General features: G+C 58.7%; 106 protein-coding genes, 1 other RNA gene and 2 pseudogenes (1 of these 109 only partly in view). 61 read left to right on the top strand and 48 right to left on the bottom strand.

Translation table 11 applies throughout. The features are described 5' to 3' along the window. Both ASF13_RS16775 and purL read right to left on the bottom strand, forming a co-directional pair. On the bottom strand, positions 1-1,015 hold the 5' portion of the coding sequence (locus tag ASF13_RS16775; protein WP_082502372.1) for a HAMP domain-containing sensor histidine kinase. The gene continues 416 nt to the left of window position 1, outside the view; the window shows 1,015 of its 1,431 coding nt (coding positions 1-1,015); its start codon is at positions 1,013-1,015; its stop codon lies beyond the left edge, outside the window. 1,614 nt (positions 1,016-2,629) lie between these two features. After that, positions 2,630-6,511 (bottom strand): phosphoribosylformylglycinamidine synthase, encoded by a 3,882-nt coding sequence (purL, locus tag ASF13_RS16765; protein ID WP_056238859.1) that lies wholly within the window; start codon positions 6,509-6,511, stop codon positions 2,630-2,632. A gap of 268 nt (positions 6,512-6,779) precedes the next feature. On the opposite strand from purL, the gene mltF reads away from it, so the two are divergent. Further along, positions 6,780-8,237 carry a membrane-bound lytic murein transglycosylase MltF gene (gene mltF / locus ASF13_RS16760; protein WP_056238856.1) on the top strand — a complete coding sequence of 486 codons (1,458 nt, stop codon included), beginning with the start codon at positions 6,780-6,782 and terminating at the stop codon, positions 8,235-8,237. On the opposite strand, the gene tadA is transcribed toward mltF, so the two are convergent. The 3 genes from tadA to murQ form a co-directional block, all read right to left on the bottom strand. Beyond that, positions 8,238-8,747, bottom strand: a complete 510-nt coding sequence (gene tadA / locus ASF13_RS16755) for a tRNA adenosine(34) deaminase TadA (RefSeq protein WP_056238852.1) — start codon at positions 8,745-8,747, stop codon at positions 8,238-8,240. A 40-nt stretch (positions 8,748-8,787) separates the two neighbouring features. Continuing rightward, on the bottom strand, positions 8,788-9,426 hold the full coding sequence (gene yfhb / locus ASF13_RS16750) for a phosphatidylglycerophosphatase C (RefSeq protein ID WP_056238848.1): 639 nt from the start codon (positions 9,424-9,426) through the stop codon (positions 8,788-8,790). A 132-nt stretch (positions 9,427-9,558) separates the two neighbouring features. After that, positions 9,559-10,452 (bottom strand): N-acetylmuramic acid 6-phosphate etherase, encoded by an 894-nt coding sequence (gene murQ, locus ASF13_RS16745; RefSeq protein WP_056238846.1) that lies wholly within the window; start codon positions 10,450-10,452, stop codon positions 9,559-9,561. A 291-nt stretch (positions 10,453-10,743) separates the two neighbouring features. Here murQ and ASF13_RS16740 point away from each other — a divergent pair, with 291 nt between their 5' ends. The 3 genes from ASF13_RS16740 (at position 10,744) to ASF13_RS16730 (ending at position 13,440) form a co-directional block, all read left to right on the top strand. Continuing rightward, positions 10,744-11,484 carry a hypothetical protein gene (locus ASF13_RS16740; protein ID WP_056238843.1) on the top strand — a complete coding sequence of 247 codons (741 nt, stop codon included), beginning with the start codon at positions 10,744-10,746 and terminating at the stop codon, positions 11,482-11,484. A gap of 151 nt (positions 11,485-11,635) precedes the next feature. Further along, complete coding sequence (locus ASF13_RS16735; RefSeq protein WP_056238839.1) at positions 11,636-12,475, top strand: MurR/RpiR family transcriptional regulator; 840 nt, start codon at positions 11,636-11,638, stop codon at positions 12,473-12,475. A gap of 392 nt (positions 12,476-12,867) precedes the next feature. Then, positions 12,868-13,440 carry a colicin-like pore-forming protein gene (locus ASF13_RS16730; RefSeq protein ID WP_056238834.1) on the top strand — a complete coding sequence of 191 codons (573 nt, stop codon included), beginning with the start codon at positions 12,868-12,870 and terminating at the stop codon, positions 13,438-13,440. 12 nt (positions 13,441-13,452) lie between these two features. Here ASF13_RS16730 and cui read toward each other — a convergent pair whose 3' ends face one another. Beyond that, the gene (gene cui, locus ASF13_RS23705) at positions 13,453-13,989 is read right to left on the bottom strand and encodes a colicin immunity protein Cui (RefSeq protein ID WP_072166414.1); all 537 of its coding nucleotides are present in this window, start codon (positions 13,987-13,989) and stop codon (positions 13,453-13,455) included. A 488-nt stretch (positions 13,990-14,477) separates the two neighbouring features. Between cui and ASF13_RS16725 the strand changes: the two genes are divergently transcribed. Continuing rightward, on the top strand, positions 14,478-14,744 hold the full coding sequence (locus ASF13_RS16725; RefSeq protein ID WP_056238831.1) for a YfhL family 4Fe-4S dicluster ferredoxin: 267 nt from the start codon (positions 14,478-14,480) through the stop codon (positions 14,742-14,744). A 134-nt stretch (positions 14,745-14,878) separates the two neighbouring features. On the opposite strand, the gene acpS is transcribed toward ASF13_RS16725, so the two are convergent. From acpS to rpoE, 11 genes are all read right to left on the bottom strand, one after another. After that, positions 14,879-15,259, bottom strand: a complete 381-nt coding sequence (gene acpS / locus ASF13_RS16720) for a holo-ACP synthase (protein WP_056238828.1) — start codon at positions 15,257-15,259, stop codon at positions 14,879-14,881. Continuing rightward, entirely contained in the window at positions 15,259-15,990 is a 732-nt protein-coding gene (gene pdxJ / locus ASF13_RS16715; protein ID WP_056238827.1) for a pyridoxine 5'-phosphate synthase, read from the bottom strand. The genes acpS and pdxJ overlap by 1 nt, the downstream gene beginning before the upstream one ends. 82 nt (positions 15,991-16,072) lie before the next feature. Further along, entirely contained in the window at positions 16,073-16,810 is a 738-nt protein-coding gene (gene recO / locus ASF13_RS16710) for a DNA repair protein RecO (RefSeq protein WP_056238824.1), read from the bottom strand. Between the two features lie 5 nt (positions 16,811-16,815). Further along, positions 16,816-17,721, bottom strand: coding sequence for a GTPase Era (era, locus tag ASF13_RS16705; RefSeq protein WP_056238822.1), 906 nt, complete (start codon positions 17,719-17,721; stop codon positions 16,816-16,818). Next, positions 17,718-18,398, bottom strand: a complete 681-nt coding sequence (rnc, locus tag ASF13_RS16700; protein ID WP_056238818.1) for a ribonuclease III — start codon at positions 18,396-18,398, stop codon at positions 17,718-17,720. Before rnc ends, era begins: the two co-directional genes overlap by 4 nt. A gap of 147 nt (positions 18,399-18,545) precedes the next feature. Further along, positions 18,546-19,502: a signal peptidase I gene (gene lepB, locus ASF13_RS16695; RefSeq protein ID WP_056238814.1), complete on the bottom strand. Its 957-nt coding sequence runs from the start codon at positions 19,500-19,502 to the stop codon at positions 18,546-18,548. Between the two features lie 29 nt (positions 19,503-19,531). Next, on the bottom strand, positions 19,532-21,331 hold the full coding sequence (gene lepA / locus ASF13_RS16690) for a translation elongation factor 4 (protein WP_056238811.1): 1,800 nt from the start codon (positions 21,329-21,331) through the stop codon (positions 19,532-19,534). A 326-nt stretch (positions 21,332-21,657) separates the two neighbouring features. After that, positions 21,658-22,122 (bottom strand): SoxR-reducing system protein RseC, encoded by a 465-nt coding sequence (gene rseC / locus ASF13_RS16685; RefSeq protein WP_056238808.1) that lies wholly within the window; start codon positions 22,120-22,122, stop codon positions 21,658-21,660. Then, positions 22,119-23,072 (bottom strand): sigma-E factor regulatory protein RseB, encoded by a 954-nt coding sequence (gene rseB / locus ASF13_RS16680; RefSeq protein ID WP_056238805.1) that lies wholly within the window; start codon positions 23,070-23,072, stop codon positions 22,119-22,121. Before rseB ends, rseC begins: the two co-directional genes overlap by 4 nt. After that, positions 23,072-23,716: an anti-sigma-E factor RseA gene (gene rseA / locus ASF13_RS16675; protein WP_056238798.1), complete on the bottom strand. Its 645-nt coding sequence runs from the start codon at positions 23,714-23,716 to the stop codon at positions 23,072-23,074. Before rseA ends, rseB begins: the two co-directional genes overlap by 1 nt. A gap of 30 nt (positions 23,717-23,746) precedes the next feature. Continuing rightward, positions 23,747-24,322, bottom strand: a complete 576-nt coding sequence (rpoE, locus tag ASF13_RS16670) for an RNA polymerase sigma factor RpoE (RefSeq protein ID WP_056238795.1) — start codon at positions 24,320-24,322, stop codon at positions 23,747-23,749. Positions 24,323-24,802: 480 nt separating this feature from the next. Between rpoE and nadB the strand changes: the two genes are divergently transcribed. Beyond that, positions 24,803-26,419, top strand: coding sequence for an L-aspartate oxidase (nadB, locus tag ASF13_RS16665; RefSeq protein ID WP_056238793.1), 1,617 nt, complete (start codon positions 24,803-24,805; stop codon positions 26,417-26,419). Here the strand turns inward: nadB and ASF13_RS16660 are convergent. Then, complete coding sequence (locus ASF13_RS16660; protein ID WP_056238792.1) at positions 26,404-27,141, bottom strand: tRNA1(Val) (adenine(37)-N6)-methyltransferase; 738 nt, start codon at positions 27,139-27,141, stop codon at positions 26,404-26,406. The two genes, nadB and ASF13_RS16660, sit on opposite strands and share 16 nt — an antisense overlap. 132 nt (positions 27,142-27,273) lie before the next feature. Between ASF13_RS16660 and srmB the strand changes: the two genes are divergently transcribed. After that, a complete protein-coding gene (srmB, locus tag ASF13_RS16655; RefSeq protein ID WP_056238790.1) occupies positions 27,274-28,602 on the top strand; it encodes an ATP-dependent RNA helicase SrmB in 1,329 nt (442 codons plus the stop codon). A gap of 258 nt (positions 28,603-28,860) precedes the next feature. Here the strand turns inward: srmB and ASF13_RS16650 are convergent, their stop codons facing one another. After that, positions 28,861-30,387, bottom strand: a complete 1,527-nt coding sequence (locus tag ASF13_RS16650; RefSeq protein WP_056238785.1) for an MFS transporter — start codon at positions 30,385-30,387, stop codon at positions 28,861-28,863. 116 nt (positions 30,388-30,503) lie between these two features. Between ASF13_RS16650 and ASF13_RS16645 the strand changes: the two genes are divergently transcribed. Further along, entirely contained in the window at positions 30,504-31,514 is a 1,011-nt protein-coding gene (locus ASF13_RS16645; RefSeq protein ID WP_056239690.1) for a helix-turn-helix domain-containing protein, read from the top strand. Between the two features lie 230 nt (positions 31,515-31,744). Here the strand turns inward: ASF13_RS16645 and grcA are convergent, their stop codons facing one another. Further along, complete coding sequence (gene grcA, locus ASF13_RS16640) at positions 31,745-32,128, bottom strand: autonomous glycyl radical cofactor GrcA (RefSeq protein WP_056238782.1); 384 nt, start codon at positions 32,126-32,128, stop codon at positions 31,745-31,747. A gap of 177 nt (positions 32,129-32,305) precedes the next feature. Here grcA and ung point away from each other — a divergent pair, with 177 nt between their 5' ends. From ung to ASF13_RS16620, 4 genes are all read left to right on the top strand, one after another. Then, on the top strand, positions 32,306-32,986 hold the full coding sequence (ung, locus tag ASF13_RS24435) for a uracil-DNA glycosylase (RefSeq protein WP_056238778.1): 681 nt from the start codon (positions 32,306-32,308) through the stop codon (positions 32,984-32,986). Positions 32,987-33,019: 33 nt separating this feature from the next. Then, the gene (locus ASF13_RS24430; protein WP_056238775.1) at positions 33,020-33,559 is read left to right on the top strand and encodes a DUF2058 domain-containing protein; all 540 of its coding nucleotides are present in this window, start codon (positions 33,020-33,022) and stop codon (positions 33,557-33,559) included. An 83-nt stretch (positions 33,560-33,642) separates the two neighbouring features. Next, positions 33,643-34,134, top strand: a complete 492-nt coding sequence (locus ASF13_RS16625) for a cold-shock protein (RefSeq protein WP_056238774.1) — start codon at positions 33,643-33,645, stop codon at positions 34,132-34,134. Between the two features lie 420 nt (positions 34,135-34,554). Further along, positions 34,555-36,117, top strand: a complete 1,563-nt coding sequence (locus ASF13_RS16620) for a methyl-accepting chemotaxis protein (protein WP_056238769.1) — start codon at positions 34,555-34,557, stop codon at positions 36,115-36,117. Positions 36,118-36,331: 214 nt separating this feature from the next. Here ASF13_RS16620 and grpE read toward each other — a convergent pair whose 3' ends face one another. Next, positions 36,332-36,916, bottom strand: a complete 585-nt coding sequence (grpE, locus tag ASF13_RS16615; RefSeq protein ID WP_056238766.1) for a nucleotide exchange factor GrpE — start codon at positions 36,914-36,916, stop codon at positions 36,332-36,334. 123 nt (positions 36,917-37,039) lie between these two features. On the opposite strand from grpE, the gene nadK reads away from it, so the two are divergent. The 3 genes from nadK (at position 37,040) to bamE (ending at position 40,196) form a co-directional block, all read left to right on the top strand. Continuing rightward, positions 37,040-37,918 carry an NAD(+) kinase gene (gene nadK, locus ASF13_RS16610; RefSeq protein ID WP_056238763.1) on the top strand — a complete coding sequence of 293 codons (879 nt, stop codon included), beginning with the start codon at positions 37,040-37,042 and terminating at the stop codon, positions 37,916-37,918. Between the two features lie 86 nt (positions 37,919-38,004). Beyond that, a complete protein-coding gene (recN, locus tag ASF13_RS16605) occupies positions 38,005-39,666 on the top strand; it encodes a DNA repair protein RecN (protein ID WP_056238760.1) in 1,662 nt (553 codons plus the stop codon). Between the two features lie 182 nt (positions 39,667-39,848). After that, positions 39,849-40,196 (top strand): outer membrane protein assembly factor BamE, encoded by a 348-nt coding sequence (gene bamE / locus ASF13_RS16600; protein ID WP_056238758.1) that lies wholly within the window; start codon positions 39,849-39,851, stop codon positions 40,194-40,196. A 58-nt stretch (positions 40,197-40,254) separates the two neighbouring features. Here bamE and ASF13_RS16595 read toward each other — a convergent pair whose 3' ends face one another. Beyond that, on the bottom strand, positions 40,255-40,542 hold the full coding sequence (locus ASF13_RS16595) for an RnfH family protein (protein WP_056238755.1): 288 nt from the start codon (positions 40,540-40,542) through the stop codon (positions 40,255-40,257). Further along, the gene (locus tag ASF13_RS16590) at positions 40,535-40,969 is read right to left on the bottom strand and encodes a type II toxin-antitoxin system RatA family toxin (RefSeq protein ID WP_056238750.1); all 435 of its coding nucleotides are present in this window, start codon (positions 40,967-40,969) and stop codon (positions 40,535-40,537) included. The genes ASF13_RS16595 and ASF13_RS16590 overlap by 8 nt, the downstream gene beginning before the upstream one ends. A gap of 161 nt (positions 40,970-41,130) precedes the next feature. Between ASF13_RS16590 and smpB the strand changes: the two genes are divergently transcribed. Together smpB and ssrA are read left to right on the top strand one after the other, a co-directional pair. Then, positions 41,131-41,613, top strand: a complete 483-nt coding sequence (gene smpB / locus ASF13_RS16585) for an SsrA-binding protein SmpB (protein ID WP_056238748.1) — start codon at positions 41,131-41,133, stop codon at positions 41,611-41,613. A gap of 49 nt (positions 41,614-41,662) precedes the next feature. After that, positions 41,663-42,025, top strand: a transfer-messenger RNA (tmRNA) gene (ssrA, locus tag ASF13_RS23695). Positions 42,026-42,292: 267 nt separating this feature from the next. On the opposite strand, the gene ASF13_RS16580 is transcribed toward ssrA, so the two are convergent. Next, entirely contained in the window at positions 42,293-42,970 is a 678-nt protein-coding gene (locus ASF13_RS16580) for an EcsC family protein (RefSeq protein WP_056238745.1), read from the bottom strand. 287 nt (positions 42,971-43,257) lie between these two features. On the opposite strand from ASF13_RS16580, the pseudogene ASF13_RS16575 reads away from it, so the two are divergent. The 3 genes and pseudogenes from ASF13_RS16575 to ASF13_RS16565 form a co-directional block, all read left to right on the top strand. Next, positions 43,258-44,130 (top strand): annotated as a pseudogene (locus tag ASF13_RS16575) (DUF5906 domain-containing protein); the annotation flags it as partial. A gap of 451 nt (positions 44,131-44,581) precedes the next feature. Continuing rightward, the gene (locus ASF13_RS16570; protein ID WP_056238741.1) at positions 44,582-45,046 is read left to right on the top strand and encodes an STM2901 family protein; all 465 of its coding nucleotides are present in this window, start codon (positions 44,582-44,584) and stop codon (positions 45,044-45,046) included. After that, positions 45,040-45,366 carry a DUF1493 family protein gene (locus ASF13_RS16565; RefSeq protein ID WP_056238737.1) on the top strand — a complete coding sequence of 109 codons (327 nt, stop codon included), beginning with the start codon at positions 45,040-45,042 and terminating at the stop codon, positions 45,364-45,366. Before ASF13_RS16570 ends, ASF13_RS16565 begins: the two co-directional genes overlap by 7 nt. A gap of 199 nt (positions 45,367-45,565) precedes the next feature. On the opposite strand, the gene ASF13_RS16560 is transcribed toward ASF13_RS16565, so the two are convergent. Next, positions 45,566-46,728, bottom strand: a protein-coding gene (locus ASF13_RS16560; protein ID WP_156365608.1) for an IS3 family transposase whose coding sequence is annotated in 2 segments (ribosomal slippage) — positions 45,566-46,467 and positions 46,467-46,728 — 1,164 coding nt in all. Because the reading frame shifts where the segments join, the coding sequence is not laid out codon by codon here. 63 nt (positions 46,729-46,791) lie between these two features. Between ASF13_RS16560 and ASF13_RS23690 the strand changes: the two are divergent. Beyond that, positions 46,792-47,133, top strand: a pseudogene (locus tag ASF13_RS23690) (Hcp family type VI secretion system effector); the annotation flags it as partial. 682 nt (positions 47,134-47,815) lie between these two features. Next, positions 47,816-48,670, top strand: coding sequence for a PA4780 family RIO1-like protein kinase (locus tag ASF13_RS16545; RefSeq protein WP_056238722.1), 855 nt, complete (start codon positions 47,816-47,818; stop codon positions 48,668-48,670). Between the two features lie 195 nt (positions 48,671-48,865). On the opposite strand, the gene ASF13_RS16540 is transcribed toward ASF13_RS16545, so the two are convergent. Together ASF13_RS16540 and ASF13_RS16535 are read right to left on the bottom strand one after the other, a co-directional pair. Further along, positions 48,866-49,618, bottom strand: a complete 753-nt coding sequence (locus tag ASF13_RS16540) for an aspartyl/asparaginyl beta-hydroxylase domain-containing protein (RefSeq protein WP_056238718.1) — start codon at positions 49,616-49,618, stop codon at positions 48,866-48,868. Positions 49,619-49,664: 46 nt separating this feature from the next. Continuing rightward, positions 49,665-50,405 carry a hypothetical protein gene (locus ASF13_RS16535; protein WP_056238715.1) on the bottom strand — a complete coding sequence of 247 codons (741 nt, stop codon included), beginning with the start codon at positions 50,403-50,405 and terminating at the stop codon, positions 49,665-49,667. 420 nt (positions 50,406-50,825) lie between these two features. On the opposite strand from ASF13_RS16535, the gene ASF13_RS16530 reads away from it, so the two are divergent. Both ASF13_RS16530 and ASF13_RS16525 read left to right on the top strand, forming a co-directional pair. Then, a complete protein-coding gene (locus tag ASF13_RS16530) occupies positions 50,826-51,557 on the top strand; it encodes a hypothetical protein (protein WP_056238712.1) in 732 nt (243 codons plus the stop codon). A gap of 13 nt (positions 51,558-51,570) precedes the next feature. Then, positions 51,571-52,344: a hypothetical protein gene (locus tag ASF13_RS16525; protein WP_056238709.1), complete on the top strand. Its 774-nt coding sequence runs from the start codon at positions 51,571-51,573 to the stop codon at positions 52,342-52,344. Here ASF13_RS16525 and ASF13_RS16520 read toward each other — a convergent pair. Further along, positions 52,317-53,441, bottom strand: coding sequence for an N-acetyltransferase (locus ASF13_RS16520; protein WP_056238706.1), 1,125 nt, complete (start codon positions 53,439-53,441; stop codon positions 52,317-52,319). The two genes, ASF13_RS16525 and ASF13_RS16520, sit on opposite strands and share 28 nt — an antisense overlap. A gap of 557 nt (positions 53,442-53,998) precedes the next feature. Between ASF13_RS16520 and ASF13_RS16510 the strand changes: the two genes are divergently transcribed. Genes ASF13_RS16510 through ASF13_RS16495 form a run of 4 tightly spaced genes read left to right on the top strand, consistent with a single transcriptional unit; the run spans position 53,999 to position 58,094 of the window. Further along, entirely contained in the window at positions 53,999-55,735 is a 1,737-nt protein-coding gene (locus tag ASF13_RS16510; protein WP_056238692.1) for a fatty acyl-AMP ligase, read from the top strand. Then, positions 55,732-56,646, top strand: a complete 915-nt coding sequence (locus ASF13_RS16505) for an NAD(P)-dependent oxidoreductase (protein ID WP_056238691.1) — start codon at positions 55,732-55,734, stop codon at positions 56,644-56,646. Before ASF13_RS16510 ends, ASF13_RS16505 begins: the two co-directional genes overlap by 4 nt. Before the next feature lie 31 nt (positions 56,647-56,677). Continuing rightward, positions 56,678-56,938 carry an acyl carrier protein gene (locus tag ASF13_RS16500; RefSeq protein WP_056239688.1) on the top strand — a complete coding sequence of 87 codons (261 nt, stop codon included), beginning with the start codon at positions 56,678-56,680 and terminating at the stop codon, positions 56,936-56,938. Beyond that, complete coding sequence (locus ASF13_RS16495; RefSeq protein WP_056238688.1) at positions 56,925-58,094, top strand: aminotransferase class I/II-fold pyridoxal phosphate-dependent enzyme; 1,170 nt, start codon at positions 56,925-56,927, stop codon at positions 58,092-58,094. The genes ASF13_RS16500 and ASF13_RS16495 overlap by 14 nt, the downstream gene beginning before the upstream one ends. Positions 58,095-58,154: 60 nt before the next feature. Here ASF13_RS16495 and ASF13_RS16490 read toward each other — a convergent pair whose 3' ends face one another. From ASF13_RS16490 to ASF13_RS16480, 3 genes are read right to left on the bottom strand one after another with little or no spacing between them, the layout of a single operon-like run. Continuing rightward, the gene (locus ASF13_RS16490) at positions 58,155-58,709 is read right to left on the bottom strand and encodes a YtfJ family protein (RefSeq protein WP_056238684.1); all 555 of its coding nucleotides are present in this window, start codon (positions 58,707-58,709) and stop codon (positions 58,155-58,157) included. Next, complete coding sequence (locus ASF13_RS16485; protein WP_056238680.1) at positions 58,706-59,557, bottom strand: hypothetical protein; 852 nt, start codon at positions 59,555-59,557, stop codon at positions 58,706-58,708. Before ASF13_RS16485 ends, ASF13_RS16490 begins: the two co-directional genes overlap by 4 nt. After that, complete coding sequence (locus ASF13_RS16480) at positions 59,554-60,891, bottom strand: lipopolysaccharide biosynthesis protein (RefSeq protein WP_056238677.1); 1,338 nt, start codon at positions 60,889-60,891, stop codon at positions 59,554-59,556. Before ASF13_RS16480 ends, ASF13_RS16485 begins: the two co-directional genes overlap by 4 nt. 224 nt (positions 60,892-61,115) lie before the next feature. On the opposite strand from ASF13_RS16480, the gene ASF13_RS24685 reads away from it, so the two are divergent. From ASF13_RS24685 to ASF13_RS16460, 5 genes are all read left to right on the top strand, one after another. Further along, positions 61,116-61,310: a hypothetical protein gene (locus ASF13_RS24685; RefSeq protein WP_158239900.1), complete on the top strand. Its 195-nt coding sequence runs from the start codon at positions 61,116-61,118 to the stop codon at positions 61,308-61,310. Then, the gene (gene lptF, locus ASF13_RS16475) at positions 61,307-62,374 is read left to right on the top strand and encodes an LPS export ABC transporter permease LptF (RefSeq protein ID WP_056238674.1); all 1,068 of its coding nucleotides are present in this window, start codon (positions 61,307-61,309) and stop codon (positions 62,372-62,374) included. Before ASF13_RS24685 ends, lptF begins: the two co-directional genes overlap by 4 nt. After that, positions 62,371-63,450, top strand: a complete 1,080-nt coding sequence (gene lptG, locus ASF13_RS16470; RefSeq protein ID WP_056238671.1) for an LPS export ABC transporter permease LptG — start codon at positions 62,371-62,373, stop codon at positions 63,448-63,450. The genes lptF and lptG overlap by 4 nt, the downstream gene beginning before the upstream one ends. Positions 63,451-63,703: 253 nt before the next feature. Further along, positions 63,704-64,477 (top strand): type IV toxin-antitoxin system AbiEi family antitoxin domain-containing protein, encoded by a 774-nt coding sequence (locus tag ASF13_RS16465; RefSeq protein ID WP_056238666.1) that lies wholly within the window; start codon positions 63,704-63,706, stop codon positions 64,475-64,477. A gap of 6 nt (positions 64,478-64,483) precedes the next feature. Continuing rightward, positions 64,484-65,398: a nucleotidyl transferase AbiEii/AbiGii toxin family protein gene (locus ASF13_RS16460; RefSeq protein ID WP_056238664.1), complete on the top strand. Its 915-nt coding sequence runs from the start codon at positions 64,484-64,486 to the stop codon at positions 65,396-65,398. Positions 65,399-65,488: 90 nt separating this feature from the next. Here ASF13_RS16460 and ASF13_RS16455 read toward each other — a convergent pair whose 3' ends face one another. Together ASF13_RS16455 and ASF13_RS16450 are read right to left on the bottom strand one after the other, a co-directional pair. Next, entirely contained in the window at positions 65,489-66,490 is a 1,002-nt protein-coding gene (locus tag ASF13_RS16455) for a LacI family DNA-binding transcriptional regulator (protein WP_056238661.1), read from the bottom strand. Positions 66,491-66,546: 56 nt separating this feature from the next. After that, on the bottom strand, positions 66,547-67,125 hold the full coding sequence (locus tag ASF13_RS16450; protein WP_056238656.1) for a hypothetical protein: 579 nt from the start codon (positions 67,123-67,125) through the stop codon (positions 66,547-66,549). A gap of 218 nt (positions 67,126-67,343) precedes the next feature. Here ASF13_RS16450 and ASF13_RS16445 point away from each other — a divergent pair, with 218 nt between their 5' ends. The 5 genes from ASF13_RS16445 (at position 67,344) to ASF13_RS16425 (ending at position 73,495) form a co-directional block, all read left to right on the top strand. Continuing rightward, positions 67,344-68,378 carry an NAD(P)-dependent alcohol dehydrogenase gene (locus ASF13_RS16445; protein WP_056238653.1) on the top strand — a complete coding sequence of 345 codons (1,035 nt, stop codon included), beginning with the start codon at positions 67,344-67,346 and terminating at the stop codon, positions 68,376-68,378. 4 nt (positions 68,379-68,382) lie between these two features. Further along, complete coding sequence (xylB, locus tag ASF13_RS16440; RefSeq protein ID WP_056238647.1) at positions 68,383-69,900, top strand: xylulokinase; 1,518 nt, start codon at positions 68,383-68,385, stop codon at positions 69,898-69,900. Continuing rightward, on the top strand, positions 69,897-71,402 hold the full coding sequence (locus tag ASF13_RS16435) for a sugar ABC transporter ATP-binding protein (protein ID WP_056238645.1): 1,506 nt from the start codon (positions 69,897-69,899) through the stop codon (positions 71,400-71,402). Before xylB ends, ASF13_RS16435 begins: the two co-directional genes overlap by 4 nt. Before the next feature lie 75 nt (positions 71,403-71,477). Then, positions 71,478-72,455, top strand: a complete 978-nt coding sequence (locus ASF13_RS16430) for an ABC transporter permease (protein ID WP_369814397.1) — start codon at positions 71,478-71,480, stop codon at positions 72,453-72,455. Positions 72,456-72,487: 32 nt separating this feature from the next. Continuing rightward, on the top strand, positions 72,488-73,495 hold the full coding sequence (locus ASF13_RS16425; protein ID WP_056238639.1) for a substrate-binding domain-containing protein: 1,008 nt from the start codon (positions 72,488-72,490) through the stop codon (positions 73,493-73,495). Positions 73,496-73,555: 60 nt separating this feature from the next. Here the strand turns inward: ASF13_RS16425 and ASF13_RS16420 are convergent, their stop codons facing one another. The 11 genes from ASF13_RS16420 to ASF13_RS16370 form a co-directional block, all read right to left on the bottom strand. Continuing rightward, on the bottom strand, positions 73,556-73,876 hold the full coding sequence (locus tag ASF13_RS16420) for a putative quinol monooxygenase (RefSeq protein ID WP_056238636.1): 321 nt from the start codon (positions 73,874-73,876) through the stop codon (positions 73,556-73,558). Positions 73,877-73,921: 45 nt separating this feature from the next. Continuing rightward, positions 73,922-74,851: a hypothetical protein gene (locus ASF13_RS16415; protein WP_056238632.1), complete on the bottom strand. Its 930-nt coding sequence runs from the start codon at positions 74,849-74,851 to the stop codon at positions 73,922-73,924. A gap of 48 nt (positions 74,852-74,899) precedes the next feature. After that, a complete protein-coding gene (locus tag ASF13_RS16410; protein ID WP_056238627.1) occupies positions 74,900-75,334 on the bottom strand; it encodes a hypothetical protein in 435 nt (144 codons plus the stop codon). Further along, the gene (locus ASF13_RS16405) at positions 75,334-76,332 is read right to left on the bottom strand and encodes a hypothetical protein (protein ID WP_056238624.1); all 999 of its coding nucleotides are present in this window, start codon (positions 76,330-76,332) and stop codon (positions 75,334-75,336) included. Before ASF13_RS16405 ends, ASF13_RS16410 begins: the two co-directional genes overlap by 1 nt. 4 nt (positions 76,333-76,336) lie before the next feature. Then, positions 76,337-76,606, bottom strand: coding sequence for a hypothetical protein (locus ASF13_RS16400; RefSeq protein WP_056238621.1), 270 nt, complete (start codon positions 76,604-76,606; stop codon positions 76,337-76,339). Further along, positions 76,606-76,854 carry a hypothetical protein gene (locus tag ASF13_RS16395; RefSeq protein ID WP_101506302.1) on the bottom strand — a complete coding sequence of 83 codons (249 nt, stop codon included), beginning with the start codon at positions 76,852-76,854 and terminating at the stop codon, positions 76,606-76,608. Before ASF13_RS16395 ends, ASF13_RS16400 begins: the two co-directional genes overlap by 1 nt. 13 nt (positions 76,855-76,867) lie before the next feature. Then, positions 76,868-79,663, bottom strand: a complete 2,796-nt coding sequence (locus ASF13_RS16390) for an FtsK/SpoIIIE domain-containing protein (protein ID WP_056238614.1) — start codon at positions 79,661-79,663, stop codon at positions 76,868-76,870. Positions 79,664-79,676: 13 nt separating this feature from the next. Continuing rightward, complete coding sequence (locus tag ASF13_RS16385) at positions 79,677-80,021, bottom strand: hypothetical protein (RefSeq protein WP_056238610.1); 345 nt, start codon at positions 80,019-80,021, stop codon at positions 79,677-79,679. A 561-nt stretch (positions 80,022-80,582) separates the two neighbouring features. After that, positions 80,583-81,257, bottom strand: a complete 675-nt coding sequence (locus ASF13_RS16380) for a DUF1028 domain-containing protein (protein ID WP_056238606.1) — start codon at positions 81,255-81,257, stop codon at positions 80,583-80,585. Beyond that, positions 81,257-81,694, bottom strand: coding sequence for a RidA family protein (locus ASF13_RS16375; RefSeq protein WP_056238603.1), 438 nt, complete (start codon positions 81,692-81,694; stop codon positions 81,257-81,259). Before ASF13_RS16375 ends, ASF13_RS16380 begins: the two co-directional genes overlap by 1 nt. Before the next feature lie 73 nt (positions 81,695-81,767). Continuing rightward, positions 81,768-83,021 carry an NAD(P)/FAD-dependent oxidoreductase gene (locus ASF13_RS16370; RefSeq protein ID WP_056238599.1) on the bottom strand — a complete coding sequence of 418 codons (1,254 nt, stop codon included), beginning with the start codon at positions 83,019-83,021 and terminating at the stop codon, positions 81,768-81,770. A gap of 261 nt (positions 83,022-83,282) precedes the next feature. Here ASF13_RS16370 and ASF13_RS16365 point away from each other — a divergent pair, with 261 nt between their 5' ends. The 6 genes from ASF13_RS16365 (at position 83,283) to speG (ending at position 89,916) form a co-directional block, all read left to right on the top strand. Beyond that, positions 83,283-84,335, top strand: a complete 1,053-nt coding sequence (locus ASF13_RS16365; RefSeq protein ID WP_056238598.1) for a linear amide C-N hydrolase — start codon at positions 83,283-83,285, stop codon at positions 84,333-84,335. A gap of 329 nt (positions 84,336-84,664) precedes the next feature. Continuing rightward, complete coding sequence (locus tag ASF13_RS16360) at positions 84,665-85,693, top strand: hypothetical protein (RefSeq protein ID WP_072166413.1); 1,029 nt, start codon at positions 84,665-84,667, stop codon at positions 85,691-85,693. A gap of 2 nt (positions 85,694-85,695) precedes the next feature. Further along, positions 85,696-86,820, top strand: a complete 1,125-nt coding sequence (locus tag ASF13_RS16355) for a BamA/TamA family outer membrane protein (RefSeq protein ID WP_056238590.1) — start codon at positions 85,696-85,698, stop codon at positions 86,818-86,820. Further along, positions 86,820-87,962 carry a DUF4056 domain-containing protein gene (locus ASF13_RS16350; protein ID WP_056238589.1) on the top strand — a complete coding sequence of 381 codons (1,143 nt, stop codon included), beginning with the start codon at positions 86,820-86,822 and terminating at the stop codon, positions 87,960-87,962. Before ASF13_RS16355 ends, ASF13_RS16350 begins: the two co-directional genes overlap by 1 nt. Before the next feature lie 412 nt (positions 87,963-88,374). Beyond that, positions 88,375-89,241 (top strand): nucleoside-specific channel-forming protein Tsx, encoded by an 867-nt coding sequence (locus ASF13_RS16345; RefSeq protein ID WP_056238586.1) that lies wholly within the window; start codon positions 88,375-88,377, stop codon positions 89,239-89,241. A 108-nt stretch (positions 89,242-89,349) separates the two neighbouring features. After that, entirely contained in the window at positions 89,350-89,916 is a 567-nt protein-coding gene (gene speG / locus ASF13_RS16340; RefSeq protein ID WP_056238584.1) for a spermidine N1-acetyltransferase, read from the top strand. A gap of 132 nt (positions 89,917-90,048) precedes the next feature. Here speG and ASF13_RS16335 read toward each other — a convergent pair whose 3' ends face one another. Together ASF13_RS16335 and ASF13_RS16330 are read right to left on the bottom strand one after the other, a co-directional pair. Next, positions 90,049-90,471, bottom strand: coding sequence for a hypothetical protein (locus ASF13_RS16335; RefSeq protein WP_056238579.1), 423 nt, complete (start codon positions 90,469-90,471; stop codon positions 90,049-90,051). A 197-nt stretch (positions 90,472-90,668) separates the two neighbouring features. Beyond that, positions 90,669-91,004, bottom strand: a complete 336-nt coding sequence (locus tag ASF13_RS16330; protein WP_056238574.1) for a DUF2002 family protein — start codon at positions 91,002-91,004, stop codon at positions 90,669-90,671. A gap of 150 nt (positions 91,005-91,154) precedes the next feature. Between ASF13_RS16330 and ASF13_RS16325 the strand changes: the two genes are divergently transcribed. From ASF13_RS16325 to emrB, 12 genes are all read left to right on the top strand, one after another. Then, on the top strand, positions 91,155-91,484 hold the full coding sequence (locus ASF13_RS16325) for a DUF883 family protein (RefSeq protein WP_056238571.1): 330 nt from the start codon (positions 91,155-91,157) through the stop codon (positions 91,482-91,484). 298 nt (positions 91,485-91,782) lie between these two features. Continuing rightward, positions 91,783-92,025, top strand: a complete 243-nt coding sequence (gene nrdH / locus ASF13_RS16320) for a glutaredoxin-like protein NrdH (RefSeq protein ID WP_056238568.1) — start codon at positions 91,783-91,785, stop codon at positions 92,023-92,025. Between the two features lie 4 nt (positions 92,026-92,029). Next, complete coding sequence (gene nrdI, locus ASF13_RS16315; RefSeq protein WP_056238564.1) at positions 92,030-92,440, top strand: class Ib ribonucleoside-diphosphate reductase assembly flavoprotein NrdI; 411 nt, start codon at positions 92,030-92,032, stop codon at positions 92,438-92,440. Beyond that, positions 92,437-94,563, top strand: coding sequence for a class 1b ribonucleoside-diphosphate reductase subunit alpha (nrdE, locus tag ASF13_RS16310; protein WP_369814396.1), 2,127 nt, complete (start codon positions 92,437-92,439; stop codon positions 94,561-94,563). The genes nrdI and nrdE overlap by 4 nt, the downstream gene beginning before the upstream one ends. Positions 94,564-94,697: 134 nt before the next feature. After that, complete coding sequence (gene nrdF / locus ASF13_RS16305) at positions 94,698-95,678, top strand: class 1b ribonucleoside-diphosphate reductase subunit beta (RefSeq protein ID WP_255354468.1); 981 nt, start codon at positions 94,698-94,700, stop codon at positions 95,676-95,678. A 389-nt stretch (positions 95,679-96,067) separates the two neighbouring features. Beyond that, entirely contained in the window at positions 96,068-97,264 is a 1,197-nt protein-coding gene (proV, locus tag ASF13_RS16300; RefSeq protein ID WP_056238556.1) for a glycine betaine/L-proline ABC transporter ATP-binding protein ProV, read from the top strand. Further along, a complete protein-coding gene (gene proW / locus ASF13_RS16295) occupies positions 97,261-98,544 on the top strand; it encodes a glycine betaine/L-proline ABC transporter permease ProW (protein ID WP_233209005.1) in 1,284 nt (427 codons plus the stop codon). The genes proV and proW overlap by 4 nt, the downstream gene beginning before the upstream one ends. A gap of 66 nt (positions 98,545-98,610) precedes the next feature. Beyond that, positions 98,611-99,606 (top strand): glycine betaine/L-proline ABC transporter substrate-binding protein ProX, encoded by a 996-nt coding sequence (gene proX / locus ASF13_RS16290; RefSeq protein WP_056238544.1) that lies wholly within the window; start codon positions 98,611-98,613, stop codon positions 99,604-99,606. Between the two features lie 309 nt (positions 99,607-99,915). Beyond that, entirely contained in the window at positions 99,916-101,100 is a 1,185-nt protein-coding gene (locus tag ASF13_RS16285; RefSeq protein ID WP_056238541.1) for an MFS transporter, read from the top strand. A gap of 307 nt (positions 101,101-101,407) precedes the next feature. After that, the gene (gene mprA / locus ASF13_RS16280; protein WP_056238538.1) at positions 101,408-101,938 is read left to right on the top strand and encodes a transcriptional repressor MprA; all 531 of its coding nucleotides are present in this window, start codon (positions 101,408-101,410) and stop codon (positions 101,936-101,938) included. 155 nt (positions 101,939-102,093) lie between these two features. Next, a complete protein-coding gene (gene emrA, locus ASF13_RS16275) occupies positions 102,094-103,266 on the top strand; it encodes a multidrug efflux MFS transporter periplasmic adaptor subunit EmrA (RefSeq protein WP_056238536.1) in 1,173 nt (390 codons plus the stop codon). A 17-nt stretch (positions 103,267-103,283) separates the two neighbouring features. After that, positions 103,284-104,843, top strand: coding sequence for a multidrug efflux MFS transporter permease subunit EmrB (gene emrB, locus ASF13_RS16270; RefSeq protein ID WP_056238531.1), 1,560 nt, complete (start codon positions 103,284-103,286; stop codon positions 104,841-104,843). 304 nt (positions 104,844-105,147) lie between these two features. Here the strand turns inward: emrB and ASF13_RS16265 are convergent, their stop codons facing one another. Beyond that, complete coding sequence (locus ASF13_RS16265) at positions 105,148-106,179, bottom strand: tRNA/rRNA methyltransferase (RefSeq protein ID WP_056238526.1); 1,032 nt, start codon at positions 106,177-106,179, stop codon at positions 105,148-105,150. A 263-nt stretch (positions 106,180-106,442) separates the two neighbouring features. Between ASF13_RS16265 and trxC the strand changes: the two genes are divergently transcribed. The 5 genes from trxC to ASF13_RS16240 all read left to right on the top strand — a co-directional run bounded on the left by trxC (position 106,443) and on the right by ASF13_RS16240 (position 112,277). Next, positions 106,443-106,862 carry a thioredoxin TrxC gene (trxC, locus tag ASF13_RS16260; RefSeq protein WP_056239685.1) on the top strand — a complete coding sequence of 140 codons (420 nt, stop codon included), beginning with the start codon at positions 106,443-106,445 and terminating at the stop codon, positions 106,860-106,862. A 117-nt stretch (positions 106,863-106,979) separates the two neighbouring features. Further along, positions 106,980-107,708 carry a tRNA-uridine aminocarboxypropyltransferase gene (locus ASF13_RS16255; protein WP_056238523.1) on the top strand — a complete coding sequence of 243 codons (729 nt, stop codon included), beginning with the start codon at positions 106,980-106,982 and terminating at the stop codon, positions 107,706-107,708. A 72-nt stretch (positions 107,709-107,780) separates the two neighbouring features. Next, on the top strand, positions 107,781-110,447 hold the full coding sequence (locus ASF13_RS16250) for a bifunctional acetate--CoA ligase family protein/GNAT family N-acetyltransferase (protein ID WP_056238521.1): 2,667 nt from the start codon (positions 107,781-107,783) through the stop codon (positions 110,445-110,447). Between the two features lie 98 nt (positions 110,448-110,545). Beyond that, entirely contained in the window at positions 110,546-111,901 is a 1,356-nt protein-coding gene (pssA, locus tag ASF13_RS16245) for a CDP-diacylglycerol--serine O-phosphatidyltransferase (RefSeq protein ID WP_056238518.1), read from the top strand. A 55-nt stretch (positions 111,902-111,956) separates the two neighbouring features. Continuing rightward, positions 111,957-112,277, top strand: a complete 321-nt coding sequence (locus ASF13_RS16240; RefSeq protein WP_056238515.1) for a YfiM family lipoprotein — start codon at positions 111,957-111,959, stop codon at positions 112,275-112,277. Between the two features lie 30 nt (positions 112,278-112,307). On the opposite strand, the gene ASF13_RS16235 is transcribed toward ASF13_RS16240, so the two are convergent. Continuing rightward, positions 112,308-113,609, bottom strand: a complete 1,302-nt coding sequence (locus ASF13_RS16235) for an MFS transporter (RefSeq protein ID WP_056238513.1) — start codon at positions 113,607-113,609, stop codon at positions 112,308-112,310. Positions 113,610-114,003 lie beyond the last annotated feature (394 nt).

Genomic DNA, 114,003 nt, shown 5'->3' with positions numbered 1-114,003 from the left:
TGTGGGTGGTGATAAGCTGCTCAATCATCGGCGCCAGCGTCACCGGCTCCAGCACCGCCGGGCCGTCGGCCAGCTTGCGGTTGTAGTCGAGCAGCTGTTCAATCAGCCGCTGCAGATGGCGGCTGCTGTCGTCGAGAATGCTGACCACCTCACGCTGGTCAGCGGTCAGCGGCCCGGCCACGCCGTCGGCCAGCAGTTCGGTGCCTTCGCGCATGCTGGCCAGCGGCGTTTTCAGCTCGTGGGAGATATGCCGCAGGAACTCGTGGCGCTGCGCCTCCAGCCAGGCGAGGCGCTCGCTCAGCCACAGGATGCGCTGCGCCAGCGAACGGATCTCACGCGGCCCTTTAAAGGCGAAGCTCTGGCCGAGAGGCTTCCCCTCCCCCAGCCGGTTAATCATCCGCTCCACCGCCTTCACCGGCCCGATAATCATCCGCGTGCAGAGCAGCACCAGCCCGAGGCTGAGCAGAAACAGCGTCAGCGCCTGCCAGCCGAAGAACTGGCCGCGATCGGCAATTTCGCGCTGTAACTGCAGTCCACGGGCAAACACCACTTCGCGGGTAGTCTGCACCAGCTGTACGTTAGCCTGCGAGAACGCCTCCAGCGCGTCGCCCGCTTCCCTGACCGGGCCGCTGGTGGTGCAGTGCAGCTGGCTGAGCAGGGTCAGGTTCTGCCGCAGGCTCTGGTAGGTCGACATATCCGGCAGCACCTGGGCGTGGGCGTCCAGCATCTGTGAGTAGCGACTGCGCTGGGTCTGATAGAGGCGCGCCAGCATCGGGTCATCCAGCACGCAGTACTGGCGGTAGCTGCGTTCCAGCTCCAGCGCGGTGCGCGCCATCGCCTCGCTACGGCGCACGTCGGTCAGCGTGGTGCGGTTGGTGTCCGCCGCCCGCTCGCTCAGCGCGGAGAGGCTCTCCCACGCCTGCCAGGCCAGCACCAGCAGCGGCAGCAGCACCAGTAAGAACGCCATCAGCACCAGCTGACGCAGGGAACGCGGGAACAGACGCCAACTTTTCACGGGCAGATCTCGTCGTCAACAAAACAGCGATGCTAACGGAGAGCGGCGGCGGAGGGAAGTGCGCTGGCCGGAGAGCGGAGAATAAATATCTACCCGTTTAGCAAATGATGAAGAGTGTAGATTAACCAGGTCGTATGGCCCGGATTCCCTGAAGATAATTTCCCCCTCAACACAGCCCTGTCAGGACTCTGTCCTGATAAACACCCTCATCTTTTTCGTATTATAGCTATTGCACAAAGCCATCACTCACCTTAAATTCGAGTTCCTGCCAGCAGGCAGGGTGAACTTAAAAAAATATAAGGATATTAATATGAGAAATTTAGACACTAAAAAATTAAAGCGGTCTCAGGTGCGCGTGCAAACCCTACCTACCCACGAAACCCAAACGATCCTAACGTGATTAATTGCAATAATGGCATCATCGGAGGGATAATTGCAGGCTCAGTGGGTGGCCTGCCTGGCATGGCGCTTGGGTTGGTAGGTGGCGCACTGGCTGGCGGTTGTTTCACTCACTGATATGGTTATCTGATAATGCAGTTTCAATGATTAAAATTCTCTTCTGGTGCACCAGGAGGGAATATGAGGTCGAAATATGGGAACATTAATTAAAACTCTCAGTATTTTTATCGGTATCCTGGTTGGTTCCTGTTTGCTTAGTGGTGCTGGCATAATGTTTGAAAGCTGGTACAAATTCCCAGCAAATTTCTCCCGCTTCGTTATCATGCTAATAATTTATTATTTTTTTGCCCAATCAGGGGTATACATTTATAAAAAAATATTTCAGTCAAAAGAAAACGTATGTGATAGTAAAAAATAAAAAAACCAAACATCATTTTATCTTTCCAGATCCAGAATTACCCCCACAGATGAACTGACTCGCCTCTTCACGTGGTGTTTATTTAGTCGGTACCACATCATTTTGCGCTGATGATCTTGAGTAAACATCTTATGTAATGTCGGTCATTGCACCGCAATAAAAAAATGGCCGGTTCAGTGAACCGGCCATCGGTGCCGCGACGGCTTACCATCGCGGCGGAAGAGGTGGTGCCTAACTCAACGTTTCGTCCGATGCTTGATAACGTCACAGAGTGAACGATTATCGGTGGGGTGGACGGCAGGCACCGTTTTGTGCGTCATTCGGGATGTTATGAGCTACTAGTCCGCTTGCGCAGGGCTGTCATAACCAGGTGAATGAGCCACTGAAGGTATTATAGCAATTGGCGTGCCAGTTTTGCAATAAGTGTAGTAACACCCTGTTAAACGGTGACTTATGTCATTTCAGCTGCTCATCACCCTGCTCATTGCCTTCTGATTTCGGTGACGACTGTCGCTGCAAAGCAACGCATTGCCAACCAGGAAAAACTCCGCCATTAAATTCAACAGGTTAAATGTCACCATATGACGACACTCCGGTTAACAGAGTGTCGCTAAAGAGTAACATGGCTTAATCAACCGTCCGCGCGTCAACATCGATCCGCAGCACTGCGATTCACCCGCTTATCTTCAGCACTATCAGAATCAACGCATGCTGAGGGAGCGGGACCCGCCGGGCGATGCTGAAACCGAAACCAATAAAAAGGCCGGGTTTCCCCGGCCTTCCTGTTAGCGGGTTAATTAACCCAGCTGTTTACGCGCATTGCGGAAAATACGCATCCACGGGCTGTCCTCGCCCCACTCGGTTGGGTGCCAGGAGTTGCTGACGGTACGGAACACGCGCTCCGGGTGTGGCATCATAATGGTCACGCGGCCGCTTTCGTTGGTCACCGCGGTAATGCCGTTCGGGGAGCCGTTCGGGTTGGCCGGGTACTGCTGGGTGACCTTACCGAAGTTGTCCACGAAGCGCAGCGCCACCAGGCCTTTGGCTTCCAGCTGCGCCAGGTGCGCGTCGCTGCGCACTTCGACAAAGCCTTCACCGTGCGAGACGGCGATAGGCATACGCGAACCGGCCATGCCGTCCAGCAGCAGTGACGGGCTGGCCGCCACTTCCACTAGGCTGAAGCGGGCTTCAAAACGCTCGGACTGGTTACGCACAAAGCGCGGCCACTCTTCGCTGCCCGGGATCAGCTCGCGCAGGTTAGACATCATCTGGCAGCCGTTACAGACGCCCAGCGCCAGCGTCTGCGGGCGGTGGAAGAAGGTTTCGAACTCGTCGCGCACGCGGGCGTTGAACAGGATCGATTTCGCCCAGCCTTCACCGGCACCCAGCACGTCACCGTAGGAGAAGCCGCCACAGGCGACCAGCGCCTGCATATCGGCCAGGCCACGACGGCCGGCCAGCAGGTCGCTCATATGCACGTCAACCGCGTCAAAACCGGCGCGGTGGAAGGCGGCCGCCATCTCCACGTGGGAGTTAACGCCCTGCTCACGCAGCACCGCCACTTTCGGACGGGCACCGGTAGCGATAAACGGCGCGGCGATATCTTCCTGCGGTGCGAAGCTCAGGGAAACGTTCAGGCCCGGATCGTTATCATCCAGCTTGGCGGCGTGTTCCTGATCGGCACATTCCGGGTTGTCGCGCAGGCGCTGCATCTGCCAGGTGGTCTCGGCCCACCAGGTACGCAGGGTGGTACGGCTTTCGCTGTACACCGCAGAGTCACCGGAGGCGATCACAAAGCGGTCGCCCTGCGTCGCCTGGCCCAGCACGTGGACGCAGTCCGCGAGGCCGTGTTCAGCAAACACCGCCAGCACCGCGTCGCGGTCGGCGGCGGCAACCTGAATCACCGCGCCCAGCTCTTCGTTAAACAGCGCAGCCAGGCTGTCGCTGCCCAGCGCGGCGATATCCACGTTGATGCCGCAGTGGCCGGTAAAGGCCATCTCGGCCAGCGTCACCAGCAGGCCGCCGTCGGAGCGGTCATGGTAGGCCAGCAGTTTGCCGTCGGCTACCAGCGCCTGGATAGCGTGCCAGAAACCGGCCAGCTGCTGCACGTCGCGCACGTCGGCCGGCTTATCGCCCAGCTGGCGGTAAACCTGCGACAACGCGGTAGCGCCCAGCGCGTTGACGCCGCGGCCGAGGTCGATCAGCAGCAGGCTGTTATCTACGGTCTGCAGCTGCGGGGTCACGGTTTTGCGCACGTCTTCCACACGGGCAAAGGCGGTGATCACCAGCGACAGCGGCGAGGTCATCTCGCGCTGCTCGGTGCCCTGCTGCCAGCGGGTTTTCATCGACATCGAGTCTTTGCCCACCGGAATGGTGATGCCCAGCGCCGGGCAGAGCTCTTCGCCCACCGCTTTCACCGCTTCGTACAGGCCAGCGTCTTCACCCGGGTGGCCGGCAGCGGCCATCCAGTTTGCCGACAGCTTAACGCGGGTCAGCGGGCCAATTTCGGTGGCGGCGATGTTGGTCAGCGCTTCACCGACGGCCAGGCGGCCGGAGGCGGCGAAGTCAAGCAGCGCTACCGGGGCACGTTCGCCCAGCGCCATCGCTTCACCGTGGTAGCTGTCGAGGCTGGCGGTGGTGACCGCACAGTTGGCCACCGGGATCTGCCACGGGCCGACCATCTGGTCGCGGGCGACCATACCGGTTACCGAGCGGTCGCCGATCGAGATCAGGAAGGTCTTCTCGGCCACGGTCGGCAGGTGCAGCACGCGGTTAACCGCATCGGCAATCGAGATGCCGTTACGCACCAGCGGTTGCCCCTGAACCTGCAGCGTGGAGACGTCGCGGGTCATTTTTGGCGTTTTGCCCAGCAGCACGTCGAGCGGCATATCGATCGGCGTGTTGTCGAAATGGCTGTCGGCCAGCGACAGGTGCATCTCTTCGGTGGCTTCACCGATCACCGCGTACGGCGCGCGCTCGCGCTGGCACAGCTCGTCGAACAGCGCCAGGCTCTCCGGCGCAACCGCCAGCACGTAGCGCTCCTGCGATTCGTTACACCACACTTCCAGCGGGCTCATGCCCGGCTCGTCGTTGAGGATATCACGCAGGTTGAAACGGCCGCCGCGCTCGCCGTCGCTGACCAGCTCCGGCATGGCGTTAGACAGGCCGCCCGCTCCAACGTCGTGGATAAACAGAATCGGGTTGGCTTCGCCCAGCTGCCAGCAGCGGTCGATCACTTCCTGGCACCGACGCTCCATTTCCGGGTTGTCGCGTTGCACCGAGGCGAAGTCGAGGTCGGCGTCAGACTGGCCGGAGGCCATAGAGGAGGCCGCGCCGCCGCCGAGGCCGATATTCATCGCCGGGCCACCCAGCACGATCAGCTTCGCGCCGACGGTGATTTCGCCCTTCTGCACGTGGTCGGCACGGATATTACCGATACCGCCCGCCAGCATGATCGGCTTATGGTAGCCGCGCAGCTCTTCGCCGTTGTGGCTGGTGACGCGCTCTTCGTAGGTACGGAAGTAGCCGTTCAGCGCCGGGCGACCGAATTCGTTGTTAAACGCGGCACCGCCCAGCGGCCCTTCAGTCATGATGTCCAGCGCGGTGACGATGCGGTCCGGTTTGCCAAAATCCTCTTCCCACGGCTGTTCAAAGCCAGGGATACGCAGGTTCGACACCGAGAAACCGACCAGGCCGGCTTTCGGTTTGGCACCGCGCCCGGTGGCGCCTTCGTCACGAATTTCGCCACCGGAACCGGTGGCAGCACCCGGCCACGGCGAAATCGCGGTCGGGTGGTTGTGGGTTTCCACCTTCATCAGGATATGGGTCTCTTCCTGGTGGAAGTCATACCCGCCCTGCGGATCGGCGTAGAAACGGCCGACCTTCGAGCCTTCCATTACCGCGGCGTTGTCTTTATAGGCCGACAGCACGTGGTCCGGGGTTTTCTCGAAGGTGTTTTTGATCATCTTAAACAGCGACTTCGGCTGCACCTGACCGTCAATCACCCAGTCGGCGTTGAAGATCTTATGGCGGCAGTGCTCAGAGTTGGCCTGAGCAAACATATACAGCTCGATGTCGTTCGGGTTGCGCCCCAGTTTTTCAAACGCCGCCAGCAGGTAGTCGATCTCGTCGTCCGCCAGCGCCAGGCCCAGTTTGATGTTCGCCTGTACCAGCGCGTCGCGGCCGGCACCCAGCACGTCAACGCTCTGTACCGGCGCCGGCTGATGCTGAGCAAACAGCTGCTCAGCATCGCTCAGCTCGCTGAACACGGTTTCCATCATGCGGTCGTGCAGCGCCGCGGACAGCTGCGCCCACTGCGCGTCGGTCAGCTCGGCCTTCACGTAGAACGCCAGGCCGCGCTCCAGGCGCAGCACCTGCGGCAGGTCACAGTTATGGGCGATATCGGTGGCTTTGGACGACCACGGAGAGATGGTGCCTGGACGCGGGGTCACCAGCAGCAGGCGGCCTTCCGGGGTATGCTCAGCGAGAGAGGGACCGTACTTCAGCAGGCGCTGCAGGCGCGCCTTTTCATCCGCACTCAGCGGTGCGCTGACGTCAGCGAAATGGACATACTCGGCGTAAATATCACTCACCGGCAGGTGAGCGTCCTGAAAGCGGGTCAGCAGTTTGTTAATACGAAATGCCGACAGAGCGGGCGAACCACGCAGAATTTCCATCATTAAGATCTCTCGTCTCGAAGCGCCGGGCGACGCTTCATTGGGCGCAACAGGGAAAACGGGCGCTATTATAGAGAATTCCCCGCCGTTACGAAACCGTTTGCGCAGAATTTCATGCCGTGCAGAATTGACTGAAAATTACACAATCCAGGTGGATTTCTGTTGCGCCCCGCCGCCGAGTTGAGCAGAATGCCCCACGCTCAGGCCGAATTTCGACCCCATAAAACTGCTAAATAAGACAGATACCTGAGAACCATCGAGAGATAACTATTTGAAACGCCTAAAATTTAACTATCTTCTGATCGGGCTGATCACCGTGCTGCTCGCGCTGGCGCTGTGGCCGGCGATCCCCTGGTATGGCGGTGCCACCGACCGTATCGGGCAGATCAAATCGCGGGGCGTGCTGCGCGTCAGCACCATAAATTCTCCGCTTACCTGGTACATCGTCAACAAATCACCGGCCGGTATGGATTACGAGCTGGCAAAACGCTTTGCCGATTACCTCGGCGTGAAGCTGGAAGTGACCGTCCGTCCGAACCTGAGCGATCTGTTTGACGATCTGGAAGATGACAAAGCTGACGTGCTGGCGGCCGGTCTGATTTACAACCACGACCGGCTGACGCGCTTCCAGACCGGTCCCTCCTACTATTCGGTGTCGCAGCAGCTGGTGTACCGCATGGGCGCTGCGCGGCCTAAGAACCCGGGGGATCTTAAAGGCCGGCTGGTCGCCGCCTCCGGCTCGGCCTACCTGTCAACGCTGCGCGATATGAAGAGCAATCAGTACCCGGATCTCGACTGGGCGATCGCCACCGACCGCACCCCGCAGCAGCTGCTGGAGGCGGTGGCAGACGGCAAGCTGGATTACACCGTGGCGGATTCGGTGACCATCGCGCTGATGCAGCGTATCCATCCGCAGCTGGCCGTCGCCTTTGATATCACCGACGAAGAGCCGGTCACCTGGTATGTGCAGGATGAGAAAGACGACAGCCTCAACGCCGCGATGCTCGACTTCTTTAATATGATGGGCGAAGAGGGATCGATGGCGCGGCTGGATGAGAAGTATCTCGGCCACGTTGGCACCTTTGACTACGTCGACACCCGTACCTTCCTGCGGGCGATTGACGGCACGCTGCCGGACATTAAACCGCTGTTCGAGAAGTATGCGCAGAATATTGACTGGAAACTGCTGGCGGCGATCGCCTACCAGGAGTCGCACTGGAACCCGCAGGCCACCTCACCGACCGGGGTGCGCGGCATGATGATGCTGACGCGTAACACCGCCGACAGCGTCAGCGTGAAGGACCGCACCGACCCGGAGCAGAGCATCCGCGGCGGCAGCGTCTACCTGCAGCGGCTGATGGAGAAGGTGCCGGACAGCATCCCTGAAGATGAGCGCATCTGGTTTGCGCTGGCCGCCTACAATATGGGCTTCGCGCATATGCTCGACGCACGTAAACTGACGGATAAGCAGAACGGCAACCCGGACAGCTGGGCCGATGTCAAACTGCGCCTGCCGATGCTCAGCCAGAAACGCTACTACAGCCAGACCGCCTACGGCTTTGCGCGCGGCCACGAAGCCTATGCCTATGTGGAGAATATCCGCAAATATCAGCTGAGCCTGGTGGGTTATCTGGACGACCAGGAGCGCAAGCTGGCACAGAAGGCGGCTACCGAAGCCGAACTCGGCAGCGGTTACCCGGCGGTCGCACCGCAGCTGGCGATGAACTGATCACTCCGCTGACGACGTGCCCTGCTGCTGCTGCTGGCGCAGCGCCTTTTTCTCGGCGCGACGCTGGCGGAAAAAGTCGCTGAGCATTGCGGCACACTCCTCTGCCAGCACCCCTTCATCGACCTGCACCTGGTGGTTCATACCCGGATGACTGAGCACGTCGATCAGCGAGCCGGCCGCGCCGGTTTTAGCATCGCGCGCGCCAAATACCAGCCGCCCTACCCGGCCGTGCACCATCGCCCCGGCGCACATCACGCAGGGCTCGAGGGTGACGTAGAGGGTAGTATCCAGCAGGCGGTAGTTTTCAATCACCTTCCCGCCCTGGCGCAGCGCCATAATCTCGGCGTGGGCGGTCGGATCGTGGTGGCCAATCGGCCGGTTCCAGCCCTCACCTATCACCCGCCCTTCATGCACCAGCACCGCACCGACCGGCACCTCGCCCTCCTGCCAGGCACGGCGGGCCAGCGTCAGCGCATGACGCATCCAGAATTCATCGTTATTGTCGCTCACCCGCGTCTCCAGCAAAAAAAAGCGCGACAGTATACCTTAATTACTCAAGCTGCTGTAGCTGACCGGTCGGCGTTACGCGGAAGCGGTGCTGGCAGAAGAACAGCAGCGGGTTATCCTGCTTGCTGTCGCTGTAGCCGCTGTAAAGCTGCAGCGGCGTGCCGATCTGTTCCTCAAGCTGTGCCACCTTCTCATGGCCGAGGCAGCGCATCGCCAGTACGCGGCCACCGCGGGCGGCCACCATCTGGCTGGCGATCAGCTTTACTTTGGGCAGAAACGCCGAGTCAAAATAGACCTGTTCCACCAGCGTCTGCGGTGAGCCGGTAATTAACCAGACGTCGGCATCGTCGCTGTTAAGGTAGTCGGTCAGGCGCTGCTGCACCACCGGAAAGGCGGTCACCCGCTGGCGGAACCAGGCGGCAAACTGCTTTTCACGCTGCAGCAGCCGGGATTCGCTGTGGCCAAAGGTGATCGCCCACAGCAGCAGGCTCATCGGCCAGCGCGCCGCACGGCCTTTCAGCAGCAGCGCCGCGCCAGTCACCGGCAGCAGCGGCAGTACCAGCAGCAGGTTAAGCGGCTGACGCCACAGCAGCCAGCGCATGTACGTGCCAAACATATCCTGCTGGTGCAGGGTACCGTCTAAATCAAAAAAAATTACGCGTCGTTCCCGACCAGTCGTCAAACCATACTCCTCAGGGGTTAAGTCCCTTCCGCTGCGCGAACCAACGCCGCTACCGATGATATTCAGCCACGCAGCAGGCGGTGAAAATACTGAACGGCAACATTAGCATAGCCAATCAGCACGCGGTCTGCTTTATGCCTGCAGCGCCGCCCGCAGAAAACCGTGATGCTGAGCCAGCCGTCGTTCGGCTTCCCCGGCGCTGATATCTGCGAGGATCATCAGGATCGCAGTCTTCACCTGGCTGCCGGCCTGCTGTAAGGCCGCCCGCGCCTGTTCAGCGTCACAGCCGGTGGCTTCGATCACCATGCGCTGCGCGCGATCCACCAGCTTGACGTTGGTAGCCTGCATATCCACCATCAGGTTCTGATAGACCTTGCCAACCCTGACCATCGCGCCGGTGGAGATCATATTCAGCACCAGCTTCTGCGCGGTGCCGGACTTCAGCCGCGTCGAACCGGTCAGCGCTTCAGGGCCGACCACCGGCGAGATGGCGATGGCGGCTTCGCGGGCAATTGGCGAGTCCGGGTTACAGGAGACGGCGGCGGTGGCGCATCCGAGCTGGCGGGCGTAGCGCAGCGCGCCGATCACATAAGGGGTGCGCCCCGAGGCGGCGAGGCCGACCACCATATCCTGCGGCGTCAGGTTTAACGCCTGCAGGTCGCTGGCCCCCAGCTGCGGGTCATCTTCTGCCCCTTCCACCGCTTTCAGTAGCGCGCCGGGGCCACCGGCGATCAGCCCAATCACCAGGCCGTGCGGCACGCCGAAGGTTGGCGGGCATTCGGAGGCATCCAGCACGCCCAGCCGGCCGCTGGTGCCCGCGCCGGTATAGATCAGACGCCCACCCGACGCCAGCGCCGCCGCCGCCGCATCCACCGCCTCGGCCACCTGCGGCAGCGTAATACCCACCGCCGCGGCCACCGTAGCGTCCTGCTGATTAAATTTGGTCACCATTGCCAGCGTCGACAGGCTGTCGAGATCGAGCGTGTCCGGGTTTCGCGTTTCTGAGACCAGCGCACCGAGATTCATTGTTTCCCCTTACTGAGCTTTTTGATTCTTACAAGAATAATATTATGGAATATTTAATTCTCTGAGACGAGGATTTTCTGCGCGGCGGTGGAAAAAAATGCAGTTGAGGGACGGCAAGGACGGGGAAGAACCGGGTAGCAGGCGGACTGGCATAAACAGCGTTGGTATAACGGCGAACTCTGCAAAAAAGTGTCCAGAATCGTTGTTGTTTGCGATCGCCCCTTTTCGTATAACCGCCTTTCACTCCTTCGGGCAACCCTGCCCACGCGCCATACTATACGGAAATCCTTGATGCTTATGAACTCTGTTTACCAGGGGGCGAACGCGTTCGCCTTCAGCAACCGTATTATCACCGCAGAAAGCCACAGCCTGAGCCGTGCCAGCGGTACCTCACGCATTGAAGACTGCACCCTGACCCAGGTTCACCTCGACTGCACTAATGCGGTCAACGCCGGTTCGCTGATTGCGGTCGACAACAGCCGCCTCAGCGACTGTAGGCTGCAAACTGCCGGTGCACTGACAATCGCTAACGGCCATATGCAGCGCTGCCGACTGAGCGTCGAGGGGCTACTGCACATCACGGCCAGCCACCTGCGCTGCTGCCACCTGCGGCTGCAGCCCGGTAGCGGGCTGATCGTTGAGGATAATGACTGCGACGTGCTGAACATCGACGGTACCGGTGGTTTTAGCCACACCTTTACTCTGCAGGGGCTGTTTACCCGCAGCCGCTTTAAGGGCCTGCTGATCGCCGGGGGCCAGTTGCAGGCGATCTTTTACCGCACGCTGTGGCGGGACACGCTGGTGCGCGACAGCGTGCTGAACCACTCGCTGTTTAACCGCTGCGTGCTCGACGACCTGCGTTTTCACGACTGCAGCTTTAGCGGCAGCACCTTTTCCCACTGTGAAACCGGGCAGAAACCGCTGGTGTTTGAGCGCTGCGATCTGCGCGGCTGCCGCTTTATTCAGATCCATCCGCGCCAGTGCCGTTTTATCGATTGCCGTGGAATCAGCGCTGCTTCCTTTACCCTGTAAACGGCTTCCGGCGCTGGCCGCCGCCATGAAATGAGAAATTTCACGTGTTTAATCAGAGAATCTGTCAAACAGGGGGTTAGACTTAGGGTGCCGCCTGTTATCATTACAGATAATTCAATACGATGGACCCGCGTTCGCAAGAGGAAATGAGATGAGTTCACTGCTGCGTATTCGTCAGCTGTATCCCAGCCTGGCTTTGAATGAGCGTCGCCTGGCGGATTATCTGCTGTCGCAGCCGGACCGTGCCCGCCACCTGAGTTCGCAGAAGCTGGCCGATGAGTCGGGCGTCAGCCAGTCCAGCGTGGTTAAGTTCGCGCAGAAGCTGGGTTATAAGGGCTTTCCGGCGCTGAAGATGGCGCTGAGCGAGTCGCTGTCAGACAAAGAGGCGATCACCGTACATAACCACATCCTCAGCGACGATTCGCTGAAGGTGGTCGGTGAAAAACTCTTTACCGAGAAACAGTCGGCGATCCGCGCCACGCTGGATATCAACAGCGAGGAGATGCTACTGGAGACGCTGCGCCTGCTGAAGAACGCCAACCGTATCGTGCTGGTCGGCATTGGTGCCTCGGGGCTGGTGGCGAAGGACTTCTCGTGGAAGCTGATGAAGATCGGCATCAGCGCGGTGGCCGAGCAGGATATGCACGCGCTGCTGGCCAGCGTGCAGGCGCTGGCGCCGGGCGACGTGCTGCTGGCGATCTCCTACACCGGTGAGCGGCGCGAGATCAATCTGGCGGCGCAGGAAGCCCAGCGCATCGGAGCCACGGTGCTGGCCTTTACCGGCTTTACCCCTAACACCCTGCAGCAGTCGGCGAGCCACTGCCTTTACACGGTGGCCGAAGAGCAGACCACGCGCAGCGCGGCGATCTCCTCCACTACCGCTCAGCTGGCGCTGACCGACCTGCTGTTTATGGCGCTGGTACAGCGCGATCCGGAACGCGCCTCCAGCCATATTCGCCACAGCGAAGCGCTGGTGAAGAAGCTGATTTAACTAACTTAAATACTTTAGCCTACTATTTATACAACTCAACTTACCAGACCGTCGCTATACGGATAGCGCGGTCTGCAGCGAAGAGACCAACAGCCAGGCCTCACATTAAACGGTACAGTTGATTCCGCATAATTGTGTCCTTAGCACCTGCAACAGGCGTGCTCCCGCGTCACTACCCCGTCTGCACCGACTTGCTGATTGAGGCCGATATCCACATCGTCATGTTCAAAGACAGGATATGTCTGAATGAACGATGCATGGCCCGTAGGCCCTTAGCCCAGTATCTGCAGGACTCTCCCGACTCATGAAAACTGTGATGATACACTTTGTAAAAAACAGGTGAACTTATTAAATAGAAAAAATGCCGCCCTGCCAGGGGCTCATAAAGTAAGTTGATTATTAAAAGTAAGAGCCCGGGTAAAGATATCAGCAAAGCCATTGAGAATAAATACAATGAAATTGCAAAAGAAATAGCAGAAGACATTCGTAACTTTCAAGGAAAAACCATAAGGAGTTATGATGATGCCATGAAATCCCTGCAGAAAATCATTGAAAACCCGTCAATGAAAATAAAATCATCTGACAAGGATGCGATTGTTAATGCTTTAAAAGGTTTCGATGCTAAAGATATGGCAGATAAGGTAGGTAAGCTTGGCAGATCATTTAATGTTGCCGGACTCATTTTAAAAGTAGATACAGTACGCCAGAAGTTTATCGAGGGTATTAAAACAGGTAACTGGGGGCCATTAGTACTGGAAGTAGAATCCTGGGTACTTAGCGGTATTGCGAGTACTATAGCATTAGGTGTTTTTTCTGCAGCTTTGGCTCCCTGGTTACTTGCGGCAGGGATGACAACTACAGCTGTAACTGTAGCAGGCATAATAGTTGTGGCTTTTCTGGCATCACTTATCGATGCTAAAGTAGCAGAGAAAATAAACAATGAATTGTTAAAACCTGCTTTTTGAAACCAAGAGGGCTCATCGCCCTCTCTTACTCATTTTGTACGTCATGAAAGGGATAAGAAACAGAGAATAAGTTAGAAATGATATAATAAAATGAACCACTGAAAAAAACAACAACAAAAAAAAGTCATTCACTGTGAATATTCTAATAAATCTTCCTGATGTCGAAATTTCATGATTGCAAAACAATGTTATATAAATATAGATAAAATAAAAAAAAGGATATAGGAAATTAGATAAAAAAATCGTTTTTCTTTCGACTTTAAATACCGGTGATATTTTGTTAAATGAAATTAAAAACCATACAATACCAAAAAATGGCGCAGTTTTGCTAAATGCACTCATTAAAATACTAAAAGGAATATTTTTAAGAGATATTATCGATGGTACGCCACCCATCATATTAAACACAATCTTAATAATTGAAGATTCTGAAAAAAAGTAGTAATAAAAATAAATTATAACTGAAAAAGCAAAAGAAAGAAAAACAAAAATCAAAAACATCATGTTGATTTCTCTAAATCCTTTTTTATCAACATTAACTACTTTCATAAAAAACGACCTCATGTATTATTAATAACAATCTAAATTATGCCACTTCGCACAGAAAGGATCTATTCAATTTAAAAAAATGGACAAACCAACCATTGGTGGAAAATTACATGCACCATTTCATCTCAAAAATCATATGGGGTAGTTCACTAAATTTGTGCCACATGACAGGAGGTAATATGAACACGAGATCGGTAAGAGATCTGTGGTACCCAATGAATCAGAAAAACTCCTTTTGGAAAAATGCTAAAACTGTCACCAGTTTTAGCTGACCACGAAAATAATCCGGCACAAACGGAACTGATAAGTACTTCACACATGCGGCAGATCAAAGGAGCATTTTCTTACTGTGTTACTGTTTTGTGTTGCTGCAAAGGTTTTTTCAAACGAACGATACTGTACATAATCACACCTTAGTATTCAGCGTGCGTTTTAGGGACAGATAGTAACTTATTTATTTTAATGTATTTTTTGGATAACTCATCACTATGTCTTTACTGATCACCCACCGCTGCATCAACTGCGATATGTGCGAACCCGAATGCCCGAACGCGGCAATTAGCTTTGGCGCGGAGTTCTACGAAATTGACGGCGATCGCTGTACCGAGTGCGTCGGCCACTACGAGGTGCCGACCTGCCAGCAGGTCTGCCCGATCGATAACACCATTATCAGCGATCCGCAGCGCGTGGAGGATAATGCACAGCTGTGGGAGAAATTCGTGATGCTGCATCATTCAACGGAGCTGGCCCGCTAAAGCAGTCAGCTTCGTCACAACAAAACGGCTGAACCTGCCGGCCAGCAGGTCAGCGAGTCAGCAAGTCAGCAAGTCAGCAAGTCAGCAAGTCAGCAAGCCTGTAAGATAAGCAATCACGTCAACTTAGGACGTCCTTAACTTTCAATAATCACCGTGGCACAGGCGTAGTGCCGCTCGTCGGCGAGCGTAACGTGGACGTGCGCCACGCCGAGCTTCTGCGCCAGCTCCTGCGCATGCAGGAAAAAGCGCAGCCCGGGTTTACCCAGTTCATCGTTATAGACTTCGAACTGGTTAAACGCCAGGCCACCGCGAATGCCGGTGCCGAAGGCTTTTGCCGCCGCCTCTTTGACCGCAAAGCGCTTGGCGAGAAAGCGCACCGGCTGCTGATGGGCCTGATACTGCGCCCACTCATTGGCGCTGAGCACCCGCTTTGCCAGCCGGTCGCCGGAGCGGGAGATCACCCCTTCAATGCGGGCGATCTCCACGATATCGGTGCCGAGGCCGAGGATCGCCATTAGCGACGCGCTTCGCGCAGCAGCTGTTTCATCTCCTGCACCGCCGCGGCCAGCCCGCTGAACACCGCGCGACCGATAATCGCGTGGCCGATATTCAGCTCAAAGATCTCCGGCAGCAGCGCGATGGCCTGCACGTTGTGGTAGGTCAGGCCGTGGCCGGCGTTAACCTTCAGCCCTTTGCCGGCCGCGTAGGTGGCCGCTTCGGCGATACGCGCCAGCTCCGCGTCACGCTGCGGTCCTTCCGGCGCTTCGGCGTAGGCACCGGTATGAATTTCAATATAAGGCGCACCGGCCGCCACCGCCGCGTCAATCTGCAGGCGATCGGCATCAATAAACAGCGACACCAGGATACCGGCGGCGCTGAGACGCGCGACCGCCGCCGTCACTTTTTCCTGCTGACCGGCGACGTCGAGGCCGCCTTCGGTGGTTACCTCTTCGCGTTTCTCCGGCACCAGGCAGCAGAACTGCGGCTGTACCTCAAGGGCGATCGCCACCATCTCATCGGTGACCGCCATTTCAAGGTTCATCCGCGTCTGAATAGTCTCACGCAGGATGCGCACGTCGCGATCGGTAATATGGCGGCGATCTTCGCGCAGGTGCACGGTAATGCCGTCCGCGCCCGCCTGCTCGGAGACAAATGCCGCCTGCACCGGGTCAGGATAATTTGTGCCGCGCGCGTTACGCACCGTGGCAACGTGATCGATATTAACGCCTAACAACAGTTCAGCCATGACGGTCCTCGGATGATCTTAGTGACTTCGGATTCTTGCAGCAGTGTACAACGTTCAGCGCGGACAGGGGTATGACCTGCGCCTATTCGTCGCCGGATGGTGCAGCGGCCGCGCGTTTTTTCGGCACAAACTGGCGGAACAGTTCGGTACTTTTCAGCGGCCGCCCGCCCAGGTAAGGTTTCAGCGCCATGCGGGTGAAGCGTTTGGCGGCGCGCAGGGTATCGGCGTCAGGAAATTCGCGCTGCCACAGCGCGCGCAGCTGCCGGCCGGTAAAGCTGCGGTGGCCGGTTACCAGGCTGGCGATGAAGCCCTTCTCTTCGCGGTAGCTGTAGGTCATACCGTCGGCCACTTCCTCGCCGCTACCGGCGCAGTGCAGAAAGTCGACGCCGTAGCCAAGGTGGCCAAGCATCGCCAGTTCAAAACGGCGTAAAGCGGGTTCGGGCGAATCGGCCGTGGCGGCCAGCGCCTGGATGCAGTGCAGGTAGTCGAAGAACAGTTCGCTGAAGGCGGTTTCGTGCTCCAGCACGCGGGAGAGCAGCTCGTTAACGTAGAGGCCGCAGTAGAGCGTGGTGCCGCTGAGCGGCAGCGCCAGCGATACCGGTTCGGCACCGCGCAGCGTTTTGACTTCACCGCGGCCGCCCCAGCGGACCAGCAGCGGCGTAAACGGCTGTAACGCCCCTTTCAGGCTGGAGCGTTTGGATCGGGCGCCTTTCGCCAGCACCCGTACCCGGCCATGCTGCTCAGAGAACAGATCGAGCAGCAGGCTGGTTTCGCTCCATGGCCGCGAGTGCAGGACAAAGGCGCGTTGCCAGCCGTCCATCAGGCTCAGAGGTCGTCGGTGTAGCCCAGGCTGCGTAAGGCGCGTTCATCATCCGCCCAGCCCGACTTCACTTTCACCCACAGCTCAAGGTGCACTTTCGCCTCGAACATCTCTTCCATATCGCGACGGGCTTCAATCCCGATGGTTTTGATTTTGGCCCCTTTGTTGCCAATCACCATCTTCTTCTGACCTTCGCGCTCCACGAGGATCAGGCCGTTGATATCGTAGCCGCCGCGCTCGTTGCTGACGAACTGCTCGATCTCAACCGTCACCGAATACGGCAGCTCGGCACCGAGGAAGCGCATCAGTTTCTCGCGGATGATCTCCGAGGCCATAAAGCGCTGCGAACGGTCGGTCACGTACTCTTCCGGGAAGTGGTGCTCCGCGGCCGGCAGCAGCTTGCGCACAATGCTGGCGATGGTATCGACGTTGTTGCCCTTCTCGGCAGAGATCGGCACCACGTCCATAAAGTTCATCTGCTCGCTGAGGAACTGCAGGTGCGGCAGCAGAATGCTTTTATCAGTGATGTTGTCGACCTTGTTGATCGCCAGCAGCACCGGCACTTTGCCATCTTTCAGCTTGTTCAGCACCATCTCGTCGTCCGGAGTCCAGCGGGTGCCTTCAACCACGAAGATCACCAGCTCGACGTCGCCGATCGAGCTGCTGGCGGCGCGGTTCATCAGGCGGTTGATCGCCCTTTTTTCTTCCATATGCAGGCCGGGGGTATCGACGTAGATCGCCTGATACGCCCCTTCCGTATGGATGCCCATAATGCGGTGACGCGTGGTCTGCGGCTTGCGCGAGGTAATAGAAATCTTCTGACCCAGTAACTGGTTCAGTAAGGTCGATTTACCGACGTTCGGGCGGCCGACGATAGCAATAAAGCCGCAATGGGTAGTTTGTTCGTTCATTCAATTCCCAGCTTAATCAGCGCCTGTTCGGCCGCTGCCTGCTCAGCTTTGCGACGGCTGGATCCGGTGCCCACCACCGGATCTGCCATACCGCTCACCTGGCAGTGAATAGTAAATTCCTGATCGTGCGCTTCGCCACGCACCTGCACCACCAGATAGGAGGGCAGCGGCAGATGGCGACCCTGCAGAAACTCCTGCAGACGCGTTTTTGGATCCTTTTGCTTATCTCCCGGGCTGATCTGCTCCAGACGGCTGGCGTACCAGCTGAGGATCAGTTGCTCGATGGTCTGGATGTCACTGTCGAGGAAGACGCCACCGATCAGCGCCTCCACGGTGTCAGCCAGAATCGATTCACGACGGTAGCCGCCGCTTTTCAGCTCGCCCGGTCCCAGGCGCAGACACTCGCCAAGGTCAAATTCCCGTGCCATCTCAGCCAGCGTGTTACCACGCACCAGCGTGGCACGCATGCGGCTCATATCGCCTTCATCCACGCGGGGAAAACGGTGATAGAGCGCGTTAGCAATGACGTAACTCAAAATCGAATCGCCGAGGAATTCCAGTCTTTCGTTATGCTTACTGCTGGCGCTGCGGTGGGTGAGCGCCTGCTGTAACAGGTCCTGATGAGTAAAAGTGTAGCCCAGCTTACGCTGGAGCTTGTTAATTACGATGGGGTTCATGCGTTACCAATTTCTGAATGCGTCAATTATGCTGCACACGGAACAGGGCTGAGCGTCGGGACCAACACAATCTGTTTCGTGTGCAGTGGCTCCCCGTTCGGGAAGCCAACCGTTAAATATCGTTTGCCGCCCGCAGGCGGCAGGCGGTTAGTGAATACCACCAATCCGGCTGAGACGGACGCCGGTCGGCCATTCACCTTCCTGTTTTTCGAAACTCATCCAGATCGCGGTAGCCTTACCGACCAGATTACGCTCCGGCACAAAGCCCCAGTAACGGCTGTCCGCGCTGTTATCGCGGTTGTCACCCATCATGAAGTACATGCCTTCGGGCACCACCCAGCTCGACTGCGGCTGTCCCGGCTGCTGGTAATAAGCACCCGGCTGGCTTGGCGCCTGGGTGACCAGCAGAATACGGTGCGTCACGTCGCCCAGGGTTTCATTGCGGGTGGCTAAACGCAGGCCGCCCTGCAGGGTTTCACCCTGTGGCTTCTGGAAGAACCCGTTGCCGGATTCATTGCCGCCGTAACCGTTGAAGGTCTGGATAAAGTCGCTCGGCTCAACGTCTGAGTAAGTGACCGCAAGTGCGCTGGTGCAGCTGGCGCTTGTGGTACAACCCGGAGCGATTGACACCGTTTTGCTCAGCGGATCGTAAGTCACCCGGTCGCCCGGCAGGCCGATCACCCGCTTAATGTAGTCCACGCTTGGGTCTTTCGGGTATTTAAATACCGCGATATCGCCGCGCTTAGGATGCCCGGTTGGGATCAGCGTGGTCTGGGTAATTGGATCTTTAATGCCGTAAGCGTACTTCTCCACCAGGATAAAGTCGCCGATCAGCAGCGTCGGCATCATCGAACCGGACGGGATCTGGAAAGGCTCATAAGCAAAAGAGCGCACGATAAACACAAAGAACAGCACCGGGAAAACCGACGCGGCGGTTTCCACCCAGCCCGGCTGTTTATCAGCCTTGCTCTGCTCTTCGCCGGCAGTCTGCGCCGCCGCGCGTTTCGCGCGACGAGCCGGTGCCCATTTGAACTTATCCACGCACCAGATAATACCGGTGATCAACGTCGCTATCGCCAGAATCAGGGCGAACATATTAGCCATTCCAGTTCCCTCACGGCCCCAAACGGGCCTTATTTACTCTCTTTACCCACGTGCAGAATGGCAAGGAACGCTTCCTGCGGCAGCTCAACGTTACCCACCTGCTTCATGCGCTTCTTACCGTCTTTCTGCTTCTGCAGCAGCTTTTTCTTACGGCTGACGTCGCCGCCGTAGCACTTGGCCAGCACGTTTTTACGCAGCTGTTTTACGGTAGAACGGGCAATGATGTGTGCGCCGATCGCTGCCTGAATTGCAATATCAAACTGCTGGCGTGGGATCAGCTCTTTCATCTTCTCTACCAGTTCACGGCCACGGTACTGCGAGTTGTCACGGTGGGTGATCAGCGCCAGCGCATCCACGCGCTCGCTGTTGATCAGCACGTCGACGCGCACCATATCAGAGGCCTGGAAGCGTTTGAAATTGTAGTCCAGCGACGCGTAACCGCGTGAGGTGGACTTCAGACGGTCAAAGAAGTCGAGCACCACTTCGGCCATCGGGATTTCATAGGTCAGCGCCACCTGGTTACCGTGGTAAACCATGTTGGTCTGCACGCCGCGTTTTTCGATACACAGGGTGATCACGTTGCCGAGGAACTCCTGCGGCAGCAGCATATGACACTCGGCGATCGGCTCGCGCAGCTCAAGGATGCTGTTCAGCGCCGGCAGTTTGCCCGGGCTGTCAACGTAGACCACGGCACCGTCGGTGGTTTCAACTTCGTAGACCACGGTCGGTGCGGTGGTGATCAGCTCCAGGTCGTACTCGCGCTCCAGACGCTCCTGGATGATCTCCATGTGCAGCAGGCCGAGGAAGCCACAGCGGAAGCCGAAGCCCAGCGCGGTGGAGCTTTCCGGCTCGTAGAACAGTGAGGCGTCGTTGAGGCTCAGCTTGCCGAGCGCGTCGCGGAAGGCTTCGTAATCGTCAGAGCTGATCGGGAACAGGCCGGCGTAAACCTGCGGCTTCACTTTTTTGAAGCCTGGCAGCGCTTTTTCCGCCGGGTTACGTGCCAGGGTCAGCGTATCACCGACCGGCGCGCCGAGGATGTCTTTGATCGCACAGACCAGCCAGCCCACTTCGCCGCAGTTCAGCACGTCGGTATCAACGCGCTTCGGCGTGAAGATGCCCAGACGGTCAGCGTTATAGGTCTGACCGGTACTCATTACCTTAATTTTTTCGCCCTTGCGCAGGGTACCGTTCTTTATACGCACCAGCGACACTACGCCCAGGTAGTTATCGAACCAGGAGTCGATAATCAGCGCCTGCAGCGGGCCTTCAGGATCGCCTTCCGGCGGCGGGATGTCGCGCACCAGGCGCTCCAGCACGTCAGGCACGCCAACGCCGGTTTTCGCCGAGCAACGCACCGCGTCGGTAGCATCAATGCCGACAATATCTTCAATTTCCTGCGCCGCACGATCGGGATCGGCCGCCGGCAGGTCAATTTTGTTCAGAACCGGCACCACTTCCAGATCCATTTCCATCGCGGTGTAGCAGTTTGCCAGGGTCTGCGCTTCCACGCCCTGCCCGGCATCCACCACCAGCAGCGCGCCTTCGCAGGCCGCCAGCGAACGGGACACTTCATAGGAGAAGTCCACGTGGCCTGGGGTGTCGATAAAATTGAGCTGGTAAGTTTCACCGTTCTGCGCGTGATAATCGAGGGTCACGCTTTGCGCTTTGATGGTGATGCCGCGCTCGCGTTCTAAATCCATTGAATCCAGAACCTGTGCAGCCATTTCACGTTCGCTCAGGCCACCGCAAATCTGAATCAGACGGTCGGAGAGCGTGGATTTACCGTGGTCGATGTGCGCGATGATTGAAAAGTTTCTTATGTGCTTCATTTATATGGATTTTTTCGCATCAGGAAATGTTGAAATTCGCATGGTGGGTAGCGCTATGGGCTCATACCGCGATCGATTACGATGACCCCACCAATAATATGTGTCGCATCTTACACTGTTAGCCACCCAGGCGAAAGAATACAAGGTAACTTCTCCACGACATATCAACGGGGTGGAAACAGTACGGCAAACGAGAGTATCGCGATGCGTCGCTGTGGGATCGGTTCAGGAAGCCGTGATGCAGCGGTGTAAATGACTGGAGCGAAATGTCTGACCTGGGTGCGGTGTCTGCGGCAGCGATGAGCAACCGGAGACACCGCGCGAACTCAGGCATCGGTGATGACGCTAATCGCATCCGGCGGCAGCGCGACGCTGAGGATCACCGGCTGGTAAGCGGCGGCCCGGCCAAGCAGGCCGGAGATACCTCTGGCGACGATAAAGCCGCCCGTGCCACCCAGCAGCGCGCCGCTGGCCGCCGCCAGATCGCTGTGAAACAGCAGCTGGAACAGGCCGGCGACGATAAACAGCCCCAGCAGAGGTGTCATATAGACCAGCAGCGCGGAGCTGAGCAGGCTGGCTTCGGCAATGCCCAGTTCGATTCGCTGGCCAGGGATCAGCGGCTCGGCGCTGGCCACGGTCATCACGTGGGCGTTTTTCGGCCCCAGCTTGTTGAGCATATGGCTACCGCAACCTTTACGGGCAGAGCAGCTGCTGCAGGAGGTTTTTATTTCGGAGTGCAACGTGGCGACGCCGTTTTGCCACGAAACCACCGTGGCCCATTCTCTCATCATGGTGCGGTACCTAAAGTAATGCTGTCAGCGATGCGTTTGGCCGTGGCCGGCGGCAGTTCGCCGACCACGGTGATCTCCGCATTATTACGCACAACCGTCTGCACCGTACGACGCCCGGTGCGCAATTGCTGCGGTGCGCTGTTTTTATCGGCCATGGTGACGTTCACCGAGAAGCTGAACAGGCCGTCAGAGTAGAGACGCGACTCCACCGGACGGTTCAGCGACGGCAGCTGGCGGCGGTTCTGCGCCACCTGTTTCATGCCGGCGGGCAGCCAGCCGGTCTGCCAGTTGAACTTCACCTGGCTGCCGGCCGGTACCGCCAGCACCGGCGGCATCTGCGCGGTTTCCAGCCCGGCCATCGCCTTACTGACGCCCTGGTCGACGGCGAAGCTGATCACCCGGTACTGTTCGAGGGTTTCGCCGTCGCGATCCAGCAGGTCGATGCGCAGTGGCAGCTTAGTGTCGCTGTCCAGCCACACCATGTAGCCGTACTGGGTGCCGTCGCGCGAGACGATGCGGATCATCTCACACAGCTGGTCAGCCATGCGCATACGGCCAACCGGCACAAAATCGTAGCTGGCGGCCAGCTTCTGAAAATCGGCATACACCAGCGCCGGCAGAGAATCCACGATGTGGTCGCCGGTCATGGTGAAGGGCTCCAGCCCCGGTTCAAAATAGCTGATTTCGCTACCGCGCTGTATGATCTCACGACGCTCATCATCCATCTGCAGCAGCTGGGCGTAGGTTTTATTGCCGATTACCGCATGGCGATAGCGCAGAGATTCGATCCCCAGGCGGGAAACGTTGATATAGGCGAATTCATAACTGAGGGACTGGCTGGCCTGTTCCATCTGCTGTAACAGCGCCGCAGGCGCGGTTTGCGCCGGGGCGACAGTAGAGTAAATCAGGCCACCAGCCAGCAGGCTGACGGCACACAAAAGTTGCTTCATTACTGCTGCTGCATTCCTAACGACTGATTACCAGGGACCTGGGCAGCGGCCTGCTGTTCAGGGTTTTGATCTAGCTTCAGCTGGTCAGCGTGCAGGCGGCGCTGCAGTTCGTAATCCTGCAGCAGCGCATTGACGCGGCGGCGCTGGTCCTGCACCTGCTGGTTAGCCCCGCTGCTGATGGCGTTATCCGCCGGCACGCCAAGGCTGACCGGCGAGGCCTGGCCCATGATCGGCAGGGTGTTAAACGCCGGGGTGTCCGCAGACTGCTGCACCGGCTTATTGTACTGCTGCACGCCAACGATCACCGCCAGCGACACGCAGGCCGCCAGGCCAACCTGAGTAATTTGTGCCGCCCACGGGCGAACGCGTCCCCAGAATGGCATTGCGGCAGCTTCAGCCGGCTTCGGCTGCTCTTCCGCAATCAGATGCGTAATGCGCTGTGCAGGTTCTTGCTCGATTGCTGCCATCACGCGGTCAGCGATATCAAAATTGAGCAGCTGTGGCACATCACCGCGGAGTGTATCGCGGATCAGATGATAGCTTTCCCAATTTTTTTGGAGTGATGCGTCTTGTGATAATTCAGCCAGCAGCTGGTTATCAACGCTCTCACCGTCCATCAGAGCGGAAAGTTGTTCTTTCTGCATGCCTCAATACCCTTCCTGTGTCCGCTATCGCTAGCGTTGGATAAGCGGTTGAATTTTATTATCGATAGCTTCACGGGCCCGAAAGATTCGTGAACGTACGGTGCCTACCGGGCAGTCCATGATAACGGCTATCTCTTCATAGCTGAGACCATCAAGCTCGCGCAGGGTAATCGCCATACGCAAATCTTCGGGTAGAGACTCGATGGTACGAAAAACAATTTGTCTCAGCTCTTCTGACAACATTAAGTTCTCAGGGTTCGAAATTTCTTTCAGTGCCCCCGCACTTTCAAAGTTTTCAGCGTCGATCGCATCGACATCGCTGGACGGCGGGCGGCGGCCCTGGGCAACCAGGTAATTTTTGGCCGTGTTGACGGCAATCCGGTAGAGCCAGGTATAGAAAGCGCTATCACCCCGGAACGACTCCAGCGCGCGATAGGCCTTAATAAACGACTCCTGAACTACGTCAGGTACATCTCCTGAGGGAACATAGCGGGAAACCAGACTGGCTACCTTATGCTGGTAACGGATTACCAGTAAATTGAATGCCTTCTGATCGCCTTTTTGTACCCGTTCAACGAGGACCTGATCCGTTATCTGCTCGCTCATCCGAGGTAAGGTCTCCCCAAATCATTTTCCACGCGTAACTGAACTCCCAGTGTAAACCCACTATCTTTTTTTTCGAGCAAGCAGGGGTTTTGAGTCAGGTATCTCTGGTTAGTTCCGTTACGCCATTATTTTTGTGATGCCACAGGTGCGCTTTTGCAGAAGGGCTGACTTTTTTATGCATTTTAGCCGTTCTGCTGGCCACTGCTGCGCTTCACCCCGCACCCGGTGGGGAGCAGGCGTGGCATTGACGCCGCAGAGTAACGCAACAGGCCCCATTTTTCACCCTCTAATCTTGTTGATTTACCACGGTTCACCATAGTAAACGTCACTCAGCAGATAATAGCATTCTGCAGCCGTTTTGCCGGGGCGAGGCTGTGCCACGCCCTGAAACGGCGGGGTGACTGCTGAAAAAAAAGCCATGTTCCCGCGCCACAATGGGTGTTATGCTCAGCAAACAACCTGTTTAGTAAATTAAACAACATGACCCAGACCTCTGAATACTGCTGTGACGTACTGATTATTGGCAGCGGCGCGGCCGGGCTGTCGCTGGCGCTGCGCCTGGCGGAACGCCACCAGGTGACCGTGCTGAGTAAGGGGCCGCTCAGCGAAGGCTCAACCCTCTACGCGCAGGGCGGAATTGCGGCGGTGTTTGATGAAACCGACAGCATTGAGTCCCACGTTGAGGACACGCTGATCGCCGGAGACGGGCTGTGCGAACGCGAAGCGGTGGCGTTTATTGCCGGCAACGCGCGCCACTGTGTGCAGTGGCTGATCGACCGCGGCGTGCCCTTTGACCGGGATATGACCGAGAACGCCCCGTCACTCTACCATCTGACCCGCGAGGGCGGGCACAGCCACCGCCGCATCCTGCACAGCGCCGACGCTACCGGCAGAGCAGTGGAAACTACCCTGGTCAGCCAGGCGTTAAGCCACCCGAATATTCGCGTGCTGGAGCGCAGCAACGCCGTCGACCTGATCGTCTCCGATAAACTCGGCCTGCCCGGTGAGCGGCGGGTGGTCGGCGCGTGGGTGTGGAACCGTAATCTGGAAGTGGTCGAGCGCTGCGCGGCGCGGGCGGTGGTGCTGGCCACCGGCGGCGCTGCCAACGTCTATCAGTACAGCACTAATCCGGACGTCGCCTCCGGCGACGGCATCGCCATGGCGTGGCGCGCCGGCTGCCGGGTGGCCAACCTGGAATTTAATCAGTTTCACCCCACCTGCCTGTTCCACCCCGAGGCGCGCAACTTCCTGCTGACCGAGGCGCTGCGCGGCGAGGGGGCGCGGCTGCTGCGCCCGGACGGCACGCGCTTTATGCCGGAGTTTGACCCGCGCGGCGAGCTGGCCCCGCGCGATATCGTGGCGCGTGCCATCGATCATGAGATGAAGCGGCTGGGTGCCGACTGCATGTATCTGGATATCAGCCACCAGCCGGCGGACTTTATCCGCGCCCACTTCCCGACCATCTGTGAAAAGCTGCTGACGCTGGGCTTCGATCTCACCCGCCAGCCGATCCCGATCGTGCCCGCCGCCCACTACACCTGCGGCGGGGTGATGGTCGACCGGCGCGGGCGCAGCGACGTTAACGGGCTGTATGCGATCGGCGAGGTGAGCTATACCGGGCTGCACGGCGCGAACCGGCTGGCCTCCAACTCGCTGCTGGAGTGCCTGGTGTACGGCTGGTCGGCGGCGGAGGATATCGGCCAGCGGCTGGCCGAGACGCCGCTGGTCAGCGACCTGCCCGCGTGGGATGAGAGCCAGGTAGAGAACGCCGACGAGCGGGTGGTTCTTCAGCATAACTGGCACGAGCTGCGGCTGTTTATGTGGGACTACGTCGGCATCGTGCGTACCACCCGGCGGCTGGAGCGCGCGCTGCGGCGCATCGCCCTGCTGCAGCATGAAATCGACGAGTATTACGCCCATTTCCGCATCTCTAACAACCTGCTGGAGCTGCGCAATCTGGTGCAGGTGGCGGAGCTGATGGTGCGCTGTGCGCTGGCCCGCAAGGAGAGCCGCGGGCTGCACTTTACCCTCGACTACCCCGCCACGCTCGACGACATCAGCCCGACCATTCTTAGCCCCGATCAGCGAAACAGATAGAAGTCGCGGGTCAGGCTGCAGTGCGCCTCAGAATAGTGGTTATCCGCGCCGCGGATGGTCATGCGGTCCAGCAGCTGTTCGCCGGGAGTAGGTGACAGCGCCAGCAGCACGCGGTTCGGCGGGCGGGTGTCGTTATCCGCCACGTCGGTGCGAAAACGCAGGTGCCAGCCGCGCTGCTGCGCCAGCGCCACCAGACGGCTGCCGGCGTCTTCCGGCAGCACCACGCAGAAAAACCCCTCTTCGGCGATCAGGTTCTCGGCGCAGGTCAACAGCGCCTCATGGGTCAGCGTGGTGGTCGAGCGGGCGGCGGCGCGCTCGTCGCTGGCGCAGGCCGACCCCGGCGTAAAGTAAGGCGGATTGCTGACGATCAGCGAATAGCGATGCGCGCACTGCTGCGCCCAGCTGAGGATATCCGCCTGATGCACGCTGACCCGCGACGGCCACGGCGAGGCGGCAACGTTCTCCTGCGCCTGCCCGGCGGCGGCCGGATCCAGCTCAACCGCATCGATCTGCACGTCGGCGGCGGTACGCTGCGCCAGCATCAGCGCGATCAGCCCGCTGCCGGAGCCAATATCCAGCACCCGCTGCACGCCGGCCACCGGTGCCCAGGCACCGAGCAGCACGCCCTCGGTGCCGACCTTCATAGCACAGCGATCGTGGGCGATAAAAAATTGTTTAAAGGTGAAACCGTTAGCGCGCAGCGCGGCTTTCTGTGGAGACATTTGACTGACCTGAAAGAGAAACGGCGCTAGCATAGGACAATCTGCGGCGAAGGAAAAGTCATTAACCCGCGACAAACAGATGAAGATCGCGTTCAATCTGTCTATAATCAGCGCCCCAAACTGAGGAAGACCATGACTGTAACCACTTTTTCCGAACTCGAACTCGACGAGAGCCTGCTGGAAGCCCTGCAGGAAAAAGGCTTCACACGCCCTACTGCCATTCAGGCCGCGGCGATCCCGCCAGCACTGGAGGGTCGCGACGTTCTGGGTTCGGCACCAACCGGTACAGGCAAAACCGCGGCCTATCTGCTGCCCGCGCTGCAGCACCTGATCGACTTCCCGCGTAAAAAATCCGGCCCGCCGCGCATTCTGATCCTGGTTCCGACCCGCGAACTGGCGATGCAGGTCGCCGATGACGCGCGCGCGCTGGCGAAAAATACCCATGTGGATATCGCCACCATCACCGGCGGCGTGGCCTATATGAACCACGCCGAAGTGTTCAGCGAGAACCAGGATATCGTGGTCGCCACCACCGGACGCCTGCTGCAGTACATTAAGGAAGAGAACTTTGACTGCCGCGCGGTTGAAACGCTGATCCTTGATGAAGCGGACCGCATGCTGGACATGGGCTTCGCCCAGGATATCGAAACCATTTCGGCCGAAACCCGCTGGCGCAAGCAGACCCTGCTGTTCTCCGCCACGCTGGAAGGCGAAGCGATCAAAGACTTTGCCGAGCGCATCCTGAAAGAACCGGTTGAGATCGAAGCCGACCCGGCGCGCCGCGAACGTAAGAAGATCCAGCAGTGGTACTACCGCGCGGATGACTACAAACACAAAGTCGCGCTGCTGCTGCACCTGCTGAAGCAGGAGGAAGTGACCCGTTCGGTGATCTTCGTGCGTAAGCGCGAGCGGGTGCACGAGCTGTGCGGCGTGCTGCGCGAGGCCGGCATCAACAACAGCTACCTGGAAGGGGAGCTGGTGCAGGCCAAGCGTAACGAAGCGATCAAACGCGTGGAAGATGGCCGGGTTAACGTGCTGGTCGCCACCGATATCGCCTCACGCGGCATCGATATCGATGACGTCAGCCACGTGTTCAACTTCGATTTGCCGCTGACCGCCGACGTCTACCTGCACCGCATCGGCCGTACCGGCCGCGCCGGTAAGAAAGGCATCGCAATTTCACTGGTGGAAGCGCACGATCAGCTGCTGCTCGGCAAAATCAGCCGCTACATCAACGAGCCGCTGAAGTCGCGTACCGTTGATGAGCTGCGCCCGGTGACCCGCGCGCCGAGCGAAAAGCTGCAGGGCAAGCCGTCGAAGAAAGTACAGGCCAAACGCCAGCAAGAGAAAGACAAGAAGAAAGCGGAAGAGAAGCCGCGCGTTAAGGAGCGTCACCGCGACACCAAGAACATTGGTAAGCGCCGCAAACCTGCCGCTGCAAAAACCGACGGCGCGAAGTAATCTCTCCGCCTGAAGGCATCACGCCCTTCCCTGCACCGTACGGTTCCGTCCGGTGACCTGACGGGAGGAGCAGCCCGGCCTGTGCCGCGCGGTTCCCCCCGTTTTTTTTATTACAGCATGCTGTCCTGTTACGCGGCGGCGTTATCCTCACACGCCGTTAAGCGAGCCGATCTTTATCCCGCAGACGATGCTGTTAACCGACGGCGTTATCCCCACACGCCGTTGAGCGAGCCGATCTTTATTCCGCAGACGATGCTGTTAACCGGCTGCATTATCCTCACAGGCCGTTGAGCGAATCGGTCGAGCTTCATCTTGTGGAGACTGACCGCTGCTGTTCAGCTTGTTCACCCGCCAGCTGAACAGCAGCGTGCTGGCCAGCGCCAGCGCCGCGACGCCGACGGCCCCATACAGCAGCAGGCCGCTAAAACCGTCAGCCAGCGCCCGGCTGGCAACCCCTTGCGGGAGAGCGACCACCGCACCACCGGCGATACGCTCCGCCAGCGCGGCGGCATCCCCGACCTCCGGCAGCGTCCGCCGCAGGCTGGCGTTAATCCCGGCCACCAGCAGGCTGCCCATCAGCGCGATATTGACCGCCAGGGTGATCAGCCGGGCGCTGATATCAATGCCCGAGGCCATGCCGGCGCGGTCGCCGGGCACCGAGCCGGTAGTGGTGTTGGTGACCGGCGTATTGGTCAGCCCCAGCGCCGCGCCGGCGATCAGCGCCCCCGGCAGCAGGCTGAGCTGCAGCGCGACGGCGAGGTACATCAGCATAAAGCCGACGGCGATGGCGAACAGGCCCAGCGGGATGGTCTTCTCAGCGCCGTAGCGGGCGGTGAGCTTCTCGCCCAGCGGCGGCATCAGCAGCGTCGGCAGCGTATAGGCCAGCAGCGCCAGCCCGGTCTCCACGTTGCCGTACCCCTGCCCGCTCTGATACCAGATCGGCAGATAGATCATCAGCGGCCAGAAGCTGAAGTTCATCCCCACCGAGCCCATCAGCGCGCCGGAAAAGCGGCGAATGCGGAACACGCTGAAGTCGAACATCGGGTGCGGATGCCGCCGTTCAATGCGGATAAACGCCAGCCCGCTGACCGCCGTCAGCAGCAAAATCCCCCAGGCGTAAGCGCTCTGCCAGCCGAGGCTGCTGCCCTGGGTAATCAGGTAAGTGGCCCCCATCACCGTCAGCGACAGGGTCAGCAGCCCGGCGAGATCGAGCTTTTGCGCCTGGGCGTCGCGCGACTCCACAACGTTTTTCGCCGCCAGCAGCAGCGTGACCACGGCGATAAACACATGCACCAGAAACACCCACTGCCAGCTGAACCACGCCACCAGCAGCGCGCCAACGATCGGACCAAAGCCCAGCCCGAGGCCGAAGGTGATCCCCCAGGCGGCAAACGCCCGGCTGCGCGCACGGCCCTCAGGGAACTGGGTGGCGAGGATGGCGATCAGGCAGGTCAGCATCGCGCCGCCGCTCAGCCCCTGCAGGAAGCGGCCGACGATCAGCCAGCCGACGCTGCCGGCCAGCCCGCACAGCAGCGAGGTCAGGCCGAACGCCGCTATGGCGATCATAAACACCCGCCTGCGGCCAAAGCGGTCGGCCAGCGTGCCGGTCGCCATCAGCACCGTGGTGCAGGCCAGCGTGTAGGCGTTCATCACCCACTGTAGCTCGCGGAAGCTGGCGTGCAGCTGCTGCTCCAGCACCGGCGAGATCACCGGCACGCTGGAGATCTCCAGCCCCGACATCAGCGCCGCCAGACAGACGGCGATCAGAGCCAACATATTTTTCATCATACAATCCTGGAAACGAAAACAGGCTGCCAGCATGAAAGATTCGCGGCGCGGTGGAAATGCGCGGGTATGCCATGTATCGTCAAGATTATGCCAACCTGACGATGATTCGCGAGATGACAACCTTCCCGTCCGCCCGCCCGCAGCCCGCCTGTTTCCCTGCCCCGCTTAACCGGCGGCTGGTGTTACTGACCTATGAGTGCCTGTGCACCTTTGAATTTGGTACGGCGGTAGAGGCCTTTGGCCGCGCCGATGAGGTCACCGGCGCGCCGCTGTATGAGCTGTGCGTGGCCGCAGCGGAAGAGCGGGCGTTCGCCGCGCAGGGCGGCGTGCGGGTGATGGTCGACGGCGGGCTGGAGCAGCTGGCCGGGGCCGGCACCATCGTGATACCCGGCTGGCGCAGCATCCACGATACGCCCCCCGCCCCGCTGATCGCCGCGCTGCAGCAGGCGCACCGGGCGGGCAGCCGCATCGTCGCCATCTGTGCGGGCAGCTTTGTGCTGGCGGCCGCCGGTCTGCTGGACGGCAAACGGGCCACCGCCCACTGGAACAGCACCGAGGTGCTGGCGCAGCGCTTCCCCCGCGTGCAGGTGGAGCACGGGATGATTTACGTCGATGAGGGCAGCATTATCACCTCGGCCGGCGGCGCGGCCGGCGTTGACCTGTGCCTGTACCTGATCCGCCGCGACTACGGCATTGACGTAGCCAACCGCACCGCGCGGCGGATGGTGACGCCGCCGCTGCGCGAAGGCAGCCAGCCGCAGTTTTTGCAGCAGCCGGTGGCAAAGTCACCGAAAACGCTGGCCCCGCTGCTGGACGATCTGCGCAGCCATCTCAACACGCCGAGGGTGATTGAGCAGCTGGCCGCGCGCGCGGGCATGAGTCGCCGCACCTTCCTGCGCCGTTTTCAGGACGCCACCGGCACCACGCCGGGCGAGTGGATGCTGAAGGTGCGGCTGGAGAGAGCCTGCGCCCTGCTGGAAGGCAGCGGGCTGAGCATTGACCGGGTGGCGGAACAGGCCGGCTTCGGCTCCGCCGGCGCGCTGCGCCATCACTTTCGCCAGCAGCTGGGCACCACGCCCACCGCGTGGCGCAGGCAGTTTCACGCGCGCGGCGCGGTGGCCTGACCGGCCAGCGTCTGGCAGGTTAACCAGCCCCGTGCGTGCGATAACCTGAACCGCCAGCGTCTGGCAGATTAACCCAGCTCCGTCCGTGCGATAACCCGACCTGCCTGCGTCTGGCAGGTTAACCAGCGGGCCGACGCGGGGCGTAGCCGAAAAACGGCACCGCAGGCGCTGCCCCGATGCGGGCAGCACTCGCGATGCCGTACAGGTTGTGGCGTGGTTAGCGCCCGGGCTTACAGGCTTTCGGTAAAGGTACGGGTAATCACATCACGCTGCTGTTCCGGCGTCAGCGCGTTAAAACGCACCGCATAGCCGGAGACGCGAATGGTCAGCTGCGGGTATTTTTCCGGATCCTTGACCGCCTCTTCCAGCGTTTCACGGCTCAGCACGTTGACGTTCAGGTGCTGCCCTCCCTCAATCTTCACCTGTGGCTTCACCTCCAGCGGCAGCTCACGGTACTCGATCGGGCCGAGTTCGGCGATCGCCACCAGCTGGTCCTGCTGGTAACCGGCTCTGGCGCACAGGCAACGCGCCTGCTCGCTGTCGCTGTCCAGCAGCCAGAACGAGTTGAGCAGGTCCTGATTGCTGGCGTGGGTAATTTGAATTCCGCTAATCATCTTAATCCTCCGGGCCGGGCGGCAGCGGAGGCATTCCGCCACCGTCATTCTGCGGCCAGTGTGTTGAGCCTACCTGTATACCAGCCCGCCGCCCGCGGCGTTTTGACGCAAATCAATCTGTCCCGCTCAGGCAAACCACGTTAAGCTAGCCGGATTGTTTTTGATAAGGAGAGGGTAATGGTCAATACCATGACCTGGCACGACGTGCTGGCTGAGGAAAAAGAGAAACCTTACTTCCGTGAAACCCTGGCGAAGGTGAGCGCGGAGCGGGCGGCGGGTAAGACCGTCTACCCGCCGCAGAAGGACGTGTTTAACGCCTTCCGCCTGACCGAACTGGGCGCGGTAAAGGTGGTGATTCTGGGCCAGGATCCGTATCACGGCCCGAACCAGGCGCACGGGCTGGCGTTTTCAGTGCTGCCCGGCGTGGCCGTACCGCCGTCGCTTGTGAATATGTATAAAGAGCTGGTTACCGATATACCCGGCTTCGAACGGCCGAACCACGGCTTCCTCGAGAGCTGGGCGCGCCAGGGCGTGCTGCTGCTCAACACCGTGCTGACGGTGGAAGGCGGCCAGGCGCATTCGCACGCCAAATTCGGCTGGGAGACCTTTACCGACAACGTGATCGCCACCATCAACCAGCATCGCGAAGGCGTGGTGTTCCTGCTATGGGGCTCGCACGCGCAGAAGAAGGGCAGCATTATCGACCGCCAGCGCCACCACGTGCTGCAGGCGCCGCACCCGTCGCCGCTTTCGGCCCACCGCGGCTTCTTCGGCAGCGGGCACTTCTCGCAGGCCAACCGCTGGCTGAGCGAACACGGCGAAACGCCGATTGACTGGCAGCCGGTACTGCCGGAATAATTCCACAAAATTTCAACGGATCCAGATACCAAGATGACAAAACTAACCTTACAAGAGCAGATGCTTAAAGCCGGCCTGGTCTCCAGCAAGAAAGTGGCCAAGGTGCAGAGAACCGCCAAAAAATCCCGCGTGCAGGCGCGTGAGGCGAGAGAGGCGGTGGAAGAGAATAAAAAATCCCAGCAGGAGCGTGACAGGCAGCTGAGCGAGCAGCAGAAGCAGGCGACGCTGGCGAAAGAGTTCAAAGCCCAGGTTAAGCAGCTGATTGAGATGAACCGCATCAGCATCAACAAAGGCAGCATCGATTTTAACTTCACCGACGGCAACCTGATTAAAAAAATCGCCGTCGATAAGCCGACCCAGACGCAGCTGATTAACGGCCGCCTCGCCATCGCGCGCCTGACGGTGGACGGCAGCGCTGACAGCCACTACGCGATCATCCCGGCCATCGTCGCCGAAAAAATCGCCCAGCGCGATGCCAGCAGCATCGTGTTACACAGCGCGCTGACCGAGGAACAACAGGATGAAGACGATCCGTACGCCGACTTTAAGGTGCCAGACGATCTGATGTGGTAAGCAAAGGCGTGGTCTGCGCCGGCATTGTGTTTTACACTATGTGCCGTAATAACCGATCAGATTAACTCTATAAGTAGGCAACAATGGCGATGAACGGAACGATCACAACCTGGTTTAAAGATAAAGGTTTTGGCTTTATCAAAGATGAAAACGGCGATAACCGTTATTTTCATGTGATCAAGGTCGCCAACCCGGAGCTGATTAAGAAAGATGCGGCGGTGACTTTTGAGCCGACCACCAACAACAAAGGCTTATCTGCCTTTGCGGTGAAGGTGGCGGCAGAAGGTAAGTACATCTACATTGCCGGCGAGCGCCTGAAGCTCACCTCGATCAAGTCTTATCTGGTCTACAGCGAAGAGGTGCCGGCCGATCCTCGCATCGATAAAGAGAACACCGTGCTGTCGGTGGGTCTGCTGATGAGCAACATCCGGCCAAAAGCCGAAGCCGCTGCCGACGCTGCCGAAGAGATGCGCACGCTCAAAAAGCTGGCGATCACCACCTTCCAGGGCACCACGCTGATCTTCTCACAGGATGAGATCGACGTGGATGCCACGGTAAAAATGCTCAAGATCTGATTTCGCCGATCCGACGCACTAGCGGCCTGCTGCACCAAGCTTTGCAGCAGGCCAGCTGCGTACACCGTGTCGCTGCGCATGCCCACCGCCTACATTAAACCTTGCTAATAGTTTCCTGTCCGCTGTCCCTTGCTCCTCGTTCTCTGTTCCTTGCTTTCCCTGTTCCCTGTTCCCTGTTCCCTGTTCCCTGTTCCCTGTTCCCTGTTCCCTGTTCCCTGTTCCCTGTTCCCTGTTCCCTGTTCCCTGTTCCCTTATTGCACGCTCCCCGATCTACGCTTCAACGATTATTTACATTTCCTCACCTAAAAACGTGAGATTGCTCACTGATGCGTATCAAGTTTTCCCTACTGGTGCCGATGCAATCAGCAAGAGAAGCCACCCGATGCTTCCTGTTAAGTCCAACCTTAGGGAAAACCTGCAATGTCATTCGTTAAAAATATGCGCGTCGGCGCGCGGCTCGGTGCCGCGTTCGGCCTGGTCATCCTGCTGTTAATCATCGTCAGCGCTACCGCGGTGAATAAAATCAACCATATCAATCAGACCATCGACAGCATCGTCAACGATCGCTACGCCAAAGTGCGGCTGGCGTTTGAGGTGCGCGACGGGGTGAACGATCAGATTAAATTCCTGCGCGGGCTGGTGCTGGATACCGGCAACGAGGCGGGCAATACCAAGCGCTTTGCACAGATGGAGCAGTCCATCGCGCGAACTAACGCGGCGATCGATCGCATCGCGGCGCTGCAGACCTCCGTGGTCGGCAAAAAGAAAATTCAGGCGGTAAAGGACGCGGCTGCGTCATATGATATCGCGCGCGACCAGCTGGCGGTGCTGGTGCGCAGCGGCGATGTGGCGGCGGCGAAAGAGTTTGTGCTGCGCAGCATCACCACCTCGCAGAACGCCTTCCTCGATGTGGTGGTCAGCTTTGCCGACTCCCAGTCACAGCAGCTGCAGCAGGAGGGAAAAACCGCGGTGGCCGACGCCGGCACCGCAATTAAGGTGACGCTGTTCTTCTCGGCGATGGCGATTATCGCCGCCGTGCTGCTGGGCGTGTTCCTGACCCGTTCGATCGTGCGCCCGCTGCGTGAAGCGGTCACGGTGGCGGAGAACGTTGCCGCCGGCGATCTGCGCACCACCATTACCGTGCACTCGGCGGATGAGACCGGCCAGCTGATGCAGGCGCTGAAAAATATGAACGCCAACCTGCTGCAGATCGTCAGCGAAGTGCGCTCCGGCACCGACCTGATCGCCACCGCCTCCGGCCAGATCTCCGCCGGCAATCTGGACCTCTCCTCCCGCACCGAGCAGCAGGCCAGCTCGCTGGAGGAGACCGCCTCAGCGATGGAGCAGATGACCGCCACGGTCAGGCTCAACGCCGACAACGCCCGCCAGGCCAACGCGCTGGCGGCGCAGGCCTCTCAGGTCGCCACCGCCAGCGGCGACGCCGTGCGTCAAGTGGTCAGCACCATGGAGATGATTAACGGTTCGTCGCGCAAGATCGTCGATATCATTAGCGTGATTGACGGCATCGCCTTCCAGACCAATATCCTCGCGCTGAACGCGGCGGTGGAAGCGGCGCGCGCCGGTGAGCAGGGCCGCGGCTTTGCCGTGGTGGCCTCAGAAGTGCGTAGCCTGGCGCAGCGCTCGGCCTCGGCGGCGAAAGAAATTGCGCAGCTGATCGAAGATTCGGTGGCGAAAGTGGATCAGGGTGGCCGCCAGGTGGCGACCGCCGGCTCAACCATGGATGAGGTGCTGGCCAGCGTCAACAACGTCACGGCGATTATGGCGGAGATCTCCAGCGCCAGCGCCGAGCAAAGCAGCGGCATTGATGAGATCAATAAGGCAATCGTGCAGATGGATCAGGTCACCCAGCAGAATGCGGCGCTGGTAAATGAGTCCGCGGCGGCGGCACACTCGATGCAGGAGCAGGCGGCGCAGCTGTCGCAGGCGATCCGCGTGTTTAAGGTGGAAGCAGCGCACGGCTGAGGTTAGCCGCAGCAGAGCACAACCGTTGAGTTGGGCATCAGCCCTGTCACCTGGGTGTTATCCACCGTGACGGCTGGACATCAGTCCGTCGCACATGGATATGGCCAATCGTCGGTCAGGACGTTAGCCCATCGTACCAGGGATTTATCAACCGGGCTGGCCGTACGGCCAACCCGGGATCGTCCCTCCCACCGGGCGGCGGGAGGGGGCGTCATCAGGCCTTCGCCTTCGAGACCGCCACCATGGCCGGGCGCAGCAGGCGACCGTTCAGGGTATAGCCACGCTGCATCACCATCAGCACGTGGTTCGGGGCAACCTCTTCCGATTCCATCATCGACATCGCCTGGTGAACGTCCGGGTTAAACGGCACGTGCACGTCACCGACCACTTCCACGCCAAACTTGCGCACCGCGCCCAGCAGCGACTTCATGGTCAGGTCGATACCTTCGATCATTGAAGCCAGCTCAGGATTGGTCTTATCGGCCACTTCCAGCGCGCGCTCGAGGCTGTCGATCACCGGCAGCAGTTCGTTCGCGAACTTCTCCAGCGCGAACTTGTGGGCTTTCTCCACGTCCTGCTCGGTGCGGCGGCGGATGTTTTCGATCTCGGCCTGGGCACGCAGCTGTGCTTCACGCACGCCGCCCTGGGAGATCGCCAGCTGTGCTTCCAGCTCAGCGATACGCTCATCACGCGGATCCACGCCTTCTGCTGCTGTCTCTGCGTCCTGGGTTTGCGCCTGCTCCATCTCGATATCGTCTGAGACTTGCTCGTTTGGTGTGTTCTGTTCTTTACTACTCATGAATTTCTCCGCGTTTGTGCATAATCATGTCGCTGGTTGGCTTATTATGGGGATCAGAATCGCGGTTTCAAGGGAACCAGTTACATTACCGGGGGACTTTTCCTCGTAAGGAACGCCAGCAACATGAATAATCCGTTCAACTGCATCGGGATCGTCGGCCACCCGCGCCACCCTACCGCGCTCACCACCCATGAAATGCTCTGGCGCTGGCTGACCGCGCGCGGCTATCAGGTGATCGTGGAGCAACAGATCGCCCGCGAATTGAAACTGAGCGGCGTGGCCACCGGCACCCTGGCCGAGATCGGCCGCCAGGCGGACCTGGCGGTGGTGGTGGGCGGCGACGGCAATATGCTCGGTGCCGCACGGGTGCTGGCGCGCTACGATATTAAGGTGATCGGCATTAACCGCGGCAACCTCGGCTTCCTGACCGATCTCGACCCCGACAACGCGCAGCAGCAGCTGGCCGACGTGCTGGACGGTGAATACTTCACCGAGAGCCGCTTCCTGCTGGAGGCGCAGGTGTGCCGCCAGCACGGCTCGCCGCGCATCGGCACTGCCATCAACGAAGTGGTACTGCACCCCGGCAAGGTGGCGCATATGATCGAGTTCGAGGTCTACATTGATGAGATCTTTGCGTTTTCCCAGCGCTCGGACGGCCTGATTATCTCCACCCCGACCGGCTCCACCGCTTACTCGCTCTCCGCCGGCGGGCCGATTCTGTCGCCGACGCTGGACGCCATCGCGCTGGTGCCGATGTTCCCGCACACCCTTTCGGCGCGCCCGCTGGTGATCAACAGCAGCAGCACCATCCGGCTGCGTTTTTCCCATATGCGCAGCGACCTGGAGATCAGCTGCGACAGCCAGATCGCCCTGCCGATCCAGGAAGGGGAAGACGTGCTGATCCGCCGCAGCGACTACCACCTGAACCTGATTCATCCGAAAAACTACAGCTATTTCAATACGCTGAGCTCTAAACTCGGCTGGTCAAAAAAATCATTCTGATTTTTGCATTGCCATCTTTACTGGTTATAAAACCAGTATATACTGTATGAAAAACCATATCTGTTTTTCCATACAGGAAGATGACTATGCTGGCACAACTGACCATCAGTAATTTCGCGATTGTTCGCGAGCTGGAGATCGACTTTCAGCGCGGCATGACGGCGATCACCGGAGAGACCGGCGCGGGTAAATCGATTGCGATTGACGCGCTCGGGCTGTGCCTTGGCGGCCGTGCGGAGGCAGATATGGTGCGCCAGGGGGCAGCGCGGGCCGACATCTGCGCGCGTTTCTCGCTGAAAGACACCCCGACCGCCCAGCAGTGGCTGCAGGATAACCACCTTGACGACGGCGGCGAGTGCCTGCTGCGCCGGGTGATCGGCACCGACGGCCGCTCGCGCGGCTTTATCAACGGCACCTCGGTGCCGCTCTCCCAGCTGCGCGAGCTGAGCCAGACGCTGATTCAGATCCACGGCCAGCATGCGCACCAGCTGCTGCTGAAGCCCGATCACCAGAAAGCCCTGCTCGATGCCTACGCCGGGGAAACCCTGCTGGTGCAGAATATGGCGCAGCGCTATCGTCAGTGGCACCAGAGCTGCCGCGCCCTCGCCCGCCATCAGCAGCTGGCTCAGGAGCGTGAAGCGCGCCGCGAACTGCTGCAGTACCAGCTGAAAGAGCTTAACGAGTTCGCGCCGGTCAGCGGCGAGTATGAGCAGATTGACGAAGAGTATAAGCGGCTGGCCAACAGCGGCCAGCTGCTGTCAACCAGCCAGCAGGCGCTGATGATGCTGGCCGACGGTGAAGACCTGACCCTGCAACGCCAGCTGTACACCGCACGCCAGCTGATGGAAGAGCTGGTCGAGCTGGATGACCGCCTGAACGGCGTGTACAGCATGCTGGAAGAGGCGGCGATTCAGATCAGCGAAGCCAGCGACGAGCTGCGCCACTACGTTGACCGGCTGGATCTAGACCCGAACCGCCTGCACGAGCTGGAGCAGCGCCTGTCGAAACAGATCAACCTGGCGCGCAAGCACCACGTCACGCCGGAAGAGCTGCCGGTGTTCTACCAGCAGCTGCTGGCGGAACAGCAGGCGCTGGACCAGCAGGAGAGCGACCAGGAAGAGCTGAGCCAGGCGGTGAGCGAACACCACGCCGCGGCGCTGAGCTGCGCCGAAGATCTGCACCAGCGCCGCGCGCACTTCGCCGCCGAGCTGAGCGAGCTGATCACCGGGAGCATGCACACCCTGTCGATGCCGCACGGCCGCTTCAACATCGACCTGCAGTTTAACCCTGAGCAGCTGACCGCCGAGGGCGCCGACCGCATCGACTTCCGCGTCAGCACCAACCCCGGCCAGCCGCTGCAGCCGCTGGCGAAGGTCGCCTCCGGCGGCGAGCTGTCGCGCATCGCGCTGGCGATTCAGGTGATCACCGCCCGTAAGATGGACACGCCGGCGCTGATTTTCGATGAGGTGGACGTGGGGATCAGCGGCCCGACCGCGGCGGTCGTCGGTAAAATGCTGCGCCAGCTCGGTGAGTCGACCCAGGTGATGTGCGTCACCCACCTGCCGCAGGTGGCGGGCTGCGGGCACCAGCACTTCTTCGTCAGCAAACAGACCGACGGCGAGATGACCGAAACGCAGATGCACGCGCTGGATAAACGTGCGCGCCTGCAGGAACTGGCCCGTCTGCTGGGCGGCAGCGAGGTCACACGCAACACGCTGGCCAACGCCCGCGAGCTGTTAGCCGCCTGACGATGGCACTTTTCTTTCGCTTTGTGGTCATATCGTTGCTTCGCAGAGGTTTTAAACTGCGGAAAGGTTTATTATCATCGCCTGAATGATGACGTGTATATTACGCTGGTATCGTAGTCGTAAACCGATCGCTATCCCTGCCCTACCGGGATACCCAAAGCCACAAAGGAATAAATATACTTATGCGCTGTAAAACGCTGACTGCTGCGGCGGTGGTTGCTCTGATGCTGACCGCCGGATGTTCCACTCTGGAGCGAGTGGTTTACCGGCCTGATATCAATCAGGGGAACTACCTGGTTGCCACTGACGTTGCCAAGATCCATACCGGGATGAACCAGCAGCAGGTTGCTTACGCCCTGGGTACGCCAATGATGCACGACCCGTTCGGCAGCAACGTCTGGTATTACGTGTTCCGCCAGCAGCCAGGCCATGAGCCGGTGAAGCAGCAGACCCTGACGCTGACCTTTGACAGCAACGGCACGCTGACCAATATCGACAACAAAGCCGCCCTGAGCAAGTCAGAAGGCTGAACCGCCGTCGGTGACGGTCGGCAGACGATAAGAGTTTAAAAGTAAGGCGCCTGGCGCCTTATTTTTTTTCCGCGCGCTCGGCGCGCTGGCGGCGCAGCTCTTTCGGATCGGCCAGCAGCGGCCGGTAGATCTCAATGCGGTCCCCGCTTTGCACTTCGTCCTGCAGCTTTACCGGGCGGCTGAATATCCCCACCTTGTTCTGCTGCAGATCGATGTCGCTGCGCAGGTCCAGCAGACCGGAGGCGATAATCGCCTGCTCTACGCTGCTGCCTTCCGCCACCTTCACGCTGTAGAGATACTGCTTCTCCGGCAGCGCGTAGACCACTTCCACAGCAATATCAGGCACTGTAGACCTCTTTCGCTCGCTGGGTAAACGCCTGCACCATGCTGCTGGCCAGCTCTTTAAAGATGCGGCCAAACGCCAGCTCAACCAGCATATTGGTGAACTCAAAGTCGAGGTTCAGCTCAACTTTACAGGCTTCGTCGCTGAGCGGCGTAAAGCGCCAGCCGCCGCTCAGCTTGCGGAACGGCCCGTCAACCAGCTGCATCTGGATGCTCTGGTTGTCGGTCAGCGTATTGCGGGTAACAAAGGTTTTACTGATGCCGGCTTTGGACACGTCCACCGAAGCGGTCATCTGCTGCGGGCTGGATTCCAGCACGCGGCTGCCGGTACAACCTGGTAAAAACGCCGGGTAGCTGTCCACGTCGTTTACCAGCCGGTACATCTGCTCAGCGCTGAACGGCACCAGTGCGGAGCGACTAATCTGTGACATATTGATTCCTGTCTATACATAGAACACCTAAATAATACCATTGACGACAATCAAACAAAAATTCTCTCCCGCCTGGCATCTGCTAGAATACCCTGTTCCCCCCGCAGGGCAGATGACGGGGGATGCCAAAAACCACCGTTTCATGTACACTAAGTGGCACTATGACAAAGAAAAAAGCACATAAACCCGGTTCCGCGACCATTGCCCAGAACAAGCGCGCCCGCCACGAATACTTCATTGAAGAAGAGTTCGAAGCCGGGCTTTCGCTCCAGGGATGGGAAGTCAAAACGCTCCGCGCCGGTAAGGCCAACATCAGCGACAGCTACATTATGCTGCGCGATGGTGAAGCCTACCTGTTCGGCTCCACCTTCCAGCCGCTGATCGGCGCCTCTACCCACGTAGTGTGTGACCCGACGCGCAGCCGCAAGCTGCTGCTGAAGCAGCGCGAGCTCGACACCATCCTCGGTAAGGTCAACCGCGAAGGTTACACCGTGGTGGCGCTGTCGATGTACTGGAAAAACGCCTGGGCCAAGCTGAAAATCGGCGTGGCAAAGGGTAAAAAAGAGCACGACAAGCGCGATGACATCATCGAACGTGAGTGGAAATTAGACAAAGCACGCATTATGAAGCACGCCAATCGCTAAGCCTCTGGTAAAGCGACAGGTTTTGCTGTTATACTGCTAAACAGTACTTGGGGCTGATTCTGGATTCGACGGGATTTGCGTAGCCCTAGGAGCATGCCGAGGGGCGGTTTGCCTCGTTAAAAGCCGCAAAAAAATAGTCGCAAACGACGAAAACTACGCTTTAGCAGCTTAATACCCTGCTCTGAGCCCTCTCTCCCTAGCTTCCGCTCTTAAGACGGGGATCAAGAGAGGTCAAACCCAAAAGAGATCGTGTGGAAGCCTTGCCTGGGGCTGAAGCACTAAAACTAATCAGGCTAGTCTGTTAGTGGCGTGTCTGTCCGCAGCTGACCGGCGAATGTAAAGACTGACTAAGCATGTAGTGCCGACGGTGTAGTAATTTCGGACGCGGGTTCAACTCCCGCCAGCTCCACCAAATTCTTCGACGGCGATACCAGAATCGTCCGTTCAGAAGTCCTGAAAGCCCGCAAAGTGAAAGCTTTGCGGGTTTTTTTGTGTTTAAAACGCTATTGGAAATTGCCAGTTTCTGCTCGCTGAGGCAACCTGTCCCACTCACTTGCCTTGGCCTATTGAAGGCCAGTTCATGCTCAAGGGATGCATCTCCCGCCATGATGTTGGGGTAGTAAGCCCGATCCATTTAATCGCTGTGTTGATGGTGATTTAACAGAACGGGCCAGTACTTTCACTCTTGTGGTGCAGGTTCAGGTACTAACTCACCATCAATAATGAATGGGCTTCCTTTAATAAAAGCATCGCGTGCAACATTTCCAATTATGTTTGTACTTACAGCATCAAAAGTACCGCCAATCACACCACCGAGGATAGGAAGCATTTTCCCAAGGTTCACTAAGCCGGTTTGTCCAAACTTAGTAATAAGTCTAAAACCTACTGCACGATTAATAGCTTTAATCGTCTCACCAGAGATGCTTTTGATCAGTGAGGTAGTAAGTTTTGTACCCAACTGTATACCGGTATTCTTAAGTACTTCATTGGCAGCATTACCCGTGAGGGCAGCATAGACGAGGGATTTAACTTGATCGTTCTTGACGTCATAGCCACCCATGATAGCTATAGCCGCAATCATACGGATCTGAACATAGAAGACCGTAGCAATGTTGGCTGGGATCGTAACAGGTAAGGTCAGTGCTCCACCTAAACCAGTAAGAAATCCCGTAGTACCTGCTTTAGTATTTTGCCACCTGATAAGAGAATTGACCCTATCTTCAAGAGTACCTTCTTGATTTTTGTAATCTTCTGCCATCTCAAAAGCACTATCAACGCCAGGCAAGGATGTAAGTGCCTTTTCATATGCCCAATCGAGACTACTCATAATCATTTCTTGAGTTATCGGATTCTTCATTGCTCTTCCTTAAAATGAAATTGTTCCCGACGAGTATCGGCAAGCTGTATCGGAACATTAGGGTGCACTCTTAGACTTGGCCTCAGCGCCGCGCGGTACAAGCCTACCTGGGCCAGCTCAGGGTCTTGCCACAATTGCGTGTTGGTAAATCGCTGGCCAGCACCAGAAGCTTTTCACCGATAATGCGCACAACGAACTGCGTAAGCGCCTACCCCCGCCAGTTGCTCTCAAGCTTACCTCTGCGGCCCCCTAGACGGTGAGGTAATTTGGATGACGGAGGTCGTTTACGCAGCCTGATTAGCTTTCGCAACGGTGTGTTTGACACCACCACCGGCACCTTCAGCCCGCACCGCCGCGAGAACTGGCTGCGCAGGTGAGCAGCGTCAGCTATACCCCCGCCGTTTCGGGCGAAAGTCTGGCATAGCACGCGCCCGCGTTCTGGAAGTGCCGGGCGCGTCCATTCAAAGCAGGAGCGCATCTTAGCGGCGCTGTTTATGGTGCTGGCCAACCGCTACGACTGGCAGATGTTCCTTGAGGTAACGGGACCGGGCGGCAGCGGCAAGAGCGTGATGGCCGAAATAGCCACGCTGCTCGCCGGAAAGGACAACACCACCTCGGCCACCATCGAGACGCTGGAGTCCTCTCGCGAGCATGCCAGCGTGGTCGGCTACTCATTTATTATCCTGCCTGATCAGGAGAATTGGAGCGGCGACGGCGCGGGCATCAAGGCGATTACCGGCGGTGATGTCGTGCTTATTGACCCGAAGTACCGCGACGCCTACTCGGCCTACATTCCGGCGGTGATACTGGCGGTGAACAACAACCCGATGCGCTTCAGTGACCGCAGCGGCGGCGTGTCGCGCCGACGGGTTATCCTGCCGTTCCCGGACGCCATACCGGCCAGCGAGCGCGACCCGCAGCTGCTGGCGAAGATTGCCGGTGAACTGGCGGTTTTCGTGCGCCACCTGATGCAGCGCTTCACCGCGCCGGAGGAGGCACGTGCGCTGCTGCAGGCGCAGCAGACGTCCGGTGAGGCGCTGGAAATCAAGCGTCACGCAGATCCGCTGGTCGACTTCTGTGGCTACCTGATGCCGCTGAGCCAGCCGAACGGGCTGTATATGGGTAATGCGAACATTCGCCCGCTGAACCCCAAGCGTTACTGTAAGTATCCCTGCTAAACGTACCGTTCACTTTCCGATATCTTCCAGCTTACTGATAACGTTGACCTGAGGTGATCGTTATACGTAAAGCACGGTTAATAGAGCACCAGATTATCAATGTCCTGAAGTCGGTTGAAGCAGACCGCAGTCATGCGGTTGCCCTTTACTCCCTGTGTGATCTCTTCAATTCTATCCTACTGTTTGCCGCAATTGACTAATGGGAGTAGAAATCACTCAGTACAGTTATTATTTAAAAAGGTAATTGCATAGTTCGGCGAGCGTGTTCATCGTCTCAATCCTTGGTCATACAGATTTCTATACGCATAAACTTCTGCACCATCCTTACCAACTATAAACATATCCCCACCCTTAAAAATCAACAAATCACTTATAGACGCCCCTCAAAACAGCCCATATCCTCCATCTCATATACCAACCAAAGGATTGAGAATTGGACACGACAGAAGAGCTAAATGGAACCTGTTTCTACGCTGGAAAACCTAATCTCAACGCGGCGGAACTTCTGTTTATGATTTTTTGTGAAAACACTGCCAGTCAGTTCGGCATAGGTGCGGCAGATTTTGGCGCTGTCGTTGCGCTAATATCCGGCCGAAACAATCTTGGTACTCGTCCCAAACCAGTAGGTGCTACCCTGGGAACATCCTATGCATCGAAAGCAGCCAGGAAAATGTTTAAAAAAACAAAGTTTCCTTTCGGAATTTCAATGCCAACATGGCTTGGTGGTTACACTCCATGGACGGCAAAGCGAGTCATGGTGCGTAACATCGGAACATTTGTCGGGCGCTCTATTCCCCTGATTGGCATAATTATCCTGGCTGCCGATGTTTCAGCTATCATCTATCGTACAGTTCGAGACTACAACATCATCGCAAGGGGAGGAGATAAAATATGGTAGATAATGTCGAACATCAGATTTACGAACTGATACGCCCCTATGCAGGCACCTACATTTTCAATATCAGAAAGGTTGAGTTAAATCGCGATACCGACCTCAATTCCGATCTTAGTATCGATGAGCTTGAAGCTGAGGATTTAATGAACGATTTCTTCAATAAATTCAATGTCGAAAAAGGGAAATTCAACATACAAACCTACTTTCCGGACATCCCCTTTTCTCTTAATCCATTCAGAAAGACGGAACCGGTGCCGGTACCTGCATTTACTATCAATATGCTTATAGAGTCAGCTAAAGCAGGAAAGTGGTTGTTTGATTAAATATAATTAAGGAGAGTTATATGGCAGTCCCTGTACATTTATTTTTGACAGACGATGGCGGAGCCGTGATCCGGGGTTCGTGCGATGTAATAGAACGCGAAGGAAGCATTGAGTTAAGGAGCTTATACCACTGCCTGACGATTCCAACCGATCCTGCAACAGGGAGAGTTGATCCTACCCGCATAATGTGGACACGCCCCTAAGCGAGGGTCTGGTTTTCGAACTGTCCGGGGCTGACACCGCCGCAGGCACTGTGACGACGCCAGCGATTGTAATCGCACTCGATATAATTAAATACGGCTGAACGCATCATTTCACGGCTGGCAAAACGTTCTCCGTGGATACATTCCACCTTCAGTGAGTGGAAGAAGCTCTCCGCACAGGCATTATCGTAGCAGTTGCCTCGTGCGCTCATGCTTCCGCGCAGATTATGCCGCTTCAGCAGTGCCTGATAGACCGCGGAGCAGTATTGCCCGCCCCGATCCGTATGAACGATAACGTATTTTGGCCGCTTACGCCGCCACAATGCCATCTGCAGGGCATCGCACGCCAGCTGTGCTGTCATCCGCGATGACATTGACCAGCCGATAACCGCCCGTGACCACAGGTCAATAACCACGGCAAGGTACAGCCAGCCTTCATCCGTGCGTAAGTACGTGATGTCTCCAGACCACTTCTGGTTCGGGCCGCTGGCGTAAAAGTCCTGCTTCAGCAGGTTTTCTGAGACCGGCAGACCGTGTTCACGGTAGCTGACCGGGCTGAACCGCCGTGACGCTTTTGCCCGCAGCCCCTGGCGCCGCAGGCTTGAGGCTATCGTTTTCACATTGTATGTCAGGCCCTGCGCACGCAGCTCTTCTGCCAGACGGGGTGCGCCGTAGCGCAGTTTAGCCCGGCTGAATGCGTTACTGACGACGCTGTCGCAATCATGGCGGAACCGCTGGCGTGCATTGATTACCGTGCACCGGCTCCGCCAGGCGTACCAGCCGCTTCGGGCCACACACAGTACCCGGCACATGGCTTTAATACTGAATTCAGCCTGGTGTTTTTCGATAAAGACATACTTCATTTCAGGCGCTTCGCGAAGTATGTCGCGGCCTTTTGGAGAATGGCCAGCTCCTCGTCCTTTTCAGCTAACTGGCGTTTAAGGCGGGCGATCTCGGCAGCCTGTTCGTTCTCACGTTCAGAGGCAGTTGTCTGGCCCTGCTGTTTACTGCGCCAGTTATAGAGTTGGGATTCATACAGGCTGAGTTCGCGGGCAGCAGCGGCGACACCGATACGTTCAGCCAGTTTAAGGGCTTCTGTACGGAATTCGGGTGTGTGTTGCTTACGTGTTTTTTTGCTGGTTGTGGCCGGTTTTGTCATGTGAGTCACCTCTGGTTGAGAGTTTACTCACTTAGTCGCGTGTCCACTATTGATGGGTAAGATCAAGTCACGGGCACGCGTCAGCACTCCCCTTTCCACTTTACTAAAGAGCTGGATAGTGCATCACCCTATCTTTTCAAAGCAGTAGCCACCGGGCAGACTTTAAGATCGGCTGAATTCAGATTTTATCATATTAATGATGCCGGGCAGGAGGTCGAATATTACCGAATTACACTGGAGAACGTTAAAGTGATCTCTGTCAGTCCGGTAATGCACGATACCCGGAATTGTCCGGGTACGGGGCATATGGAAGAAGTTGCCTTGTGTTATGAGAAGATCACACATCTGTACCGAGATGGTAATTTACTGGCTCATGATTCATGGAATGAGCGACCTTCAGCTTAAGAGAGTATTTAAACTCTCTTAAGCTGCCCTAACTGCCATCAGTCAACGGCAGAAGCCTGGCAAGATAAACCGATCAGATGGTCAAACTGCTCCGGCGCCGGGCACGTAAGTTGCTCCATCGCCGGTGCGGCGTCGGTGTACAGCCATTATCTGGCTTCGGTCAGGTGGATACTGCACGTGGTGCGCTGCATCATGCTCCTGTTTATCTCTGCCCTGTTAACAGAATGAGATGTAGGCGATCGTGCTGCGCTCCGGCGGCCAATGCCGATCGATGCACAGAGCGTTTGCTTTTCTACGGATAATGAAGATGTTTTAAACCGTCATTATGTTTTCTCTTTTCAATCCGGCCAGCTTATCGAATATTGCAAACTCAGCGCTACCTCAGGATGATACGTTCCATGCCCCCATTACGCGGGCGACGCTAAACGAAGGTACTATCCTGTTCGGCCTGGCGGCCATCTCAACAACTGTGACATTTTTCACTCTTTACGGCTTCCCCCTTCCCCACACGCCACAACCCTTCGAAACCCTCCCCCCACCAATCTTTTTTGTCTCTGTTAACTCTGGCATTTCTCTGCCGATCTTCGATAAAATCAGCCAATGAGCAAACTCTGCCAACTTTTTCAGTATCGCCAGCGGTGGTATGGATACGAAAAGCGGCTGAAATAGGGTATAAAGCCGCATGAAAATCCCAAACAGAATCCAGCCCCTGGTTGATGACGGCCTGATAGACGAAGTGCTGCAGCGGCTGAAGAGCGGTAAAGAAGCCGACGTGTACACCGTGCTCTGCAATGGCAACGTGCAGTGTGCCAAGGTGTACAAGGAAGCCACGCAGCGCAGCTTTAAGCAGGCCGTGCAGTACCAGGAGGGGCGTAAGAACCGCAGCTCGCGAAATACCCGTGCGATGCAGAAAGGGTCAAAGTTCGGCCGTAAGCAGCAGGAGGAGTCGTGGCAGATGGCCGAGGTCAACGCGCTGTTCCGCCTGGCGGATGCCGGCGTGCGCGTGCCGCAGCCTTACCTGTGCGTGGACGGCGTGTTGCTGATGGAGCTGGTCACCGACGGTGAAGGCGGCGTGGCACCACGCCTGGGCGATATCAGCCTGTCGGCAGAGGAAGCGGTGGCGGATTTCGCCACCATGATCCGCAATATCGTGCGCATGCTCTGCGTGGGTATCGTACACGGCGATCTGTCGGAGTTTAACGTGCTGCAGGATGCGCAGGGGCCGGTGATTATCGACCTGCCGCAGGCCGTGGACGCCGCCGCCAACAACCATGCCAAATCGATGTTCCAGCGCGACGTGAACAACATCACCGCTTACTACGGCCAGTTCGCGCCGCAGCTGCTGAAAACGCGCTATGCGAAAGAGATCTGGCAGCTGTATGAAGACGGCAAACTAACGCCGGAAGTGCCGCTCACCGGGCTGTTCGTGGAAGAAGAGCACGTGGTGGATATGGACTCACTGCTGGATGAGATCATCACGGCGGAAGATGACTACTACGAGCGCCAGCGGGCGATGAGAGAACGCGACGACGATTGAGTGGCGGAGCGGGTCATTAACAGCAACGCGACGTTAAAGCGATGGTGCCGTCAGGCATGCTGATATGACCTGACGAGTCGATACATGTAGCACTCCTTCCTGAACGGCTTCCAACCGGGCAGGGAAGCAAAAAACCTGGCACGTTACCGTGACCAGGTTTTTTTTCGTCCTCCCGTTGGCGGGCGCAAACGCCGGTTAGCGGTCGTTCGCTTCACGGTTCCACTTCGCCAGATTCTTCAGCGGCTGCTTTACGTAGGGGCTGGCGTTGATCAGCGCGAACAGCAGCCTGTTGACCAGCGTGCCCAGCCGGTCCATCGGCCGGTCGATATCCAGAAACAGCACCGCGCGCAGTTCGTCGGTGTCGTTACGCACCTCATGCTCGTAAGAGTCATCAAACAGCAGCACTTTACCCTCCTGCCAGTGCAGGATCCGGTCGTCTACGCGCAGCCAGACCTTGTCGGCCTGTTTCGGTACGATCAGCCCGAGGTGGGCGCGCACCACCGCCCGCGTCGGCCCCTTGTGCGGCACGATATGGTAGTTCGGCTTGAGGATCGAGAACATCGCGGTGCGCATATGCGGGATCGCGGCGATCGCCGCCGCGGTGCACGGGCACAGCGCGCAGTTGTCATCGATGCGTTTGCCGTAGATCACCATGCCGAAGGTTTTCCAGTTATCGCCCTTAGAGATGCGCTGTTGATCGGGGGAGATCTGATGGAAGGCCGGGATCTGCTGCGGGTTCTCCAGCAGGTGCTCAAGTTCGGCGCGGATCTCCGGCCAGGCGGCTTCCAGCGCCGGCACCCAGTCGAAAACGCGGGTATCTATCTGCGGCGTGTCCGGGATCAGCGAGTGGCGTGACTGAAAGCGGCCGCTCCAGCGCAGCACGTGCTTGCCCGCCTTGATCAGCAGGCGTTGATACAGGGGCCGTCCTGGCCGGGGGTCAGCAGACATATTTAAGGTTCCTCAGAAGTTGCGGGTTCACAGCACCGACCAGTTGCTATCCACCCGCGGTGTGCTCGTGGTTTATCGGCTGCCCGGATACACTGGTCTGATACCCGCTGCGCTGCATAAAGTCGGTCACCACGCTTAAGACTTCACTCAGCACCTCGTCCAGCGGCAGGTCGGCATCAATGTTCGCTACCTGGCTGCCGCTGAAGGTCAGCCGTGGCGTGATGGCGATTTTTTTCGCCAGCGACGTGCGCCGGTGGTCGGGCTTGCGGTTACAGGCGACGTCGAGCGATACGTTGAGTTTGATCACCAGGTCGGGGCGAGTGCCTGTCATCCAGCGGAAGGCGCTCTTTTCCAGCCCGGCTAAGCGGTTGACCAGCCGGCCGGCGGTGGCGTCTGCCGGCAACAGCAGGCCATCGTAGCCACCCTGAATCTCCATTTGCGGGAACCGGTCCGCCAGAATAATATTTCCCCGGCGGCGCAGCTTAAGCATGCGGCGAAAGCGCAGCAGCCGGCGGAGCACAAACGCCATCAGCACCAGCGCCGTTAGCGGGCTGTAGTGCGACCGGCTGACGCTGATGCGGTTATGGTTAATCTTCTTTTTAAGAAACCGGCCCATTAACGGCAACCTGACCAGCGCGCGTTCAACGTTGCCCGCCTGTTTGCCCAGGTGGACCCGCGTCGCCGGGCCACAGCTTTGCAGAAATACCAGCAGACGTTCGCTGACGGTAGATTTTCCTGAGCCATCGCAACCGACGATCGCAATAAGTGGAGGCGTGTTTGATTGCATTAATCACTCCCTTGTCTTTACATAGCGCATTTTTTTAATCCCTGATGCGCTTTTCTTTCCGGATAAAATTCATTCCCACCAATAATTTTACGCACCACAAACCCTGACCAGATACGATATCCTCACCCCGAAGAAAAATACGCTTAAGCCAGATTAAAATTCAACAAAAAAACAATTGCGCATTGTATCTGACTGCCTTTACATGCCTTAACCATATCATGCTTAAATAATCACGACCGTTCTCGCACATCGCCTTTACATTACCTCTGGCAATGAAAGGCAGTATTTTTATCTTTTAATGCGCAACACTCTTATTCAGCCTGTACTCAGCGCTTACAGCACGCGTTCAACAAGACAAATAACTTTGGCGGAAATAATATCGCGATTTCGTCCTCTTTTACTCTTCACACAGTGGTAACCATGAGTCAGAACATGAAAAATATGACCCGACATCCGCCTGTGCGGGTTATTGCCATCACCGGCTGTGATGGCGCGGGTAAATCAACCTTAGCCTCCGGCCTGGTAAATCGTCTCTCCCCTGGCCTGGCCGCCGAGCTCTGTTATCTCGGACAGTCATCAGGCCGCCTCGGCGAGTGGATTAGCCGCCTGCCGCTGATTGGCGCGCCGTTTGGCCGCTATCTGTTAAACAGCGCCGGGCGGGTTCATCAGCGCCCCGCCAGCCCGCCGGGGAATATCGCCGCGCTGGCAATCTTCCTGCTCTCCTGCTGGCGGACGGTTAAGTTCAGACGCATGCTGCACAAAGCCCACCGCGGGGTGCTGTTAATTACCGATCGTTATCCGCAGGCGGAAGCGCCCGGCTTTCGGGTGGATGGCCCGCAGCTGGCCAGGGCGCAGGGCGGCAACCGCTGGATTAAGGCCCTGCGCCGGCGAGAACAGGCGCTCTATCGGTGGATGGCCTCATATCCGCCGCTGCTGTTGCTGCGCCTGGATATTGATGAGCAGACCGCCCACCAGCGCAAACCCGATCACGATATCGCGGCGCTGCGTGAAAAAATCAGCGTTATTCCACGGCTCAATTTTAACGGCGCCACCATTATCGACCTTAAAGGACAGGAACCGGCCAGCAGGGTGCTGGATGCTTCGCTGCAGGCCGTTCGCCTTTCACTGTCGCTTCCCCCTTCTGTGGATTAATCGCTTTATCACTATGAGAAAAAACGACCTTCCCCCTCCCGTTCCTGCCGCCCGCTCTGTTACCGGCATGATCGCCATCGTCGGCTGTGACGGCTGCGGAAAATCCACTCTGACCGCCGATCTGGTCAGCAGGATGAACCTTCAGCGCGCCACCACGCGCTGCTATCTGGGGCTGATTTCGGGGGAACAGGGCGATAAAATTAAGCGCCTGCCGCTGATCGGGCCCTGGCTTGAGCGCCGCCTGGCCGCCAAATCAGAGAAAACACAGAGCATGCGCAACCGGTCGCCGCCGCTGTGGGCGGCGCTGGTGATGTACGGCCTCTCGTGCTGGCGGGCGAGAAATTTACGCAAGGCGCAGCGTCTGGCGGCCAGCGGCGTGCTGGTGATCGGCGATCGCTATCCGCAGGCTGAGGTGGCAGGTTTTCACTATGACGGGCCGGGGATTGGCCCTGAACGGGCTAACGGCTGGCTGATCACCCGGCTGGCGCGTAAAGAGCAGCAACTCTATCGGCAAATGGCGTTACTGCGCCCGCAGCTGATTATCCGCCTGGCGATTGACGTCGATACCGCGTTTTCCCGTAAGCCCGATCACAGCTATAGCGAACTGGGTGACAAAATCGCGGTGATGACGCGCTTAAACTATAACGGCGCACGCATCGTCGATCTGGATTCCCGCGCGCCGTATCAGCAGGTATTCAGCGCGGCGCTGGCGGCGCTGTCCGGCGTGGCCGTGGCAGGCGAAGAGTCTGCCAACTGCGATCACAGCCTTTTTTCAAATAACCGGTAACGTTTGTAAGGGTCGGCGCCGATGCGTTCCAGTATGCCGCGCATGCCGGCGTTGGACTCTAAGATCCACGACATCTCCACGGACTCGATATTGCGGCGCATCAACGCGTCGCGCAGGGCTTCAATCATCAGCAGCGCCACCACCGGCCCCAGGCGGCTGAACTGATGCGCCTTGATCACCCCCATCAGCGGCACCCGCGCGCTGCGCACTCCGCGCACCTTTAACCGCCACAGCAGCTTCGCCCAGCCAAACGGCAGCAGGCTGCCGTTTAAGTCAGCGATGGCCTCATTGATATTCGGCAGGCCGACGATAAAGGCGATCGGTTTACCCGCCATTTCGGCAATACAGATCAGATCGTCAGGCACCAGTAATTTGAGCTGATCGCCCATCGCGGCAAATTCGTGTTCGGTAAAGGGCACAAATCCCCAGTTGTTCTGCCAGCCTGAGTTAAAGATTTCACGCAGCAGCTGCATCTCTTCAGCGAATTTTTTGCGGTTTAGCGGGCGGATGGTCACCTTATCGCGCGCGTGGTCCATCAGTTTGCGCAAAGAGGTGTTGAAGTGCAGCGTGCTGAGGCGCATCGAATAGGCCAGCAGGTCGATGCCTTTGCGGTATCCCTGCTGCATTACCCGGTCGGCATACCAGGGTTTGCCGTGCAGCATCAGCGCCGATGGCGGCGTGTTAAACCCCTCCATCAGCAGGCCGCTCTCCTGGTTAACGTTGAGGCTGAAGGGCCCGGTGATGTTGCGCGCGCCTTTTGACCGTAACCACTCTTCGGCGGCGTTAAATAACGCGCTGAAAACCTGCGGGTCGTCGATGGCATCGATCATGCCGAAGTGGCCGCTATCGTCGCCGTAGCGCTGGCGGTGGAGGGAGTCAATCTGCGCGATGATGCGGCCAACCACTCTTCCCTCCCGCTCTGCCAGCCATGCCTGCCACTCCACATGCTGCGCTGCGGGGTTGCGGGCTGACAGATGCTCCCGCCGTTCAAGACTGAGGGGGGTTATCCAGTTTGGGTCATCCTGAAAAAGCGTGGTGGGAAAGCCGATAAATGCGTTGAGATCGCGTTTTGAGACAACTTTTTTTATTGTAATCATAAATACCATCATGTCGATTTTTTATAACAACACAGAGCCAGCGCGGCCGGACAGATTAATTTCTTTACCAGGTCACGCATTAACAAATCATGCTAAAGATATCGACATAATATAATTAACCACTGATGTACGCCCTTAGCCAAACACCAGGAATAACCTGATAACAAACGGGCAATTAATGCTTTATAGCCACACTCACCTCATTCCGGGTAAAAAAGCACGGATCAGACATGACATTGCGCAGAAAATAAATAGGATAATCAACTCCATTTCAGAGTCAGGCATAAAACGTGGTCTGATGTTGTGCAAACTGATAACGCTGCGGGGCTATGATTTGCTGTTAATCATGCATTCAGCCCCGTCCTTGCTCTGTTTCTTTAGCCTGCGCACCGCATTATTCGCTGCGCATCAGCTATACGGGATGCCAGCGGCCTTACGTTATAAATACCCGGTTAATTAATATTCGCCTGCTGTCACGACACCAGGTACCGATTAAGAAAGGCCGGCCGTGATCACAACAATCAACCGTTTTTTTGTCTTCTAAGGATACGTTGTCAATGTCCGAAACCAGCTCGATCCATACCCTCCCCATCCGCTATGCTGATTTTCCTTCGCTGGCAGCGGCGTTGGATTACGCGGCACAAGGCAGCACCGGCATGAACTTTTACGACCGCCGTAATCAACTGGTAATTGCGTTGGAATATCGGGAGTTACGCCAGCGTGCGCGCCAGGCCGCCCGTCGACTGCTTTCCATGAGTTTGCCCCGGGGCACGCGCGTTGCGCTGTTCGCGGAGACCCGTGCGGAATTTGTCGACATTTTTTTTGCCTGCCAGTATGCCGGCCTGGTGGCGGTCCCGCTGGCCATTCCGCTGGGGGTTGGCCAGAGTGCGTCCTGTATCAGCAAACTCGAACGGCTGCTCAGCAGCTGCCAGCCCGCCGTCATTATTGCCGGCAGCGAGTGGCTACCGCTGATCCATGCCGCACAAATCCCCCCCGATCTGCGCATTCTCAGCCATGATGACCTCAACGCCCTGCCTGAATACGAGGTGACGCTGTGGGCTCCGGCTCCTGACGATATTGCCTATCTGCAATATACCTCCGGCAGCACCCGCTTTCCGCGTGGGGTGATCGTCACCCAGCGTGCGGTGATGGCCAACCTGCGGGCAATCGGCCAGGACGGTATTAAGGCGCACGCCGGGGATCGCTGCGTCTCATGGCTGCCGTTCTATCACGATATGGGGCTGGTGGGCTTTATGTTAACCCCGATGGCGACACAGCTGTCGGTTGATTACCTGCGTACGCAGGACTTTGCCATGCGCCCGCTGCTGTGGCTGAAGCTGATTACCCGCAACGCCGCAACGATTTCGGTTGCGCCGCCGTTTGGTTATGAAATTTGCCTGCGCCGTAGCAGTGAGAAAGAACTGGCCGAGCTGGATCTCTCCAGGTGGCGCGTAGCAGGTGTCGGCGCTGAACCGGTTCCCTCCGATCTGCTGACGCGCTTTTACCATCGTTTCAGTCAGGTGGGGTTTGCCCGCGACGCCTTTATGCCCTGCTACGGGCTGGCTGAAAACACCCTGGCGGTGAGCTTCTTCGATCGCGCAACCGGCCCGCAAAGCCACGTTGTTGACCGTCATATTCTGGAGCATGAAGGCCGCGCGGTTGAGCCGGTTGACCCGGCGCGCGCGCGGTCAACCTTTGTAAACTGCGGCAAAGCGCTGCCCGGCCATCGCATCGAAATTCGTAACGATCGGCAACAGCGGCTGCCAGAGCGTCAGGTCGGACATATCTGCATCGCCGGCCCCAGCCTGATGAGCGGCTATTATGGCGATGCGGCCTCACAACAGCAGATCCGGGCGAACGGCTGGATGGACACCGGCGATCTGGGCTATCTGCTGCAGGGCAATCTGTACATCACCGGCCGTAAAAAAGATCTGATCATTATCCGCGGCCGCAATATCTGGCCACAGGACATTGAAGGGGTGGCCGAATCAGAGCCGGAGTTCCGCAGCGGCGATGCGATTGCCTTTGTTACCACGCCGGGCGGTGAGGATGCCGCGCGCATTATTTTGCAGATCCAGTGCCGGATCAGCTCCGCCGAGCGGCGCAGCCAGATCGTTCATTCACTCTCATCACGTATCCAGAGCGAGTTCGGCGTGGCGGTGGATATCATGCTGGTGCCGCCCCACAGCATTCCCAAAACCTCGTCCGGCAAACCCTCCCGCGCCGAGGCCAAAAAACGCTATCTGACCGGGTCGGGCGCGCCGACGCCGCGGCTGACGGGCCATGCGCAATGAACGCCACCGTGGCGTTAACCGGTGCGACCGGATTTATCGGCAAGCATATTGCCGAACATCTGCTTGCCGCAGGTTTTATCGTGCGCGCCCTGACCCGCTCGCCGGAGAAATCTGCCGACCGCAGGCTGGCCTGGGTCCACGGGTCGCTGGAGAGCTCCGACTCGCTGCGGGAGCTGGTCAGAGGGGCGGACTCGGTTGTTCACTGCGCAGGGCGGGTGCGCGGGCAGTCTCAGGCCGCCTTTATGACTTCGAACGTTACCGGCAGCACGCGGTTGCTAGAGATGGCGAAGGAAAACAGCTGCTGTAAACGCTTCCTGTTTATCTCGTCGCTGGCGGCCCGCCATCCGCATCTCTCGTGGTATGCGCACTCCAAATATGTCGCCGAGCAAAGGCTGACGGCCGAAAAAGGGCCGCTCGCGCTGGGGATATTTCGCCCGACGGCGGTGTACGGGCCCGGCGATAAGGAGCTGCAGCCGCTGTTCCGCTGGCTGCTGCGCGGCCTGCTGCTGCGGCTGGGCCAGCCGCAAACACAGCTGTCGTTTCTGCACGTCTGTGATTTAGCCCATGCCGTCATCCGCTGGTTGCAGCATCACGACGCTGCCGCCGGCCCTTATGAACTCTGTGACGGGCTACCCGGCGGCTACAGCTGGCCACGCCTGCGGGAGATCGGCGCGGCGGTGCGCCATGGCCCGGTAAGACTGGTAGGCATTCCGCTGCCCGTTCTCAGGCTGCTGGCCCACCTGAGCCAGGCCTTACAAAGGATCTCCCGCAAAGAGCCAATGTTGACGCAGAGCAAAATCGGCGAGTTGACCCATCCCGACTGGTCAGCGAGCAACCAGCTGCTGTCTGAGCGCATTGACTGGGCACCGACGATCCGCCTGGAGCAGGCGCTGCGTGACGAACTGTTTTGATAATACTGACGACAGGGTTACAGAGACGATGATGCAAAAACGCGAAATAGTAATGAACGATATTCTTGAGTGCCTGCAGGAGCTGGTTGCCGGCACGCACCCGATCCGACCGGACAGTGACATGGTCAATGAACTCGGGCTCGAATCGATTAAGGTAATGAACCTGCTGATGCTGCTGGAGGACAGGCTGGATATCTCAATCCCGATTAATATTCTGCTAAATGTCAGAACGCCTGAGCAGTTACTGGAAGCTATTACGAAACACCAGGAGGAATGCAATGGGTCTGTTTGACCGTTTTGAACGCCTGGCTGACGAAAGAAAGCAGCTGCAGGCCTCCGGTTTAAATCCCTTTGGCACCTGTATTGATGAGATCTTCTCCGCAACGCAGGGGCGAATTGGCGATCGCCATATTATTCTGGCCGGCACCAATAACTATCTCGGCCTGACGTTCAGCCCGCAGGCCATTGCCGATGGCCAGGCGGCGCTGGCCGCCGAGGGCACAGGTACCACCGGCTCGCGGATGGCCAACGGCAGTTTTGGCGCGCATCTGGCGCTGGAGCAGGAGATCGCGGCGTTCTTCAATAAACCCACGGCGATCGTCTTCTCTACCGGCTATACCGCCAACCTGGGGGTGATCGGCACCCTGGCAACGCCGGATTCGGTGGTGCTGATTGATGAGGACTCCCACGCCAGCATTTACGACGCCTGTACGCTCGGCCAGGCGCAGATTATCCGCTTTCGCCACAACGACGCCCAGGATCTTGAACGGCGGATGGTGCGGCTGGGTGAGCGCGCGCGCGAGGCGCTGATTATCGTTGAAGGCATCTACAGCATGCTCGGCGACGTGGCCCCGCTGGCGGAAATCGTCAGGATCAAACGCCGCTACGGCGGCTATATTCTGGTCGATGAAGCCCACTCTTTTGGCGTGATGGGTGCCACCGGGCGCGGGCTGGCGGAAGAACAGGGTGTAGAGGATGAGGTCGATATTATCCTCGGCACCTTCAGCAAAAGCCTCGCCTCAATTGGCGGTTTTGCCGTGGGGGATAAGGCGATGGAGGTGCTGCGCTACAGCAGCCGCCCGTACATTTTTACCGCTTCGCCCTCGCCGTCGGGGATTGCCACGGCACGCTCCGCGCTGCGCAGCATCGCCAGGCCTCATCTGCGTGAAAAGCTGTGGCATAACGCCCGCCGGCTCTGTCACGGGCTGGCAGAACTCGGCTACCGGCTGGGGCCACGCGTCAGCCCGATCGTGCCGGTGATAATCGACTCTAAGCAGGCTGGACTGGCGTTATGGCGCCGGCTGATCGACAAAGGCGTGTATGTGAACCTGGTATTGCCACCGGCAGCGCCCTCAGGAATGACACTGCTGCGCTGCAGCGTCAACGCCGCCCACAGCGATGACGAGATTGACGCGATCATCCGGGCGTTTGCTGAACTGAGAAGATAAGGCGCGTGCCCTGACAGGTTATAGATGGCGGGTAAATGGTCGCAGATCACAGAGTAGCCGTTACCGGATCAGCTGATGGATTAAGCCGGTCACCTGACTCACCTCCTGCGGCGTCAGGGCACCGTCTTTGACCCAGCGCACACGCCCCTGCTTATCCAGCACGATAATCGTGGAGCTCTGCTCCTCCAGCCGCCAGGTTTTCGCGCCCGTGCCCTGGCAGTCAATGACAAACTGCGCCCAGGGATAGCGCCGCTGGTTCTTCGCGATCTTCGCGCGCACGATAAATCCGCTGCCGAACAGTTCGTCAGCGGTATTCACGATGGTGGTGGGCTGGAAGCGATCGGCAGGAAAACGAGCGGCCTTAATCGCCTTGATCAGGATTGCGTTTTTCTTTTTCGCCGACCTGCGCCCGGCAATATACTGCACCACCCGTACCCTGCCGGCCAACTGCGCACTGCTCCACGGCCGCAAGTGAATGTCATCGTTCTCCAGCACCATTTCCCCGCACTCGTCGATAGCCACCGGCGGTAGCGGGTGCCCGATCGGCAGATCCTGTGCGGGTGCCAGCGGCGGCAATATCAGCAGCGCCCACAGCAGCACGGTTTTCAGCTTCAAACCGGCACTAATCCCTGGCTGGCGTGCTCCGTCAGCAGCCGGAGCTGCTGGCTAATCGCCGCATCTAACGCATCGGGTGTGTCGTAATGCCGGCGGCCGGCGAGCTTGTCGGCCACCATTCCATCATGACGCTGGCCCATCAGCCCGTTGATATTCGCCAGGAAACGCGAGGTCTGGTAAGCCTGTCGATCCGCCGGGTACAGCGATCTGAGGGTGTCGTAATAGGAGACCTGCTGGCTGATGATTTTACGCACGTCGTGAAACTCGCTGCCGGTGAGCTGCGGCTTCATGCTCAACGTCCGCAGCTCGTGCATCTGTTGCTGGCAGTGGCGCATAAACCCCGGCAGGTTATCGAGGCGCGTATGGCGCAGCGTACAGCGCATCAGCGCCCACAGCGGGCGGCTGAGAAGAACGGTCAGCAGGGTGCCGTACAGGCGCAGCGTCTGGTCATTGCCGTAGCGAAAGCCGTCCTGAAAATGTCCGAGAAATACCGTGATCAGTTTAAACAGCCGCGTTGAATCATGCTGCCGGCGATACAGCCGCTGTGCGAAGCGCAGATGCTTGAAGCGTGCGCGGATGCTCTTGTAGCGCATCCCCTCGGCCTCGGTGAGCGTTGCCCCTCTGAGCACTTTTCTGACCAGCGCGCGCAGCTCCCGCCGTGTAAAGCCCTGCTCCCACAGCTGCAGACAGAGGGCGTAGTTATCCTCGATCGTCGCCTGGGTGCAGGGTGCCGCCAGGGTTGCCGGTAAGCCGCTGGCGTCACCGATGCGGTCATCTTCATCCAGCGCTGTAAGCAGCAGCTCGACCGCCTGAGCAGAAAACGTTTTAAGTCGGGTTTTGAATATCATTTTGTTATCTCAAGCGGCGTATCGGTGTGGATCGTGCGGCGATGTTGCCAGGCCCACAGGGTCAGAATCAGCATCATCAGGACCTCGAGGCACTGTCCGCCCAGGTAAGCGCAGGCCGAGCCCTGCACCCGGTAAACGTGTGACAGCACTACCAGCAGCGCAATATAGCCGGCAGAAGCGAGGGCCTGCACGGCTAACCAGGGGCGTTGGCGACCCGCCATCAGCAGCAGTGATTCCTGCGGAAAGCCGATCATCGATACCACCACCGCCCCTAGCATAATCTGGATTAAGCCGTAAGTTTCCAGATACTTATCACCAAAGATCAGTGAGATCAGTGACTCACCCAGCGTTAACATCAGCAGAGAAAACAGCAGACCAATCCCCCCCGCCAGCAGGGCAGCACGCAGCCCCAGCAGCCAGGGGCGCTGGCTGGCCGGATCCAGACGCATTACTTCAGGATAAAAACTCTTCTCCAGCAGTCTGGCCGGGGTGCCGGCGGCATCAATAAAGGTCATGGCGATTTTAAACAGCCCGGCCTCAACCGGCCCGATCACCACGCCGACCAGCACGGTGCTGCAGGAGTTGCGCGCCGCCCAGATCGAGTGCGACAGGTTGGTGGTCCAGACAAAGTTCCAGGCACCGGCAATCTTCCGCCCGACGCTGAACAGCGCCGGCCGCAGCGCGTTATCGATCCGTCTGCGGCGCAGCTCCCACGCCGCTAGCCACCAGAACAGCAACCCACCAGCCACGTTAGCAAGATACCAGGAGGCAACAAAACCGGGAAAACCGGCCCCGGTCAGCAGGGAGGCTACGCTGCCCAGCGCCAGCAGCAGCGGTTTAGTCGCCTGCTGGATGGCAATCAGGTCGAAGCGATCGCAGGCGCGTAAAACACCGGTCGGCGTCGAGGAAGCCATGGCGGGGATCAGCGTGCAGGAGAGCAGCGCCAGCCGGAAACTGCTGGCATCCAGCCCCAGCGAGGCGGAGAGAAACGGCAGTAACAGCATGCCGCCGGCGACGGCGACGGCGCTGCTCAACATATCCAGGCCGACCGAGAAGGAGATGACCTCCCGCACGCGCTGCGTATCCTGACGGGTCAGCGCCGGCACGCCGAACTGCACCACAAACTGCCAGGTCTGGAATTTAACGAGATCGCTGACGGCTTTGGTATAGGCCTGAATCACCACCAGCACGCCAAACATCTCTGGCGACATCCCCCTGCCGGCGCAGGAGAGCGCCAGCAGGCCTAACAGTGCGCTCACCGCATTGCCGGAGAGCAAAAAAGCACTGTTCAGTAAAATAGTGCGAAATGCACCATCGGCAAACCAACGTCTCATCATTAATGACCTGCTATGCGGGCTGCGTTAGCCAGGGCGGATTAAGGAAACTCAACGGGGAGTTTTTTTTAGATAACATGATGGCGCAGTATATTTCCGCAGGTCATGTACTCATCGGAAACGTATTACCTGAAGCATCACTGTTGTACCTGATTAATTCATAACAGGTTGACTGACCGTCAAAGATCCGCTGCAAATGATAAATAATGTCGGTGCGGCAGGAGATGCGTATCGTGCTTTTAATCCGCAGGCGCCGCGCAGGCAAGCAGAGGCGCTGGTTATTTACAGATTGTCACCAGATGAATGAAAAATTAGCACCTTATGAACATATTGCCTCCGTTAACCGCTTCATTCTGTTGCCTCAAAAACAGCCGCGGCTTCTGCCGCCAGCATCGGGACTAAACCAGCGGGAAATATGACTCTTATTGAGCACTATATTATGCGTGAGATCCGCCGCCTGGTGATGGTTATCGTCGGTTTCCTGATCTTTATTTTTGCCATCTATTCTGCGCAACGTTATCTGACCGAGGCGGCAAATGGCACCCTGGCACTGAAAGCGGTCGCGGCGATCGTTTTTTATAAGGTGGTTATTGCGCTGGAGATGCTGCTGCCGGTCGGCCTGTACGTGGCGGCCGCCGTGGCGCTGGGCCAGCTCTACAGTAACAGTGAGATCACCGCGCTTTTTGCCGCCGGCATCAGCCCGCTGCGCATCTATAAAGCGGTACTCATGCTGGCAGTACCGCTGGCGATGCTGGTCACCGCCCTGTCGATGGTTGTCCGTCCGTGGGCCTATGCGCAGATCGACCTGCTGCGGCAGGACGCACAGTCGACGCTGGACGTCGGCCATCTGCAGGCACAAAAATTTAATCTGGATGATAACGGCAGCATGATCCTGGCGCAGCAGGTTGACCGAAACCTGAATCATCTGTCTGACACGCTGATCTACCGCAGCACGGCGAATGTGACTACGGTACTGCGGGCCCGCTCGGCCAGCGTCGCCTGGCCCGACGGCGTGCCGGTAGTGACGCTGCTGGCCGGATCGGCTTACACCCTTGACCACCACGGCATGGCAGATAACCAGCATATCTATCAACGTCTGCAGCTGTACCCTACGCCGGCGAAGCCGGATGACGATGCGCGCAGTAAATCCCTCTCCGTGCGGCAGCTGGTAGCCTCTTCTTCCCCGACCGATGCAGCTGAGCTGCAGTGGCGGGAGAGCCGCGGCATCACCACCCTGTTAATGGCGCTGATGGCGGTTTCGCTCAGCCGCCTGAAGCCACGCCAGGGGCGGTTCACCACTCTGTTACCGCTGGCGCTGGTGTTTACCCTGATTTTTTTTGGCGGTAACGTCTGCCGTACGCTGGTCGCCACGGGCACCCTGCCCGTCATGCCCGGCGTATGGCTGTTTTCACTGCTGATGCTGTTGGGCGTGTCGGCCCTGTCAGCGCGTGACTTCGGCCTGTTGCCGATCTTCTCCCGATGAAACTCGTCAGTCGTTATCTGGTGCGCCACATTTTTATCGGATTTTTAGCCGCGGCCGCGCTACTGGTCCCGCTGTTTACCCTCTTTGATTTTATTTCTGAACTGGAAGACGTCAGTGCCCGGGGCTATCACTGGACGCAGGCGCTGGCCGTGGTGCTGATGCGCGTACCCCGGGTTATCGTTAACCTGAGCCCGTTTATTGCGCTGCTGGGCGGCATTGTCGGGCTGGGGCAGCTCTCTGCCAGCCAGGAGATGACCGCCATCCGCATGGCCGGTTATTCAGTGACCCGCATTGCGCTGGCCGCCCTGTCGGCCGGCGCGATTTTTACCGCTTCGCTGGCCGCCGTTGATGAGTGGGTGGCGTCACCGCTGCAGCAGCGCGCGCAAACGCTGAAGAACCGGGCGCTGGCAAACGGCCTCAACGGTGAAGCGTCACAGGGTGCGCTGTGGGCGCGGCGGGATAATGAATTTGTCAGGGTGAAGAGCGTCGATACGCAGGGCCAGCCGGAGGGCATTGAGATATTTTACTACAACGCCGACTTTTCACTGCGCAGCTATGTGTATGCCGAGACGGCCACCCTTGCAGAGGGTGCCACCTGGATACTGCATCATGCCCGGCGGAAAGAGTGGTCAGGGGGGAAAGAGTCGATGGTCACTCAACCGGTTTTACCTTGGCAATCGCTGTTTCCCGGCAACAATCTGCAGACGCTCTCTCTGCCCACCGACAGCTTCACCGTCTCTCAGCTCAGGCAATATATCGCCTGGCTGCAGCATACGGCACAGCCCGCCGCGCAGTACCAGATTGCCCTGTGGCAGAAACCCGCACGGCCGCTGCTGCTGCTGGCGATGATCTTACTGGCCCTTCCCTTCACCTTTGGCCATCCGCGAACGCCGGGGATGGGCAGTCGTCTGTCGCTGGGGGTGATTGTCGGCCTGCTGACCTGGATCTTCGTGCAGATTGTGATTAATTTAGGGCTGCTGCTGGCGTTTAACCCGGCCCTTACCGCACTCGGGCCGTCACTGTTGATGCTGATCGTCGCGCTGTTGCTGGTCGCTCGGGTTAACAGGAAACCTTAGCGGGCTCAATGCAGCTCAGCGGATAACTGCTGGATCCTACTTTTAACGTTAACCGTGCCTGCCCGACTGCCCGCCTTCAAATGCGACAGTCGGCAGATGATCTGTGATCCTTAGTTTATAAAATTCAAATATCACGGCGATTATCGCCGTAAAAATAAACTTCAACAAACCAAAGTCGCTCAAAGGTTTGCCAAAATTAAAATATACGGCAATAATCGCCGTATAAATATTAGGCTATAAACCAGAGGCAAACGTGCTCAATACGAAATCAAGGACCTTACTTAAAACGCTGCTGCCATCGGGACTGGTAGCAACCAAGTCATGGCTCATCACACAGGGTCTTAGCCTGCATTTTATTGATAATGCAGTTAAAAACCGAACATTGGTGCCACTGGCTGTTGGGGTTTATGTTCGTGATACCATTCAAGTCAGCTGGCAAGGGGTCATCGCCTCACTGCAACGTATGAGCGATATACCGCTACATGTTGGTGGACTTACGGCGCTTGATATTGCAGGACTGTCCCACTATCAATCGAGAGCAAAAGTCGCACTGGTGGCGCTCTATTCTTCTGAGCCGCTTCCGACCTGGCTGCACAGGATTGAGCTCAACGCACGGTTTAGCTGGTACAGTACAAAACGCCTGTGGCCTGCATCGGTTATGGAAAACAGCCCCTTTATGCAAGAAAACCAGTGGCAGCCTTCACTTCCCCCGATGTTCTACTCAACGCCAGAAATGGCGATGCTGGAACTGCTAGCTAACGTTCCGGACAGCGTCAGTTTTGAGCATGCGGATCAACTCATGCAGGGAATGTCGACTCTCTCACCACGGCGGCTCAATGTTTTACTGAAGGCGTGCCGCAGTATTAAGATCAAGCGATTGTTTATGTGGCTGGCTCAGCGCCATAATCATGCCTGGCTTAAATACCTCACGCCTGACAGCTATGATTTTGGTTCCGGTAAGCGGGAAATTGCCAAATCAGGCCGTCTGGACAGGACGTGGAGCATCACCGTACCAAAGGAGTTGTAATCATCAATGGACAGAAGCAGCCTCTACTACCGTCAGGTACAGCTTTTATTAAAGCTCATCCCGTTTATTGCAGCACATGACTGCTTTGCACTTAAAGGCGGTACGGCCATCAATCTTTTTGTTCGGGAATTGCCGCGTCTGTCGGTGGACATCGATCTGGTATTTCTGCCGGTGATGAATCGCGATACCTCACTGGGCAGAATCAAAACGGCACTTGATGAAATAGCCACGGCGATTCTGACAGAAATTCGGTGCAGCCAGGTCAGCAAATCTTACGACGACAAAAGAGATGCGTTGCGGCTGAATATTGCCCACGGAGGGGTTCAGGTAAAAATCGAACTCTCACCCGTGTTACGCGGAACTGTCTATGATCCGGAAATGCTTGCGGTGAGCCACGCGGTGGAGGATGAGTTTGGTTTTGCAGAGATGCCGGTAGTGTCATTTTCCGACCTTTATGCAGGAAAAATCTGCGCCGCACTCGATCGCCAGCACCCCCGAGATCTCTTCGACGTAAAACTGCTGTTGGACAATGAGGGATTCTCCGATGAACTTAGGAAAGCGCTGCTGGTTTATATAATCAGTCATCCGCGCCCTGTCGCCGAGCTCCTGAGGCCTCGTTTCATCGACATATCTGCACTTTATGAGGGTGAGTTTCGTCACATGGCAGAGGTTGATGTTCCTCTGGCAGAACTGTCTACGGCACGGCAAAAAATAGTTGAACTGATTAATCAGTCAATGACCAGCGAAGAGCGGTCGTTTTTACTCTCCTTTAAAAACCGACAACCCGTGTGGACACTACTGGGGCTGCAAGGGGTTGAGCAGTTGCCAGCAGTACGCTGGAAACTGCAAAACCTTGCAAAAATGCCAGTGGAAAAACATGCTGATGCACTGGCAAAACTGCGTGATGTCCTGGGCGTTTAGATCAATGTGGGAATATCGGCTAAATCAGCTTCTGCGCGAGACACCGTATTAACCGTTATTCACCCAGACGTCATTGCACTGGCTAACCGCTTACGGCACCACCCTGCCCCGTACCACTACCTTGCCGGCCTTACTCTCCTGCTCGCCGACCCGACGGATCGCCAGGTTCAGCGCCTGCCAGGCGATCTCCTGTAAATCATGGGTGATGCAGGGGAAGTGGAAGCCGTAGATACCGGCATTGGCCACCTCGTCGATGCTGAACAGTGACACCTGCTGCGTCAGCGCCAGCTTGTGCTCGATGCAGGCTTTGATAATCCCCAGCGAGATCTGGTTATTGCAGCCGACAAAATAGTCCGGTGCCGGGTTGTCCGTCAGCCAGCGGCGGGTCTCCTGCCAGGCGGCATCCATAAAGAAGTCCGCGTGCAGCACTTCAAAGGAGGCTATCCTGCCCTGCAGCGCCGCCTGCAGGCCGATCACCCTTTCGCGCGCCACGTTGGAATTTTCCGGGCCAGAAACCACCACCACCCGCTGCACCTGCTGCTCCAGCAGCCAGCGGCCAGCCTGCAGGCCACAGTCGAGGTTATCGATATAGACGCCGCTGCACCAGCCGGCGTCCAGCTCACGATCCACCAGCACCACCGGGATGTTCAGCGTCTCCAGACGCTGCAGATAGGCCGGGCGATAGTGGAGATCGTTGGAGATCACCGACAGGATGATCGCATCAACGTTATAGCCCATCAGCCGGTCGATGATGCTGTTCTCCGTCTCCTGCGATTCATAAGAGTCAAACACCAGCGTGTCGTAGCCCAGCTTCTGCGCTTCCAGGGTCATTAGCCGGGTCAGGCCGCCGAAGAACGGGTTAGCCATATCCGGATTAACGATGCCGATGGTCTTACTGCTTTTTGCCCGCAGGCTGCGGGCGGCGGTATTCACTACATAGCCCAGCTGCTCTGCCGTTGCCAGAATGCGCTGCAGGGTCTCCGGGTGCACCTTGTCCGGCTGCGAAAACGCCCTTGAAGCGGTAATTTTACTGACGTTTGCCTGCGCGGCAACGCTGGCCAGCGTTGCCTTTTTTCCCCGCGCCACAGCCAAATGCAACTCCTTAGTTAACCCACACGATTAAGCATCATTTTGTATCATTGCTGACATCATGACAGATCCGCTAAAGCGGTGCTATCAGAGATTATGCCCGCCAGGCGGTTAATCCGCGGGTCGGTGAAAATATCCAGCTCATCGCGGCTTTCGGAAGAGAACTCCGACACCACCGCGCCCTGCTCCCCCGCCTGGAACCAGTGGCGGGTATTGGGGGCAATGGTGTACTGCTCGCCGGGGCGCAGCAGGATATAGCGGGTGCAGCCGTACCAGGCTTCCGATCCGGGGGGCACCCGGCACACCGGTTCACCGCCGGCATCGTTAGGCGTCAGGCTGTCGTCATCCACAAACAGATACACCTCCCCCCAGCGGCAGCGGAAGGTCTCCTGCTTGCCCGGCGTGCCGTCAAACGGCGGATGCAGATGCTCCGGACAGGTCTGGCGCGGGAACAGCACCAGCTCTTTGGCGCAGTAGCGCGGCGAGTTGGCGTAGGTCAGCAGCTGCAGGCCGGAGGCCGGATCGTTCAGGCCAAAGCCCGCGATTTCAATGCGCTGGCGCTCCTGTTCGGTGAGCACAATGCTGGCCCGCTGCAGGTAATGCAGCGTCTGTGAGACGGCATCGGAAGCTGAAGTCATGGTTACCTCTGAGTGATTAACGGTATCGGTATCATTAGACCCGTCATTACCCCTGCGATTCTGTGATCCTGCTCTCTATCCGCTGAATACGCCCACCGCCGCTGCGAATGTTTGCTCAGAAAACTCTAAGTCGATCACAGTTTTCAGCGGAATATTACGCCAGGATGAGCGCATTAAAATGATATCGATACCATATAAATGCATTCAGAGAGGCCATTATGAAAGCGTTAGTGTTGGCAGAAGCCGGTAAGATCGCCATTGAAGATCGCGAGTTTGACGAGGTGCTGGGTCAGGATGATGTGCAGATCAAAATCCACTCGGTGGGGATCTGCGGCAGCGATGTGCACTATTACCAGCACGGGCGCATCGGGCCGTTTGTGGTCAGGGCACCGATGGTGCTCGGCCACGAGGCTTCCGGCGTGGTGCTGGCGGTAGGCAGCAACGTCACTCACCTGCAGCCCGGCGACCGGGTATGCATGGAGCCGGGCATTCCGGATATGAACTCGGCGCAGACCCGCTCCGGCATCTATAACCTTGACCCGGCTGTGCGCTTCTGGGCCACCCCGCCGGTACACGGCTGCCTGCGCGAAAGCGTCATCCACCCCGCCGCTTTTACCTTTAAGCTGCCGGACAACGTCAGCTTTGCCGAGGGGGCGATGGTCGAGCCGCTGGCGATCGGCATGCATGCCGCCACCAAAGCGGGCATTAAGCCGGGCGATATCGCACTGGTGATCGGTGCCGGTCCGATCGGCGTGGTCACCGCGCTGGCGGCGCTGGCAGGCGGCTGCTCTGACGTGATCATCTGCGATCTGTTTGATGAAAAGCTGGCGGTTGCCGCCAACTACGACGGTCTGCACGCGGTGAACATCAAATCCGGCGAGCTGGCGGGCAAGGTAGCGGCGCTGACCAGCGGTAACGGCGTGGATATCGTCTTCGAGTGCAGCGGTGCCAAACCGGCGATTGCCGGGGTGGCCGAACACGCCGCACCGGGAGCTACGGCGGTGCTGGTGGGCATGCCGGTTGACGCCGCGCCGATGGATATCGTCGCCGCGCAGGCCAAAGAGATCACCTTCAAAACCATTTTCCGCTACGCCAACATGTACCCGCGCACCCTGCGCCTGCTGAGCAGCGGCAGGCTGCGGGTTACCCCGCTGATCAGTCAGACCTACAAGTTTGCCGACAGCGTTGCCGCCTTCGATCGCGCCGCAGCCGGTAACGCCTCTGATATCAAAATCATGCTGGAGATGGAGTAAGCAGATGGCGCTTTATGCAGGCATCGACTGCGGCACCCAGGGCACCAAGGTGGTCATCGTCGATGGCGATACAGGCACCCTGCTCGGTGAGGGCAGCGCGGCACATCAGCTGATTGCCGACGCCAGCGGTCGCCGCGAGCAGCAGGCCGACTGGTGGATTGAGGCGCTGATTAGCGCCTTTCATCAGGCGGTGGCCGCGGCCGGCGTGGCGGCGGCGGATATCGTGGCGCTGGGCGTTTCCGGCCAGCAGCACGGTTTCGTGCCGCTGGATGAGCAGGGCAAGGTGCTGCACAACGTGAAGCTGTGGTGCGATACCGAAACCGACGCTGAAAATCAGCAGCTGATCGCCGCACTGGGCGGCGTCCCGGCTGCGCTGGCGCAGCTCGGGCTGCTGCCGGCCACCGGTTATACCGCCTCGAAAATTCTCTGGTTCAGACAGCATCATCCCGAAAAGTGGGCGCAGCTGCACAGCGTGCTGCTGCCACACGACTATCTCAACTTCTGGCTGACCGGCGAACGGGTCGCCGAGTATGGCGATGCCTCCGGCACCGGCCTGCTCGACGTGCGCAGCCGTCAGTGGGACCGCCGCACGGTGGAGCTGATCGACGACAGCGGCCGCCTGTGGAACGCCCTGCCGCCGCTGCTCAGCGCCGGACAGTGCATCGGTACCCTGCGGCCGGAAGCGGCGGCGGCGCTGGGGCTCTCCCCGGCCACCCGCGTTGCCACCGGCGGCGGCGACAATATGATGAGCGCCATCGGCTCCGGCACCATCGCCCCCGGGGTGGTCACGCTCAGCCTCGGCACCTCCGGCACGCTGTTCGCCTGGTCGCCGGAACCGCTGGCCTCGCCCTCTGCGGAGGTGGCCGGTTTCTGTTCCAGCGATAATGGCTGGCTGCCGCTGATCTGCACTATGAACGTCACCTCAGCGACCAGCACGGTGCAGACCCTGCTGCAGGAAGATATCGCCGGCTTTAACCGGCTGCTGGAGCAGGCCGCGCCGGGCGCCGGCGGCGTGGAGATGCTGCCGTTCTTTAACGGCGAACGCGTACCGCCGCTGCCGCACGCCCGCGCCAGCCTGCACAACCTCGGCAGCGACAACTTTACCCGCGCCAACCTGGTGCGGGCGGTGGTGGAGAGCGCCACCTACGGCCTGCGCTACGGCATTGAGCTGTTCCGCCAGCAGGGAATAACGGTGAGTGAGATCCGCCTGACCGGCGGCGGCTCGCGCAGCGCGGCGTGGCGGCAGATCGTCGCCGACGTGATGGGCTGCCCGGTTATCTGCCTGCAGGTCGGCGAAGCGGCCGCGCTGGGCGGGGCGATTCAGGCGATGTGGATGACAGCGCTGGCGGATGAACACACGCCACCGTTCAGCCCGCTGCTGGCCAGACTCTGCCAGCGCTTTGTCGCCCTGGATCCGGCCACCCGCACCGAGCCGGACGCCGCGCGCCAGGCCGAATACGACACCCTTTATCAGCGCTATCTGCAGCGCCTGCAGCAGTCTTACCCGGAGGTTCAGCCGTGACCCGCGATCCGCAAACGCAACAATCCGCTTACCTGCTGGAGGTCAGCGGGGTCAGGAAGGCCTTCGGGCCGGTGGTGGCGCTGAAAAACGCCGAGTTCAGCCTGCGCAGAGGCTCGATCCACGCGCTGTGCGGCGGCAACGGCGCCGGCAAGTCGACCTTTCTCAGCATTCTGATGGGCTTTATCCAGCCGGACGGCGGCGACATCTTTATCAACGGCGAGCGCTGCGAGTTTCACCACCCGAAAGACGCGCTGCGCGCCGGGGTGGCCATCGTCCAGCAGGAGCTGAGCGCCATTCCCGACCTGACGGTGGCGGAGAATATCTGGCTGGGCCGCGAACCGCAGCGCTTTGGCTTTGTGGATTTCGCCACCCTGAACAGGCGTACCACTGCCCTGCTGGCTGAGCTGGATTTTCATATCAGCGCCACCGAGAAGATGCGCAATTTAAGCGTTGCCGAGCAGCAGCTGGTTGAAATTGCCAAGGCGCTCTCCCACGCCAACGCCGACATCATCATTATGGATGAGCCGACCTCGGCGATCGGCGAGGAGGATGCGCAGAAGATCTTCCAGACCCTCAGGCGGCTGGCGGCGAAAGGCAAAGGCATTATCTACGTCTCGCATCGTCTGTCGGAGATCTTCCAGATCGCCGACAGCTACACCATCTTCCGCGACGGTGCCTGGGTGCACGAAGGCTTTATCGCCGATATCACCCGCGAGCAGCTGATTGAACACATCATCGGCGGCGAGTATGACAGCGAGTTCGCCAAGTTTAACCGCCCCGGCAGCGAGGTGATGATGGAGGTCAATAACCTGCGCTGGCGCCACCGGATCAAGGATATCAGCCTGCAGCTGCGCCGCGGCGAGATCCTCGGCATCTACGGCCTGGTGGGTTCCGGGCGCAGCGAGTTTCTCGATCTGATCTTCGGCATCGAACACGCCGACAGCGGCACCATCCGCCTCGGGGAGAAAACCCTCGCCCGCCACTCGCCGAAGCAGTCGATCGCCAGCGGCATCGCCTACGTTACCGAAGATCGTAAGGAGAGCGGGCTGGTGCTGTGCCGCTCGGTCAGCGAGAACATCAATATCGCCTCGCTCTCTGCGGTGAGCCGCGCCGGGTTTATCGACCACAAACAGGAGCAGGCGCGCACCGCCGACATGATCCAGCGCTTTAACGTCAAAACCCACGACGGCGAGCAGCCGGTCGGTAACCTCAGCGGCGGCAATCAGCAGAAGGTGGTGCTGGGTCGCTGGGCGCTGCTCGACCCGGAAGTACTGCTGCTGGACGAGCCGACGCGCGGCATTGACGTCGGTGCCAAGAAGGAGATCTACCGCTTTATGTCGGACTTTGCCCTGAAAAATAAGGGGATCATTATGGTGTCGTCCGAGCTGGCGGAGATCATCGGCATGAGCGATCGCATCCTGGTGTTCCGCGACGGTGAGCTGGCAGGCGAGCTGTCGGCAGCGGAAGCCACCCAGACAGAACTGATGAAACTCGCGGTTTAACAGAGAGATAATAAAATGACGACCACCCATTCCTTAACGCCCGGGCTGTCCTTTTTCACCCGCAACAAGCGCCGTATGCACAAGTACGGCATCATCCTCGCCTTTTTTGCTCTGTGCCTGATCGTCGCCGCCGTCGGCGAGTACCAGGTCTCGCAGGGGGCCTGGAGCAGCAACTACTTCCTCAGCAACGAGAATATGCTGATCGTGCTGCGTCAGGTGTCGATCAACGGCATCCTCGCCATCGGCATGACCTTTGTGATCATCACTGCCGGGGTCGATCTGTCTGTCGGCTCGGTGCTGGCGCTGAGCGGCATCGTCGCCGCGCGCTTTGCCACCAACAACGCCGGGCTGGCGATTGGCGATACCGCCCACGCGGTGATGATGCCGATGATCGTGGCGCTGGGCATTGGCATCGTCTGCGGGCTGATTAACGGCACGGTGCTGGCCCGTTATCGCCTGCAGCCGTTTATCGTCACCATGGGCATGCTCTCCGCCGCGCGCGGCCTGTCGATGCTGACCACCGACGGCAATCCGGTGTCGCAGCTTAACAGCGACTTCCGCTGGCTGGGCAACGGCTACACCGCCGGCATTCCGGTGCCGGTGATTATCTTTATTCTGCTGTTTGGCCTTGCCTGGCTGCTGCTGAATAAAACTCTGTTTGGCCGCTACGTCTACGCGGTGGGCGGTAACCCGAAAAGCGCCCGCACCTCCGGGATTAACGTGGTGCGTATCAAGGTACTGGTTTACACCCTGTGCGCCGGGCTGGCCGGTATCGCCGGGCTGATCCTCACCGCACGCACCGGCTCGGCGCAGACCAACGCCGGAGCCGGCTACGAGCTGGACGCCATCGCCGCGGTGGTGATCGGCGGCACCAGCATGGCGGGCGGCGTCGGAACGCTGGTCGGCACCTTCTTCGGCGTGCTGATTATCGGCGTGATGAATAACGGCCTGGACCTGCTCGGGGTGCAGTCCTACTACCAGCAGATTATTAAAGGCGCGCTGATCGTTGTCGCCGTATTGCTTGACCCGTCGCGTAAGCAGCAGCGCGACTGACTTATAACAACAACACCCTACTGGAGAGAACCATGAATAAGACCAAAATTGCGTTGCTGACCTGTGCACTGACCCTCGGCAGCATGGCGGCTGCGCAGGCCGCCCCGGTAAAAATCGCGGTGCTGATGTACGGTAACAAGGCTGAATTTGTCCAGCTGATGGGGAAGTACGGCAAACAGCATCCGGCGGTGAAGAGCGGTGAAGCGGTGCTGACCTTCTATGACGGGCGCTATGATGCCTCGGTGCAGAACGACCAGGCGGCCACCGCCATCCAGACCCGCGCCGATGCGATTATCGTTAACCCGATGGATTTTGAAGCCAATATCGACATCGTCACTAACGCTAACGAGGCCAAAATTCCGGTGGTGGTGACCAACGCCCGCCTGAATACCGAAGCGATGACCGCCGAAGTGGTCTCCAACGATGAGCTGGGCGGCTATCTGGAAGCTAAAGCGGTACTGGATAAGCTCGACTGCAGGAAGAACAAGGTTAACGTGGTGATTATCGAAGGGCCGAAAGGCGGCAGCGGTGAGATCCAGCGCGGTAAGGGTAACGATAAGGCGATCGCCGAGTGTGGTGCCGGTCAGGTGACGGTGCTGGAGCGTAAAACCGCCAACTGGTCACGCGCCGAGGCGCAGCCGCTGATGGAGAACTGGCTGCAGAAGCACCGTGGCAAGATCAACGGCGTGATCGGCCAGAACGACGAGATGGCGCTGGGCGCCATTGAAGCGATTAAAGGGGCCGGGCTGAACGTGAAGGACTTCGCCATTGCCGGCGTCGACGGCGTTTCTGATGCGATCCACGCGGTGCAGGCCGGTGAGATGGTGTCGATTCTGCAGGATGCCAAAGGCCAGATTCAGGGCTCCATCGACGTGGCGCTGCGCGCCGTGAAGGGCGACAGCTACCAGCCGCAGTCCGATATCTGGCAACAGTACGCGAAGGATCTGAAGTGGGACGGCGGCACGCAGAAACATTATTACATTCCCTGGACCACCGTGACCGCCGATAACGCCCAGCAGCTGCTGGACGCGCGTAAGTAAGCCGGCGCTTCTCCTCCGGCAACATCGCCGGAGGAGGATCTGCGCATGCGGCTGCGGCCGTTACACTCCGGCCGCAGCCGCTTTTTCACTCTCCCCGTCAAACTCCTGCATAAAGGTAAATACCCCGGCCTTGCGCTGGTAGCTGTCGATCAGCGGCACCAGCCGGGTAAAGTGCTCACTCTGACAGTGTGCATCCAGCGCGGCCCTGTCCGGCCAGCTCTCAATAAAGATAAAATGCCCCGGATCGCGGTGGTCCGTAAACAGCTCGTAGCTGATACAGCCTGGCTCCTGACGGGTTTTCTCCACCAGCTCGCGGTAGAGCGGCATTACCGCTGCAATATGCCGGGTGCTGATAAAATCTTCGGCAATCACTTTCAGCATAGTTACTCCTTTTATCCGGTCGTCTGCGATCCCGGCCCGGTTATATCAGCGCAGATTCAGCTGCTCTGCCGTCCGCTCCGCCAGCGGCAGCAGATGCCCCTGCGCATGAATGGCAAAGGTTGCCAGCCGCACCGCACCCTCTCCCTGCTGCAGGGCCAGCGCGGCCGCAAAGGCCTGATAGTGGGTGCTGGCGGTCAGCGCACTCTGCTGCGCCATCAGGCTGCTGAACAGCCCTGCGCCCGCCACCAGCGTGATGGCAAGGAATGCCAGCCGCACGCGGCGCTCCTGCTGCGGCAGCAGCGCGGCAAGCAGCCGTCCGGCCAGCAGGATCAGGCTCAGCGCGTTAAGCAGGATCAGCACGCTGCCGAGGGCCACCGTCAGACCGGCGCTGTAGATTACCCCCATGACCTGGCGTGTCGTTTCACGATCCAGCTTTACCGGCCGCGCCTTCAGCGGCGCGGTGACGCCGCTGGCCAGCTGCAGGCTGCGCAGCGCCAGCAGTTCACCTTCCGGCACCGGCCGATCGCTAACGCCGAAGGCTATGGCCAGCTGTGGCGTGGTTTTGTTAACCAGCAGCTTATTGACGCCAAACACGTTCGTTTTCTTTTCGGCGGGCATCGCCGCCACGCTGTCGGAAATAAAATGCAGTACCCAGGCTTTGGAGGCCCAGGTGGTGCCGGCAATCAGCGTCAGTGCCAGCAGGATTATCGCCAGCCCGCTGGCCTTGATCCGCTTCAGCAGCGGCTCGGCCACCAGCGTGGCCAGCAGCAGCAGCGTGCCGCTGGCGGCCATCAGCCAGAAGATCAGCGCGGTGGCGCGGAAGAAGCCGATCTCACGGGCGGCGTACAGCGCGCTGAGCGCAAAAGCCAGCCACAGCAGGGTGACCAGCAGCAGCACCAGGTTCAGCGAGAAAGCCGTCCAGCTGCGGCGGGCGGCGGGTTGGGTCAGTTGCTCGTCGAGCGGAGAGAGCGTCATGGGGCAGTCCGTTAGTGGGTTAAAACAGGCCAGAGAAATGACGCCGGCTTAAACCGGCGGCGTACCCAGTGAGGCGATCAGCTGTTCGGCGTCAGCGGCGCTGTACTCCGCGTTGTGCATCGCCATCGCGGCGCGGTCGGCGTAGTCGCTGGCGCGCTGCTGCAGCATCAGCGATTCCCCGGTCACCTCCTCCAGCGAGCTCATCGTCGATCGCGCCTGGCGCAGATGATCCTCACCCAGACCGATCGCCTGCTGCGCGGCGTGCAGGTTTAGACGTGCACGTTTGAGGATCTCCACCGCCTCGTAGGAGATCTCATTCAGCCCCGGCTGATGCGCTTTCTGAAAATCCAGCGAGCGGCTGTCGCTCCAGCGGCGCAGCAGCTCGCGGGATTCATCGTGGTACTGGTTCACCTGGTGCGAGAACAGCATCGTGTGCTCCTCCACCAGGTTGTAGATCGACTGGATCTGCAGGGATGCGTCCATTACAGGCCCTCTTTACTGTTGATCTTTCGCAGCGCTTCAAAGGCATCGCTCAGCTCTTCGCGCGCGCGCCACTGGCGGCTCTGGTACTCCTCAAGCGAACCCTCAAAGGCGTAGTGCCCCTGCAGCGCATCGGCCACCTCATCTTCTGCCTGCGTGGTGTGCTGGCTGGCGGTCTGGTGCTGGGCGCTCATCTGTTCCGCCAGCCGGCTGCCGTGCTGCGCCTGCTGCCAGGCTTCATCAGCCCACTGCAGCGCTTCCCGCGCGCTGTGGCTGGCCTGGCTGGCGCGATCCCGCGCCTGATCGGCGTGATGCAGCGCCTGTTCGGTTTTACTGACGCCCTCTTCGCAACCACGGTGCCTGTTGAGGGCATCGTTCAGCCGCGCGATGGCATCCTGCAGCAGCGCCTTACAGTGGTTCAGCCGCTGCAGTGCGCTGTCGACGTTGCGCATTGCGCTGTTCATCCGCGAGGCTTCCGAGCTGCAGTTCGGCTGGATGCGTTCGCCCTTCGAGTTGGTGGTATACGAGCTGGTGCAGCGGTTATACGAACTGCGGGCGAAGTTCAGCTCATCTTCGGCGCTGCTGTACTGATGCTGTGCGCTGGCCACCTGGCTTTCGGCATGGATTTTCGCCGCCCGGCACTGGCTCACCAGCTGGACGGCCCGTTCCAGCGCCGCCCGCCACTCCGCGCTGGCACGCTGGCAGCGCTGAAACACGCTGGCCGCGTGGCGGTGGGTCTGCGCCGCGCGTTCGTCGGTGCTGTTGGCCAGCTCCCGCACCGCATGGCTTTTCTCCTGCACCTCGTGCAGGTGCTGCGTGGCATCGTCGATCTGACTGCTGACCAGCGATACCCCCTCTTTGAAATCGGCCACCACGTTATCAGCGCGGCGGAAGTGGCCCTTGTTCTCCTGCTGCACCACGTTGAAGTTGCGGCTCCAGTCCAGCAGCTCCTGTTCGATCTGGTCGATCAGAAACTGGGCTTCACGCGGGGTCTGTGTCATTCCGTTAACCTTCTGATTGGGATTGTGCGGTCAGCTGTTCGAGCATGGCGTCCAGCCGCGGCAGAATAAGATGCAGGCGCTGCGCCTGCTGCTCAAAGCGCCGGGTAGCGCGCTGAAACTGCTGGTTGAACGCCTCTGCACCCTCGCCCTGATACGCCTGGCGCAGGCGGTGCCACGCGGCGATCAGGTTCTCGCGGCGGTGCTCCACCTCCTGCAGGCGGCGGGCGATATCGTCACGATAGTCGCGCAGCCGTTCGGTCTGCTGCGCGCTCATCAGACGTTCCCCCGCAGATAGCTGGCGATCTGCCGCAGCTTCACGGCTAAGTGATCGTCCAGCGCAGGCGCGTCTGTTTTCAGGTACGCATCGTTCTCGGCGATGCACTCCTCAAGTAACACGGCGGTGGCGTGATGCTGTTCATCGCGCCACAGCTCACCCAGCAGCGCATAGCCCTCCTGCAGGCTTTTCTGCTGGCCGGCCAGCGCCTGGTGGAACGCCTCCAGCTCGCGCTGGAGGTTTCTCATCAGTGGATAGCTCTCATTCAGCGACAACGGGCACCCCGGCAAAGGATTTGTCCAGCATCTGCTGCAGCAGCTCGCGGGTCTGCTCGCGACCGATATCGTGGTCGAAGGCGTAGCTGCTGAACAGGTTACGGGCGCGCTCGCCCTTGACCAGGTCAACGTACATCGCCGCCAGCGGATGCTCGGTCATCTCTTCGATCTGCGTGGCCGCCAGCGAGGCGAACAGCGTCATTGAGTCGTCGGCGCTGAGCTGCTGCACCACGCGATGGATAAAGTCGCGGCCGTCGCGGGACGGATTCATAAAGCTCTGCAGCGCCGGTACCGACTCAGCGGAGACGATCACGTGGCGTGAGCGGTCGCTGCCACGGCGGACCAGGTCGCGCCAGGTGGCCCACAGGCCGCTTTCCGGTGCACCGTACGGGTCGTAACCGTCAACCAGCGCGTTGATGCGGTCCGGCTCGCAGACCACCAGCAGCCCCTGGCGGGTGTGCGCGGCGTCGGCAAAACCGGTCAATGCCGCTTCGGCACCGTCGGCATCGGCGATAGTGACGTTTGCACCCAGCCCCTGCAGATACTCAGCAGCCGTGCGCACGATGCCGCCGCCCGGCAGATACGGATCCAGCGCGTCGATCACCGTCAGGTCAATCTCCTGCGGGTTTACGGTGGCAGGCAGGCCGATAATCATATTGGCCAGCATCGCCGCACGCAGCTCGGTGCGCGCACCGACCATCAGCAGGTTCTGGCCGCGGCCGCGGCGCAGGGTGCAGAGCGCGTGGGAACGCACGTCGAAGTTGCGCCCCAGCCACAGGCCGATCGGCCTGCCGGAAGGCGTCCACATCCGCTCCTCAAAACCGCCGTCGCGCAGCGGCGTGGCGGCAATACGCTGCAACTCGTCGATGGACGGCGGCGCGCTCTGATGCTTCATCACAAAGGCGTTATCGGCCAGCGTGCTGGCCATGGTGCCATCCAGCATAATTGGCCGTGACGCCTGCGGGCCGGCGTGGGCAACAATGCTATCGATCACCGCTTCCAGCGTCGGCTGGGTCTCGTCTGCGCCCTGATAGTCATCACGACGTGCCAGGCGAGCGACCGCACCACGGTGGTTATCGCCATCGCGACCGGACTGGGCGTTAATGACCAGCTCACCGGAGGCGGCCAGGTCGCGGATCAGGCGTTTACCCTCGGCGCCAAAAGCGGAGATGGTCTGAATATAGTCCTGTGCCAGCGACAGCGAGGCGCGCAGGTGGATTTCGTTAAAGTTACTGCTGCGCATCCCCTCCACGTCAAAGCGCTGGGCGCAGAGCAGCAGGTGGGTACCCGCAGCGCGCCCCATGCGCAGGATCGGGCCAAGTTCGTCCATGCCCGCCTGCGGGTCGCCCTCAAACACCAGCTGATATTCGTCGATAATCATCAGCATACGCGGCAGCACCTTGCCGGTTTTGCTGCGGTACGCGGCGAGGTTGTTGACGTTCTCATCCTTGAACAGCTCATAGCGGCGCTTCATCTCGGCGTGGAAGTCGGCGAGGATTTTGCGCGCGATCGCCGGACGGGTGCGTAGCGACACCACTTCCGCGTGCGGCAGTTGGTTGTAGAGTTTAAACTCCACGCCGTGCTTGGCGTCCAGCAGGTAGAGCTTAAGCTCATCCGGCGAGTAACGGCTGGTCAGGCCGGAGATAATCACGTGCAGCAGATGCGATTTACCGGAGCCGACCTGGCCGGCGATCACGCCGTGCGCCACTTCACCGGATGCGTGATGCTTACCAAACAGAATATTCAGCCGCTCGCCGACCGGCGTTTCAATACGTTCGGCCGAGCTGGCCGTCATCATCTCGTCTGCACTGGCCAGCGCGTTAAAACTGTTACTGCTCTGCTGGCGGTTGCTGGCGCCGGCCTGGTCGAGCAGCTTCTCAATCTGCTGGTGGCTGGCGAATTCCGGGATCAGCAGCCCGCTCTCTTCACGACAGTCAATCACCACCGCATTTTCAAACGCTTTCATATCGAAATCACGCGGCAGCGGCGAGGAGGTGTTGTACTCCAGCACCAGATGACGGCCGGCGCGGGGGCCGGAGACGCCGATACGGGTCAGCAGTTCCAGCGCGCGCGGCTCACGCTCGTAGGCCGACGGGAAGTCGACCACCGCGACGATCTCAAAGGATTCACCGGAGCGGCTCTCTTTTGGCAGGTCAAGGAAACGGCCTGCACCGCCAACCACCCGCTGGTTAATGCGCTGGATATCCTGGGTGATGGTGGTCAGCGTCTCGCCGAGGGTGTTACCGGCCTTGCGCGTGCGCGGCAGGCTGGCCTCAAACGGGAAGGTGGCACCGAGCCCTTTCGGGTCAAACAGGGTAAAGGTCGAGCTGCCTGGCAGCAGCGCGGCGGTGCGCAGTACGATATCACGCTGCACCGCGCGCGAACGCTCAAGGCTGTTGTTGTCGGTCAGCAGGATCACCGCGCCTTCCGCCCGCAGCAGCGGCTGGTAAATCACCCGGAAGGCGTGTTTACCGTCAGGCTTGCGGACTGCCACCTGGCCGTAGAGGTAATACTCCAGCGGCGTCGGATCGTTATCCGCCTTAAACAGGTCCCAGAATTCGCTTCCCCATGGCGCGCACAGCGGCAGCGGGATCTGGTCATAAAGCGCTCTGACCCGCGCCTCTTCGGCGGCGAATTGCTGTTCCAGCGCAGGCGCCAGCAGTGGAACCGCGCTCTGCAGATAACCCACCTGTTGACGGATTTTCCCTTCCAGTGCATCAATTGACTGGCGAGTTTTAGCAAGTTCCGCGCGCAGCGCCGCGGAGCCGGATGTTGAGTTCATCGACTTTTCCCAATCAGAAGACAAGATAGAGTCCCCACAGCACAATGACGCCAAAGATAATCAGCTTGGTTTTTTTCTGGCGTTCGGCTTTCTCGGCCTGCTCCAGTTTTTGCGTCAGCTGATGGTAGTGGTTTTGCTGCTGGCCCAGTTGCTCGCCGAGCTGACCGAGGCTGGCGACCGTTTGCTGCACCTGAGCAAAGTCGAGTTCCTGAACTTCTGGCGGTTTACTGCTGCTGAACTTATTAAAATCTTTTGCAAGCTTTTCAGCAGCGGCGCTGGTGCGTTGGTACTGCTGCTGCGTCGCCAGCACGTCTTTAAAAGACTCGCTAAACTCGGTGACCAGTTGTGATTGTTGCATTGTCAAAATCCCTGTTCTGCAATGAAACGGCATCCCGTTTATCTGTTTAATCAGCGTATTAAAACTGAATTTTTAGCCGGTGATCCGGGCGGGGTGAGGCAGCTACAGGCGCGGTAAGCGCGCAGGGTTATTCCCTGCTATACGGCGGGTTATCGGCCTGTAGCGTTAAAAACCGTTAAATATTGCTAACTGGAGCAACTATCGTCAAGAGATAATTCTTATTATCCGAACAGGCTGGAGCAGACATACAATCCAGGAAGTGCGATCAACATAAGGGGACAGACAGGGTAACCCGTCGCCAGCCAGATCCCGTTGTGCAGGTGAAGCGGGGAGGTTTTATCATCTTTCACAGCATTACCATAACCCAGCCGATTATCAGCCCGGGCTTACCCGCTGTACAGTCTGGCGGGACTCACCGTCGGTACACCCCGCCAAAATTACAGCGAATACAGCAATCCAGTGGCGTTTAGTTTATCAATGTGATCGCGTTATCCGCTGTTCCGGGTATGCATCTCACCGCGCAGAACGCTGCGCTAAGCCAGAACCGTTTCGGCGTTACTGTTACTCACTGCCCGGAACGCCGTAACCCGGTGCCCGGCGCGGATCCAGCGCGCGGGTGATATAGGCCGCCATCTGCGGTTCATAAGCCTGCCAAAGCGACTCCAGTGCGGCCACTGGATCGGTGTCGCACCAGTCCACCCGCAGATCGACCACCGGCCAGGCGTAGTTATCCACCACGTTGACCGCGGCTGAGTGTACCGGCCCGGCCTCGCCACCGGCAGTCAACCCGGCACGCAGGGCGGCAATCAGCCGCGTGGTAAACGCTCCTTTGACCTCAGTGAACGCCGTGGTCATTGCCGCGGTTACTGCCGGGCTGGCCAGCATATTTCCGCCCGCAATACAGTCCTGACCCTCGGCCACGCTGAAGGTGCCGAGCGTGCGATCGCCGCTGAAATGGGCCGTTCGCCCGGCAATGTCAATCACCGTCACCTGCCGGTACTGGCTGAACGCATCTTCTGCCAGCGCCTTGCGCAGCGCCTGCTCCGGTGCCAGGCCGTCTTCCAGGTGGCCCAGCACCCTCTGGCCGAGCACCGGCAGGGTGATATTCTGGCTGGATACCGCGCCCACCCCCGCCAGCAGCCACGGGCAGCGGGCACCCACGGCGATGCTGGATGAACTGATGGCAATGCCCAGCTGCCCGCTGTCCGGGCAGCGGGCAGCAACGGAAAAAGTCATTATGCCCCCTTAGTTGCGGCATCCCGGTCGTCCGGGATCACCGCAATCACGTCAATTTCCATCAGCCACTGCGGCTGCGCCAGCGCAGAGACCACCAGCCCGGTGGAGACTGGAAACACCCCCTTCAGCCACTTGCCCACCTCACGATAGACCGGCTCACGGTAGCGCGGGTCGATGATGTAGGTGGTGGTCTTGACGATATGGGAGAGATCGCTTCCCGCCTCCTCCAGCAGCTGTCTGACATTCTTCATGGCCTGCCCGGCCTGCGCCTGCGGATCGCCGAGGCCAACCAGCTTCCCGTCAAAGTCGGTGCCAACCTGGCCGCGAACATAGACCGTGTTGCCGGCGCGTACCGCCTGGCACAGGTCGTTATCCAGCGTCTGATTCGGGTAGGTTTCTTTGGTGTTAAACATGCGAATGCGCGTATGCGTTGGCATCTCTTTTTCCTCTTTAGTCCGTTGGTTCGGACAGCTGTTGCTGCCCGCTGTGTGCCCCTGCCGCCCGTCATAATCAGGGCTGAAACTCGCTGTACCTGCGTTGCGTGGCAATATGATCGGCAATATGCCCTGCGTCATGCCACACGCCCCAGATAAACGACGACCCGCGGCGGGAGAGCCACGGCAGCCCGAGGAAGTAGACACCCGGCTCGCTGGAGACACCGCGCTGATGCAGCGGCCTGCCCTGCCGATCAAACGCGTTTACATTCAGCCAGCTGTAGTCGGTGGCATACCCGGTGGCCCAGATAATGCTGCTGACGCCGGCTTCGGCCAGGTTCAGCGAGGAGAGCGGTGCGCTGACGCACGCGGGCAGCGGCAGGAACTCCCGCGCGGCAGATTCTTCCGGCAGATCGAGCCCGTTGCGGGCGATAAAGGCATCCGCGGCATCCAGCAGTGAAAGATAGTTTTCATCCCCCCGACGAATATTCTCTGCCAGGTCGGGCCGGAAGGTCACCACGCCCTGTTCAAACGCGTGGGTCATACCCACCAGCGTCACGCCCTGCTTCGCCAGCACGCGAAAATCGACGGTGTGCCCGCCGCGGGCGCCGCTCACCGCAATGGTGACGTGCTCTTTACCCGGTTCACTGGTTGTGGCATCCCACAGGCCGAGCACCCCCAGCCACCAGCAAAAATCGCGGTTGCGGTAGGCGCGCGGCGGACGGTCGTGCGGCCCGACGGAGAGATAAACGGTTTTTCCTGCGCGCTGCAGCTCATCGGCGATTTGCACACCCGATGAACCGGCACCGACCACCAGTACAGCCCCTTCCGGCAGCTGCTGCGGATTGAAATAGTGTGCCGAGTGGATTTGATAAAGCTCAGCGTGCACCGGCGCAATGCGCGGGATCACCGGCACCTGGAAGGGACCGGTGGCGGCAACGATGCGCAGTGCTTCAATCATCCCGTCAGACGTTTTCACAGTGAAACCCGCCCGGCCGGTATTGCGCACAACGCTTTTCACTTCCACCCCGGTACGCAGCGGTACCTTGAATTTTCGTGCGTAGGCTTCCAGATAATCGGCAATCTGATCTTTGGGCACAAAGTCGCCCGGTGCCTGTCCGGGAAACGTCAGACCGGGGAAGCGATCGTGCCAGGCAGGGCCGTTGGCGACCAGAGAGTCCCAGCGCCCGGAACGCCAGGCTTCTGCAATTCGGTTCTTTTCCAGTACGAGGTGGGAAATATCGTGCCGGGTCAGGTGCTCGCTCATGGCGATACCGGCCTGGCCTCCCCCCACCACAAGGGTATCAACGACTGTTTTTTGCCTGGTCATACGGTTGTCCTTCGAAAATATCGGTCAGGGAACCCTTTCGTCGGACTTCAGGTTATTAGAGGGGGAGCAGCGGGTAAATTATTATAAAGCTGGCCTCTGAACATAAAAAATATAGGGTGCTTCGCGACAGTTTCATGGCTTATTTCGCCTTACTTTCCGGCGGGTAAACGGTGGTGCAAACCAAAGAAGCCGCTTTTAACAAAATAATCAAAACGTTAATCAGTACACTCAATTTCTTCAGAAAGTAAACAAGGATGAATAATGAAGAGATTAGCCGTTGTCGCCTTTACCCTCAGCGTAACAACCAGCGCCTGTGCCTGTATCCATTTTCAGATTACTGCGCAGGACAAGACCCTGATTAATGCCCGTTCAATGGAGTTCGCTCTGGGCAGCAAAACGGGGCAATCGCTCCCTGCTGATTTTGTTATTGTCAAAAAAGGCACGCCTCTGCCCGCTTCTGCCGGGCGATCCACACTGGCCTTCGCCGGCATTCAAAGTGCTTACGGGATTTTAACGGAGGGTATCAATGAGAAGGGGCTGAGCGTAGCGCTGTTGTGGTTCGAAGACAGCCGCTACCCTGCGAATTTACATCAGCAAAACAGCCTGAGTAATACGGCGGTAGCAGGGTGGGCGCTGGGGCAGTTCTCCAGCGCCAAAGACGTTATTGCACAGCTGGACAAAATGAACGTCTATGGTGCGGAATATGCGGATTATGGCGGTGTCTCGCCGACGCACTACGCGATAACCGATACTTCAGGCGCGAATTACGTTGTTGAGTTTAACCACGGAAAAATGAACGTGCTCGATAACAGCGCCAACCGACTGTTAACGAATGAACCCCGTCTTGAGACGCAATGGCAGAAACTGTCAGACTGGCTTAAGGTGCATCCCGAACAGAAGAGAGGCGGTGGAGCGCCCGGTACGCTGGACTCGTTGCCGGGCGGTTATGGTTCGATGGAAAGGTTTCTCAAAATATCGGTGCTTAAGGGGTTGTTGCCACCGGCTGAGAACAGCATTGCGGTTATTAATCAGTCGATTAATCTGTTGAATAACGTTGATTACCCTCGTGGTGTGCCTTCGGATACCTATGGTGACAAGGTACTCAGAGAGGAGACCAGCTGGGTTAGCCTGATCGACCTTAAGCGGCTGCGCTATTATTACCGCACGCATGATAATTACAATCTGCGGATGGTCGATCTGAAAAAAGTCGGTTTCGAAAAGGATGTGAAATTCAGCCTGTACGGCCAGGGTGGTCACATTATCAGCGTGACGCCGGGTGCCGGCAACGACGCATTATCCCTGATACCTCAATAGCCTGACGTCGCCATGAGCGTGCTTCTGTACTGTTCCCCCACCCTTACTGGCGACGGACATGATTCATGATCCCCCCATTCAGCAGAACCCGTCATGCGCAACATACCGGCATTCAGATAGCGGCATCCTTAATTTAGCAAAAAAAAAGGCTTCTTGAGAAAACCCTTATTAATTAATTCATATTTTAACCACCCTAAAGCAAAAAAAGCCTTTTTATCGCAATTTAAGCAACTTCTTTGATACTTCGCATTTTGTGATGCGCAACACTTAAAAACACTCGCTATCCTCCGCCTGGATTTAAATTCAACATATAATCATGGATAGTGGCAATGAAAAAAACTAAAACCCCCTTAAATAATAACAGGCTATTGTTATCATTATTCTTAAGTACCGTTTCGACTGGGGTCATGGCAGATATCCCTAATGCCAGAAGTATTCCTGAAAACTTTGATTATCATCCAACGCCCTCCGTTACTGCTCAGTTACCGGCCGGTAAACCGGTAGAGAAAGCCCCGGACCTGTTCGGGGAAACCACCGGCCCGCTGCCCTTCTTCGGTAAGCAGATTCGCGAGCGGGGGTATGAATTACCCGATCCTTACGGGATTGGCTACAATTATATGGATATGCATCAGAATATTAATGTCAACAGCATTGGCTTTACCGGGCTAAGTATTGAGGGTGAAGCGCTTGACCCTCAATACATCAGGATTGATGCGGTTAAAACCCGACAGAAAAGTAAAAGCCAAATGGCAAGACTGGATACCTGGCTGTTTCCATTCATGAATATCTATGGCGTTGTCGGTCATACCAAAGGATCTTCTGTATCGAAAATAAATGTTGATGCATTCGATCTGGTTAAATTTAACAATCTCGATTTTAAACTCAAATTCAAAGGCACCACATATGGTGGCGGCACGACAATCGCTTATGGCTATCATAACTGGTTTGGTACAGCAGACTTTAATTACACCCGCACTACCTTCGATATTCTTGACGGAAAAATTAACGCCTTTACCTTTACGCCGAGAGTGGGCTACCGTTTTACCGTACCCGGATTTGAAAAATACGCGTTACCCCCTTCACATGCCAGCGTATGGGTAGGCACTATGTACCAGGATGTCACCCAGGATTTCCACGGCAATATTAGCGATCTGCAAATGCCTGCCAGCCTGGTCCAGCTGGTGCATTTAGCAAATGCCGATAATAACGGCCGCTTCCACGTCAAACAGCACCTGAAATCCCCGTGGAATATGCTGGTTGGTGCACAGTATGAGCTGACCCGTAACTTCAATATCACCACCGAATTCGGTTTTGCAAAGCGTAACAGTCTGATGGTGGGTGGCGAATTTCGTTTCTGACTATGCCAAGACTTCTTTTATGCGGCCTGCTGCTGCTGCCTCCTCTGGCACAGGCCGTGCTTTTTGACCGACATAACGTTGATGATTTCCTGAGTAAACTCGGTTCTGACCAGCAGGCTGACGTCAGCCACGGCGTGGACTGGGGGATTATCCCCGGGCCATTCTATACCCCGGAGCTGGGCGTGGGGGTGGGGGTGGCCGCCGTCGGGCTGTATCGCCCGGATACCCGGCAGCAGCATACCCCGCTCTCCACCCTGTCGTTAAGCGGTTTCGCCAGCTCCACCGGCGCGTTTGGGCTCGGCTATGAGAACAGCACTTTCCTGCAGAACGATCGCTGGCGCTTCTACCTGGAGGGCGATCTGAGCCACCGCCCGCTCAGGTTCTGGGGCGTGGGTTATCAGGCCGGCCACAGCCAGCGCGGTAAACAGTCGTATGACGCCAGCCGCTTCAGCGCGCAGCCACAGCTGCTCTATCAGCTGGCGGCGCACACTTACGCCGGGGTGGGCTGGTCACTGGCGTATGAACGGGCCTCTGAGCTGCAAAATAAACCCTCCGGCAGCCTGTTTGCCCAGCCGTCACTGGCGGTGTTCAGCTCCGGTGGCAGCCTGCTGTTCAGCTATGACACCCGCGACTTCCTGGCGAATCCTTCCCGGGGACAGGTGCTTAACCTCAGCTATACCCGCTACAGCACGGCGCTGGGTGGCGATAACCGCTTTAACGCATGGGACGCGCAGTACGGCACTTATCACGGCCTGAATGACTCCACCCTGCTGGCGTGGGAACTGTATGGCCGCATCACCGATGGCAATGTGCCCTGGACCATGCTGTCGCAGCTGGGGGACAGCCACCACCTGCGTGGCTATTTTCAGGGCCGCTATCGCGATCGCGATATGCTGACCAGTCAGCTTGAGCTACGCAAAAAGCTCAGCTGGCGGCACGGCGTAGTGGCCTGGCTGGGAGCCGGTACCCTGTCCAGTCGGGAAAACCAGCTGCTAAACGGTCACTGGCTGCCGTCGGTGGGCGTTGGCTACCGCTTTGAGTTTAAGAAGCGCATGAACGTGCGGCTCGACTATGGTCTGGGCCAGCACAGCTCGGGGTTCTACTTTCAGGTCGGGGAGGCGTTTTAATGCGGAAACTCCTGCCGGTACTGATGCTCCTCCTCGCAGCCTGCCAGGCGCAGACCTCCGGCTATGCGCCGGTGCAGCTTCCGCCCCTGGCCCAGCCGGCGGGCAACGCGGCACAGGCCTGGCCGGTGATCGCCCCGCTCTCTCCGCCCGAGGGTTTGCGCCCGTGCTGCGCGTTTGGCTATAACCTGCGCGCCTCACTGCTGGGCATCCCGGTGCCGTGGTATCAGGTGAGCAATGTGTTGGACGCCGCTCACACCGGCGTGCACCATTACAACAACCAGCTACTGTATACGCTGGCCACGCTGGTCGGGATCAACGGTGAACACAACGGCATGGTGTATACCCGGCGCGGCGGTTTTATCGATCTGGCGCATCTGCGCGATACGGCAGACAACACGCTGTGGCTGTTCAGCCAGATCTGGCCGGACCTCGGCCAGCCGCGCAGGGTTGCGTTAAGCGACGAGCTGGGCGAGCGGGTTATTGAACTGCGGCCATTCCCGCCGCCCGCCAGCGCGGTGGATCGCTATAACCTGGCGTTGCGTCTGGCGGCGCACCTGGCGTTTGAACTGGCGGCCTGGCATGAGGTGGCGCAGTGGTACGGCTATCAGTCGGTGCCCGGTTTTTCAGAAGGCGTCTCGGCCTTTTCACCGGAAGATCTCTACTCCAATCTGCTGGGTGCCCGGCTGGCAATCGACCTGCTTAACGCGGGAGAGGCAGGATCGTTGCGTGGCTATGAGCAGGCGATGTCGCGGGCAATACCGCAGGCGCTGGCACAGCTGCAGGCGCAGCCGCCGTCGGTTACCCGCTTTCACTTCGATATGATCGATGGCAGCTGGTGGAACAGCCGCTGCCGACTGCCGCAAAAATTTCTACTGCGCTATCGCAGCTACAGCGTTAGCGACCGTCGCCTGCCCTCACGCCCGTGGGAAAACCTACCGCCGCTGCGGTTGTCCCTGCCGCAGCAGTTTAACGGCGTGCCGCTCGGCCAGGCTGGCCGCCTGAGCATTCTGCCCGGTCGCCATATGGCACGGCTGCCTGCCCCGCTCATCGCTTATCATTATCGCGATTTTGCCGCCCTGGCAGAACGGGCGCAGCGCGCTGACGGCCTGCGGCTGGCGCTGCCAGGGCGGCACTGTAACTGAGCAAAAAACCCGCAAATCAGCGCTGCAACCATCAGAAAAACTTATCCATAATCCTTCTTCGAACGCGTAACTATGGGGCACCTTCCGGCCGGCCTTACCGTTACGCTGATTTTTCTCCACAGGCAACCGTTTACCTGGGCAACAAATGCACGAAAAGCCCACTGGCGGAAAAGTTCCCTGTAAGCACCTTTAAATCGTGACAAAGATCACACTTTAACTGAATTTAAATGAAACAGAATTTGACAACTGTGAGCAATCTCTATTTCCTTAGACACGTATCACGGCACACTGCCGCGGCATCACCCGCCGCACTTACGGCGTGTCGTAAAACGTGCGTTTAACGCCGGTAAATAACTTCACCCGACCTGCGCGCTGGCCGCTGAGCCGGGTCCCTGAGCATGTGGTAATAATAATGAAATATAAAATTATGATGGCTGGCGCACTGGCTGCGCTCTCTTACACCAATGTCTCCGTCGCCGATGCCGGCAAAGCAGAGTACGTTTCCGACTGGTGGCATCAGAGCGTGAACGTGGTGGGCAGCTACCACACCCGCTTCGGGCCGCAGCTGAATAATGATGTTTACCTGGAATATGAAGCCTTCGCGCACAAGGACTGGTTTGATTTCTACGGTTACGTTGACGTGCCGAAGTTCTTCGGCGTGGGTAACGGCAACGATAAAGGCGCATGGGACGATGGTTCACCGTTCTTTATGGAGATTGAACCGCGCTTCTCGATCGACAAGCTGACCGGCACCGATCTGAGCTTCGGTCCGTTTAAAGAGTGGTACTTCGCCAACAACTATATCTATGATATGGGCGATAACCGCGCTAACCGTCAGAACACCTGGTATATGGGTCTGGGCACCGATATCGACACCCATTCTGATGTCGGCCTGTCGCTGAACGTTTACGCCAAGCGTCAGTGGGCCAACTACGGTGCCGCTAACGAAAACAGCTGGGACGGCTACCGCTTCAAGGTGAAATATTTTGTGCCGCTGACCTCCCTGTGGGGCGGTAACCTCAGCTACATTGGTTTCACCAACTTCGACTGGGGCTCCGATCTGGGCGACGATGCGGCACCGCTGCGTACCAGCAACTCCATCGCCTCCAGCCACATTCTGTCACTGGGCTACGATCACTGGCACTACTCGTTCGTGGCGCGTTACTTCCATAACGGCGGCCAGTGGAACGACGGCAACGAACTGGACTTTGGTAAAGGTCCTTTCACCGTGAAATCGAACGGCTTTGGTTACTACGTGGTTGTGGGTTACAACTTCTGATCCCCGCCCGGTTAAACCTCCGTTGAACGCGCCCATGGGCGCGTTTTTTTTGTCTGCCCTGAACCTTTATACTGTCGGAGCAATATTGCATCTGTTAATGGAGGTTCCATGTCTGCCAGGCTCACCGATAATCCCGTTAAACTACGGCCGCTGGAACGCGAAGATCTGCGCTTTGTTCACCAGCTGGACAACAACGCCAGCGTGATGCGTTACTGGTTCGAAGAGCCGTATGAGGCCTTTGTCGAACTCTCCGACCTGTACGACAAACATATTCACGATCAGAGCGAACGGCGGTTTGTGGTGGTGTATGAAGGCGTGAACGCCGGGCTGGTCGAGCTGGTGGAGATTGACCACGTTCACCGCCGGGCGGAGTTTCAGATTATCATCGCCCCCAGCCACCAGGGCAAAGGGCTGGCCAGCCGCGCGGCAAAACTGGCGATGGACTACGGGTTTTCCGTCCTCAACCTGTATAAGCTCTACCTGATCGTGGACGAAGAGAATGAAAAAGCGGTGCACATCTACCGCAAGCTGGGCTTTGAAACCGAAGGGCGACTGATCCACGAATTCTTTATTAACGGTGAGTATCGCAACTGCATACGTATGTGCCTGTTCCAGCATCAGTATCTGGCGCATAACAAACCACCCGCGGCGATGGTCCAGCCTACCGCGCAGTGAGTCCACAGCCCGGTTTCGCCTTACCGGCGGGCAACAGGCGCCGCGCTGGTCTGGCCCGTCCGGGCGGTGGCTGAAGCTTCAGGACGTTGCCCTTAGCTACTCTGGCGGGCAACGTTCATCCGCGCGTCCGGATTAACCGCCGCGTGCCCCCACCGGGTTCATAATAGTATCCAGGCGTTCCGGTTCGATCTTATACATGCCGCCGTAGAACGGATCCACCAGCAGCCAGCCGGGGAAGCCGAGCAGCGGCACGTTGCCCAACAGATACCACAGGTTAGCGCTCTCTTTTAACGGCAGGGTTTGCGGCACGTAGCCAGGACGCTCCAGCATCACCAGGTACTTTTTCTTGCCGAAGTAGTTACCGGTGGATTTGGCGAGGGTGACGGTTTTTGGCGTGAAACCCTCCGCTACCGCACGGCCCGTTTCATCCTGCACCACAAATTTCACCCCGGGCGGCTGTGTTTGCAGGGTCACGTCCTGCGTTTCGCTGCCGACAATCGTGGCACAGCCACTTAACATCCACGCTGCTGCCAGCGCTAATCCAAGACGCTTCATCGCTTATCCTGCCGTGATTTTCTGTGCAGACAGTGTAAGCGCGGGGGCGGAAGTTTTCATTGTTTACCCACGCATCTTAAGCCGCTAATACAGCAGCGATCTGCCGCTTGATCCGCGCATTGACCGCGTCAGGCCTCTGCAGGACGAGCCGCCCTGCGGATCGCATTACGCCGGGCACCGGGCGACAGAAGCGACAGTTAACCGAACATCCGCTCCAGATAGCGTTCCAGCGCGGCACGGGAGCTGAAACCGTGGGGAATGCCGTAATGATCGGGGGTGTCGCCGACCAGATAGATCGGGAACTGCACGTAGTGATCGCAGGTTTTCATCTCTGACGCGGGTACCGCAATGGTCAGGCTCTTCTCTTTGAGCGTCGGGTGGATGATCAGCGCGGTGCGCCCCAGCCTCGCTTCACGATTGACGTAGACATAATCATCACCGCGGCGATAGCCATAGGTTTTTGCGGTGACCGCATCCATCTCAAACCCGGCCTTCTCCAGAACACGGGCTACCTCATCAGGCCGTAAGTACATACTGTTTCCTCTAAGTCTGTCAGCCCGCCACCTTACCTCAGGCTGCCGGGCGAGGGCTTTCGGAATAATCCACAAACACGCGCAGCCACACCCGATCGTCGCGGGCTGTTCTATAGTTAATAGACCTTTTTCAGCCTGATGGAGCAAAAAATGTTCAACCGTACAACTAAAAGTGAGACGACCGACCTGAATCACGACGTGACGGCGCTGGCCGATACGCTGGATGAACTGCTGAAATCTTACGGCAGCCAGGCTAAAGAGGGGGTGGATGATGCCCGTTCGCGCGCAGAATCCTTACTGAAAGAGACCCGCGCGAAGCTGCAGGGTCCGAACGCCGTGACCCGGGCGGCGCGTGACGCCGGCGAACAGGTTAACAGCTACGTTCAGGAAAAACCCTGGCATGGGGTGGGTATCGGTGCCGCGCTGGGCGTGTTCCTCGGTGCGCTGATTGTTACTGCCACCAGCTCATCCCGCCGTTAGTGGTGCCGTAGCGCCCCACGAAATCTGTCTTTTTTTTGAGCAGGATCCCGTTTCGCAAGAGGCGGGATTTTTTTTATGGCGGGTATCTCCCCGCCAGGCCTTACGCCGCAAGGCCTCCCCAAAAATCAATAAAGCAAATGCAAATTTACTACATCTGGTACGGTTGATTTTCCTGGGCACTATATCTAGTATTTACATCATTGAGACCACCCAGGATGGTGTGTCAGTGGCGACACGATTACAGCAGTAAAATCGTGTCATTGACTACAACAACCCGCCCCATAGAGAAATACGAATCATGCGCATTATTATTTACACTAAAGATAACTGTGTCCAGTGCAACGCCACGAAAAATGCCATGGACAAGAAAGGTATCGACTATCAGTTGATCAATCTGGACAGTGAACCGGCGCACGTAGAAACCCTCAAATCACTCGGCTACCGCCAGGTCCCGGTGGTGATGGCCGAACAGGACCACTGGAGCGGCTTCCGCCCGGACAAAATTTCTGCGCTGAGCCACCTGGCCGCCGCGCGGGTGTAAAGCGATGACCACGCTGGTGTACTTTTCCAGCCAGTCAGAGAACACTCACCGATTTATCACCCGTTTAGATCTGCCCGCCTGCCGCATTCCTCTGGAGTGCGGCAGTTCGTTGCAGGTAGACCAGCCCTACATTCTGGTGGTGCCCAGCTACGGCGGCGGCACCAGCAAAGGCGCGGTGCCGAAACAGGTGATTCAGTTTTTAAACAATACCAATAATCGTCAGCTGATACGCGGCGTGATCGCCGCGGGCAATCGCAACTTCGGCGAGGCCTTCTGCCTCGCCGGCGACATTATTGCGCGAAAATGTCAGGTGCCTTACCTCTATCGCTTCGAGCTGATGGGCACCTCAGACGATATCGCTAACGTCTACAAGGGAGTAACCGAATTTTGGCAGCGACAGACAGCACACTCATAGAGGCCGCCGCGGTATCCGCGGATTATCATGCGCTTAACGCCATGCTCAACCTGTATGATGCCGAGGGCAACATTCAGTTTGAGAAAGACCGCGAGGCAACGCGCCAGTACTTTATCCAGCACGTGATCCCCAACAGCGTGCAGTTTGCCTCGGTGGCCGAACGCCTGCGCTATCTGGTTGCTGAAGGTTACTACGAAGCCGACGTGCTGAACGCCTACCCGTTTGAGTTCGTCTGCTCGCTGTTCGACCAGGCCTATGCGCGGCGTTTTCGCTTCCACACCTTCCTCGGTGCCTGGAAGTTTTACACCAGCTACACGCTGAAAACCTTTGACGGCAAACGTTACCTGGAAGGCTTTACCGAGCGTGTCTGCATGGTGGCACTGACGCTGGCTAAAGGTGACCAGGCGCTGGCGCTGGCGCTGACCGAAGAGATCCTGGCCGGGCGCTTCCAGCCGGCCACCCCGACCTTCCTTAACTGCGGCAAACAGCAGCGCGGCGAGCTGGTCTCCTGCTTCCTGCTGCGTATTGAAGACAATATGGAGTCGATTGGCCGCGCGGTGAACTCGGCGCTGCAGCTCTCCAAGCGCGGCGGCGGCGTGGCTTTCCTGCTCTCTAACCTGCGTGAATCCGGCGCGCCGATTAAACGCATTGAGAACCAGTCTTCCGGGGTGATCCCGGTGATGAAGATGCTGGAAGATGCCTTCTCTTACGCCAACCAGCTGGGTGCACGTCAGGGGGCCGGTGCGGTCTATCTCAACGCGCACCACCCGGATATTCTGCGCTTCCTCGACACCAAGCGCGAAAACGCCGATGAGAAGATCCGCATCAAGACGCTGTCGCTGGGCGTGGTGATCCCGGACGTTACCTTCCAGCTGGCGAAGGACAATCAGCCGATGGCGCTGTTCTCGCCGTATGACGTTGAGCGGATCTACGGCCTGCCGTTTGCCGATATCAGCATCAGCGAGAAGTACGAGGAGATGCTGGCGGACGAGCGCATCCGTCGCACCTTTATTAATCCACGTGAGTTCTTCCAGACCCTGGCCGAGATCCAGTTTGAGTCCGGCTACCCGTACATTATGTTTGAAGATACGGTTAACCGCGCCAACCCGATCCACGGGCGGATTAATATGAGCAACCTGTGCTCGGAAATTCTGCAGGTGAATACGCCCACCGAGTATAACGACGACCTGAGCTATCGTCGTATCGGCAAGGATATTTCCTGCAACCTCGGCTCGCTGAATATCGCCCACACCATGGATTCGCCGGACTTTGCCCGCACGGTGGAGATCGCGGTACGCGGCCTGACGGCGGTGTCTGACCAGAGCCACATCAATTCAGTGCCGTCCATAGAGCTGGGTAACGCCCAGTCGCACGCCATCGGCCTCGGCCAGATGAACCTGCACGGCTACCTGGCGCGTGAGCGTATTCAGTACGGTTCAGCAGCGGGTCTGGATTTCACCAATATCTATTTCTACACCATTACTTACCACGCGCTGCGCACCTCTAACCTGCTGGCACGCGAACGCGGCAGCAGCTTCAGCGGCTTTGCCGATTCACGCTACGCCAGCGGTGAATACTTTAATCAGTACGTGGAGCAGAGCTGGCAGCCGCGTACCGCCGAGGTCGCCGCGCTGTTTGACAGAGCCGGCATCGCTATTCCTACGCAGCAACAGTGGCAGGAGCTGAAGGCGGCGGTCATGCAGTACGGCCTGTATAACCAGAACCTGCAGGCGATCCCGCCGACCGGTTCGATCTCCTATATCAACCACGCGACGTCGAGTATTCACCCGATCGTCTCGCGCATTGAGATCCGTAAAGAGGGTAAAACCGGCCGCGTCTACTACCCTGCGCCGTTTATGAACAACGATAATCAGGACTACTACCGTGATGCCTATGATATCGGGCCGGAAGCGATTATCGATACCTACGCCGAGGCCACGCGCCACGTCGATCAGGGCCTGTCGCTGACGCTGTTCTTCCGCGATACCGCAACCACCCGCGATATCAACAAGGCGCAGATCTATGCCTGGAAGAAGGGCATCAAAACCCTCTACTACATCCGCCTGCGCCAGATGGCGCTGCAGGGCACCGAAGTGGAAGGCTGCGTCTCCTGCTCGCTGTAAGCCTGCGGGCCGCCACCGGCCCCGGCGACGAGCTCTGAACCGGAAGGCCATCCGTTAGCGGGTGGCTTTGTTGCTGACCGGGCACCGCGCGGTATGCCCGATCGACTCCGCCCCCTTTTTTGCGGCCAGCCTTGCTGGCCCACTACCGACACAGAGAAGACATGAAAAGAATTCACGCGATCAACTGGAACAAAATCGAAGACGAGAAGGATCTGGAAGTGTGGAACCGCCTGACCAGCAACTTCTGGCTGCCTGAGAAAGTCCCGCTTTCTAACGATATCCCGGCGTGGAATTCCCTCAACGCGCAAGAGCAGCAGCTGACTATCCGCGTTTTTACCGGCCTGACCCTGCTGGACACCATCCAGAATACCCTCGGCGCGCCGGCGCTGATGGCCGACGCGCTCACCCCGCATGAAGAGGCGGTACTGTCTAACGTCAGCTTTATGGAGGCGGTGCATGCCCGCTCCTACAGCTCGATCTTCTCGACCCTGTGCCACACCAGCGACGTGGACGCCGCCTACGCGTGGAGCGAAGAGAACGGCCCGCTGCAGCGCAAGGCAGAGATTATCCTGCAGCACTACTATGAAAACGACCCGCTGAAGAAGAAGATAGCCAGCGTGTTCCTTGAATCCTTCCTGTTCTACTCCGGTTTCTACCTGCCGATGTACTGGTCAAGCCGCGGTAAGCTGACTAACACCGCCGATCTGATCCGCCTGATCATTAAGGATGAAGCGGTGCACGGCTACTATATTGGCTACAAATATCAGAAGGCGCTGGAGCGTGAGAGCGCGGAGCGCCAGGAAGAGCTGCAGCAGTTTGCCGTGGAGCTGCTGCTGGCGCTGTATGAGAATGAGCTGGAGTATACCGACGCGCTGTATGAGGGCGTGGGCTGGCAGGAGGACGTGAAAAAGTTCCTGCACTACAACGCCAACAAGGCGCTGATGAACCTCGGCTACGAAGCGCTGTTCCCGTCGGAGATGACCGACGTGAATCCGGCAATCCTGTCAGCGCTGTCACCCAACGCCGACGAAAACCACGACTTCTTCTCCGGTTCCGGCTCATCCTACGTGATGGGCAAAGCGGTGGATACCGAAGACGAAGACTGGGACTTTTAAGCGTCCCGACGGGGTGGCCCCGCGCCGCCCCTGAATTCCCTCTCCCCTTCGCTACAGGCGTTATTTTTCAGCGAGTCAGCGCCGGATGTATGACAATTTCATGACCTGAAATCAGCCGCTATTAGCGGTTGACAACCGATTTGAATCGCCAAATTTGCCTCTGCCAGGGCCTTTCACCTGCCAAATAGCAATTTTTTTTCACCATCGCTAATTCGCTCTCATCCCTTATCCACACTGGAATTATCCGAAATACTCATCTCATTCTGCCGACCCGCCTGGCGGATTAAGGGTTGTCAGCAGGTCTCAGTGTGCTACGGTATATACCGACAATATTCAATCAGAAAGAAGAGCACTATAAGAAAATTAATTAACCAGGAAATTAACATTACATGGCAATTAAACTCGAAGTTAAGAACCTGTATAAGGTTTTCGGGGAAAATCCCGAACGCGCATTTAAATACATTGAAAAAGGGGTTGGCAAAGAGGCGCTGCTGGAGAAAACCGGCCTGTCGCTGGGCGTGAAAAATGCCAGTCTGGCCATTGAAGAAGGCGAGATTTTCGTCATCATGGGGTTGTCCGGCTCAGGAAAATCCACCATGGTTCGCCTTCTCAATCGTCTGATAGAACCGACCCGTGGTCAGGTAATCATTGACGGTGAAGATATTGCCAAAATATCCGCCACTGAATTACGTCAGGTGCGCAGAAATAAAATCAGCATGGTATTCCAGTCCTTCGCGCTGATGCCGCATATGACGATTCTGAATAATGCTGCCTTCGGCATGGAATTAGCCGGCGTGGCCCTTGCCGAACGGCAGGAAAAAGCGCTGGATGCGCTGCGTCAGGTGGGGCTGGAAAATTATGCTCACGCTTATCCTGATGAACTCTCCGGCGGCATGCGTCAGCGCGTAGGTTTAGCCCGCGCCCTGGCGATCAACCCCGATATATTGCTGATGGACGAAGCCTTTTCGGCGCTCGACCCGTTAATTCGCACCGAAATGCAGGATGAGCTGGTCAAGCTGCAGTCGCGCCACCAGCGCACCATCGTGTTTATCTCGCACGACCTCGACGAAGCGATGCGCATCGGCGATCGCATCGCCATCATGCAGGGCGGTGAAGTGGTGCAGGTCGGCACGCCGGATGAGATCCTCAACAACCCGGCTAACGACTACGTGCGCACCTTTTTCCGCGGCGTGGATATCAGCCAGGTATTCAGCGCCAAAGATATCGCCCGTCGCAACGCTTCGGCACTGCTGCGAAAAGCGCCCGGCTTCGGCCCGCGCTCGGCGATCAAAATTCTGCAGGATAACGACCGCGAGTATGGCTACGTGCTGGAGAAGCAGAGGTTTGTCGGCGTGGTCTCTACCGACTCACTAAAAGCGGCGCTGGCCGCCGGTGAACCACTGGAGAGCGCGCTGCTGGACAGCGCTCCGCCGGTTCCCGCCGACACCTCACTGGGCGATATGCTGTCGCTGGTGGCGCAGGCTCCCTGTGCCGTCCCGGTGACCGGTGACGAGGGCCAGTACATCGGCGTAATTTCGAAAGGTATGTTACTGCAGGCATTAGATCGTGATGGAGGCCAGCCATGAAACCAACTCAACCCGCGATGAACGATAGCGAAACGCAGGCGGCAGATGTGTCTGGCACACAGCCCGGCAGCGAAACGTCAGCCGCTAACGGATCTGCACCAGACGCGGCTTCCCAGCCCGCTAACGACAGCTCAGCCGCCAGCGATCCCTGGGGTTCGCCGGATGCGGCAGCAACACAGCAACCCGCCGCTGGCGACAGTTCAGCGGCCGATCCCTGGGGTTCCCCTGACGCGGCTTCGGCCTCACAGCCCGCTGCCGACGGCAGCGCCGCCGGCGCTGATGCCTGGGGCGATCCGACCGGCGGCCAGGCGGCCGGTGGCGGCAGCGACTGGCTGAGCAGCGCACCGGCGCCCGCGCCGGAGCACTTCAGCCTGCTCGACCCGTTCCATAAAACGCTGATCCCGCTCGACAGCTGGGTGACCGAAGGCATCGACTGGGTGGTTTCGCACTTCCGCCCGCTGTTCCAGGGTATCCGCCTGCCGGTTGACTATATCCTCAACGCCTTCCAGCAGCTGCTGACCGGCATGCCGGCACCGGTGGCGATCGTGCTGTTCGCGCTGATCGCCTGGCAGATGTCCGGCCTCGGCATGGGCGTCGCCACGCTGGTGTCGCTGATCGCCATCGGCGCGATTGGTGCCTGGTCGCAGGCGATGGTGACGCTGGCGCTGGTGCTGACCGCCCTGCTGTTCTGCATTGTTATCGGCCTGCCGCTGGGGATCTGGCTGGCGCGCAGCCAGCGGGCGGCGAAGATTATTCGCCCGCTGCTGGATGCGATGCAGACCACGCCGGCGTTCGTCTATCTGGTACCGATCGTAATGCTATTTGGCATCGGTAACGTGCCCGGGGTGGTGGTGACCATCATCTTCGCGCTGCCGCCGATCGTGCGTCTGACCATTCTGGGGATTAAGCAGGTGCCTGCCGATCTGATCGAGGCCTCCGAATCCTTCGGTGCCAGTCCGCGTCAGATGCTGTTTAAGGTACAGCTGCCGCTGGCGATGCCGACCATTATGGCCGGCGTTAACCAGACGCTGATGCTGGCGCTGTCGATGGTGGTGATCGCCTCAATGATCGCCGTCGGCGGGCTAGGCCAGATGGTGCTGCGCGGCATCGGCCGGCTGGATATGGGGCTGGCCACCGTGGGCGGCGTCGGTATCGTGATTCTGGCGATTATCCTCGACCGCCTGACCCAGTCGCTGGGGCGTGACCGCCGCAGCCGTGGCAACCGCCGCTGGTACGCCAACGGTCCCCTGGGTCTGCTGACCCGTCCGTTTATCAAATAAATTTCAGGCGGCACCCGCCGGTGCCGCCTGCCTCCTCCGCACCACCGATGACAATAAGGAATCGCTATGCGCAAGACAGCACTGCTGGCCGCCGCGTTAACCACGCTGGCCGCCGCTCAGGTTTCCGCCGCCGATCTGCCGGGTAAAGGCATCACCGTGAAACCGGTACAGAGCACCATTACCGAAGAGACCTTCCAGACCCTGCTGGTCAGCCGCGCGCTGGAGAAGCTGGGCTACACCGTTGCGCCGACCAGCGAAGTGGACTACAACGTCGGCTACACCTCGATCGCCTCCGGTGACGCCACCTTTACCGCGGTCAACTGGCAGCCGCTGCACGACGATATGTACAAGGCCGCCGGCGGCGATGCGAAGCTCTACCGCCAGGGCACCTACGTTAACGGCGCTGCACAGGGCTATCTGATCGACAAGAAAACCGCTGAGAAATACCACATCACCAATATCGCCCAGCTGAAGGACCCGAAAATTGCCGCGCTGTTTGACAGCAACGGCGACGGCAAAGCAGATATGACCGGCTGTACGCCGGGCTGGGGCTGTGAAGCGGTTATCGTTCACCAGAACAAAGCCTTCGGCCTGGAAAACACCGTTGAAGCCAATATGGGCAACTACTCGGCGATGATCGCCGACATGCTGACCCGTTATAAGCAGGGCAAGCCGGTGATCTACTACACCTGGACCCCGTACTGGCTGAGCGACGTGCTGAAGCCGGGCCGCGACGTGGTATGGCTGCAGGTGCCGTTCTCCTCACTGCCGGGCGAGCAGAAAGACGTTGATACCAAACTGCCTAACGGTGCCAACTACGGCTTCCCGGTCAATACCATGCACATCGTGGCTAATAAAGCCTGGGCAGAGCAGAACCCGGCGGCGGCAAAACTGTTTGCAGAGATGAAGCTGCCGATTACCGACATCAACGCCCAGAACGCCCGCATGCATGAAGGCCACGCGTCTGAGGCCGAGGTTAACGCCCACGTGGATGGCTGGATCAAGGCCCACCAGGCGACCTTTGACGGCTGGGTGAAAGACGCGCTGGCCGCGGCGAAGTAACCATCTGACCGGGCCCTGCCGGCCCGGATAAGCCCTGATTTACCGGGCGCGAAGGATGACCTTCGCGCCCGCCGTCTGTAACCGGTTTCTCTGCACACCGGCAAAATCGGGCGGATCGCATTCATATTCTTTTTGCTTAAGTTGCCGCACGCGTCCCTTCTGTCCCCTCCCCGTATTCAGGCCCGCCGCATGACCCTGCCCTGCCCGCCCACGACAAACTGGTTTGTCCTGTTAATTATTCTGTGAGTGAAATAGTTATTTGGGTTACTATTAGGACATGAGATATTTCTTACTCCAACACGATATGCTATGAAATCTTCCACTCCCGGGCTGAGCCCCGCCCTGGTCGCGCTGATGTCGCTCGCGACCGGCCTTGCCGTTGCCTGTAACTATTATGTGCAACCGCTGCTGGCCACCATCGCGCAAACCTTCGATCTCTCTTTCCATCAGGCCGGTTTTATCGTGACCACCGCCCAGCTTGGCTATGCCGCCGGACTGCTGCTGCTGGTACCGCTCGGCGACCTGCTGGAGAGACGCGCGCTGATCGTCAGCATGAGCCTGCTGGCCGCCGGCGGCATGGTGCTGACCGCGCTCTCCCCCACTCTGCCGCTGATGCTGCTGGGTACCGCGCTGACCGGGCTGTTCTCGGTGGTCGCCCAGATTCTGGTGCCGCTGGCCGCCACCCTTGCCGCGCCGGAAAAACGCGGTAAAACCGTGGGCACGGTGATGAGCGGCCTGCTGCTGGGGATCCTGCTGGCGCGGACCGTGGCCGGCGGGCTGGCCCAGCTGGGCGGCTGGCGCACCGTGTTCTGGGTGGCCAGCGTGCTGATGGTGCTGATGTCGCTGGCGCTGTGGCGCTGGCTGCCGCGCTATAAGCAGTCGGTGCCGCTCAACTATCCGCAGCTGCTCGGTTCGATCGGAAGCCTTTATCTGCGCCATCCGATCCTGCGCACCCGGGCGATTACCGGCTGCCTGGCCTTCGCCAACTTCAGCGTGCTGTGGACCTCGATGGCGTTTCTGCTGTCGTCGCCCGAGTGGGGCTATTCCGAAGGTCAAATCGGCCTGCTCGGCCTGGTCGGCGCCGCCGGTGCGCTGGCCGCGCGGCAGGCGGGCAGCCTGGCGGATAAAGGCAAAGCGCGGCTCACTACCAGCGTCGGGCTGATTATCCTGCTCGCCTCCTGGGGCCTGACGGCGCTGGGCGCGCACTCGCTGCTGGCGTTGATTCTCGGCATTATCCTGCTGGATCTGGCGGTGCAGGGCGTGCATATCACCAATCAGAGCGTGATTTACCGCCATATGCCGGAAGCCCGCAACCGGCTGACCGCCGGCTATATGACCTGCTACTTCATCGGCGGTGCCGCCGGTTCGCTGCTCTCCGCCTCCGCCTACCAGACCGCAGGCTGGTATGGCGTCTGTGCGATCGGCGCGGCGTTAACGTTGCTTAACATTGTCAACTGGTGGCTAACCCGCCACCACGAAGCGGTTGCCGGGTGATTTTTCGCAAAAAGAATGAAGTTTTTTCGGGTTTTAGCCGCTTTTCTCAGAAATATCTCTCTGGTAAGGTGAGTCGAAATTTATTCATGCCGGTGACTCTTTCAGATGCAATTAATTAGCCTGACAGGAGAAATACCGCGATGAACGGCAATCAACGCTGCCATACCGTAGCGCACTGGGTTATGGAGTGACCCGGAAATTACAGATGAGGGTCACGGCGTTCGGACAACGTTTCCGATCCACGTGGATGACCAGAGTGCACGCTCATCGTTTATCTATACATTGCAACAAGTGAGGTCCCTTTATAATGGAAAGTTCTTTTACGCCCATTGAACAGATGCTTAATTTTCGTGCTAACCGCCAGAAAGATTTCCCGTTGCAGGAGATTATGCTGACCCGTCTGTGCATGCACATGCAAAGTAAGCTGTTGGATAATCGCAATAAAATGCTCAAGGCGCAGGGAATCAACGAAACGCTGTTTATGGCGCTGATCACGCTGGACGCGCAGGAAGACCACAGCATTCAGCCCTCGGAGCTGAGCTCTGCGCTGGGTTCTTCACGTACCAACGCCACCCGTATTGCCGATGAACTGGAAAAACGTGGCTGGATTGAGCGCCGTGAAAGCGAAAACGATCGTCGCTGCCTGCACCTGCATCTGACGCCTAAAGGCAATGAGTTCCTGCGCCAGCTGCTGCCGCCCCAGCACCAGAGCCTGCAGCTGCTGTGGTCTTCCCTGAGCGATTCGGAAAAATCTCAACTGGAAGGTATCACCCGCAAACTGCTGAACCGTCTCGATCAGATGGACGAAGAAGGCGTGATTGCTTCGCTGTCACGTTAAATGTTCCACTGATAGCATAATGTGCGACAAACGCCTTTCCAGAAATCGGTAGTTTATCCCTCCAAAATAAAAAAACATGCCAGCGCTCACCCGCTGGCATTTTCGATTCGGGCGCAGGCCGCCCACTAATGATGGCAAGAAGAATGGAGAACACCATGAGTGCAAATGGGGTGACGCAGGACCCGCAACAGCCGCAGGGGAAGAAAAAGACGCGTAAACGCGCGCTGCTGCTGCTGGCCGTTCTGTTGGTAATTATCGCGGGAGCGTATCTGATTTACTGGTTCCTGGTACTGCGCCATTATCAGGAAACGGATGACGCCTATGTAGCAGGAAACCAGGCGCAGGTGATGGCTCAGGTGTCAGGAAGCGTTAATAAAGTCTGGTTTGATGATACCGATTACGTCAAAAAAGGCGACCTGCTGGTAACGCTGGACCGCACCGACGCTGAGCAGGCGTTTGAAAAAGCGCAGACCGCGCTGGCCACTACCGTGCGCCAGACCCACCAGCTGATCATTAACGGCAAACAGTACCAGGCAACCATCGCACTGCAGCAAACCGCGCTGGAGCAGGCTCAGGCGGATCTGAAGCGCCGCGAGCCGCTGGGTGCCGCTAACCTGATCGGCCGTGAAGACCTGCAGCACGCCCGCGACGCGGTAGCCACCGCCAAAGCGCAGCTCGACGTGGCCCTGCAGCAGTACAACGCCAATCAGGCGATGATCCTTAACACCTCGCTGGACAATCAGCCGGCGGTGAAACAGGCGGCCGCCGAACTGCGTGACGCCTGGCTGGCGCTGCAGCGCACCAACGTGGTCAGCCCAATCAACGGCTACGTGTCACGGCGCAGCGTGCAGGTCGGTTCGCAGATCACCACCAGCACCCCGCTGCTGGCGATCGTGCCGGCCGATAACCTGTGGGTGGATGCGAACTTTAAAGAGACCCAGCTGGCAGGCGTGCGCATCGGCCAGCCGGCCACGGTGGTCAGCGATATCTACGGCGACGACGTGGTGTATCACGGCAAAGTGGTTGGCCTGGATATGGGTACCGGCAGCGTGTTCTCACTGCTGCCGGCGCAGAACGCCACCGGTAACTGGATCAAGGTGGTGCAGCGCCTGCCGGTACGTATCGAGCTGGACCCGCAGCAGGTGGCACAGCATCCGCTGCGTATCGGCCTGTCGACGCTGGTAAAAGTCGATACCGCCAACCGCGACGGCGCGGTGCTGGCCACCAGCGTGCGCAGCAAACCGGCCTATGAAAGTGACGCGCTGGCGCTGGATCTGGCTCCGGCCAATCAGCTTATCGCGGACATTATCCGTGCCAATGCCGGCTAACCCCGCAAGAGGCTGATATGGCACAAAAACCGCTTGAAGGCGCGCAGCTGGTCCTGATGACCATTGCGCTGTCTCTGGCCACCTTTATGCAGGTGCTGGATTCGACCATTGCTAACGTCGCCATCCCGACCATCGCCGGTAATCTGGGGGCCTCTAACTCCCAGGGTACCTGGGTAATCACCTCATTTGGCGTGGCCAACGCCATCTCGATCCCGATCACCGGCTGGCTGGCAAAACGCTTTGGTGAGGTGAAGCTGTTTATGTGGTCGACGATCGCCTTTGCCCTCGCCTCACTGGCCTGTGGCCTGTCGGAAAGTCTGACCATGCTGATCGTCTTCCGCGTGATCCAGGGGTTGGTGGCCGGGCCGTTAATCCCGCTGTCGCAGAGCCTGCTGTTGAGCAACTACCCGCCGGCGAAACGCAGCGTGGCGCTGGCGCTGTGGTCGATGACCGTGGTGGTGGCACCGATCTGTGGCCCGATCCTTGGCGGCTGGATCAGCGACAACTATCACTGGGGCTGGATTTTCTACATCAACGTGCCAATTGCCATCATCGTGGTGGCGCTGGCGCTGCAGTCGCTGCGCGGTCGTGAGACGGCGACGGTGATCCGGCCAATCGACACCGTAGGGCTGGTGCTGCTGGTGGTGGGGATTGGCTGCCTGCAGGTGATGCTCGACCGCGGTAAAGAGCTGGACTGGTTCAGCTCCGGCGAAATTATCGTGCTGGCGGTGGTCGCCGCCATGGCGCTGGCGGCGCTGCTGATCTGGGAGCTGACCGACGATCACCCGATCGTGGATTTATCGCTGTTTAAGATGCGGAACTTCACCATCGGCTGCCTGTCGATCAGCCTCGCCTACATGCTCTACTTCGGCTCGATCGTGCTGCTGCCGCAGCTGCTGCAGGAGGTGTATGGCTATACGGCCACCTGGGCCGGGCTGGCATCGGCACCGGTCGGCATTCTGCCGGTGCTGCTGTCGCCGATTATCGGCCGCTTCTCGCACAAGCTGGATATGCGCATGCTGGTGACCTTCAGCTTTATTATGTATGCGGTGTGCTTCTACTGGCGCGCTTATACCTTTGAGCCGGGGATGGACTTTGGCGCGTCGGCCTGGCCGCAGTTCGTGCAGGGGTTTGCGGTGGCCTGCTTCTTTATGCCGCTGACGGCAATTACCCTCTCAGGGTTACCGCCGGAGCGACTGGCGGCGGCCTCCAGCCTGTCGAACTTTACCCGCACGCTGGCGGGTTCGATCGGTACCTCGATCACCACCACGATGTGGACCGATCGGGAGTCGATGCACCACGTGTATTTAAGCGAGTCGATCACCCCGTATAACGCCAACAGCCAGCAGGTCTACAGCCAGCTGGAGAGCATGGGGATGAACCACGATCAGGCTTCCGCCTGGATTGCGCAGCAGATTACCAATCAGGGGCTGATTATCTCGGCCAATGAGATCTTCTGGGCTTCCGCCGGGGTGTTCCTGGTGCTGCTGGCGCTGGTGTGGTTCGCCCGGCCGCCGTTTGGTGCAGGAGCGGGCGGTGGCGGCGCGCGCAGCGGTGGCGGTGGCGGCGCTCACTGATCGCTGTTCCTGCGTGATAGCAGCGGGGTGCACAGCCCCCTGTTCCACTGTAGACAGCGACGGCTGACGCGATCTCTGCGGCAGAGGCGTAAACAGGGTTAGAAAGTGATGAAGAGACGGAAGCTGATGCAGATGCAGAGAAAGATGCAGATATCATGACAGCGTTGCAGACAGTAAAATGGGCCCTCTCGGGCCCATTTTTTTACCTCTGATTCTGTCTCTGGCCAGGCCGTCATTATCACCTGCCCGTGGTGAGGCATCGCGCCCCACCCGCCAGCGCGGTTAATCCGCGCACAACAGAATATCAGACGTTCTGACGCCACCATTCGGCCAGCAGAATACCGGTCGCCACGGAGACGTTAAGGCTCTCCACGTTGCCGGTACCGCCGATCGAGACGCTGAGGTCGCTCTGCTCGAAGGTGCTGTCAGACAGACCATCACGCTCCTGGCCCAGTACCAGTACCATTCTGGCCGGCAGTTCTGCCTGCGCCAGCGTGACGCCCTGGTGACTGGAGGTGGTGACGATGGTGTATCCCGCTTTACGGAACGCATCAAGGCCCGCCGCAAAGCTCTCACCGCTGATTGCCTGCACGTGCTCCGCGCCGCCTTCAGCGGTACGTACCGCCGCACCGGACTCCAGCAGCGACGCGTCCTGCACCAGCAGCCCCTTCACGCCAAAGTGCGCGCAGCTGCGCATAATGCCGCCAAGGTTGTGTGGGTTGCCCACTTCTTCCAGCGCCAGCACGCAGTCTTTCTGGCCGGCCTGCGCCAGCCATTCGCTGACCGGCATACCGAAGCGTTTTTTAATCAGGAAGCAGACGCCGCCGTGATGCTCGGTTCCGGAGGCTTTCTGCAGCTCGGCTTCATCCACGGTGTGGTAAGCCTTGCGGTTAGCCGCCATATATTTTAACGCTTCACGGAAACGAGGCGTAACGCTCTGTACAAACCAGGCGCGCACGATCGACTCCGGACGGCTCTGGAACAGCGCCTGACAGGCATTTTCGCCGTACACGCGGGTCTCTTCCAGACGCTGACGGCGCAGCTGCTCAGGGTCGATAAAACTTTTACCGCTAATACCGCCGTGGTCCGGCTTGTCATCGGCAACCGCCGCGCCAGGCGCACGGGATACGGTGCGCCACGGCGAGTCAGAACGCCCTTCGTCGCGGTCGCGCCCGCCACGTGGCTTGCTGTCTGCACTGCGTGAAGGACGGCCTTTGGGATCCGGGCGAGGGCCCTTACCGGTACGTGGATTGTGCCCACGCTTGTCACCATCATCTTCACCGCGGACATACATCACTTTGACTTTACCGCTCTTACCTTTAAATTCGTCGTTCATTTTTCCTCCACCGGGCTGAGCGCGAAGCGCGCAGATTACCTGATGTCACAACAGTTAGCTATCAACTTCCAATAAAACGCCCGCGGCAACGCCCGTGCCGGGTTTTCCGGCCCGCACCCGCCGTCTGCAGATTGTCAGACCTTACCTATTATACCTATTGAACAAACCGCTTTGTCGCTATCGGGCCAACATCGCATAATAAATTTACTCTACTGCAGAATAAGGTAAGTGAGCGCTTACCATAACGATCGCTGAGGTGAATGATGAAAACGGTTTGTGCATCCTGCCAGTCAACCAATCGCGTCCCTGAGGAGCGGGTGAATGACGGGGCAAAATGCGGCCGCTGCGGCGACGCGCTGTTTGCCGGCCAGGTGGTGGATGCCACCACCGCCACGCTGGATAAATATCTGCAGGACGACCTGCCGGTAGTGGTTGATTTCTGGGCCCCCTGGTGCGGCCCGTGCCGCAACTTCGCACCGGTGTATGAAACCGTGGCGCGCGAACGCAGCGGCCAGGTGCGCTTTCTGAAGGTGAATACCGAAGACGAACGCGCGCTGAGCAGCCGCTTTCGCATCCGCAGCATCCCGACCATTATGGTGTTTAAACAGGGCGAGGTAGCGGATATTCTCAGCGGTGCGATGCCCAAAGCGCCGTTTGACGAGTGGCTGAACGAGAACCTGTGATCCCTGCCTGAACACCTCTGCAGCCACGCCGCCCGACACCCGCAGCTTTCCGGCCGGGCATACCCGGCCGTTATCCGCTAGAATGGCGTTTTCGCTGATATCACTCCATCTCCTACTATGACCGATAATGCCGTTCTTCGTCTGCGAACCGCGCGACTGGCCCGTGCCACCCGCCCTTTTCTCGCCCGTGGCAACCGCGTGCGGCGCTGCCAGCGCTGCCTGCTCCCTGAGAAAAACTGCCTGTGCGACACGCTGGCACCGCAGCAGGCGCGCAGCCGTTTCTGCCTGGTGATGTTCGACAGCGAACCGATGAAACCGAGCAATACCGGGCGGCTGATCGCCGATATTCTGCCGGAGACCGAGGCGTTTGGCTGGTCACGCACCGATCCGGACCCGGCGCTGCTGGCCACCGTCCACAACCCTGACGTGCAGCCGCTGGTGGTGTTTCCCCACAGCTATGCCGACCCCGGCCGGCCAGTGCTGCACGCTCCGCCGCTGAGCGGGAAACCGCCGCTGTTTATTATGCTCGACGGCACCTGGACCGAAGCGCGCAAGATGTTCCGCAAAAGCCCGTGGCTGGACGCGATGCCGGTGATGTCACTCAACCTGACCCGCCCTTCTAACTACCTGCTGCGCGTCGCGCACGCCGCCGGTCAGCACTGCACGGCCGAAGTGGCGGCCGAGCTGCTGTTGCAGGCCGGGGATACCGCCGCCGGAGAGGCGCTGTTTCAACACTTCGACCTGTTCCGCCAGCGCTACATGGCTGGCAAACCGCACCACCCGCTCTATCCGGCCGCCGGCGGTGAGAAAGGCAGCGATGACGAAAATCAATCCGCGATCGCTTAACTGAGCAACAGGCCAGCATCCTGCGCCAGGCCGGTGTAGAATCAGGCGGATGGTATCCCTGAGGGAGCGAAGATGAGCCAACGTGGATTAGAAGCGCTGCTGCGACCGAAGTCGATAGCGGTGATCGGTGCCTCAACCCGGCCGGAGCGCGCCGGGTATCTGATGATGCGCAATTTACTCTCCGGCGGCTTCAGCGGGCCGGTACTGCCGGTCACGCCGAAGTATAAAGCGGTCTGCGGCGTGCTGGCCTGGCCGGACGTCGCCAGCCTGCCGCTGTCACCCGACCTGGCGATCCTCTGCACCCACGCGCGGCGCAACCTGGAGCTGCTGGCGGCGCTCGGTGAGCGCGGCTGTAAAGCCTGCATCATCCTCTCTTCACCCGCCAGCCAGGCCGCCGAACTGCAGGCCTGCGCCAGCCGCTGGCAGATCCGCCTGCTTGGCCCCAACAGTCTTGGCCTGCTGGCCCCCTGGCAGGGGCTTAATGCCAGCTTCTCACCGGTGCCGATCCAGCAGGGTAAGCTGGCGTTTATTTCACAGTCCGCCGCGGTTTCTAATACGATTCTGGACTGGGCGCAGCAGCGTAATCTGGGATTCTCCTGGTTTATCGCGCTGGGTGACAGCCTGGATATTGATGCCGACGACCTGCTCGACTTCCTGGCGCGCGACGGCAAAACCAGCGCCATCCTGCTCTATCTGGAGCACCTTAGCGACGCGCGGCGTTTTGTTTCCGCCGCCCGCAGCGCCGCCCGCAATAAACCGATTGTGGTAATCAAAAGCGGCCGCAGCCCGCACGCCCAGCAGCTGCTCAAATCCCACGGCGGGATGGATGCCGCCTGGGATGCCGCCATCCAGCGCGCCGGGCTGCTGCGGGTACATGACACCCACGAGCTGTTTTCCGCGGTGGAAACCCTAAGCCACATGCGGCCGCTGCGCGGTGAGAAACTGATGATCGTCAGCAACGGTGCTGCCCCGGCCGCGCTGGCGCTCGATGCGCTGGACGAGCGGAACGGCAAGCTGGCCACCCTCAGCGAGCCGCTGCTCAGCGCGCTGCGTGAGCTGCTGCCTGCAGGTGTCACCCCCGGCAATCCGCTGGATCTGAAGGATGACGCCACGCCGGAGCGCTACACCCGGGCGATCGCCCTGTTGCTCGACAGCCACGACGTGGATGCGCTGCTGATTATTCACGCCCCCAGCGCCGTCGCGCCGGCTACGCTCACCGCTCAGCGGGTGATTGAACTAATCCGCCAGCATCCGCGCAGTAAGCAGCTGGCGCTGCTGACCAACTGGTGCGGCGAGCACTCCTCGCTGGAGGCTCGCCGGCTGTTCAGCGACGCCGGCATCCCAACCTATCGCACCCCGGAAGGGACGGTCACCGCCTTTATGCATATGGTGCAATATCGCCGTAACCAGAAGCAGCTGCGGGAAACCCCGGCGCTACCGCCTAACCTGACCGCCAACACCCAGGACGCCCACCGGCTGATTCAGCAGGCATTGCAGCAGGGACCGGTGACGCTGGACACCCACGAGGTGCGGCCAATCCTGCAGGCATACGGTCTGGCCACACTGCCCACCTGGATCGCCGGCGACAGCGCCGAAGCGGTGCATATCGCCGAACAGATTGGCTACCCGGTGGCGCTGAAGCTGCGTTCGCCGGATATCGCCCACAAATCCGAGGTGCAGGGAGTGATGCTCTACCTGCGCACGTCAACAGAGGTGCAGCAGGCGGCGGACGCGATTATCGACCGGGTGAAGATGACCTCACCACAGGCGCGTATTCACGGGCTGCTGGTACAGAGTATGGCGAACCGTGCCGGCTCACAGGAGTTGCGCATCGTGGTGCAGCAGGATGCGCTGTTTGGCCCGGTGATCATGCTCGGGGAGGGCGGCGTCAGCTGGCAGGCCGACCGCCAGGCGGTGGTCGCGCTACCGCCGTTAAATATGACGCTGGCACGCTATCTGGTCATCCAGGCGATCAAGCGCGGCAAAATTCGCGGGCGCAGCGCGCTGCATCCGCTCGACGTGGCCGAGCTGAGCCGGGTGCTGGTGCAGGTGTCGAACCTGATCGTAGACTGCCCGGAGATCGTCCGCCTGGATATCCATCCGCTGCTGGCCACCGGCGATGAGTTCACCCTGCTGGACGTGACGCTGGAACTGGCCGAATTCCACGGCAGCGCCGAGGACCGGCTGGCAATTCGCCCCTACCCGCAGCGTCTGGAAGAGCGGGTGATCCTTAAGGACGGCCAGCCTTGCCTGTTTCGCCCGATCCTGCCGGAAGATGAACCGCTGCTGCAGCAGTTTATTGGCCGGGTGACCAAAGAGGATCTCTACTACCGCTATTTCAGCGAGATCAACGAGTTCACCCATGAAGATTTAGCCAATATGACCCAGATCGATTACGATCGTGAAATGGCGTTCGTCGCCGTCCGTCAGCATAACGGCAGCGAGGAGATTATCGGCGTTACCCGTGCGATCTCCGATGCCGACAATACCGATGCTGAATTCTCAGTGCTGGTCCGCTCCGATCTGAAAGGGCTGGGCATGGGCCGCCGCCTGCTGGAAAAGATGATCGGCTACACCCGCGACCACGGGCTGCAGCAGCTTAACGGCATCACCATGCCGGCCAACCGCAGCATGGTGGCGCTGGCCCGCAAGCTGGGGTTTAGCGTGGACGTGCAACTGGAAGATGGCATTGTCGGGCTTTCGCTGGCGCTGCAGGCTGCCGCCGGTATGGAAAAGTAAATCTCACGCCTTTTCTGCGATCTGGTGGTATTATTCGGGGTTAGGATCTTGATTTTATGGCAGGTGCCATTCAATGAACAGAGAAGAAACGCACCGTGATGTTGTCAAATTTTAAACGCAATAAACACCAACAGCACCTTGCGCAACTGCCAAAACTGTCACAGTCAGTTGCCGGTTTCACCACGCTGTTTTCTCCGGCTGATTTTCGCCAAACGTTACTGGAGAAGATCGCGACGGCAACCCGGCGCATCTGTATCGTCGCCCTCTATCTGGAAAACGATGACGGTGGCAGGAGCATCTTCTCGGCGCTGTACGAGGCTAAGCGGTTGCGCCCTGAGCTGGAAATCAAGGTGCTGGTTGACTGGCACCGCGCCCAGCGCGGTCGTATTGGCGTGGCCGCCGGTGCCACCAATGCCGACTGGTACTGCGAGATGGCCACCCGCCACCCCGATATCGCCATCCCGGTCTACGGCATTCCGGTCAACACCCGTGAGGCGCTCGGCGTACTGCATCTGAAGGGCTCGATCGTCGACGACACCCTGATTTACACCGGCGCCAGCTTTAACGATGTCTACCTGCACCAGCATCAGCGCTATCGCTACGATCGCTATCAGCTGATCGCCAATCCGCAGCTGGCCGATACCATGATCGACTGGATCGACAACAACCTGATTCAGGCCGAGGCGGTGCATCGTCTGGACCAGCACGAACGCCCGAAAAGCCCGGAAATTAAAAATGAAACCCGGCAGTTCCGCCAGGACCTGCGCGGCTATGACTATAAGTTTAAGGGTGATGCCGGCAATGAAGTACTGGCCGTGACGCCGCTGGTAGGCCTTGGCAAACACAGCCTGCTGAATAAAACCATTTATCACCTGATGCCGTGCACCGAGCAGAAGCTGACCATCTGCACCCCCTACTTCAACCTGCCGGCGATCCTGGCGCGCAACATTATCGCCCTGCTGCGCCAGGGAAAACAGGTTGAGATCATCATCGGCGATAAGACCGCCAACGACTTCTATATACCGGAGGATCAGCCGTTCAAAATCATCGGTGCGCTGCCCTACCTGTATGAGATTAACCTGCGCCGCTTCCTCAGCCGCCTGCAGTACTACGTCAGCGCCGGTCAGCTGACCGTGCGGTTGTGGAAAGACGGTGAAAACAGCTATCACCTGAAGGGCATGTGGGTCGACGAGGAGTGGATGCTGATTACCGGCAACAACCTCAATCCGCGCGCCTGGCGTCTGGACCTGGAAAATGCGGTGCTGATCCACGATCCGCTGCAGCAGCTGGCCGAACAGCGCGAGCATGAACTGCAGCTGATCCGTCAGCATACCACGGTGGTAGAACACTTCCGCGATCTGCAAAGCATCGCTGACTATCCGTTGAAAGTGCGCAAACTGATCCGACGCCTGCGGCGCATCCGTATTGACCGGCTGATCAGCCGCATCCTCTGAGCATTGCCACCTTGGTCAGGCCCTGTTTTTACAGGGCTTTTTTACAGGAGTCCGCATGCGTCATCTTTTACCCCTGCTGTTGCTCTGTTGTAGCGGCTGCACTCATCTGGCGCAGGATCGCTGGACCGGGCGCGACAAAGCACAGCACTTTATCTCTTCCGCTTTCCTCACCGCCGCCGGTAATGCTTACGGCGAGCACCAGAACTGGAGCGAAGGGCGCAGCGCCACCTTCGGCCTGATGTTTGCCATCAGTCTGGGCGCAGGGAAAGAGCTGTACGACAGCCGGGAGGGCGGCACCGGCTGGAGCTGGAAAGACTTCGCATGGGACGTAGCCGGTGCCGCCACCGGCTACAGTCTGTGGAACCTGACACGCTAACGTGTTGGTCGGTGAGATCTGCGCTGCGGGTTACAGTTTCAGCCCTTTGCCACGGCGATGCAGCATCAGTGAAACGGCAAACGCCACGGCACCGAGAAGTGAGACATACCAGAAGAAGCTGGTTTCACTGCCAGCCGCTTTCAACGACAGCGCGACATACTCCGCCGAGCCACCAAACAGCGCATTAGCCACCGCATAAGAGAGCCCAACGCCGAGCGCACGCACCTGTGGCGGAAACATTTCAGCCTTAAGAATACCGCTGATCGAGGTGTAAAAACTGGTAATCAGCAGTGCCAGCATCACCAGCGCAAACGCCAGCAGCGGGCTGCTGACGCTCTGCAGCAGCGTCAGGATCGGCACGGTACAGACTGCCGCACAACCACCAAAGATCAGCATAGAGTTACGCCGGCCAATTTTATCGGAAAGACTACCGATCAGCGGTTGCAGCAGCATAAAAATAAACAGTGCCGCGGTCATCAGCATGCTGGCGGTTTTATGATCCATGCCCGCGGTGTTCACCAGGTACTTCTGCATGTAGGTGGTGAAGGTGTAGAAGCTCAGCGAGCCACCGGCGGTAAAGCCCAGCACCATAATAAACGCACGGCGGTGCTGCCACAGGCCCCGCAGCGATCCTGCATCTTTATGCTTGCGGGTCGCCGCGTCGGAGGTTTCATTCAGCGAGCGCCGCAGGTAAAGCGCAACAATCGCCAGCACAGCCCCCAGCGCAAAAGGAATGCGCCAGCCCCAGCTGCGCAACGCCTCATCAGACAGCACCTGTTGCAGCACTACCACCGTTAGCAGCGCCAGCAACTGGCCGCCTATCAGGGTAACGTACTGAAAAGAAGCGTAAAATCCTTTACGCCCTTCAACTGCCACCTCACTCATATAGGTGGCACTGGTACCGTACTCGCCGCCTACCGACAGCCCCTGGAACAACCTTGCCAGCAGCAGCAGCGCCGGTGCCCAGACGCCAATAGTGGCATAACCGGGCAGGCAGGCGATGACCAGCGAGCCAAAACACATCATACAGACCGAGATCAGCATCGAGGTTTTACGCCCGTGCCTGTCGCCGATGTAGCCAAACAGCCAGCCGCCGATAGGCCGCATCAGAAAGCCGGCGGCAAATACGCCAGCGGTTTGCAGCAGCTGCGTGGTGGTGTTACCGCTGGGGAAAAAGATATGTGCAAAATAGAGCGAACAGAACGAATAGACGTAGAAGTCGAACCACTCCACCAGGTTACCGGAAGAGGCGCCAACGATAGCGCGAATACGTTGTTGCGGGGTAAGCGAATCAGCGGCGTTAGCCGACAGCTCAGAGATGGACTCAGCCATGATTTATCCTCGTTAGTTAACCTTCTTAGCCTGATAACGGCGGCATCCTGCCGCAGAGATGTAAGAAAAATCTGTCTATAAGATTATGTTTTATAGGTTCTTTAAGCATTTACCGCCATTTGATTATGGCACAGTAAACGTATTACGCCTGTTCGAGTTAGGCAGGGTTAGCAGGAGGATGCTCTGAATAACCAGAGAGTGCGAGCTATCATATCGCAACGTTTTGGCTGGATGATTTGAAAGAAAGAGAACTGCCTCTTGCTTTATTCGCCGAAACTGAAGACGCAAAAAAGCCCCATGCTTTCGCATGAGGCTTATTGCTTAATTTGATGCCTGGCAGTTCCCTACTCTCGCATGGGGAGGCCCCACACTACCATCGGCGCTACGGCGTTTC

Origin of the sequence: Erwinia sp. Leaf53 (assembly GCF_001422605.1) — a bacterium.
Lineage (GTDB): Bacteria > Pseudomonadota > Gammaproteobacteria > Enterobacterales > Enterobacteriaceae > Erwinia.
The sequence above is the reverse complement of the archived record's forward strand: the minus strand, read 5'-3'. Positions and strand labels throughout refer to the sequence as shown.

What these genes read in the sequence shown, in the direction of transcription:
- purL (WP_056238859.1), bottom strand. Translation starts at nt 6,511, where the DNA reads ATGATGGAAATTCTGCGTGGTTCGCCCGCTCTGTCGGCATTTCGTATT.
- murQ (WP_056238846.1), bottom strand. Translation starts at nt 10,452, where the DNA reads ATGAATCTCGGTGCGCTGGTCTCAGAAACGCGAAACCCGGACACGCTC.
- ASF13_RS16740 (WP_056238843.1), top strand. Translation starts at nt 10,744, where the DNA reads ATGCTTATGAACTCTGTTTACCAGGGGGCGAACGCGTTCGCCTTCAGC.
- ASF13_RS16735 (WP_056238839.1), top strand. Translation starts at nt 11,636, where the DNA reads ATGAGTTCACTGCTGCGTATTCGTCAGCTGTATCCCAGCCTGGCTTTG.
- cui (WP_072166414.1), bottom strand. Translation starts at nt 13,989, where the DNA reads ATGAAAGTAGTTAATGTTGATAAAAAAGGATTTAGAGAAATCAACATG.
- ASF13_RS16725 (WP_056238831.1), top strand. Translation starts at nt 14,478, where the DNA reads ATGTCTTTACTGATCACCCACCGCTGCATCAACTGCGATATGTGCGAA.
- acpS (WP_056238828.1), bottom strand. Translation starts at nt 15,259, where the DNA reads ATGGCGATCCTCGGCCTCGGCACCGATATCGTGGAGATCGCCCGCATT.
- pdxJ (WP_056238827.1), bottom strand. Translation starts at nt 15,990, where the DNA reads ATGGCTGAACTGTTGTTAGGCGTTAATATCGATCACGTTGCCACGGTG.
- recO (WP_056238824.1), bottom strand. Translation starts at nt 16,810, where the DNA reads ATGGACGGCTGGCAACGCGCCTTTGTCCTGCACTCGCGGCCATGGAGC.
- era (WP_056238822.1), bottom strand. Translation starts at nt 17,721, where the DNA reads ATGAACGAACAAACTACCCATTGCGGCTTTATTGCTATCGTCGGCCGC.
- rnc (WP_056238818.1), bottom strand. Translation starts at nt 18,398, where the DNA reads ATGAACCCCATCGTAATTAACAAGCTCCAGCGTAAGCTGGGCTACACT.
- lepB (WP_056238814.1), bottom strand. Translation starts at nt 19,502, where the DNA reads ATGGCTAATATGTTCGCCCTGATTCTGGCGATAGCGACGTTGATCACC.
- lepA (WP_056238811.1), bottom strand. Translation starts at nt 21,331, where the DNA reads ATGAAGCACATAAGAAACTTTTCAATCATCGCGCACATCGACCACGGT.
- rseC (WP_056238808.1), bottom strand. Translation starts at nt 22,122, where the DNA reads ATGATGAGAGAATGGGCCACGGTGGTTTCGTGGCAAAACGGCGTCGCC.
- rseB (WP_056238805.1), bottom strand. Translation starts at nt 23,072, where the DNA reads ATGAAGCAACTTTTGTGTGCCGTCAGCCTGCTGGCTGGTGGCCTGATT.
- rseA (WP_056238798.1), bottom strand. Translation starts at nt 23,716, where the DNA reads ATGCAGAAAGAACAACTTTCCGCTCTGATGGACGGTGAGAGCGTTGAT.
- rpoE (WP_056238795.1), bottom strand. Translation starts at nt 24,322, where the DNA reads ATGAGCGAGCAGATAACGGATCAGGTCCTCGTTGAACGGGTACAAAAA.
- nadB (WP_056238793.1), top strand. Translation starts at nt 24,803, where the DNA reads ATGACCCAGACCTCTGAATACTGCTGTGACGTACTGATTATTGGCAGC.
- ASF13_RS16660 (WP_056238792.1), bottom strand. Translation starts at nt 27,141, where the DNA reads ATGTCTCCACAGAAAGCCGCGCTGCGCGCTAACGGTTTCACCTTTAAA.
- srmB (WP_056238790.1), top strand. Translation starts at nt 27,274, where the DNA reads ATGACTGTAACCACTTTTTCCGAACTCGAACTCGACGAGAGCCTGCTG.
- ASF13_RS16650 (WP_056238785.1), bottom strand. Translation starts at nt 30,387, where the DNA reads ATGAAAAATATGTTGGCTCTGATCGCCGTCTGTCTGGCGGCGCTGATG.
- ASF13_RS16645 (WP_056239690.1), top strand. Translation starts at nt 30,504, where the DNA reads ATGACAACCTTCCCGTCCGCCCGCCCGCAGCCCGCCTGTTTCCCTGCC.
- grcA (WP_056238782.1), bottom strand. Translation starts at nt 32,128, where the DNA reads ATGATTAGCGGAATTCAAATTACCCACGCCAGCAATCAGGACCTGCTC.
- ung (WP_056238778.1), top strand. Translation starts at nt 32,306, where the DNA reads ATGGTCAATACCATGACCTGGCACGACGTGCTGGCTGAGGAAAAAGAG.
- ASF13_RS24430 (WP_056238775.1), top strand. Translation starts at nt 33,020, where the DNA reads ATGACAAAACTAACCTTACAAGAGCAGATGCTTAAAGCCGGCCTGGTC.
- ASF13_RS16625 (WP_056238774.1), top strand. Translation starts at nt 33,643, where the DNA reads ATGGCGATGAACGGAACGATCACAACCTGGTTTAAAGATAAAGGTTTT.
- ASF13_RS16620 (WP_056238769.1), top strand. Translation starts at nt 34,555, where the DNA reads ATGTCATTCGTTAAAAATATGCGCGTCGGCGCGCGGCTCGGTGCCGCG.
- grpE (WP_056238766.1), bottom strand. Translation starts at nt 36,916, where the DNA reads ATGAGTAGTAAAGAACAGAACACACCAAACGAGCAAGTCTCAGACGAT.
- nadK (WP_056238763.1), top strand. Translation starts at nt 37,040, where the DNA reads ATGAATAATCCGTTCAACTGCATCGGGATCGTCGGCCACCCGCGCCAC.
- recN (WP_056238760.1), top strand. Translation starts at nt 38,005, where the DNA reads ATGCTGGCACAACTGACCATCAGTAATTTCGCGATTGTTCGCGAGCTG.
- bamE (WP_056238758.1), top strand. Translation starts at nt 39,849, where the DNA reads ATGCGCTGTAAAACGCTGACTGCTGCGGCGGTGGTTGCTCTGATGCTG.
- ASF13_RS16590 (WP_056238750.1), bottom strand. Translation starts at nt 40,969, where the DNA reads ATGTCACAGATTAGTCGCTCCGCACTGGTGCCGTTCAGCGCTGAGCAG.
- smpB (WP_056238748.1), top strand. Translation starts at nt 41,131, where the DNA reads ATGACAAAGAAAAAAGCACATAAACCCGGTTCCGCGACCATTGCCCAG.
- ASF13_RS16580 (WP_056238745.1), bottom strand. Translation starts at nt 42,970, where the DNA reads ATGAAGAATCCGATAACTCAAGAAATGATTATGAGTAGTCTCGATTGG.
- ASF13_RS16565 (WP_056238737.1), top strand. Translation starts at nt 45,040, where the DNA reads ATGGTAGATAATGTCGAACATCAGATTTACGAACTGATACGCCCCTAT.
- ASF13_RS16545 (WP_056238722.1), top strand. Translation starts at nt 47,816, where the DNA reads ATGAAAATCCCAAACAGAATCCAGCCCCTGGTTGATGACGGCCTGATA.
- ASF13_RS16540 (WP_056238718.1), bottom strand. Translation starts at nt 49,618, where the DNA reads ATGTCTGCTGACCCCCGGCCAGGACGGCCCCTGTATCAACGCCTGCTG.
- ASF13_RS16535 (WP_056238715.1), bottom strand. Translation starts at nt 50,405, where the DNA reads ATGCAATCAAACACGCCTCCACTTATTGCGATCGTCGGTTGCGATGGC.
- ASF13_RS16530 (WP_056238712.1), top strand. Translation starts at nt 50,826, where the DNA reads ATGAGTCAGAACATGAAAAATATGACCCGACATCCGCCTGTGCGGGTT.
- ASF13_RS16525 (WP_056238709.1), top strand. Translation starts at nt 51,571, where the DNA reads ATGAGAAAAAACGACCTTCCCCCTCCCGTTCCTGCCGCCCGCTCTGTT.
- ASF13_RS16520 (WP_056238706.1), bottom strand. Translation starts at nt 53,441, where the DNA reads ATGATTACAATAAAAAAAGTTGTCTCAAAACGCGATCTCAACGCATTT.
- ASF13_RS16510 (WP_056238692.1), top strand. Translation starts at nt 53,999, where the DNA reads ATGTCCGAAACCAGCTCGATCCATACCCTCCCCATCCGCTATGCTGAT.
- ASF13_RS16505 (WP_056238691.1), top strand. Translation starts at nt 55,732, where the DNA reads ATGAACGCCACCGTGGCGTTAACCGGTGCGACCGGATTTATCGGCAAG.
- ASF13_RS16500 (WP_056239688.1), top strand. Translation starts at nt 56,678, where the DNA reads ATGCAAAAACGCGAAATAGTAATGAACGATATTCTTGAGTGCCTGCAG.
- ASF13_RS16495 (WP_056238688.1), top strand. Translation starts at nt 56,925, where the DNA reads ATGGGTCTGTTTGACCGTTTTGAACGCCTGGCTGACGAAAGAAAGCAG.
- ASF13_RS16485 (WP_056238680.1), bottom strand. Translation starts at nt 59,557, where the DNA reads ATGATATTCAAAACCCGACTTAAAACGTTTTCTGCTCAGGCGGTCGAG.
- ASF13_RS16480 (WP_056238677.1), bottom strand. Translation starts at nt 60,891, where the DNA reads ATGAGACGTTGGTTTGCCGATGGTGCATTTCGCACTATTTTACTGAAC.
- ASF13_RS24685 (WP_158239900.1), top strand. Translation starts at nt 61,116, where the DNA reads ATGCGTATCGTGCTTTTAATCCGCAGGCGCCGCGCAGGCAAGCAGAGG.
- lptF (WP_056238674.1), top strand. Translation starts at nt 61,307, where the DNA reads ATGACTCTTATTGAGCACTATATTATGCGTGAGATCCGCCGCCTGGTG.
- lptG (WP_056238671.1), top strand. Translation starts at nt 62,371, where the DNA reads ATGAAACTCGTCAGTCGTTATCTGGTGCGCCACATTTTTATCGGATTT.
- ASF13_RS16460 (WP_056238664.1), top strand. Translation starts at nt 64,484, where the DNA reads ATGGACAGAAGCAGCCTCTACTACCGTCAGGTACAGCTTTTATTAAAG.
- ASF13_RS16450 (WP_056238656.1), bottom strand. Translation starts at nt 67,125, where the DNA reads ATGACTTCAGCTTCCGATGCCGTCTCACAGACGCTGCATTACCTGCAG.
- ASF13_RS16445 (WP_056238653.1), top strand. Translation starts at nt 67,344, where the DNA reads ATGAAAGCGTTAGTGTTGGCAGAAGCCGGTAAGATCGCCATTGAAGAT.
- xylB (WP_056238647.1), top strand. Translation starts at nt 68,383, where the DNA reads ATGGCGCTTTATGCAGGCATCGACTGCGGCACCCAGGGCACCAAGGTG.
- ASF13_RS16430 (WP_369814397.1), top strand. Translation starts at nt 71,478, where the DNA reads ATGCACAAGTACGGCATCATCCTCGCCTTTTTTGCTCTGTGCCTGATC.
- ASF13_RS16425 (WP_056238639.1), top strand. Translation starts at nt 72,488, where the DNA reads ATGAATAAGACCAAAATTGCGTTGCTGACCTGTGCACTGACCCTCGGC.
- ASF13_RS16420 (WP_056238636.1), bottom strand. Translation starts at nt 73,876, where the DNA reads ATGCTGAAAGTGATTGCCGAAGATTTTATCAGCACCCGGCATATTGCA.
- ASF13_RS16415 (WP_056238632.1), bottom strand. Translation starts at nt 74,851, where the DNA reads ATGACGCTCTCTCCGCTCGACGAGCAACTGACCCAACCCGCCGCCCGC.
- ASF13_RS16410 (WP_056238627.1), bottom strand. Translation starts at nt 75,334, where the DNA reads ATGGACGCATCCCTGCAGATCCAGTCGATCTACAACCTGGTGGAGGAG.
- ASF13_RS16405 (WP_056238624.1), bottom strand. Translation starts at nt 76,332, where the DNA reads ATGACACAGACCCCGCGTGAAGCCCAGTTTCTGATCGACCAGATCGAA.
- ASF13_RS16400 (WP_056238621.1), bottom strand. Translation starts at nt 76,606, where the DNA reads ATGAGCGCGCAGCAGACCGAACGGCTGCGCGACTATCGTGACGATATC.
- ASF13_RS16395 (WP_101506302.1), bottom strand. Translation starts at nt 76,854, where the DNA reads ATGAGAAACCTCCAGCGCGAGCTGGAGGCGTTCCACCAGGCGCTGGCC.
- ASF13_RS16390 (WP_056238614.1), bottom strand. Translation starts at nt 79,663, where the DNA reads ATGAACTCAACATCCGGCTCCGCGGCGCTGCGCGCGGAACTTGCTAAA.
- ASF13_RS16385 (WP_056238610.1), bottom strand. Translation starts at nt 80,021, where the DNA reads ATGCAACAATCACAACTGGTCACCGAGTTTAGCGAGTCTTTTAAAGAC.
- ASF13_RS16380 (WP_056238606.1), bottom strand. Translation starts at nt 81,257, where the DNA reads ATGACTTTTTCCGTTGCTGCCCGCTGCCCGGACAGCGGGCAGCTGGGC.
- ASF13_RS16375 (WP_056238603.1), bottom strand. Translation starts at nt 81,694, where the DNA reads ATGCCAACGCATACGCGCATTCGCATGTTTAACACCAAAGAAACCTAC.
- ASF13_RS16370 (WP_056238599.1), bottom strand. Translation starts at nt 83,021, where the DNA reads ATGACCAGGCAAAAAACAGTCGTTGATACCCTTGTGGTGGGGGGAGGC.
- ASF13_RS16365 (WP_056238598.1), top strand. Translation starts at nt 83,283, where the DNA reads ATGAAGAGATTAGCCGTTGTCGCCTTTACCCTCAGCGTAACAACCAGC.
- ASF13_RS16360 (WP_072166413.1), top strand. Translation starts at nt 84,665, where the DNA reads ATGAAAAAAACTAAAACCCCCTTAAATAATAACAGGCTATTGTTATCA.
- ASF13_RS16355 (WP_056238590.1), top strand. Translation starts at nt 85,696, where the DNA reads ATGCCAAGACTTCTTTTATGCGGCCTGCTGCTGCTGCCTCCTCTGGCA.
- ASF13_RS16350 (WP_056238589.1), top strand. Translation starts at nt 86,820, where the DNA reads ATGCGGAAACTCCTGCCGGTACTGATGCTCCTCCTCGCAGCCTGCCAG.
- ASF13_RS16345 (WP_056238586.1), top strand. Translation starts at nt 88,375, where the DNA reads ATGAAATATAAAATTATGATGGCTGGCGCACTGGCTGCGCTCTCTTAC.
- speG (WP_056238584.1), top strand. Translation starts at nt 89,350, where the DNA reads ATGTCTGCCAGGCTCACCGATAATCCCGTTAAACTACGGCCGCTGGAA.
- ASF13_RS16335 (WP_056238579.1), bottom strand. Translation starts at nt 90,471, where the DNA reads ATGAAGCGTCTTGGATTAGCGCTGGCAGCAGCGTGGATGTTAAGTGGC.
- ASF13_RS16330 (WP_056238574.1), bottom strand. Translation starts at nt 91,004, where the DNA reads ATGTACTTACGGCCTGATGAGGTAGCCCGTGTTCTGGAGAAGGCCGGG.
- ASF13_RS16325 (WP_056238571.1), top strand. Translation starts at nt 91,155, where the DNA reads ATGTTCAACCGTACAACTAAAAGTGAGACGACCGACCTGAATCACGAC.
- nrdH (WP_056238568.1), top strand. Translation starts at nt 91,783, where the DNA reads ATGCGCATTATTATTTACACTAAAGATAACTGTGTCCAGTGCAACGCC.
- nrdI (WP_056238564.1), top strand. Translation starts at nt 92,030, where the DNA reads ATGACCACGCTGGTGTACTTTTCCAGCCAGTCAGAGAACACTCACCGA.
- proV (WP_056238556.1), top strand. Translation starts at nt 96,068, where the DNA reads ATGGCAATTAAACTCGAAGTTAAGAACCTGTATAAGGTTTTCGGGGAA.
- proW (WP_233209005.1), top strand. Translation starts at nt 97,261, where the DNA reads ATGAAACCAACTCAACCCGCGATGAACGATAGCGAAACGCAGGCGGCA.
- proX (WP_056238544.1), top strand. Translation starts at nt 98,611, where the DNA reads ATGCGCAAGACAGCACTGCTGGCCGCCGCGTTAACCACGCTGGCCGCC.
- ASF13_RS16285 (WP_056238541.1), top strand. Translation starts at nt 99,916, where the DNA reads ATGAAATCTTCCACTCCCGGGCTGAGCCCCGCCCTGGTCGCGCTGATG.
- mprA (WP_056238538.1), top strand. Translation starts at nt 101,408, where the DNA reads ATGGAAAGTTCTTTTACGCCCATTGAACAGATGCTTAATTTTCGTGCT.
- emrA (WP_056238536.1), top strand. Translation starts at nt 102,094, where the DNA reads ATGAGTGCAAATGGGGTGACGCAGGACCCGCAACAGCCGCAGGGGAAG.
- emrB (WP_056238531.1), top strand. Translation starts at nt 103,284, where the DNA reads ATGGCACAAAAACCGCTTGAAGGCGCGCAGCTGGTCCTGATGACCATT.
- ASF13_RS16265 (WP_056238526.1), bottom strand. Translation starts at nt 106,179, where the DNA reads ATGAACGACGAATTTAAAGGTAAGAGCGGTAAAGTCAAAGTGATGTAT.
- trxC (WP_056239685.1), top strand. Translation starts at nt 106,443, where the DNA reads ATGAAAACGGTTTGTGCATCCTGCCAGTCAACCAATCGCGTCCCTGAG.
- ASF13_RS16255 (WP_056238523.1), top strand. Translation starts at nt 106,980, where the DNA reads ATGACCGATAATGCCGTTCTTCGTCTGCGAACCGCGCGACTGGCCCGT.
- ASF13_RS16250 (WP_056238521.1), top strand. Translation starts at nt 107,781, where the DNA reads ATGAGCCAACGTGGATTAGAAGCGCTGCTGCGACCGAAGTCGATAGCG.
- pssA (WP_056238518.1), top strand. Translation starts at nt 110,546, where the DNA reads ATGTTGTCAAATTTTAAACGCAATAAACACCAACAGCACCTTGCGCAA.
- ASF13_RS16240 (WP_056238515.1), top strand. Translation starts at nt 111,957, where the DNA reads ATGCGTCATCTTTTACCCCTGCTGTTGCTCTGTTGTAGCGGCTGCACT.
- ASF13_RS16235 (WP_056238513.1), bottom strand. Translation starts at nt 113,609, where the DNA reads ATGGCTGAGTCCATCTCTGAGCTGTCGGCTAACGCCGCTGATTCGCTT.